Consider the following 110,902-nt stretch of genomic DNA (forward strand, 5'->3'; position numbering starts at 1 on the left):
CTCCACGCGACGACCCACGACGCGCCCTCGCCTTCGGCGAACGTATCGTCGCCCGAACGCGAATCGGCGAACCGCTCGCCTTCGAACAGCGGGATCAGCAGCTCGCTGCCGTTCATTTCGTCGAGCAGGTAGCCGCGCAGGCCGTCTTCATATTTCCACGTCTGGCGCTCGCCGGTCTTCTCGTTGACGAGCACGACCTCGACGCCCGGCAGCAGCACGGCCTTCGAGCGCAGCAGGCGCTGCAGCTCGCCGAGCGGCAGGTTCGGCGAATCGAAGTACTTCGGATTCGGCCACACCTGCACGCGCGTGCCGGATTTCTTCTCGCCGCGGCCCGCGCCTTGCGTCGCGAGCGGCTTGACGACGTCGCCTTCGGCAAAGCCGAGCTCGGCGATCTTGCCGTCGCGCCACACCGTCACGTCGAGGCGCGTCGCGAGCGCGTTCGTCACCGACACGCCGACGCCGTGCAGGCCGCCCGAGAACGTATAGGCGCCGCCGGCGGCCTTGTCGAACTTGCCGCCTGCGTGCAGGCGCGTGAACACGATCTCGACGACCGGCACGCCTTCTTCGGGGTGCATGCCGAACGGGATGCCGCGGCCGTCGTCCTCGACCGAGACCGACTGGTCGGCGTGCAGCGTGACCGTGATCTGCTTGCCGTAGCCGCCGAGCGCCTCGTCGGACGCGTTGTCGATGACTTCCTGGATGATGTGCAGCGGATTCTCGGTACGGGTGTACATGCCGGGCCGCTGCTTGACCGGCTCGAGACCCTTGAGCACCTTGATCGATGCTTCGCTATAGGCCGCGCTGGGTTTCTTCGTTGACATAGGCGCTGAATTTCGTCATTCATCGGGACGTTGTCCACACCTCGTGTGGATAACATCGTGGACAAAACGTTGAGTTCCGTAAAAAAGCGAATCGAAACAACGGTGTGCTTGGACTGCTCCGAAAGCGGGCGCGCGGCGTGCGCTGCGCGGCCCTGAACGCGCGGTATTTTACTGGTTCCGCGTGGCGCGCCAATCACGAGATCGGCGCGCGCCGCACGCGTCACGCCGGCTTGCGCTTCGCCTCGAGCGTTTCCCACCGTTCGAGCGCGGTGAGCAGCTCGTCGTCGATCGCCGCGAAGCGCTCCGTCAGGCGCGTGCCTTCCGCCGGATCCTTCGCGAAAATCGAGCCGTCCTCGAGCCGCGCATTGATCGTCTTCTGCTCCTCTTCGAGCGCGGCGATCTTCTCCGGGAGCGAATCGAGCTCGCGCTGCTCGTTGAACGACAGCTTCACCGTGCGCTGCGCGTTGCGGCCCGGAGCGCTCTTCGCCGCGTCGTCCTTCAGCGGTGCCGCTTCCTTGACCGTGCGCTTCGCGGCTTCCTGCTGCGCGAGCTGCTCCGAACGCTCGCTCTGGATCTGCCAGTCGCTGAAGCCGCCGACGTATTCGCGCCACTTGCCGTCGCCCTCGGCCGCGATCACCGACGTCACGACGTTGTCGAGGAACGCGCGATCGTGGCTGACGAGCAGCACCGTGCCGTCGTAGTCGGCCAGCAGCTCTTCGAGCAGCTCGAGCGTCGGGATGTCGAGATCGTTGGTCGGTTCGTCGAGCACCAGCACGTTGGCCGGACGCGCGAACAGGCGCGCGAGCAGCAGCCGGTTACGCTCGCCGCCCGACAGCGACTTCACCGGCGAGCGCGCGCGTTCCGGCGCGAACAGGAAATCGCCGAGATAGCTCATCACGTGCTTGCGCACGCCGCCGATCTCGACCCATTCGCTGCCGGGGCTGATCGTATCCGCGAGGCTCTTGTCCTGGTCGAGCTGCGCGCGCATCTGGTCGAAATACGCGACCTGCAGGTTCGTGCCGGTGCGCACCGTGCCTTCGTCGGGCTTCAGCTCGCCGAGGATCAGCTTGAGCAGCGTGGTCTTGCCCGCGCCGTTCGGGCCGACGAAGCCGATCTTGTCGCCGCGCATGACCGTCGTCGAGAAACGGTCGACGACCGTGCGGCCGCCGTAGCGCTTCGTCACGTCGGTCAGCTCCGCGACGATCTTGCCGGACTTCTCGCCCTGCGCGACGTCCAGCTTCACGTTGCCCTGCGAATTGCGGCGCTCCGCGCGCTCGTTGCGCATCTGCACGAGCCGCGCGATGCGGCCGACGCTGCGCGTGCGGCGCGCCTCGACGCCCTTGCGGATCCACACTTCTTCCTGCGCGAGCAGCTTGTCGAACTTGTCGTTTTCCACGCGCTCGACTTCGAGCTGCTGCGCCTTGCGCGTCTGGTAGGCGGAGAAATTGCCCGGATACGACAGCAGCCGGCCGCGATCGAGTTCGACGATGCGCGTCGCGACGCGGTCGAGGAACGCGCGATCGTGGGTAATGAACAGCAGCCCCGCGCGCTGCGAGACGAGCAGTTCTTCCAGCCAGCGGATGCCGTCGAAGTCGAGGTGGTTGGTCGGTTCGTCGAGCAGCAGCACGTCGGGCTGCAGCACCAGCGCGCGTGCCAGCGCGACACGCTTCTGCATCCCGCCCGACAGCGCGTCGACGCTCGCGTCGCCGTCTACCAGGCCGATCTGCGCGAGCGTCATCGACACGCGCGTACGCCAGTTCCACGCGTCGTGCGCGTCGAGCGACGATTGCAGCGCGTTCATCCGCGCGAGCAGCGCATCGTGCTCGGCGCCTTCCGGTATATCCGCGAGGCGGTGCGCGATCGAATCGAATTCTTCGAGCAGTTCGCGCGTATGCGCGAGCCCCGACGCGACCGCGTCGAAGATCGTCGCGCCCGGTTCGAACTCGGGCTCCTGCGGCACGTAGACGGTCACGAGTTCCTGCTGGCGCGTGATCAGGCCGTCGTCGGGCTTCGCGAGGCCGGCGACGATCTTCAGCAGCGACGACTTGCCCGCGCCGTTGCGGCCGATCAGGCCGACGCGCTCGCCGGCTTCCAGCGAGAAATCCGCGTGATCGAGCAACGCGACGTGACCGAACGCGAGCTGCGCGCCGGTAATGGAATAGAGCGACATGGGGAGACGGCGAAGAGAGGAATCGGAAGCGCCCATTGTACCGGTCGCGGCGGCCGGCACCGGCTTGGCCGGACGGACGAGCGCCACAATCGGCGCGCGACACGCGCAGGCGCGGTGCGATGAACGGCTGGCGGCCGGTTTCCGGCTGGGTACCGGCCGTGCAGGTTGCATGCCTGCACGAATGGACAAAGGCCGGCCCGATACGCCGCGGCCGGCCGATCGGCCATTCCGCGCGCGGCGCACCGGGCGCCCGCGCGGGGGTGCAATTACTTCACGTTGACGGTGATCGTCGAGCTCATTTCGGGACCGTAGGAACGGTGCGCGCCGTCGCCGAGCTGCAGCGTCAGCGTGTGCTGGCCGGGCGCCAGCTTCACGTCGGTTTCGGTCTGGCCCTTGCCGAAATGCAGCGAATGGTCGCTCGCCGGGATCACGTCGCCCTTCGGCACCGGCTTGCCGTCGATCAGCAGGTGATGGTGGCCGGTATCCGGCGTCATGTCGCCGGCCGGCTTGAGCGCCATGCCTTCCAGACCGAACTTCACGTGCACGGGGCTCGACACCGTCGCGCCGTCCTGCGGCTCGACGAAGAACACGCGCGCTTCGGCACGCGCGAGCGTCGACACGGCCAGCGCCGCGACACACACTGCACCCGCGATCCACTTTTTGTTGAACATCCTTTCCTCCTACAGATTGACAGGCCCACGAAGCATACACTGCATGCCCACCCCATGCGACGACGCCGGTTGTTCGCGATGCGTACGTTTAAAACGACGTTGCGGAGGTGTTCGGCGAAATTCCGGTACCATTGCGCCTTTCGTCCGCCGGCGAGGCTGCGGACGGCATCACCGAATTTTCATTTTGCCGAGCGCTACATGAGCGAAGTAACCGAATACCAGAGCTGGGTCTGCCTGATTTGCGGGTGGGTGTACAACGAAGCGGAAGGACTGCCCGACGAAGGCATCGCGGCCGGCACGCGTTTCGCCGACATCCCCGCCGACTGGCGCTGCCCGCTGTGCGACGTGGGCAAGGAAGATTTCGTCGTCGTCGATTTCTGATTTTCCGTTTCGATCGCGGCTGATTACGCGATACGCGCGTCGGTGCGCATTCCGCCCCGCCGACGCGCCGCGCCTTTGCTATACTCTGCGCGCTGTCCACACCGCCGTCCGTCCGGTTCGCGTTTTGCGCGCGATCGCCCGGACTTGGCTCTCCCCGTAGTTCAATGGATAGAACAAGCGCCTCCTAAGCGCTAGATACAGGTTCGATTCCTGTCGGGGGGACCAGTCAAGCCCCAAACCTCCCCCAAGATCACCAAGAAACTCCCCGCTCAAGCCCGTCTGGCGGCCTTCTCGCGCCCGTCGTTACCCAACGTTGCTCAGTGACAGCCGGAGACAGTGTTGGTATTTTTGTTGGTATCAGCAGATACCAACAAAAATACCAACAATGCCTCTCACTGACATACAGGTGCGCAACGCGAAGGCCAGCGCGGCACCATACAAACTGACGGACGGCAACGGGATGTTCTTGCTCGTCCAACCGAACGGCGCGAAGCACTGGCGCTTGTCCTACCGCTTCCTTGGCAAGCAGAAGACGCTCGCCCTCGGCGTCTATCCGGCCGTCACGCTTGCGACGGCACGGAAGAAGCGCGACGAGGCCCGCGAGCAGATCGCGGCCGGCATCGATCCGGGCGAGGCGAAGAAGGACGCAAGACGGGCCGCCGAGATAGCGGCGGCCAACTCATTCGAAGCGGTAGCCCGCGAGTGGTTCGACTCCCAGCGCCCGGGCTGGAGCGACGGCTACGCAGAGAAGGTGCTGAATTCGCTTGAGGTCGACGTGTTCCCGAAGATCGGCCCTCGCCCGATCGCGGCGATTGATTCTCCGCAGATGCTCAGCATCGTCCGCGAAGTCGAGGCGCGCGGCGTGCGCGAGACGGCGAAGCGGATTCTCCAGCGTTCTCGCGCAGTCTTCCAGTACGGGATCATGACCGGGCGATGCTCCAGGAATCCGGCGGCCGACATCGATGCGCAGACGGTCTTGAAGAAAGGACCCGGCGTGCAGCACATGGCCCGCGTCAAGGCGACGGGGATTCCGCAGCTCATGCGTGACATCGACGCTTACCAAGGCGACCTAGTCACCCGGCTCGCGCTCCGCCTGATGGCGCTGACCTTCGTGCGGACAACGGAAATGATTCGTGCAGAGTGGTCGGAGTTTGACGAGGCCGCTGCAGAGTGGCGCGTTCCGCCTGAACGCATGAAGATGCGACCCGCACATCGTGCCGCTCGCGACAAGCACTCGATGTGCTCGCCCAACTCCGCGCGATCAACGGCCAGCACCGCTTCGTGTTCTACAGCGTGCAAGGCCGAAGCCACATTTCGCACAACACGATGCTCTATGCGCTCTATCGCATGGGCTACAAGTCGCGAATGACGGGTCACGGGTTTCGCGGACTGGCTGCTACGGCTCTGCGCGAACTCGGCTTCGGGCGGGACGTGGTGGAACGCCAGATGGCGCACGCCGAGCGCAATCAAGTGACGGCCGCCTACGTCCACGCTGAATATCTGCCAGAGCGCAGGCGAATGATGCAAGCATGGGGCGATCATCTCGACCACCTAAAAGCCGGAGCAGAGGTAATCCGTATCGCGTCAGCCCGTTAGCCAGCCAATGTCACCCGCCCTCTCGCTGCCAACGATGGATGCGGGGGGCTCCGTTGCCCGCATATTCGCCGAGGTGCCGGTCGCTTACCTTCCCTCATCGGATCTTCATCCATCGCGTTTGAGGATCTATCGCAAACTGGGCAGGACAAGTTCACCGGTCTTGTCGTTAGAGTACGGGGTCATGAAATGAATATTCTGGCCCTTCTCGGTCTTTGTCATCTCCAGTCACGATGCCGAAATGACGGTGCTGACGTTCGTCCCAACTCGCGCATCGCATCTCGAATGAAAGCTTGACTCGTGTATACAGTGGCTTCGAGTTACACGGATCGTGCTGGCCAGGCAAATTCGTTGGGTACGTCCAATATGGCCCGCTAACCGTAAACAAAGGCCAATGTTGTGGCTGCGCAATCGACTGCATTGACACAACAATGCATGCGACAAACGCATATGCATTTTTCATGGAGGAGACTTTCTTAAAGTGTCGATCGGACATGATTTTGCATGAATTACTGACGTTCTGGGGTCTACCGCCCTACGTCTGCTTATAGCCCGACTTCATCACACTCCCTGCGCGCCCGCAGCAAACTTGCTACATCGCGAGGGTTCGGCGTCGCGGGACATTGTCCATAGCCCTACCGGCCCCGGCGCTCCGTCTAAACCTTCCCTGCATGGCATGGTGAACTGAACCGCACCGGGAATCGTGGAGGCCGGTTGGTTTAAGTTAATGCAGGCACTTCAGCAGCATTTCTGAGTTGCCTGTAGTAGTTTGCCTCAGCTTCGGCAGGCGGGATATAGCCGAGCGGTTCCATCATCCCATGATGGTTGTACCAGACGACCCATTCCAGCGTTGCCAGTTCGACGGATTCCCTCGTTTTCCAAGGGGCGCGCCGATGAATCAGTTCCGTCTTGTAGAGACCGTTGATCGTTTCAGCCAGCGCGTTATCGTAGCTGTCATCACGGCTGCCGACGGACGGCTCGATACCCGCCTCGACCAAACGTTCGCTGTACCGAATGCTGACGTATTGAGCCCCCTATCGGAGTGGTGTATCAAGGTCCCATCGTCGCCCGGTTGGCGCGCGTACAGCGCCTGTTCGAGCGCATCCAGAACGAAGTCCGTGCTCATCGACGAACTGACGCGCCAACCGACGATGCGACGGGCAAACACGTCGATCACGAACGCCACGTACAGCCAACCCTGCCACGTCGAGACATAGGTGAAGTCGGACACCCAAAGCTGATTCGGCCGCTCAGCCTTGAACTGACGAGGTCCAGCGGGCGCGGGGCACTCGTATCCGGATTCGTCGTGCGAACTCGCTTTCCGCGAACTGCGCCTCGCAAGCCCTGCAGCTTCATCAGCCGCCCGACCGTGCAGAGTGCGACCACAATGCCCTCCCGGTTCATCTGCTTCCAGACCTTCGGCACCCCGTAGACCTGCATGTTGGCCTGCCAGACACGCTTGATCTCGGGTTGCAGGACCTCATCTCGTTTGGCGCGAGTGCAGCGTTTGGACGGGTCACGAAGCTGCGCAGCATGGCGCCGGTAGCCCGACGGGGCAATCCGCAAGACCTTGCAGATCGGCTCGACCCCGAAGGTGTCGCGATGCTGATCAACGAAGGCCTTCAGGACTTGAATCTGCGGTCGAGCTCCGCCTGGGCGAAAAACGCGCTCGCCAGCTTGAGAATCTCGTTGGTACTGCGCAGTTGGTACTGCGCAGTTCCTTGACCTCACGCTCCAGGGCCTTGATGCGTTCACGCTCGGCCGTGCTCACGCCATCACGTTCCCCACGATCGATCTCCTCGCGCTTGACCCAATCCAGCAGCGTCTGCGGCGTACAGCCGATCATCGGCGCAATCGATTCGACCGCCGCCCACATCGACGGATGTTCGCTACGCTGCTCACGTACCAGACGCACTGCGCGCTCCCGGACTTCCGGGGAAAACTTGGTTGCCTTGTTCATGGCTCGATTCTCTCAAGAATCCGAGCCTCCACAAAATTCGGTGCGGTTCAGTCGGCCGTTTTGCTTGTGGTCGGCACGCTATACGACGACCGCGAAGGCGCGACCGATCCACTCACACCTGCGGTCGAATCACTTCTGATGCGCTTGCGAGATCCGGCGGTGGCCTAATTCTTAAGGCCGGCACACCCGCATACGTTTTATGGATGATCGGGGTGCAACCAGCTTGCCCCCGAAGGAGCGTCTCGCTTTCGGTTGTCAAATCGACTCTGATTACGACCCAACCCGAGCCGTTTCGTGTGAAGCGAAAATGGAATCGACCAACCTACTCCCGGCGCCAATCAGCTTCGCCAATACAAGAATCTGGTCACGACAACTAGCACTGTCGGTTTTCTCGGGATAATTAATCGTATGATCAACCTCGCCCCAGATCTCCTCGAAAAGCGTCCGAACCTGAATTTCACAGCAAATCGGCGATTCCTCATACTGCCGAACGACGTAGTGAACACTCGTATAAAAGCTATCTTTGCCATGCACCTCATACCCAAGCGACTCGAAAAAACCTCTCGCCTCAGGATCCCACGTATATGCCTTCGGAGGTTCCACCAAGAACCACTCTCGCTTCGACAATCTAAAGTCAATCGCCTGCTTAATTGCCGAAAATTTTTGCTGATGCAGTAGCAACACACGAACACCAACAAGATCCGTGATTTTCGAAAGCAAGTTATCCGGAGTTATTGGATTGCCCGGATCCCACTTTCTGGAAATTTTATCCCGAAGATGATCGGGGTCTTTAAGTCGAGATTTAACAGAATGAACATGTGTCGCCGCCTTCGGATGCAAACTAAAGAAGTCCACAATGTGACGACGCCACATATCCAAATCACCGAAATCACTCTTATATCGATCAAGAATTGGAGAAAAGACTTCATCATCTAAGATGACTTCACTCATTACATCCTCGCCAACAGGTCAGCCGCAAACCCCACGTACTTTTCTTTAGTAGCCTCGTATGTCGTCCGATTTCCAAAAATCGTCGAAATATCATCAGTTTCCAAAGTCTTGCACGACGGAACCTTCCACATCGGGACGTGATATTTCTGCGCCATATTCGGCAAAGTATTATGAGTGTGCATGACTGACGTTCCACCAATCGGCTCGTCCAGCTGCTCTTCGGTCAAGTGCCCAAGCACTTGCTCGCTAATGTACTCCCTAATTGTTGGCGGAATCTGAGTTGCATAATTATAATGCGCAGTGGCGAGATCCCATTTATTCCGACTCGAATATTTCTTAGAGTTATAAATCGTATACCCAAGGAGACGGACATACTCATCAGGAAACTGACGCCGCTTCTCTTTCGACAAAAGGCTGTAGAGAGAATCAAATTGATTCTTCCAGGCACGGAGTGAATTACCAATGTTCCGGATGCCATAAAGCGAGAACATATCCGGCATACAAGGAATAACAAGGCCATCGGTTGTCGAAATAATAACCTTGTTCAACATACCCAAGCTTGGCGAAGTATCGAAAATTACAATATCGTACTTATATCGTTGCGCATAAGATTCCGCAACACTTCTAAATTTCGTCAATGTCCGAATAGCGAGAGGATCACCTTGATATGCTTGTGGGAATCGATTGGCGAGTCGATCCTCATACATGTGCATCGTCAAACGACCAGGAATAAGATCCAACGATGGCGCAAGATTCCACGGAGGACTGACATCATCCAAATCTGATACACCGTCTTCCGTCGGCTTCAAAATAAAATGAATCGACCGCGGCGCCGAGCTGATTCCTTTAAAATCAGTTGCAGACATTGCATTCTTGGCCGCCTCGAAGTCCTCAATAAACGGATCTTCTTCCTGCCATATGCGATGCAACTCTTCCGCATCCATGCTCAAGATCGTCAAATTGCATTGAGGATCCAAGTCAATCAGGAGCGTGCGCAAACCAAGCTCAGAGAAAGCGTGAGCCAAATGAAAGGTCAAAGTGGTTTTCCCCACCCCACCCTTGTTGTTGAACACGGATATTGTTTTCATAGATCTCGCCAAGGAAAATCGCTGTGCTCCGGCCCAGCCGTCGGTGCACGAGGACTGAAGTGGTAAATTGTACAGTCCAAGCTGCAAAAATGGCGTTCTCGTTGCCGCCTGACAAAGTACGCTGGTCGTCGATGACAGCAACCCGAATGGCAGCCGCAACGAGCGTCGCTGCTCCCCATGATCAGAATCACGTGGGGGTTTTTCGGGGGGTGTTTTTCTTGTATCTGACCAGCGATCCCTTTTGCATCAAGCAGACGTGAATTCTGTCGGGGGACCAGTGACACTCCATCCCGGCCTTATGCCGCAAGCCTCATCGGTGAGTTTGGCGTAACGCCGAATCACTTCGCCACCACGTACATTTCGTCCGCCAAGTGAGTGCCGCATCGCGCGCGCCGTCTCGAGGTTCGACGTCATCGGCCATTTCTCCAGTCGTCTGGCTGCAGGATCACGACCGGCCGTTTCTCGTCACCCGGCCGGTGCATGTACATCTGCCGACGGCCATGTCGCCAATCGTTTGACGCACCGCAACAGTTTGAAGTACACTTCGCGCCGCGGGGTGGAGCAGTCTGGCAGCTCGTCGGGCTCATAACCCGAAGGTCATAGGTTCAAATCCTATCCCCGCAACCAACATCGAAGCCCGCTTTGCGACAGCAAGCGGGCTTTTTATTTGTCGTCGCTGCCGTGCAGGAAACCCGCTGCGTCACGACAACGCAGATCCCGTGCGGAACATTGCGCCGTAGCTACCGCGGTCAGAAAAAGCGAGGGATCTCGAGTGATCAGAATGTCTTTACCTGCGGCATCAAACTCGCATCCGCACCGGTCACGGCAAACGTCCCCTTCGCCGACGCCCCCGACGGCAGCGCCAGCAAGCTGCCGTCCCCCAGCCGGTTCGCATCGACGACCATCTGGCTCGCCGCACACCCGTTCGCCAGCAGCGACACCGGCACACCAGCGATCGCCGAGAACGTATTCCCCGTCACGCTGAAAGAACACACGTTCCGATACGCGCGGAAACCGGCATAACCGGAGCCGGACACACTGTTGCCCGTCACCGCGACGTTCGTCACCGTGCCCGTCGACGTGTCCAGTTCGAGCGCCGCCTGCTGCGTCGGCTGCAGCCCGTTGTTCACGGTCGAATTCTGAATGTTGGTCACGACGTTGCCGGTAATCACGACGTTCGACGCACCATACGAGTTCCAGCTGTCCTCCTGCGCCACCAGGATGCCCGCCGCCTTCTGCACGCCGTCGACCGTATTGTTCGAGATCGTCACGGCCTGCCCGCCGACCACCGCAATGCCGCGTCCCCAAGCGTTGCCCGACACCGCGTTATGGTCGATCAGCACGTTGCTGCTGAGGCGGCCGTCGCCGAGATAGCTGACGACGGCGATCAGGTCGTCGCCGGTGGCCGTCACCGTATTGTCCTGCACGAGCACGTTGATCGATCCGTTGGTCGCGTGGATGCCGTCGGCCAGCGTCGCGTGGACGGTATTGCCGACGATCGCGACACTATTGCCGCCGAACACGAAGATCCCCGCACTCGCGCCGCCGTCGATCGTCACGCGCAGCACCTGGACGCCCGTGCCCGTCACCTCGACCTTGGTCGAGGCCGGCGTCGTGAGCCGCGTCGTGCCGGTGCCGGCCAGCGTCACGCCCACGAGCGTCGAACCGGTGCCGCTCATCACGATCGTCTGGTCCGCGGGATTCGTGGCGGCCAGCGTCGCGCCGTATCCGGAAATCACCGCCTGCGGCACGCCCACCGTGAGCGAATGCCCGACGACGTAACGCCCCGGCGCGATGACCAGGCGCTGGCCGGCCTTCAGGCTGTCGAATGCCTTTTGCAGCGCATCGGCCTGGTCGCTGCCGTCGGCGGCCGGATAGACGGTCACGTCCGCAACGATCGTGGAATTTGCACCCTGCGTGGGCAAGCGCGCGTTGCCCGATGTCGTGCCGGCGGGACTGGACGCCGGCGCAGGACCGGCGGGAGTCGCCGACGGAGGCGAGGTGCCGGAGGCCGCGCTGGCAGGTTCGGCGGACGAGGCAGGTGCGCCCACAACGGTCTGCGGCGCCGGCGCCGCATTGTCGCCGCCACCGCCGCACGCGGCGACGCCAAGGCAAAGCGCGGCGAGCATCGCCCGATCGACTGTACGCATAGGATTTCCGACGAGCCCGAGATGGCCCCCATCCTAAGTACGCGCGGCACCTTTGTAAATGAGGCCTTCGTCCGCCCCGCAGCACTGTATGTCTCACGCACAAATCGTTGGCGGTCCTCTCCGATTCATCGACGTGACATGCGACATGCGATCGCACTTCGTCCAATCGGCACGGACTCGCACCACGCATTGCGTAGAATCCCGAACCTTTTCCCGTACCCGGACACGACCATGATTCGAACCCTCGCGGCGCTGGCCATACTTTCTGCCCTGACCTGCACGGCGAACGCCGCCGATACCGGCACGGTGCCCGCCAAGCCGCGCTATGTGAGCCCGGGCATCGCCAACGTCACGACCGCAGCCGCGCCGCATCAGGAAAGCGACTCGTCCGACGCCCGTTGCCGCGAACTGGCCGCGGGCATCGACGCGGTCACGCACGCGCCCGACCGCGGCCACAAGCTCGTGCGCGGGATGGGCCCGGACGGCAAGCCGCGCAACGAACTGCGCGCCTATGACAAGCGTGCCGACCTCGAAGTCGAGCATCGGCAGCTCGGCTGCCGCTAACGAACACCGCCCCGCCCGGCCGAATCACGCCGGGCGTCGTCCTTACGCGTTCGCACCGCCGTCGATCGTCAACCCGGTGCCGTTGATCGACCGTCCTTCCGGCCCGACGACGAACGCCACGAGCGCGGCGACGTCATCGGCCTTGCCGTACTGCGGAATCGCCATCCGCGAACGCTGCGCACTGGCGTGCTCGCCGTCGGCCGAATTCATGTCGGTATCGGTCGAACCCGGATGCACGATATTAACCGTGATGCCGCGCGAGCCGAGATCGCGCGCGAGCCCTTGCGTCCAGCCGATCAGCGCGGCCTTGCTCGCCGCATAGAGGCTCATCCCCGCATCGGGCACGCGTGTCGCGAGGCAACTGCCGGTCGACACGATGCGCCCGCCCTCCCCGAGATGCCGCGCCGCCGCCTGCGACGCGACGATCACCGCGCGCACGTTCACGTTCAGCGTCGCGTCGATATCGTCGAGCGTGAGGTCGTCCAGCGCGCCGGCCCGAAAAATCCCCGCGTTGTTGACGAGGATGTCGAGCCCGCCGAACGCCTCCGCGGCACGGTCGACCGCGTCGCGCACCGCAACCGGATCGGCGCTGTCGGCCTGGATCGCGACGGCGCGACGGCCCAGCGCCTCGATGCTCGCGACGACGGCACGCGCCCGCTCGGCCGATTTTTCGTACGTGATCGCAACATCCGCACCATCGGCTGCCAGCCGTTTCGCGATCGCCGCGCCAATGCCGCGGCTGCCGCCCGTGATGAGTGCACGCTTGCCCTGAAGTCGGTTCATGTCGGTTCCTTTCCTCATTTATGTAATGACCGACACAGAATGTGGCAAGTTGCGCGCCACAGTCAATTGATTTATTTTATCGATCGATACAGAAATCGACGAAGGGACGGACGCAATGGCTGAACGGGGCCGACCGAGAAGCTTCGACAAGGAAGCGGCGCTGGATCGCGCGATGGAGGTGTTCTGGCGTCTCGGCTACGAAGGTGCGTCGATGACGGACCTGACGACCGCGATGGGCATCGCGTCGCCGAGCCTGTATGCGGCGTTCGGCAGCAAGGAAGCGTTGTTCCGGCAGGCGCTCGAACACTACCGCGCCACGGAGGGACGGGAAATCTGGGATGGCGTCGAACACGCCGGCAGCGCGCACGACGCAATACGGAACTACCTGATGGATACCGCGCGCGTGTTCACGCGGCGTTCGAAGCCGGCCGGCTGCCTGATCGTGCTGTCGGCGCTGCATCCTGCCGAACGTTCCGATACGGTCCGTCAAACGCTGATCGCGATGCGCGAGCGCACGGTCGAGGCGTTGCGGGATCGCCTCCGGCAGGGCGTCTCGACCGGCGAGATCTCGGCGGACGCAGACCTCGACGCGATCGCGCGGTACTACGTGACGGTTCAGCAGGGCATGTCGATCCAGGCGCGCGACGGCGCGAGCCGCCGCGATCTGGAGGCCGTCGCGCAAGCCGCGCTGGCCGCATGGCCGGCGCTCGTCGGCGCGCACGGCATGGGCGGCGCGTAGCGGCAGGACATCGCCACGCGCGACCGCGTCGGCAGGTTACTGCTTCGCTGCGTGCTGCACGTCCTTCGACGCATGCCACACACGATAGCGCACCTCGAAGCCGTCCGGCACGTAGACGACGAGCGGCAGGCGGCTGTTGTAGCGCAGCAGCTGGCCGTCGCCGCGCACCTGCACGAAGCGTTGCTGCGGCGCCTGGCCCGGACACGCCATCAGCGTCGAAGCCGGCCCCTTCACGTCGGTGAGCTGGTAATACGTGTAACCCCAGCCCTTTACGTCCTCGGCGGTCAGCTCGCCGCCGAACCACTGCTGGTTGCAATCGGTCTGCAGCGTCTTGCCGATCATCAGCTCGACGCGCGCATCGCCTTCGTTCTCGAGTGCGGGCAGCCCGATCACGACGCGCTGCTGGCCGGCCGCCGCTTGCGGAAACATCTTGATCGACTCGGCCGGCACGGCGGGCGCCGATGCGGGGGCCGCCATGCACGCGGCGGCAGTCGTAACGCAGAAAGCGGCCAGCGCGGCCCGGATCGCGAATTTCATCGATGTGCTCCTGAAAAACAAATGAGCCCCGGATGCTAACACTTTCGCATCAAGACCTTACGGGGCTGTAATTTGCGGACACAATTGCAAACAGCTGCCGGTTCCCGTGCGCGGTACTTATACGGCAACCAACGGAGAACATCATGCTGAAGCTCATTGCTGCCGCCGGCGTCGCGACCTTGCTGGCCGGCTGCGTCGTCGCCCCGGACGCCGGATACGGCTACGGGCAGCCCTACTATTCCGATCCCGGCTACGCGTACGCACCGTCCCCCGTGTACGGCACGGTCAACATCTGGGGCGGTGGCGGCGGACGCGACTGGGATCGCGGCCGGCGCGACTACCATCGCTGGGACGGCGATCGCGGCAACCGCGGCAACGGCTGGGGACGCGGCGGACGCCACGGCGACTGGAACGATGGCGGCGGGCGTGGTGACGGCGGCGGCGGCCATCGTCACTGACACGCATTTGCAACCGTTTGTATCCGCGCACGGCCCGCCGACGGCCGGTCGCGGATCACGCAAGCGTACGGACAGCCGCACAAAAGCAAAGGCCCTCGCATGAAGCGAGGGCCTTTTGCCGTCCGGTCCTGCGACATGAACGTCGGCGGGTGCCGGCCGGCGCCCTGCCCGTTCACGCGTCGCGTGCGCCTGCTTACCAGCCGGCCGGCTGCGCGTAGCCACCCTGCACCGGCGCGCCGCACACGTACGCGCGCTGATAGCGGTCGTAGCAATAGTTCGGGCCGTCGTCCTGATACTGCGCCTGCTGATAGGTCGGATACGCAGGCTGCTGGTAGGCCGGCGCCTGGTAGTACGTCGGCGGCTGATAGGCCGGTGCCTGGTACACGGGCGCCTGATACGCGACGGGCGGATTCATCGCGGACGTCACGATCGCGCCCAGCACCGCGCCGCCGATCAAGGCGCCGATGACGGCGCCGCCGTCGCGGCCATGCGCGGACGCCGGGCCCGCGACGGCGAGCGAACCGGCGAGGACACACACTGCGGCAATCTTTTTCATGATGGACTCCCACGCGAAGTGGTACTGGATGCGATGCATTGTGGCGGCACGCGGCCGTAATAGATGCAGCAAGTGGTAACGCGCGATTACCGGTGTCACGCCCACCGGAACGCCGCGCCGCCGTGCTACGATTTTCGGCATACAGGAGACGCCTTCATGCAGCCCGAAACCGCCCGCCGTTTCGATACCGAATTCGCACCGCGCATCGCGCAGGCCATCGCCGCCTTCTTCGCCGAGCACGTGCTGACCGACGTCGTCCCGTACGGCGGCCACGGGCATCCGACGCGCGTGCAGATCCGCAGCGCGCCGCACGAGCATGTGAGCGGCTTCGAGCATCCGCTGAATCTCGAGCTGACCTGGGACACCGACGAAATCGAGCGGCTGATGTCGCAGGACGGCCCGCAGCGCTTCGAGCACTACCTCGCCGCGCTGCCGAAGAAGCTGGGTGCATGGCAGGGCGCACGCGACATCGATCTCGCGTCGCGCACGCAGGCCGAACCGCTCGTGCGGCTCGGCGGTCTCGACTTCGAAGGCTGAGTGCGCGGGTCGGCGTCACGTCACGCGGCCCGGTGATACACTCGACCGGCCCCGATCCGGTGCAGCCGCGCCGGCCGGGCCGTTCATCGCCGCCTCCACCCTTTTCGCATGGTTGCGCACGCAACCGGCAAGCGGGCGCGCGGACAACCACGCTCTCGCTCCCGTCATGAACGCCGATACCGGCCTGCCGCTTCCGCAACGCTACTGGGCGATCGTCTGCGTCGCACTGGGCATCACGCTCGCCGTGCTCGACGGCGCGATCGCGAACGTCGCACTGCCGACGATCGCGCACGACCTGCATGCATCCGACGCCGCGTCGATCTGGATCGTCAACGCGTACCAGCTCGCGGTCACGATCACGCTGCTGCCGCTCGCGTCGCTCGGCGAGCGCATCGGCTATCGCCGCATCTACATCGCCGGGCTCGCGCTGTTCACCGCGGCCTCGCTCGGCTGCGCCCTTGCCGGCTCGCTGCCGATGCTGGCCGTGATGCGCGTGATCCAGGGATTCGGCGCGGCCGGCATCATGAGCGTCAACGCGGCGCTCGTGCGGATGATCTATCCGTCGTCGATGCTCGGGCGCGGGCTGTCGATCAACGCGATGGTCGTCGCGCTGTCGTCGGCGATCGGGCCGACGGTCGCGTCTGCGATCCTGTCGTTCGCATCGTGGCCGTGGCTGTTCGCGGTCAACGTGCCGATCGGCATCGCCGCTGTCCTCGGCAGCGTGCGCGCACTGCCGGCCAACCCGCTGCACGACGCGCCGTACGATTTCCCGAGCGCGCTGATGAATGCGTGCGTGTTCGGCTTGCTGATCACGGCCGTCGACGGACTCGGCCACGGCGAGGGCCACGCATACGTCGCGGCCGAACTGGCGGTCGCGTTCGTCGTCGGCTATTTCTTCGTGAAGCGCCAGTTGTCGCAGCCGGCGCCGCTCCTGCCCGTCGACCTGATGCGCATCCCGATGTTTGCGCTGTCGATCTACACGTCGATGGCGTCGTTCACGTCGCAGATGCTCGCGTTCGTCGCGCTGCCGTTCTGGCTGCAGAATTCGCTCGGCTTCTCGCAGGTCGAAACCGGCCTCTACATGACGCCGTGGCCGCTCGTGATCGTGTTCGCCGCGCCGCTCGCGGGCGTGCTGTCGGACCGCTATTCGGCCGGCATTCTCGGCGGGATCGGGCTTGCGCTGTTCGCGGCCGGACTGCTGTCGCTCGCGACGATCGGTGCGCATCCGGGTACCGTCGACATCGTGTGGCGGATGGCGCTGTGCGGCGCGGGCTTCGGGCTGTTCCAGTCGCCGAATAACCGCGCGATGCTGTCGTCGGCGCCGCGCGAGCGCAGCGGCGGCGCGGGCGGCATGCTGAGCACCGCGCGCCTGACCGGCCAGACGCTCGGCGCGGCACTGGTCGCCCTGATTTTCGGACTGTCGCCCGATCGCGGGCCGACGATCGCGCTCTATGTCGCGACGGCATTCGCGGCGGTGGCGGCCGTCGTGAGCATGCTGCGCATCACGTCGCCACGGCCGGACGCGACGACCTGACGCGGCCACGCGCCGCACGCGCGACGGGCGTCACGCGGCGTCGAGCGCGTCCATCACGAAGCGCACGCGCGCCTTTACGCCGACGCGCGGCAACTCGATCAACCGGTATCCATAAGACGTGTAGCAATCGACCATCGCGTCGTAGGTCCGCTCGGCCTCCGCGAAATCCTGCCGGCGCTCGGTGTCCTGCGCGTAGATCTCGGGCCACGGCGGCGCGATGAACACGCGCCGGTGATAGCGGAAACGGCGGGCCGCCGCTTCCGCATGCGCGGGAACCGGCAGGCCCGTCAGCCGCAGGTAGCCGACCACGTCCGGCACGCCGCGATCGAAGAACACGGGCCCGCGCGCCTGCCGCGCGAGGTGATACGAACGCATCTCCCAGCTCAGCATCAGCTCGGCAAACGCCGCCGGGTCGCGCCACGGCAGCGCGCGGCCGTCGATGGCCATCTGGTCGCGGATCACGCCGCGCCCGGCTTCCTGCGAGCGCGCAAAGCCGGCACGTTCGAGCGCATCGAGCAGCGTGCTCTTGCCCGAACCCGGGCCGCCCGTCACGACGAAGAAGCGGCCGACGGCAGCTTCCGTCGCTTCGTCCTCGGCACCGGCGCCCGGTGCGAACTCACGCATGCGCAACCCGCCGGCCCGCACGCTGCGTGACCGACGCAGCCGCCGCGACACTGCGCAGGTCGGCGACGAACGTGTCGCGCCAGACCGACAGGTCGTTGTCACGGAGCCGCGCGAGATTCTCCTCATGACGCGCCTGCCGCTCCGCGAGCGGCATCGACAGCGCACGCTCCAGCGCCTCGGCCATCTGCGACAGGTCGTACGGATTGACGAGCAACGCGCCGGTCAACTCGGCCGCCGCACCGGCGAACTCCGACAGCACGAGCACGCCCGGATCGGCCGGATCCTGCGATGCGACGTACTCCTTGGCGACGAGATTCATCCCGTCGCGCAACGGCGTCACGTAGCCGACCTGCGACATCCGGAAGAACGCCATCAGCAGGTTGCGCTCGTACTTGCGGTTCAGGTACTGGATCGGCGTCCAGTCGAGTTGCGAGAAACGGCCGTTGATGCGGCCGGCTTCGCCTTCGAGCGTTTCGCGAATGTCCTGGTAGGTCTGCACATCGGAACGCGTCGGCGGCGCGATCTGCAACAGCGACACGCGCCCCTGCCAGCCCGGCGCGTTCGCGAGCATCCGCTCGAACGACTGGAAGCGCTCGACGAGCCCCTTCGAGTAGTCGAGACGGTCGACGCTCATCACGAGCTTGCGGCCGTCGAGCGCCTCGCGCAGCATCTTCACGGGCTTGCGCGTGCCGTACTGGACGGCCGCCTGCGCGATCGCGTCGGGATGCACGCCGATCGGATAGGCGGCGACCTTCACGACCCGGCCGTGCGCGTGCAGCATCCCGTCGTCGCTTGCCGCGCCGATCCCGCGCCGTTCGATGTAGTCGGTAAATGCCTGCTTGTCGGCCTCGGTCTGGAAGCCCGCGACGTCGTACGCGCACATGAACTTCACGAGTTCCTCGTGCGGCGGCACGAGGCGCAGCATGTCGGGCGACGGAAACGGGATGTGCAGGAAGAAGCCGATCGGGTTCTTCACGCCGAGCTCACGCAGGTAATGCGCGAACGGCAGCAAATGGTAGTCGTGTACCCAGATCAGGTCGTCGGGCCGCAGCAGCGCGGCAAGCTGCTTCGCGAGCATCGCGTTCACGCGCAGATAACCGGCGTACTCCTGACGATCGAAGCGCGCGAGATCGCCGCGGTAATGGAACACCGGCCACAGCGTCGCGTTCGAGAAACCGCGGTAGTACTGATCGTAGTCGCGCCGGGTCAGCCCGACCGTCGCGTACGTGACGTTACCGTCCCGCTGGATCGCGGGTTCGGCGTCGGGCGCACCGACGATCTCGCCGTTCCAGCCGAACCAGACGCCGCCGCTTTCCTTCAGCGCATCCATCACGCCGACGGCCAGGCCGCCCGCGCTCGGGCGCGTGTCCTCGCCGGCGGCGACACGGTTCGATACCACGATCAATCTGCTCATGCGGCTTCCCCTCCTCGATTCGATTGGCTGGCGCGCGACGCGCGCCCAAGCGGGCACGGCTGCCCGAAGGCGGCCGTGCGGCGATTCAGTTCCGAGAAATGCAATGAAATACGGCGATGGAATGCGGCGACGACGACATCAAGCGTCCTGCTCCTGGCCGAGATCGCGTTGATAGTCGAGCCCTTCCGGGCGAGCGCCGCCCTGGTTGTGATCGCCGTCGGACGGCGTCTCGTCGGGCGCGCCGGCAGGCGGTTCCGACGGCGCGTCGGTCTGCGGACGCGGGCGGTCTGCCCCCGTGTCAGGTGGCTGATGCGACAACCGTTTTGAACGACGCATGGCTGGGTGTCTCATGTGCGGCGCGGCTCGAGGCCGTCGTAGAAACATTCCATAACAAAACAGTCTAGGTCGGTTCCTTGCACGCCAAGGTAACAATTACCTTCAATTTGTAACGTTTCGACCCCTCGCCAATCATCTATCCGACAATAGCGCCGCGCGTGCGCACGCGGCATGCCGGCCGGCGATTTGTCAAAGCTTTGCAGTTTTCCTATGACAATTGCGAAACAATGATGCGGCATCAGGGCGTGCATGCGCCGCCGCTCACCCAGACAGGACTTGCACTCAGGGATGAACATTCGTTTCGAATCGTCGCGTCGGGCCATGCCGGCGCGCGTCGTGCTGGCCGTCATCGCCACGGCCGCACTGCTGTCGGGCTGCAACTCGCTGTACAGCGAAGGCGCGACAGCCGGCGCCGGTATCGCGGGCGCCGCGATCGCTTCCAAGGTCACGAACAACGCTGCCGTCGCGACGGGCATCGGCCTCGGCGCCGTGGCCGGCGCGCGGGCCGGCGTCCAGTACTCGCAGCGCGTCGCACACCGTTACACACAGGAACAGATCGCGAAGGCGGCCGGCCCGCTCGACGTCGGTGGCGTCGCGCCGTGGTCGACGCACCACTCGTTCCCGATCGAGGACGACGAACAGGGCCGCGTGACGGTGAGCCGGATGATCAGCGTCGGCCCGCTCGACTGCAAGGAAATCGTGTTCGCGGTCGACACGCCCGCGAAACCCGACAAGGCCGCGCAATCCGCGTTCTACGTCGCGACCCTCTGCCGCGACGGCGCCGTGTGGAAATGGGCCTCGGCCGAGCCGGCGACCGAACGCTGGGGCGCGCTGCAATGAGCGTCGCGATCCGTCTCGCGGCCATCGGCGCATTGTGCGCGGCGACGGCCGCGCTGTCGGGCTGCGGCTCGGTCGGCGCCGCGAGCGGCGCACTGGCCGGCGCGGCGACGGGCCTCGTCACCGCGAACCCGGCGGTCGGCGTCGGCGTCGGGATCGCCGTGCAGGCCGCGACCGACGAGGCCGTCAACCGCACGATGAAGCAGCTCCATCAGAACCAGCAGGATGCGATCGCGAAGGTGGCCGGCAGCCTGGCCGTCGGCGAGGTGAAGCCGTGGAAGGTGAAGAACACGCTGCCGCTGGAAAACGGCGAAGGCGAAGTGCGCGTCGCGCGCGCTTATTCGACGCCGCTCGCGCTGTGCAAGGAATTCACGTTCTCGGTGAAGGACGGCGACAAGGCCAGCTGGTATTTCGCGAATGCGTGCCAGCAAGGCACGCACTGGAAGTGGGCGTCGGCGGAACCGGCGGTCGACCGGTGGGGGAATCTGCAGTAACGGCGCGGTGCGCGGCGCCCTCGCCGTTCAGGAAACCGCGCGGCCCCGCCGATTTCAGGACTCGACGTCCTCGAGGCTGAAGATCTCGGTCTGGTCGTTGTACGAGAAGATCTCGCCGTAACGGCCCCAGTCGATCACCGCGTCGAGCGTTTCCTCGGCCGCGCCGTCGGACAGGAAATCCTCCAGCTCCTGCTCGAAGCGCACGCGCGGCGCACGATGGCCCGGGCGCTCGTTCAGCACCTTCTTGATCCGTGCAGCCAGCGGCACGTGCTTCAGCAGATGATCCGCGAACATCAGCTTGCGCTCCTGCGTGCCGAATTCCGCGAACACGCGCCCCGGCGGCGTCAGGAACACGTCGCCTTCGCGCACGTCCGCGAAGCCGAGATACTGCAGCACTTCGGCGATCGGGAACAGGTCGTCGACTTCCAGATGCAGCGTGCGCGCGATTTCCGGCATGTCCGCGCGGCCGTGGTACGGCGCCATCGCGAGCGTTTCGATCAGGCCGGCCATCAGGTTGGTCGACACCTGCGGCAGCCAGCTGCCGAGCTCGAGCCCCTTCTTCGTCGCTTCGCCGGTCTGGCGCGCGGTCATCTTCGCGTAGATGTCGTCGACGAGCTTGCGAAACGCCGGGTCGAGACGATTACGCGGGTGCTTGAACGGCACCTTGATCTCGGCGATCACGCGGCCGGGGTTCGACGACAGCACGAGGATCCGGTCGCACATGAACACGGCTTCCTCGATGTTGTGCGTGACGATCAGCACCGACTTGATCGGCATGCGGCCCTGCGTCCACAGGTCGAGCAGGTCGGTACGCAGCGTCTCGGCCGTCAGCACGTCGAGCGCCGAGAACGGCTCGTCCATCAGCAGGATCGTCGGGTCGACGACGAGCGCACGCGCAAAACCCACGCGCTGGCGCATGCCGCCCGACAGCTCGCGCGGGTACGCGTTCTCGAAACCGTCGAGGCCGATCAGGTCGATCGCCGCGAGCGCGCGTTCGCGCCGCTCGCGTGCGCCGACGCCGAGCGCTTCCAGCCCGGCTTCCACGTTCTGCAGCACGGTAAGCCACGGGAACAGCGCGAAGGTCTGGAACACCATCGCGACGCCTTCGGCCGGGCCGCTCAGCGGCTTGCCGAGGTAGGTCACTTCGCCGCCGGTCGGCTCGATCAGGCCGGCGATGATGCGCAGCAGCGTCGACTTGCCCGAGCCGGAACGGCCGAGCAGCCCGACGATCTCGCCTTCGCGCAGCGACAGGTTCGCATCGTCGAGCACGAGCAGTTCGCCCTGCGTCTTGTTGAAGCCGCGGCAGACGTGATCGACCCGCAGGATTTCCTCACCGAGGCGCGGCGGCTGGGACGTCTGGACGGGGGCGTTTACAGCATTCGGATTGTGCATCGCGTTTCGCTCTCAATCGGACTCAGTCGAGCCGCAGCTTCGCTTCGGCGAAGGCATACAGCGGGCGCCACAGCAGGCGGTTGAACAGGGTGACGAACAGGGACATCACGGCGATGCCCAGGATGATCTTCGGGAAATCGCCGGCAGCCGTGGTCTGCGCGATGTACGCGCCGAGGCCATGCGCCTCGATCCTGGTGTTGCCCCACTGCACGGCTTCCGACACGATGCTCGCGTTCCACGCGCCGCCCGACGCGGTGATCGCGCCCGTCACGTAGTACGGGAAGATGCCGGGCAGGATCGCCTGCCGCCACCACTGCCAGCCACGGATGCGGAAGTTCGTCGCCGCTTCGCGATAGTCGTTCGGGTAGGAGGTCGCACCGGCGATCACGTTGAACAGGATATACCACTGCGTGCCGAGCACGATCAGCGGCGACAGCCAGATGTCGGCGTTCAGGTGGAAGCGCGCGATCACGATCACGAACACCGGGAACAGCAGGTTCGCCGGGAACGCGGCGAGGAACTGCGCGAGCGGCTGCAGCTTCTCGGCCAGCTTCGGGCGCAGCCCGACCCATACGCCGATCGGCACCCAGATCAAGGACGCGATCGTGATCAGCACGACCACGCGCAGCAGCGTGATGAGCCCGAGCACGATCACGTGGCCGACCTCGGCCATCGTCACGCCGGTCGACACGAAGCTGACGACGCGCCACACGATATAGGCCGTGCCGAGCAGCACGAGGATCGCCCACGTGATGTCGACGGTGCGCGACGCCTTCTTCTCGACTTTCGGCAGCGAGAAGCGCATCGCGCCCGACAGCGGCAGGCGCAGCGGAATCCGCGCGGCCTTCGCGAAGAACCAGCCGGCCGGCACGAGCAACTGATGAATCAGGCGCGTGCGGCGCACGAGGTCGAGCAGCCAGGACTGCGGCGCATCGCCCGACGCGGTGTTCTCCATCCGGAACTTGTCGGCCCACGCGATGAGCGGACGGAACAGGAACTGGTCGTAGGCGAGGATCACGACCGTCATCGTGACGATCACCCAGCCGATCGCGCCGAGGTTCTTGTCCGAGATCGCCTGCGCGAGATACGCGCCGATGCCCGGCAGCGTGATGGTCTGGTTGCCGACGGTGATCGCCTCCGACGCGACGACGAAGAACCAGCCGCCCGACATCGACATCATCATGTTCCAGATCAGGCCCGGCATCGAGAACGGCACCTCGAGCTTCCAGAAGCGCTGCCACGACGTCAGGTGGAAACTCCGCGCCACTTCGTCGAGGTCGCGCGGCACCGTGCGCAGCGACTGGTAGAAGCTGAACGTCATGTTCCACGCCTGGCTCGTGAAGATCGCGAAGATCGCCGCGAGCTCGGCACCGAGCACGCGGCTCGGGAACAGCGCGAGGAAGAACGTGACGGTAAACGAGATGAAGCCGAGCACCGGCACCGACTGCAGGATGTCGAGGATCGGGATCAGGACCATGCCCGCGCGGCGGCTCTTGGCCGCGAGCGTGCCGTAGACGAGCGTGAACGCGAGCGACGCGACCATCGCGGCGAGCATCCGCAGCGTGGTGCGCAACGCGTATTCGGGCAGGTTCGACGGATCGAGCGAGATCTTCTGCGTCTGCAGCACGCCGATCGGCGCCATCGTTTCGTGGAAACCGACGACCGCCATCGCGATCAGGCAGATGATCAGCGGAAACGCGATGAAGTCCCACCGGTTCGGCAGAACGCGCCACGCGGACGCGTTGGCGGTCCGGTTCGGATTGAAGAATCCGACGTCCATCAGGCGCCCTCCCCGGTAAGGCCGAACGAAGCCGGCAGTCGATGTTGATTCATGGCAAAGCGCACGGGCGCGGTAATTCGATTGACTGACGATCTCGCGCACGCGCGATGCGCCGTGCGTGCAAGCTGCGCCCGCGATCCCGGGCGAGTCGGCCCGCGACGGCACGACACTACACCAACCTGTATTTCAGGTACAACCGTCCGGGGGCGGCGCACGGCTCGTGCCCGACGCGCGGGCGGACGGCTGGTGCGCGGCATGGCGCAGCCCGGCCCGAGACCTTCGGCCGGCAGCAGGCCCGAATTATGCCGTGATCCGGCCCGGTCGGGAACCCGCCAGCCGCACGCGGGCGCAAACCGTGTCGGACGTCACGAGCCGGATGCGGCGAAGCGGGTATGATCGGGGCTAGCCCCCTTGGGGATCGATCGACGAGCGGGAGGAAAGGGAATGGCAGGAAACTTGGTGATCGTCTGCCGCGATCAGGATGCCGACGCGTTCTACGAACTGATGCAGGAGTACGGGTCGTTCCAGACGCGGCTGTCGTCGACGGCGTGGTACCTGAACATGAACGTCGTACCGGAATCGCTGCAGGAGGAAATCCTGGAGCGCCTCGGCCGGTATACGACCGTCTACATTTTCGAGGCCACGACCGTGACCTACAACACGATCGACAGCAACGCGGCCGAGACGCTCGGCACGCTGTTCGGCGAATGATGCCGCGCGGCGCCCGCCCGGCCGGGCAGGCGCCGCAGCCGCTTACGCGGCCTGTGCGTGGGGTTCGTCCTTCGGCACGGCCTCGAACGGGAACGTCATCGCGACGCGCAGGCCGCCTTCGGGGCGGTTGCCGATGTCGCATGCGCCGCCCAGCCTGAGCACCAGCCGCTCGACGATCGCGAGCCCGAGCCCGCTGTGGCCGTTCCCGCCGCGCGCGGGATCGAGCCGGACGAACGGCCGCGTGGCGGCCGCGAGGTCACGCGGTGCGATCCCGCCGCCGCTGTCGCTGACCGACAGCACGTAGCCGGCCGGCGTGCGCGCCGTCTCGACAAGCACCGGCGGTGCGCCATACGCATGCGCGTTGTCCAGCAGGTTCGACAGGATCCGGTCGAGCGTCGCGGTCGGCAGCCGGAAGCCTGGATCGGCCTCCAGCCGCGTCTGGACCGTCGGTGCGTTCGGCGCGACGGCGCGATAGCTGCGTGCGATCCGCTCGCAGGCCTGATCGACCGGCACCGGTTCGCTGCGATCGGCCCCGCCGTGCGCAAACACCAGGAACTGGTCGACGATGTGCGACATCGAGTCGACGTCGCGCACGACGCCGTCGCGCAACCGTGCGTCGTCCATCATTTCCGCCCGCAGGCGCATCCGCGCCAGCGGCGTGCGCAGGTCGTGCGCGACGCCCGCCAGCATCACCGCGCGATCGCTCTCGGCCTGCGACACCTGCTCCACCATCTGGTTGAAGCCGTGCGTGAGCTGGCGCAGCTCGCGCGGGCCGCGCTCGCGCAGCGGCGGCACCGGCTGCCCGCGGCCGAACCGCGCGACCGCGCGGGCGAGCGAGCGCAACGGCTGCTGCAGCTGCCAGGCCGCGAACAGCGCGGCGATCACGCCGGCCGAGAAGATCGTGCCGAGCCACAGCAGCATCCGGTCGAGCGAACGCGGCGGCCGCAGCGGCTGTATGGGCACGACGATCCAGTTGCGGTCGGCCGGCTCCTTCACCCACAGCACGGGCGGATGGCCGGGTGTGCCGATCTCGACCTGCGTGCCGGGCGGCATGCGCTCGCTGACGTCGTCGCGAAACCGCTTGAGCGGCGGCGGCAGCCCCGCATTGCCGCCCTTCGGCACGTCGGCACTGTCCGGCGACACCAGCCGCACGCGCGACGGCAGCGGCTGGTCCGGCGTGCGCGCGACGTGCTGGCGCACGGCGTCGACGAGGAAGGCGGCTTCCTCGACCGCATAACGCGTCTGCATCTGGTTGCGCTCGAGCCGCATCGCGAAGAACCACGCGAAGTGCGACAGGAGCAGGACACCGATGACGAGCAGCGCCAGCCGCCCGAACAGTGAATCAATGGGTTTGCGCATGAGCCTCGCCGTCGGGCACGAACACGTAGCCGCGCCCGCGCACCGTCTGGATGAAGCGCGGCGTCGACGGATCCGTTTCGAGGATGCGGCGCAGGCGCCACACCTGGACGTCGATGCCGCGGTCGGTACCGTCGTACTCGGGCCCGTGCAGCAACTCGAGCAGGCGCTCGCGCGTGAGCGTGCGCAGCGCATGGTTCACGAAGATCTTCAGCAGCGCGAATTCGCTGCTCGACAGCGTGGCCGGCTTGCCGTCGACCGACAGCGTGCGCGCCTGGAAGTCGAGCAGGAAACGGCCGAACGCGAACGGCTCGCGCTGTTCGGGCGCGGCCGCCGACGGCGTCGCGCGGCGGCGGCGCAGCACGGCCTGCACGCGCGCGAGCAGCTCGCGCGGGTTGAACGGCTTGCCGAGGTAGTCGTCCGCGCCGAGCTCGAGCCCGACGATGCGGTCGACGTCGTCCGCGCGTGCCGTGAGCATGATCACGGGGATGTCGTCGCCGGCCGCGCGCAGCTGGCGCAGCGCGGTCAGGCCGTCCACGCCCGGCATCATCAGGTCCAGCACGATCAGGTCGGGCCGCTCGCGCTCGAGGCGCTTCTCGAGCGTCGCCGCGTCGTGCAGCACGGACACTTCCATCCCCTGGCGCACGAGATAGTCGCGCAGCAGGTCTCGGAGTTCTTGGTCGTCGTCGACGATGAGGATCTGGGTAGTCATGGCTCGAAGTTTACCGCGCGAGGGCGGAGTCGAAGAACGAAACAAAGGGACGAAAGGGTTACTGCGGGTTACCGCACAAGGGAACTGTAATGCGCGGTAACCGGGCCGCCGCCCCACGTAACACCGGCCGGAGCCTGCATCGCTAACCTGCGTCTTACCGGATGCGGTACCTGGCTTTCCCGGCACCGCATCGCCGGACCCTTTGGATTCAAGGAGTTTCTGAAATGTATAAGAAGACTTCCCGCGTGGCCATTGCGGCCGCCACCGTGCTCGCTCTCGCATTCGGCACCGCGCACGCCGCGCAGCCCGACGACATGCCGCCCCCGGGCGGCCCCGGCATGCACCAGATGCACGGCGGGCACGAAGGCGGCCCGTTCGGCGCGATCATGAAACTGCACGACCAGCTGAAGCTCAACGCGTCGCAGGAACAGCAATGGCAGGCGGCCGTCAGCACGATGAAGCAGAACCATGACGCGATGCGCAAGAGCCACGAGCAGATGCGCGAGCAGTTCAAGGCGCAGCAGAACCAGCCGATCCTCGACCTGAGCGCGATGCATTCGGCGCGCCAGCAGGCGGAGGCGCAGAACGCGCAGCTGCGCGAGCAGACGTCCGCCGCGTGGCTCACGTTCTACAACGGGCTGAACGACCAGCAGAAGACGATGGTCAGCACGGCGCTCAAGCAGCAGTTCGCGAAGATGGAGCAGCGCCACGAGAAGATGAAGGAGCGCTGGGAGCAGCATCGCGCCGCCAAGGGCGCATCGGCGCCGGCGCAGTAAGCCGGCAAGCCGCTTCCCGGAGCGGCACCGGAGGGGACGCGGGCACCGGCCCGCGTCCCCTGTTTCGTTTCAGGCGACGTCGAACAGCAGCACCTCGGCCGCCCGGCCGCGCGCGAACGCCACCGCGTCCACGCCGCCGATCCGCGCGCCGTCGCCGGCGGCCAGCGCACGGCCGTTGACCTCGACGTCGCCGCGCACCACGTGCACGTAGGTGCTGCGCCCGGCGCGCACGTCGAACGTCGCCGTCTCTTCGCCGTCGATCAGCCCCGCGAAGATGCGGGCGTCCGAGCGCATCGTCAGCGCACCGCCGCCGCCGTCCGGCGCCGCGACGAGCCGCAGCCGGCCGCGTTTCTCGTCGTCGGCGAAATGCCGTTCCTCGTAGCCCGGCCGCCCGCCCCGCTCGGCCGGCTGCAGCCAGATCTGCAGCAGATGCAGCGGACGGTCGCGCGACGCGTTGGTTTCGCTGTGCATGAGCCCCGTGCCGGCGCTCATCCGCTGGATGCCGCCGGCGCGGACGATCGCGCCGCAGCCGAGGCTGTCGCGGTGCGCGAGCGTGCCGTCCAGCACGCAGGTCACAATCTCCACGTCGCGCCGCGGCTGCATTCCGAAACCGCGCGTCGGCGCGATCAGGTCCTCGCTCAGCACATGCAGCGCGCCGACCGGCGGATGTGCGTTCGCGGCTCGGCCGGCGGCCGAAAAGCTGTGACGCGATTCGAGCCAGCCTTGGCGCGTGTGGCAGCGGTCTTCGGCGCGGCGGATCTGGAACATGGCGCGGACACTCCGGGGGCAGATTACTTGTTCGGGTTTACCTCCACTGTAGGGGGACACCGAACGCACCACAATCCGCCGTCGGCGCACCGCATCGTTGCGCTTGCGCAACCAATCGCCAGAATAATCGTTGCGAATATCGCGATTGTCGCAACAGCCGATTCGAGGAATCGATCGATCGCGCCGGATTGCGGTTTTCCGGGTATCGCGTTCGGGTAAAATACCGCCCTTTTGGCGTTCGCCGCTGCGGCGACCGCCCATGCCCAAGCGCCGTTCGGCGAATTTTGGCCATCTAGAATACGCCGCGGCGCCCGATACGACCGGCCGCGAGCGTCCCCGGAAAGTCAGCAACAGAAGGATGGAAATGAAGAAGGCCGCCCTGTGCGCCGCCCTCGCCCTCGTGGCGGGCAGCGCCTTCGCGAAGGAGTGGAAGACCGTGCGGATCGGCGTCGACGCCAGCTACCCGCCGTTCGAGTCGACCGCACCGAGCGGCGAGATCGTCGGTTTCGACGTCGATCTCACCAAGGAAATCTGCAAGCGGATCGACGTGAAATGCGTGTGGGTGGCGCAGGATCTCGACGGGATCATCCCGGCGCTGAAAGCGAAGAAGTACGACGTCATCGTGTCGTCGCTGACCGTCACGGACAAGCGCCGCGAGCAGATCGACTTCTCCGACAAGGTGTACGACGCGCCGGCGCGGATGATCGCGAAGACCGGCTCGCCGCTGCTGCCGACGGTCGCGTCGCTGAAGGGCAAGCGTGTCGGCGTCGAGCAGGGCTCGACGCAGGAAACCTACGCGAAGGCGTACTGGGAACCGCAGGGCGTGACGATCATTCCTTACCAGAACCAGGACCAGGTCTATACCGATCTCGGCTCGGGCCGCCTCGACGCGACGCTGCAGGACGAGTTGCAGGCCGACTACGGCTTCCTGCGCACGCCGCGCGGCAAGGGCTTCGCGTTCGCCGGGCCGGAAGTGAAGGATCCGAAGACGATCGGCGACGGCACCGCGATCGGCCTGCGCAAGGAAGATACGGACCTGAAGCTCAAGATCAACAAGGCACTGGCCGACATGCACAAGGACGGCACGTACGACCGGCTGTCGCACAAGTACTTCTCGTTCAGCGTCTATTCGGCTCCGGCCCGCTAAGCGCCGACCGGAAGAAGCAACGGATGCGGGGGCGGCCCCGTATCCGCGCAGTACAGGCAGTCAACCACGCGCCGCCCGCCCCCTTGCCCGCCGCTCGCGCGACGGGCTCGCCCGGCACCGTTGCCGGGGCGGACGGTCATGATACGCACGGGGCGTTCCGCGCAGCTTGGCGGGCGCGTGTTTCGCGGCGCACTGCGTGCGCCCTCAGGGACCACACCAGGGACCCCATATGTTTCTACAAGGCTACGGCCCGCTGATCCTCGCTGGCACCTGGCAAACCGTCAAACTGGCGGTACTTTCGCTCGCGCTGTCGTTCCTGCTGGGGCTGCTCGGCGCCGGCGCGAAGCTGTCGCGCAACCGCGTGACGAACGGCGTCGGCACCGTCTACACGACGCTGATTCGCGGCGTACCCGACCTCGTGCTGATGCTGCTGCTGTTCTACAGCCTGCAGATCTGGCTGAACATGGCGACCGACGCGCTCGGCTGGGACCAGATCGACATCGACCCGTTCCTCGCCGGCGTGCTCGTGCTCGGCTTCATCTACGGCGCGTATTTCACCGAGACGTTCCGCGGCGCGTTCCTGTCGGTCCCGCGCGGCCAGCTCGAAGCCGGCAGCGCATACGGGATGACGAACTGGCAGGTGTTCACGCGGATCATGTTCCCGCAGATGATGCGCTTCGCGCTGCCGGGCATCGGCAACAACTGGCAGGTGCTCGTGAAGTCGACCGCGCTCGTGTCGATCATCGGCCTGGCCGACGTCGTGAAGGCCTCGCAGGACGCCGGCAAGGGCACGCTGCGGTTCTTCTTCTTCACGCTGATCGCCGGTGCGGTCTATCTCGCCATCACGACGATCTCGAACTTCGTGCTGATGTGGCTCGAAAAGCGCTACTCGACCGGTGTCCGCAAGGCTGACCTATGATCGAACTCATCCAAGAATACTGGCGCAACTATCTCTACACCGACGGCTATCGCATCACCGGTGTCGCGATCACGCTGTGGCTGCTCGTCGTGTCGATCGGCCTCGGCTTCTGCCTGTCGATACCGCTCGCCGTGGCGCGCGTGTCGAAGAAGAAGTGGCTGTCGAGCGCCGTGTGGCTGTACACGTACGTGTTCCGCGGCACGCCGCTCTACGTGCAGCTGCTGCTCTGCTACACGGGCCTCTACAGCCTGCAGGCCGTACGCGGCACGCCGGTGCTCGACGCGTTCTTCCGCGACGGGATGCACTGCACGCTGCTCGCGTTCACGCTGAACACCTGCGCGTACACCACCGAGATTTTCGCCGGCGCGATCAAGGCGACGTCGTACGGCGAGATCGAAGCCGCGCGCGCGTACGGGATGTCCCCGTTCACGATGTATCGCCGCGTGATCCTGCCGTCGGCGCTGCGCCGCGCGCTGCCGCTGTACAGCAACGAAGTGATCCTGATGCTGCATGCGACCACCGTCGCGTTCACCGCGACCGTGCCGGACATCCTGAAAATCGCGCGCGACGTCAACTCGGCGACCTACATGTCGTTCCACGCGTTCGGCATCGCCGCCCTGCTCTACCTCGTGATCTCGTTCACGCTCGTGTGGCTGTTCCGCCAGGCCGAGCGCCGCTGGCTCGCGTATCTGCGCCCGCAAGGCAAGTAAGTTTTCGCAGGAATATTGATGAATTCCCAGACCCAGAAGCTTTTCGTCGACGAACTCCACAAGCGGTACGGCGACAACGAGGTGCTCAAAGGCGTGTCGCTGAGGGCGAACTCCGGCGACGTGATCAGCGTGATCGGCTCGTCCGGCTCCGGCAAGAGCACGATGCTGCGCTGTATCAACTTCCTCGAGCAGCCGAACGCGGGCCGCATCTTCGTCGACGGCGAGGAAGTGCGCACCGCGCTCGACAAGACGGGCGCGCTGCGCGCGGCCGATACGAAACAGCTGCAGCGCGTGCGCACCAAGCTGTCGATGGTGTTCCAGCACTTCAACCTGTGGTCGCACATGAACGTGCTCGAGAACGTGATGGAAGCGCCCGTGAACGTGCTCGGCATCCCGAAGAAGGAAGCCGAGGATCGCGCGCGCGAGTATCTCGAGAAGGTCGGTCTCGCACCGCGCGTCGAGAAGCAATATCCGTCGCATTTGTCCGGCGGCCAGCAGCAGCGCGTGGCGATCGCGCGCGCGCTCGCGATGCATCCCGACGTGATGCTGTTCGACGAACCGACGTCGGCGCTCGACCCGGAACTGGTGGGCGAAGTGCTGAAGGTGATGCAGAAGCTCGCCGAGGAAGGCCGCACGATGATCGTCGTCACGCACGAGATGGGCTTCGCGCGCAACGTGTCGAACCACGTGATGTTCCTGCACCAGGGCCGCGTCGAGGAAGAAGGCGTGCCGTCCGAGGTGTTTGCCAATCCGAAGAGCGAACGCCTGCGCGGGTTCCTGTCGGGCAGCCTCAAGTAACACGCACGCAACGCACGCCGTTCGAACGGGCGCCCCGCGGCGCCCGTTCCGCGTTTACGCGACGCTCACCGGCGCAGCGTCGGCGAACGCGCGCAGTGCGTCGCCCGCCAGCCGGTAACGCACCCATTCGCTCTGCGGCGCCGCGCCGACGCTTTCGTAGAAGCGGATCGCCGGCTCGTTCCAGTCGAGCACGCTCCATTCGAACCGGCCGCAGCCCGACTCGACCGCGATCCGCGCGAGCGTCTTCAGCAGCCGCAGCCCGGCGCCCGCCCCGCGAAAACGCGGCGACACGTACAGGTCCTCGAGATACAAGCCCTGCCGCGCGAGCCAGGTCGAATACGAGAAGAAATAGATGGCGAAGCCGGCCGGCTCGCCGTCGACCTCGCAGACCAGCGCGCGCGCCGGCGAGCCTTCGCCGAACAGGCTGCGTTCGAGCGACGCGGGCGTCGCGATCACTTCGTGCTCCGCCTTCTCGTAGACGGCCAGTTCGGTAATGAAACGCAGGATCAGCGGCACGTCGGCGACGGTGGCGGAACGGATATCGATTTGCACGGGTTGAGCCCTCCTCCGGCCCGGACTTGAAATGGGAAGCGGCGCCATGCACGTGCGCTGGCACCGATCAAACCGTCATGCTACGTTCATGCCTGGCCTGCAGGAAGTGCAGCTTCTTCATCCCGACCTGAACATGATGCATCCCGACCTGCGCCGCCTCGACCTGAACCTGCTGCTCGTGTTCGACGCGCTATACCGCCACCGGTCGGTCGCGGCGGCCGCGCACGAACTCGCATTGAGCCCGTCCGCGTTGAGCCACGCGCTCGCGCGGCTGCGCGACGCGATCGGCGACGCGCTGTTCGTGCGCCTCGGCAACGAAATGCAGCCGACCGTGCGCGCCGACGACATCGCCACGTGGGCCGGCGACGCGCTCGACGCGATGTCGAAGGGGCTCGCCCGCGCGCGCCGCTTCGATCCCGCGCACAGCGACCGCACGTTCGTGTTCGCCGCGACCGACTACACCGCGTTCGCGGTGCTGCCGGCATTCCTCGCGCGGATCCAGCACGTCGCGCCGCACCTGCGGATCCGCGTCGTGCATTCCGACCGGAAGATATCCGTCGACGAACTCGCGGCCGGCCGCATCGACTTCGCGCTCGGCTATCACGAGGAGTCGGCGGCCGACACACCGGGCATCGAGGATTTCGACTGGTTCTCCGACGACTACGTCGTGATCGCAAGCGCCGCGCATCCGGCGATCCGCCGGCGGCTGACGCTCGATCAGTACCTGGCCGCCCGCCACGTCGTCGTCACGCCGTGGAACGAATCGCGCGGCGTGGTCGACTACGTGCTCGACCGGCTCGGTCTCGCGCGGCACGTCGCCGTGCAGTTGCCGACGGTGCTGGCCGCGCCGTTCGTGATCGCGGAATCCGAACTGCTGATGACCGTGCCGAACCGCGCCGCGCAGGCGCTGCGGCACGCGGCGCCGATCCGCCTGTTTCCGGCGCCGTTCGAGATTCCGCGCTACACGGTGAAGGTCTACTCGCACGCGAAGCATGCACGCACCGATGCGCACCGCTGGATTCGCGCGCAGTTGCTCGCCGCGCGGCCGGGCCCGGACTGAGTGCCGCACGCCTTGTGCGACGGGCGTTTCAGGCGCCACCCGGCGATCGCCGAAACCACCCGAATCATTACGAAATACTTACCAATTTCGCGACTTTCGCGCTTACGCCCGCGCTTTCGCAACGTCAATAGTGGCAATCCTTGACCCCTATTCACGGAATTCGTGTCTCCCTTGCAGGACAAGGGTTTTCCGGTAATTGCCAACCCCAGGTGCACCTGTTGCGCACCGTGTTGCATGGCAATTTGGCGACAGCGGTTAGTCAAACAACGATTTCCATCGCCACAAAATTGTATTTTTGCTAAATTAGTAACCAAAGTAGCAAAACGAAGTTCGTGAAATGTAGTTTAGCTTCACGACACAACAAGGAGACCCCGCAGGCCGACCCGGCTGCGCGGGACCGCTCAACGGTTTTCCGTCTGCTTGCCCGCGTGCCGCGCTTACCGGCCCTGCACGAGGTCTCCCTGGTTATCCCGCTTTTGCCCGGCGCTCGCGCTCCGGGCATCTCGTGCAGTCTGGGTTGACTTTTTGACAGGGTATGGAGGAGATGATGAAGAAAGCTTTGGTCGCGGCCGCGCTGATGGCTGCTGGGGTGGTGACGGCGCACGCGCAGAGCAGCGTCACGCTGTATGGTCGCCTGGATGCCGGCCTTGAGTACCTGAACGGCCTGCAAAACGGCCACCAAGTGCGCGCGGAAAGCGGCGACTGGGGCACGAGCCTGTGGGGCTTGAAGGGTAGCGAGGACATCGGCGGCGGCAACAAGGTCCTGTTCCACCTCGAAGGCGCGTTCAACACGATGAATGGCGGCCTCGGCACGAGCGGCGCGATCTGGGATCGTTTCGCGACCGTCGGTATCTCGAACGACCGCTACGGTACGCTGCTGCTGGGTCGCGAACTCGCGATCGCCAACGGCGTGTGGGACTTCGACCCGTTCGGCCAGTCGGCCTGGTCGACGGCCTCGCTGGTGCGCGGCCGCAACTGGAACAAGACCAGCAACAACGTGTCGTACCAGTCGCCCTCGCTCTACGGCCTCGACTTCTACGGCCAGTTCTCGTTCTCGAACTCGACCAGCTTCAACGGCAACACGACGGCCGGCCAACCGGGCCGTGCAATGGGCGGTCAGGTCACCTATACGAACTCGCTGTTCCAGTTGCGCGGCATCTACGACGAAACGCGCGACAGCAACGGCCGCTTCTCGGACGTGTTCAACTACTCGCGTGAATACTTCGCGGGCGTGAACGTGTTCCTCGGCCAGTTCAAGGTTCAGGCGGCTTACCAGGCATCGCGCGCCGACGGCAGCGGCGGCCCGGCGGTGAACGCCGGCGTGACGGGCACCCAGCAGGTGTGGGGCGGCGTGACGTGGCAGGCCACGCCGGCAGCGGCGCTGATCGCAGCCGTGTATCACGTGAACGCGAACCACGGCGGCGGCAACGCGAACATCTACACGGTCGGCGGCTCGTACAACATCTCGAAGCGCACGCTGTTCGACCTGCAGGTCGCAACGGTGCGCAACAGCAAGAACGCCAACTTCGGCCTGAACGCGAACGGCGCCGGTACGGCCGTGTCGACGGGCAACCCGAATCCGGGCGGCAGCCAGACCGGCGTCTACGCCGGTATCCAGCACCTGTTCTGATCAGGCGCCGTCAAAGAACGATTCGACAACACTTTCCACGCTGCTGCGAGAGGCGCGTATCGGTGCGGTACCCAACCGGGTATCCGCACCGTTTTTTATTTGGGGGGGCCGACCTGGCGCGGCCCGGTGACGAATGCGGCGCTCAGACGGCCGCTTCGTTCTCTTCGCCGGTGCGGATGCGGATCACGCGCTCGACGTCCGACACGAAGATCTTGCCGTCGCCGATCTTGCCGGTACGCGCCGCGCCGATCACCGCGTCGATCACCTGGTCGACCTGCGCTTCCGCGACGACCACTTCGATCTTCATCTTCGGCAGGAAGTCGACGACGTATTCGGCGCCGCGATACAGCTCGGTATGGCCCTTCTGGCGGCCGAAGCCCTTCACTTCCGTCACGGTCAGGCCCGTGAGACCCACTTCGGCGAGCGCTTCGCGGACTTCGTCCAGCTTGAACGGCTTGATGATGGCGGTGATGCGTTTCATGATGGTTGTCCCTCAATGCTCGTTTGGATGAAAAATCGCGTTCCCGATTGTAAGCCGGCGAGCCGCATCCGGCCCAGCGCGGCTCAATCGAGACGTTCGGTAAACCGCGACGTGATCGGGTAGCGCCAGTCGCGCCCGAATGCGCGGTGCGTGACGCGGATGCCGATCGGCGCCTGGCGGCGCTTGTACTCGTTGATCTTGATGAGCCGCGTCACGCGCTCGACGTCGGCCTGCGCATAACCGGCCGCGACGATCTCGGCGAGCGGCCGGTCTTCTTCCATGTACATCCGCATGATCGCGTCGAGCACGTCGTACGGCGGCAGGCTGTCCTGGTCGGTCTGGTTCTCGCGCAGCTCGGCCGACGGCGCGCGCGTCAGGATCCGCTCGGGGATCACGTCGCGCAGCGGGTAGTCCGCCGTTTCGTTCCGATAGCGGCAGAGCCGGTACACGAGTGTCTTCGCGATGTCCTTGATCACCGCGAAACCGCCGGCCATGTCGCCGTACAGCGTGCAGTAGCCGACCGCCATCTCGCTCTTGTTGCCGGTCGTCAGCACGATCGAGCCGAACTTGTTCGACAGCGCCATCAGCAACGTGCCGCGGATGCGCGCCTGGATGTTCTCCTCCGTCGCGTCTTCCGCGCGGCCCGCGAACTCGTCGGCGAGCGATGCGCGGAATGCGTCGAACATCGGCGCGATCGCGATCTCGTCGTAGCGCACGCCGACGCGCCGCGCCATCTCCGCCGCGTCGGTGGTCGAGATGTCGGCCGTGAAGCGCGACGGCATCATCACCGCGCGCACGCGCCCGGGCCCGAGCGCGTCGCACGCGACGGCCAGCACCAGCGCCGAATCGACACCGCCCGACAGCCCGATCAGCACGCCGGGAAAACCGTTCTTGCCGATGTAGTCGCGCACGCCAGTCACGAGCGCGCGGTACACCTGCGCATCCGTCGACAGCTCGGGCGCGAGCGCGCCGGGCAGCGGCCGTGCGCCGTCGAATTCGACGATCGCATGGCCTTCGTCGAACTGCGGCATCTTCGCGACGAGCGCGCCCTCGCCGTCGAGCACGAACGAGCCGCCGTCGAACACGAGCTCGTCCTGGCCGCCGACGAGGTTCACGTACACCATCGGCAGCCCGGTCTCGCGGATCCGCGCGCGCAGGATGTCGATGCGCACCGCTTCCTTGTTCATGTGGTAAGGCGAGCCGTTCGGGATCAGCAGCACCTGCGCGCCGGCCGCCTTCGCGATCTGCGCGGCCGATGCATGCCACGCGTCCTCGCAGATGATCACGCCGTATTTCACGCCGTTCAGCTCGAACACGAGCGGCTCGGTGTCGGTCGCGAAATAGCGTTTCTCGTCGAACACCTCGGCATTCGGCAGATCCTGCTTGCGGTAGGTGCCGACGATCTCGCCGCCGACGATCAGCGACACGGCATTGAAGGTATGGATGGGCGGCACGCCGCGCTCGATCGGGCGGTTTGCATTACCATCGACGGCTGGCGCGCGCGCATCGCTGCCCGGACCGCTGCCCGCACCGCGCAACGGATGGCCGACCAGCACCGCGAGCCCGTCGAACGCCTTCAGCGCATCGGCCAGGGCATCGAGCGCGGCGGCCGCCGCCGCGTAGAACGCGGGCCGCAGCAGCAGGTCTTCCGGCGGATAGCCGGACAGCGCAAGTTCGGGCGCGACCATCAGCTGCGCACCATCGTTGTGCGCGGCGCGCGCGGCCGCGACGATCCGCGCGACGTTGCCGGCGAAGTCGCCGACGGTGACGTTGATCTGGGCGAGTGCGAGTCGGGTCTTCATGGCGGGATCGGCGCAGCCCGGCGGCGCGCCCTGAACGGCTGACGAAATCGGCCCGGACGCATGCCATGGCGGCACGCATCCGGCAATATCCAACGGTACGGATTCACGCTTGAAACACGAACGCATCGATTATCGCACGGGCATCCTGTCGTCCCCCGCCGAGGTGCCGGCCGACGAATGGAACGCGCTGCTCGCGCGCGACGCGCAGCCGACGCCGTTCCTGCGCCACGAATTCCTCGACGCGCTGCACGTCGCACGCTGCGCGGTCGACGATACCGGCTGGTCGCCGCACTTCGTCACGCTGACCGACGAGCGCACCGGCCGTCTCGCCGCCGCCGCGCCGGTTTACGCGAAACAGCATTCGTACGGCGAATACGTGTTCGACTGGGCGTGGGCCGACGCGTACCAGCGCAACGACCTGCCCTACTACCCGAAGCTGCTGTGCGCGGTGCCGTTCACGCCCGTGCAAGGCACGCGCCTGCTCGCGGCCGACGACGACGCACGCCGCCGGCTCGCGGCCACGCTGCTCGCGTTCGCCGAACAGAGCGACGTATCGTCGCTGCACGTGCTGTTCCCGACCGGCGACGAAGCGCGGCTGCTCGAATCGATGGGGATGATGCTGCGCGAAGGCGTGCAGTTCCACTGGCTCAACGACGGCTACCGCCACTTCGACGATTTCCTCGGCACGCTCGAGCAGAAGAAGCGCAAGAACATCCGCGCGGAGCGGCGCAAGGTGCACGATGCGGGCGTGACGTTCCGGCGGCTGACCGGCGATCGGATTACCGACGCCGACTGGCGCTTCTTCTCGCGCTGCTACCGGCAGACCTACCGCGAACACTTTTCGAGCCCGTACCTGAACCTCGATTTCTTCCGCACGATCGGCGCGACGATGCCCGAGAACCTGCTGCTCGTGATCGCGGAAGCCGACGGCCGGCCGATCGCGAGCGCGCTCGCCGTGTACCGGCGCGGCGAGCACGGCGGCGGCACGCTGTACGGCCGCTACTGGGGGGCGATCGAGCACGTGCCCTGCCTGCATTTCGAAACGGCCTACTACCAGTTGCTCGAATTCTGCATCGAGGCCGGGCTCGATACGTTCGAAGGCGGCGCGCAGGGCGAACACAAGCTCGCACGCGGTTTCCTGCCGACCGTCACGCACTCCGCGCACTGGCTCGCGCACCCGGCGTTTTCCGACGCGGTCGCGCGCTTTCTCGAGCGCGAGACCGAGCATATCCACGCGTACGTCGACGAGCTGCGCGAACACGATCCGTTCCGGCGCGGCAGCGCGTAGCGTCAGCCAGGATGTGGCGAGGCCGCGACTGGCCTCGCCACATCACGCACGGCCGCCCCCGGCTCAGTGCGCGGCGAGCGTCACCGCCTGCGACAGCGCCTGCGGATCGCGCGACGACGCGGCCGCCGACAGCGTGTAGCTGCCCGCGCCGATCCGCCACGCATGCGCATTCGCATCCCAGACCGCGAAGCGCTGCGCCGGCACGGCCACGCTGACCGTGCGGGCCTCGCCCGGCTGCAGCGCGACCTTGGTCCAGCCGACGAGCCGCTTCGGCGGCTCGCCGAGCGACGCCGGCAGCGCCGCGTAGATCTGCACCGTCTGCGCACCAGCGCGCGCGCCCGTGTTCGTCACCGTCACGCCGACCGTCACGTTGCCCGATGCGTCGGCCTTTGCCGACATCGCCGACAACCCGTACGTCGTGTACGACAGCCCGTAGCCGAACGGGAACAGCGGCTCGATCGCCTTCGCATCGAACCAGCGGTAGCCGTATGCGAGGCCTTCCGCATAGACCGTCTGCGTGCGCGACGGATCGATCGTCGGCTGCGGCAGGTCGGCCTCCTGCTTCGGAAACGTCAGCGGCAAGCGGCCCGACGGGTTCGCGTCGCCGAACAGCAGGTCGGCGATCGCCTGGCCGCCCTGCGCGCCCGGATACCACGCGTCGAGCACGCCATGCACGTTCGCGAGCCACGGCATCAGCACGGGGCTGCCGTTCTCGAGCACGACGATCACGCGCTTCGCCTTCGCGGCGACGGCCGCGATCAGCGCGTTCTGGTCGTATTGCTGGTTGTACGGATCGGCCTTCGCGTCGGGCAGCGACAGGCTCGCGAGGTCGAGCCCTTCCGTCTGCCACTGCGTCGCGAACACGATCGCGACATCGGCCTGCGCGGCCGCGCTCGCCGCGGCATTCGCGTCGGTGCCGTCGAGATAGCTGACCGATGCGTTCGGCGCCTTCGCGCGGATCGCCGCGAGCGGCGCGGACTTGTACCAGGTCGCGCAGCCGCCGAACAGCATGTCGGCCGGTTGCCGGCAGGTCGTCACCGCGTTGCCGTCGATCGCCGGCACCGCGCCCGAGCCGCCGCCCGACAGCACGCCAGCGTCCGCATGGCCGCCGATCACGACGACCGACTTGAGTGTGCCGGCCGCGAGCGGCAGCACGGGCTGCGCATCGCCCGGCGCGGCTGCGTTCTTCAGCAGCACGGCGGACTGCCGCGCGATCGCGAGCGCATCGGCGTTGCCGGCGGCCTCGTCGATCGTGCCGCCCGCCTGCGGCGGAGCATCCATCACGCCGATGCGGATCAGCGTGCGCAGCTTGCGCTGCACCATGTCGTTCAGCCGCGCGGCCGACACGCTGCCGGCCTGCAGCGCCGCACGCAGCTTCGCGTTGAAGTAAGAGCCGAGCGGCGCGTTGCCGTCGTCGGCCGCGCCCGGCTGTTCCTCGTCGAGCCCGGCCTGCACGGCCGCGACGGTCGAATGCGTCGCACCCCAGTCCGACTGCACGACGCCCTTGAAGCCCCATTCGTTCTTCAGCACGGTCGTCAGCAGAGTCGGGTTCTCGCACGCATACACGCCGTTGAGCTTGTTGTACGAGCACATCACGTTGCCCGGCTGGCCGTCCTTCACGCCGATCTCGAACGCGAGCAGTTCGGCCTCGCGCATGGTCCGCTCGTCGACGACCGAATCGATCGTCATCCGGTTGGTTTCCTGGTCGTTGAACGCGAAATGCTTGATCGTCGCGATCACCTTCTGCGCCTGCGTCGCCTGCGTGCGCGCGGCACTCAGCGTGCCAGCGAGCACCGGATCCTCGCCCATGTATTCGAACGTGCGGCCGTTGCGCGGCTCGCGCGCGAGGTTCACGCCGCCGCCGAGCCCTTCCGCGAAGCCAAGCGCGCGCAGTTCGAGCGCGATGCGCGTGCCGTAGGTGCCCGCGAGCGCCGGGTCCCACGTCGCCGCAAGCGCGACCGGCGCAGGCAGCGCGGTCACGCGCGCGTTCTTCACGTTCACGCCGCCCGCCGAATCGGCGCTGCTGACCGCCGGAATGCCGAGCCGCGGCACGCCCGGGATGTAGCTCGCGCCGTTCAGCGCGCCGGCCGGGAACGGGCCGCCCAGATCGAGCGCGGGCATGCCCGTGCCATGCACGAGCTGCAGCTTCTCGTCGGTCGTCAGTTGCGCGACGAGCGCGGCCGCGCGCTGGTCGGCCGCCGCATCGGGGTCGGTCGGGGCGTGGATGTCGTCGCCGCCGCACGACGCGAGCAGCACCGTGAGCGCGCACGCGGACGCAATCGTCGAACACCGGAACAGCGAAGTTTTCATTGATCCTCCAGAATCGATCTGTTGTACTTGTGGCTTAACTCCAGCGTCCGAGTCTAAAAATTGACCGGTCACCACGCTTGACCGGCAGGAGCATGCGTTGACCTCTCGCAGCGGGGACAAACCCGAACGGCATGACGACAGGGAGACAGACATGGAGTTGCAACAGAAATCGGTATCCGTCCGGATCTACCGCTGGCTGTGCGAAGACGCGCGCACGAACGGCATCGATCCCGCACCGCTCTTCGACACGCTCGGCATCGGGCCGGCCGAACTCGCCGACGACACGCGCCGCATCGCGGGCGACCGGCATGTGGCCGCCATGCAGCTGACGAGCGGCTGGCCGCTGTCGTGGCATCGGCCGCCGCTGCAGGTCGTGCCGTGGCTCGTGCAGTTTCCCGAACTCGCGGGCGTCACGTGCAACGCGGCGACGCTGCGCGACGCACTGCACGGTTACCTGCACTATCGCGAGCTGATCGGCAACGTCGACTGGGTGTTCGCGCACGAGAATGGCGACGCAATAGCGCTCGAATACGTGAACGAAGGCGAAGGCCGGCACGCGGGCAGCGCATTCGCGAACCTCGCGATCCTCGCGGCGCTCGCACGCCTGTACGATCCGCACGCCCGCGTCGACGACGCCGAATTCGCCGGTCGCGCGTTCGCGCCCGTTGCCGCGCTGCGCGACATGCTCGGCGCACCGGTCTCGTTCGACGCCGCGCACAACCGCCTCGTGCTGCGCTCCGCGCACTTCGACACGCCGTTCGAGCGCTACAACGCGCCGCTCGCCGGCATCCAGCGTCATGCGGCCGATGCCGCACGCCAGCGCGTGCGTGCGCGCTCGACGTTCGGATCGTCGGTCGCGCAATGCGTACGCGACTGGTTGCGCACGTCCGACGAGGTCGACGCGCCGACCGACACGCTGATGCAGCACGTGTGCACGCACTTCGCGATGTCGCGCTGGACGCTGCGTCGGCGGCTGCATCGCGAGGCCGTCGGGTTCCATGCGCTCGTCGCGCAGGCGCGGCTCGGCGAAGCGCGCGACCTGCTGCTGAACACGCAGTTGCCGATCGGCGAGATCGGCGTGCGCGTCGGCTTCCGGTCGACGAGCGCATTCACGCGCTTCTTCACGCGCGAACTCGGCGCGGCGCCGAGCCGCTTTCGCGACGGGCACGGCGACCGGTGGCGTTGACGGGCGCTTTTTCTGAGACACTGGCGGCTTCGCATCCCGCCGCCCTGCCATGTCCTGGTTTCTGTATCTGATCGAATGCGCCGACGACAGCGTCTATACGGGCATCACGACCGACGTTGCCGCACGCTTCGACGAACACGCGTCCGGCAAGGGCGCGCGCTACACGCGCTCGCGCAAGCCGCGCGCGGTGCTCGCGTCGTTTCCGTTGCCCGACCGGTCGAGTGCGTCGCGCGCCGAGTACTGGGTGAAGCAGCTCACGGCCGCGCAGAAACGCGAGCTGGCGGCCGGATTGCGGACGCTCGAATCGGTGTTGCCCGCCGTGGCGACGCTCGATGAAAGCGAAGACGCGGCCGAGTTGAAGGCAGGCACGCGCAGGCGGAAGAAGGTGCAGGCGAAAACCGCCGACGACACGGCGCAGGCGGTTACAACGGATCCGGTTGCCGGGAAAAACGCGAAGACCGGGAAAGTCGCCAAGTCTGCGAAGCCTGCAAAAGGCAAGCAAGCCTCGAAGACCACGAAGGCCGCGAAGGCCACGCCGGACACGAAACATGAGAAAACCGGCGCCGACACAGTCGCAAAAAAGACCTCGCCGGGTAGCGCGTCGGTAAAGAAGGCCAACACGTCCGGATCCGCGTCATCGAAACGAAAAGCCCCGGTCGTCGCCGGCAAACCCGTCGCGAACGGACGCGAAGACGCCGCGCCCGCACCGGCTCGTCGCCGTTCGTCGGCCACGAAAGCCGTGAAAGAGATCGCGCCCTCCGTTACCGCGCCCCGCGTAAAACGCACGAAGGGTTCACCGGCCGCCTCGCCCCCGCCGGCCCCCACACCCGCACGCAAGAAACCCGCGCGCACAAAACAAAACCGCGCGGCCTCCTGAGGAGACACGCGCGGTTTGCGTTCCGTACGAACCGGCCGCCGGCCGGTACGCAGCTTACTTCTTGTAGTTCGCGGCGCCGTCGGTGATTTCCTTGTGCGCGGCTTCGATGCCGGCCCAGCCTTCGACCTTCACCCACTTGCCCTTCTCGAGCGCCTTGTATTGCTCGAAGAAGTGCTTGATCTGGTCCTTCAGGTACTCGGGCACGTCGTCGATCGACTTCAGGTTCGCCGTCATCGGGCAGACCTTGTCGTGCGGCACGGCAACCAGCTTCGCGTCGACGCCCGACTCGTCGGTCATCTGCAGCATGCCGAGCACGCGCGAACGCACGATCGAGCCGGCCAGCAGCGGGAACGGCGTGATCACCAGCACGTCGACCGGATCGCCGTCGCCCGACAGCGTCTGCGGAATGTAGCCGTAGTTCACCGGATAGCGCATGCCCGTGCCGATGAAGCGGTCGACGACGAGAAGGCCCAGTTCCTTGTCCGCCTCGTACTTCACCGGATCGCTTTGCGCGGGAATCTCGATGATCACGTTGAAATCTTGCGGCAGGTCCTTGCCGGCCGGAACATGATTGAAGCTCATGAGCACTCTCTGTAGGTCGATGGGAATTCGGGACAGGGCGCCGCGGCCGTTGCACCGCCGCGGGCGTCCCCCAAGGGAATGCGCCATTATAGCCAATCGACCGGTGGCGTCCGGATGACGATCGGCGCGATAATCGTTCCGGATGGTCGGCCGTCGAATCGCCGGCCGCGTCGCACGGGGCCGGTCTCGGCGCCGAAGCGCCGTCGCCGGTCGGCCGTGAAGCAGGGAAACCGAGTCAGCGCTGGACAGGAGCAGGCATGGAAGAGGCGAAGCACTTCATTGCGGGCGAATGGACGTTGCCCGCACAACTGGAAACCATCGCGGTCGTCGATCCTTCCGACGGCCAGCCGTTCGCGACGATCGCCCGCGGTACCGCGCCCGACATCGAGCGCGCGGTCGCCGCGGCCCGCGACGCCTTCGCGGGCCCGTGGGGCGCGACGAGCGCCGCCGAGCGCGGCCGCGTGCTGATGCGGCTGTCGGCGCGCGTCGCCGATTCGATCGAGGAACTCGCCGCGATCGAGGCGCGCGACACCGGCAAGCCGCTGAAGCAGGCGCGCGCCGACGCGGCCGCGCTCGCGCGCTATTTCGAGTTCTACGCGGGCGCCGCCGACAAGCTGCACGGCGAAACCCTCCCCTACCAGGCCGGCTACACCGTGTTGACGGTGCGCGAGCCGCACGGCGTCACGGGCCACATCGTGCCGTGGAACTACCCGATGCAGATCTTCGGGCGCAGCGTCGGCGCGGCGCTCGCGGCCGGCAACGCCTGCGTCGTCAAGCCGGCCGAGGATGCGTGCCTGTCCGTGCTGCGCGTCGCCGAACTCGCCGCCGAAGCCGGGCTGCCGGCCGGCGCGCTCAACATCGTCACCGGCTACGGCCATGAAGCCGGCGCCGCACTCGCGCGCCATCCCGGCATCGACCACATCTCGTTTACGGGTTCGCCGGCCACCGGCAAGCTGGTCGCGCAGATGGCGGCCGAGAACCACGTGCCCGTCACGCTCGAGCTCGGCGGCAAGTCGCCGCAGATCGTGTTCGCCGATGCCGATCTCGAAGCGGCGCTGCCCGTGCTCGTGTCGGCGATCGTGCAGAACGGCGGGCAGACCTGCTCGGCCGGCAGCCGCGTGCTGATCGAGCGCGCGGTGTACGAGCCGCTCGTCGAGCGCCTCGCCACCGCGTTCAACGGGCTGCGTGTCGGCCCGAGCCGCGCCGATCTCGACTGCGGCCCGCTGATCAACGCGAAGCAGCAGCAGCGCGTGTGGGATTTCCTGTCCGACGCGCAGCACGACGGCATTCCGATGGCCGCGCACGGGCAGGTCGTCGCCGACGCCCCCGAAAGCGGCTTCTACCAGGCCCCTGCGCTGTTGCGCGACGTACCGCCGTCGCACCGCCTCGCGCAGGAAGAAGTGTTCGGCCCCGTGCTCGCCGCGATGCGTTTCGTCGACGAAGACGAAGCCGTCGCGCTCGCGAACGGCACGCCGTACGGCCTCGTCGCGGGCATCTGGACGCGCGACGGTGCACGCCAGATGCGTCTCGCGCGGCGCCTGCGCGCGGGCCAGGTGTTCATCAACAACTATGGCGCGGGCGGCGGCGTCGAACTGCCGTTCGGCGGCGTCGGCCACTCGGGCCACGGCCGCGAAAAAGGCTTCGAGGCACTGTACGGCTTCACCGCGCTGAAGACGATCGCGATCCGCCACGGCTGAACGCGCGGCGCGCGAAACGCGGCCGGCCGCATCGCGACACACGACGACTCTCATAACCAGCACAGGAGACACACCATGCGGTTGAGCGGCAAGACGGCCATCGTCACAGGCGGCGGCTCGGGTTTCGGCGAAGGCATCGCGAAGACGTATGCGCGCGAAGGCGCGAACGTCGTCGTCAACGACCTGAACGGCGCGGCGGCCGAGCGCGTCGCGAGCGAGATCGCGCTCGCGGGCGGCAAGGCGATCGCGGTGGCCGGCGACGTGTCGAAGCAGGAAGACTGGCATGCGCTGCTGCAGGCCGCGCTCGACGATTTCCACGCGGTGCAGATCGTCGTGAACAACGCGGGCACCACGCACCGCAACAAGCCCGTGCTCGACGTGACGGAAGCCGAGTTCGACCGCGTGTACGCGGTCAACATGAAGAGCCTGTTCTGGTGCGTGCAGACCCTCGTGCCGTACTTCCGTGCACAGGGCGGCGGCGTGTTCGTGAACGTCGCGTCGACGGCCGGCGTGCGGCCGCGCCCGGGCCTCGTCTGGTACAACAGCACGAAGGGCGCGATGATCACCGCGAGCAAGTCGCTCGCGGCCGAGCTCGGCGCCGACCGCATCCGCGTGAACTGCATCAACCCCGTGCTTGGCGAGACGGCGCTGATGACCGAGTTCATGGGCTGCGAGGACACACCGGAAAATCGCAGTCGCTTCCTCGCGACGATCCCGCTCGGCCGCTTCTCGACGCCGCAGGACATCGCGAACGCCGCGCTGTACCTTGCGTCCGACGAAGCCGAATTCATCACCGGCGTCTGCCTCGAAGTCGACGGCGGGCGCTGCATCTAGCTGTAACAGGCGGCACGATTACCCTTCTTGCTTCACACGAAACCGGATCGGACACGCCGCTGCGTCTGCTCCGGCCAACTACAAAGACAGCGGTACATGGGATCCGAGTAACCGCTAAAGCGCTAACTTGGATCGACCGCGAAGCATGGGATCCAAGTAACCGCTAAAGCGCTAACTTGGATCGACAGGAGACAACATGGCAACATCGACGCAATCGCTGCCGGGCTCGTCCGGCGCATTCGAGGAAGCAACCTACCGAAAGGTATCGTGGCGGCTCGTGCCGCTCCTGCTGCTGTGCTACGTGGTCGCGTATCTCGACCGCGTGAACGTCGGGTTCGCGAAGCTGCAGATGGCGAGCGACCTGAACCTGAGCGACACCGTGTACGGGCTCGGCGCCGGGATCTTCTTCTTCGGCTATTTCCTGTTCGAAGTGCCGAGCAACATCATCCTGCACAAGGTCGGCGCGCGCGTGTGGATCGCGCGCATCATGGCGACCTGGGGCGTGATCTCGATCCTGACGATGTTCGTCACGACGCCCGCGATGTTCTACGTGATGCGCTTCCTGCTCGGCGTCGCCGAAGCGGGCTTCTTCCCCGGCGTGATCCTCTACCTCACGTACTGGTATCCCGCGCACCGGCGCGGCCGGATGACGACGTTCTTCATGACAGCCGTCGCGCTGTCCGGCGTGATCGGCGGGCCGATCTCGGGCTTCATCCTGAAGGCGTTCGACGGCGTGAGCGGCTGGCACGGCTGGCAATGGCTGTTCCTGCTCGAAGGCATTCCGTCGGTGCTCGCCGGCGTGCTCGTGTTCTTCACGCTCGACGAGCGGATCGCGAAGGCGACGTGGCTCACCGACGAGGAAAAGGCGCTGCTCACCCGCAACGTCGACGCGGAAGAAGCCACCAAGGAAGACCTGCCGCTCGGCGCGGTGATGTCGAGCCCGCGCGTGTGGCTGATGGCGCTGATCTATTTCTCGTTCGTGATGGGACTCTACGGCGTCGGCTTCTGGCTGCCGACGATCATCAAGGCGACGGGCGTGACCGACACGATCATGATCGGCCTGCTGTCGGCGATTCCGTACGCGGCCGCGGTGGTCGCGATGATCCTGATCGCGCGCAGCGCGGACAAGCGCCGCGAACGCCGCTGGCACCTCGCGATTCCGGCCGCGATCGGCGCGCTCGGGCTCGTGCTGTCGGTGATCTGGGCGCACCAGACCGCACTCGCGATGCTCGGCCTCACGCTCGCGACGATCGGCATCCTGACGACGCTGCCGCTGTTCTGGAGCCTGCCGACCGCATTCCTCGGCGGCACGGCCGCCGCGGCCGGCATCGCGATGATCAATTCGATCGGCAACCTCGCCGGTTTCCTGAGCCCGTACCTGATGGGCTGGCTCAAGCAGGCGACGGGCGCCAACGATGCGGGCATGTACATGCTCGCCGCGTTCCTCGTGCTCGGCGGATTGCTCGCGCTGTCGGTGCCGAAACGGCTGGTCGACAAGTGATGCGCGGCGCATAGCGTCTCACCGGACACGCCGGCCGACCGCCGGCCCCCGGCACGCCCCGGCAACCGGAATCCCTCCGGTCGCCGGGGCGTTTTCCATTCCGGGCAGGCGCGCCCCGGATCGGGCAACTGCCATGCCGGCTGGATGATAACGCCTTATTCGCCAAATTACTCCCCTATATTCCTTTTTATATGGAACAATAAAGAACATCAAGGGAATCATTTGCCGACCATGTTCCACACCGTCGAAGACACCGCCGCGCGCCTGCGCGTTCATCCGAAGACCGTCCTGCGGTTCATTCGCGACGGCAAGCTGCGCGCGACGCGGGTCGGCCGCGCATACCGCATCCTCGACACCGACCTCGCCGCGTTCGCGCCCACGACGCCGGCCGCGCCCGTGCCGCGTGCAGTACGCGTCACCAGCATCGTCGACATTCCGGACGCGTCGCAGTCGCTGCACCAGTACCTGTCGCGGTCGCTGCACGCGATGGCGTCCGGCCGCACGTCGTATGTCGACCCGGTGCGGATCGACGTCACGTTCGATCCCGCATTGAGCCTCGTCAAAGTCATCGTCGCCGCGACGCCGGCCGACACGGCTGCGCTGATGTCGTCGCTCGACATGCTGCTGCAGAAAAGCGGCACATGAGCACGGTCTTCCGGTCGCCGCGCCACGCGCGCGCGATTCGCGCCGCTTACGCGGCTGCGCTGTCGCACTGGCCGGCCGGGTATCGGCGCATCATGGTGCAAACGCGCCACGGGCCGACGCACGTGATCGCCTGCGGGTCCGAACACGCGCCGCCGGTCGTGCTGATCCACGGTGCGCAGACGACGGCGGCAAGCTGGCAGCACCATGCGGCCGAATGGGCGACGCACTTCCGGCTCTACGCGATCGACGTGATCGGCGAAGCCGGACCGAGCGCGCCGTCACGGCCGCCGCTCGCGGGCGACGCGTACGCGCAGTGGCTCGACGACGTGCTGGACGGCCTGCAGCTGTCGCGCGCCGCGTTCGTCGGCATCTCGCTCGGCGCGCGAATGGCGCTCGATTTCGCGCTGCGGCGCCCCGCGCGCGTGACGCGGCTCGCGCTGCTCTGCCCGTCGGGGATCGGCCGGCAGAAGCCGTTTCTGTGGTGGGCGCTGCCGCTGCTGCTGCTCGGCGATGCCGGGCGCGCCTGCGTGCGGCGGCGCGTGCTTGGTCGTCTGCCACCCGCGTCGACGCCGGCCGAACGTGACGCGCTCGCACTGATGCGCGCGGTCGACCGCGGCTTCCGCCCGCGCCTCGAACCGATCCCGGTATTCGACGACGCGACGCTCCGCACGTTGTCCACGCCCGTACTGGCGATCATCGGCGGCCGCGACGTGATGCTCGATTCACGCGACACGCGCGATCGCCTGACGCGCCTCGTGCCGCACGCGCAGGTCCTGTTTCTTCCGGAGCAGTCCCATTTCATCCGCGGGCAGCGCGACAACGTGCGCGCGTTTCTCGCATCGACGGAACCTACCCACATGCACCATCGAATCGTTCAGGCAGCCGGCAGCCGTGTGCTGGTCCGCGATCCTTTCGCCGCCCTCGTGCAGCGGGAAAGCGATGCGCTCGAACTCGTCGCGCTCGCGCACGAGCACGAAGCCGACTGGATCGCGATCCCCGCCGACGCGCTGCACGACGATTTCTACCGGCTCGACAGCGGGCTGGCCGGCACCGTGCTGCAGAAGCTCGTCAACTACGGCGTCCGGCTCGGTGTGGTAGGCGACATCGACCGCTGGCTCGCGCGCAGCGAAGCGCTGCGTGCGCTCGTTCGCGAATCCAACCGCGGGCAGTCGGTCTGGTTCGTTGCGAACGAAGACGACCTGCTGCGCAGGCTCGGCGCATAGCGGACGAAAAAGGACAAAAAAAAGCCCCGAAGGCCGCTGGGCGTTCGGGGCTTTTATGCCGTGCAGTACAGCGCCGCTGTCAGACCACGGTGATCGCAAGCGCGCTTTCGCGGTAGTGCTTCGCGGCCTTGTCGGTTTCGCCGAGATGCTCGAACAGGCGCGCGAGCGCGCGATGCGTGCGCACCTTCAGCGCCTCGTTGTCGGCCAGCTTCAGCGCCGCTTCGAGGAACGACTGCGCCTTGCCCCACAGCTGCTGCTGCTGGCAGAGGCGGCCGAGCGCGAACAGCAGGTCGGCATCGTCCGGATGATCCTTCTTCCACCCTTCCGCCTTCTGGATCAGCGGCAGCGCATCGGCGCCGGCCGTGTCCGGGTAACGGCGCAGCAGACGGGCATCCCAGTTGTGCGCGAGCGCGTCCTCGACGATGCGGCGCGCTTCGTTGCGACGCTCGAGCGGCACGAGCAGGTCGGCCGCGAGATCGGCCAGACGCGGCGACTGGCGCTCGACCGGCGACAGCGACTGCCACACTTCGAGCAACGCGTCCGGGTCGTGCCGGCGTTCGCGCAGCAGGTTCTCTGCAGCCTGCTGGCGCAGCCGCACGGCTGCAGCCGGATGCAGCGCCTCGCGCTTCTCGAGCGCCTTCGCGAGCTTCAGCACCTCGGCCCAGTTCTTCAGTTGCTGCTGCGCGCGCAGCGCGACCTGCTGCGCGTGAATGCGCTTGCCGCCGGCCTGCATGTCGGCCAGCGCGGCGAGCGCGCCGTCGGCATCGCGCGCATCCGCGCGCATGTCGGCCGCCGCGAGCAGCCTCGCATCCTGCCATTCGGGCGCATCGACCTTCGACAGCCAGTCGTCGCGGCGCGTGTACTCGTGCATCCGGTGCGCGGCGGTGGCCGCGACGAGACTCGCGGCGCCCAGGTTCGCATCGACCGTCAGCGCTTCACGCGCGGCCTTCTCCGCGCGCGAGAAGCGGCCTGCGTACAGGTTCGAGATTGCATCGCGCAGCGACGCCTGTGCCTTCTCGTTGCGCGAGCGCGCACGATACGCGGCGACCCGCTGCGGCATGCGCCAGATGTTGCGCACGATGCGCAGCAGCGCGTACAGGACGATGAACAGCACGACGATGGCGATCACGAACAGGTTCAGCGACACGTCGATCCGGTACGGCGGATAGACGAGCAGCACCTGCCCCGCGTCGAAACGGCCGACGGTGGCGAGCGCCGCGGCGATCGCGAACAGGACCGCGAGCCAGACGATTCCTCGAAGCGTCATCGTTACCCCCGGCTCTTGAACTGCTGAACGGCGTTCAGGCTCGTGTTCAGGTTCGGCACCGCAACCGTCAGCGATGCGCCGTCAACCTGCTTGAGCAGATCCTCGACGGTCTGCGTGTCCTTCGACGCCTGATCGAAATACTTCCCGAGCGACGCCTGCGCGGCGTGCAGGTCGGCCTTCATCGCGCTGTCGTTGCGCGCGAGCAGCGACAGCCGCGCGGTGAGCAGGCGCAGCTTCACGTTCTCGCGCACGAAGTAGCCCTGGTCGGGCGACGCGAGCATCGCGTCCGCGTTGTCGATCCGGCGGACCTGCACGAGGCTCTTCAGCTGCTGGCCGAGGCCGGCCGAGAAGTCGTGCCACCACACCTTCCAGCGCGGCTCGCCGGCCACGGCCGACGATGCGGGCTCGGCCGGCGCAGCCTTCGGCTCCGCGTGCGGCACGATCGCCTCGCCGGACAGCGGCAGCGCGTCGATCTTCGCGATCGCGTCGTCGAGCTTGATCGCGAGGCCCGTGAGATCGGCGGCCGGCGCGGCCTTCAGCTTCTCGATGTCCAGCGCGAGCGCCTTGCGCACCGTGACGGCCTGCGCGCTCTGCGACGTCGCGAGACGCGCGTCGGCGTTCTGCAGCGCGATCAGCGCGAGCTGCGTGTTGCCGGTCAGTTGAAGCTGTTGGCTCGCGCTCGACAGCATCTGGTCGACTTCCTCGAGCATCCACGCGTCGCGGTTGCGCGACAGGTCCTGGTATTGCTGCTGCAGCGCCTGCTGCGCGCTCTGCGCGTCGGCGAGCTTGCCGTCGAGCTGCGCGAGCTGCGTGTCGACCTGGTGCGTGCTCGCGAGCGCCTGCTCGGTCTTCATGCGCGTTTCGGCCGCCTGCGCGTCGAGCGCCTTCTGGCGCGTGACGAACGTGCCGTCGAGCCGGTCGATCTTGCGGTTCAGCGCGTAGCCGCCGACACCGGCCGCGCAGCCGAGCACGACGACGACGAACCACAGCACCGCGCTGCCGCCGCGGCGCGCGGGCGGCTCGGGCGCGCGATAAGGGGGACTCGACGGCGGTGCGGATGCAGCGGCCGGCTGGGAAGCGACGCTTTTGGAATCGTTGGTATCTGTCATGCGTTTAGTCACCGGTGCGGCTGTCGCCGGTTGGACGGCCTCGTCGGCCATCGTTCGAAACGCGCGGACGATGCGCTCATCGCCCGCGCCGGTCAGCGTAATCCTATCAAAACCCAATGCGCGAGCGGTCTGCTCGATCCGCGGGTGCGGTGTGACGAGCGGCGCATGCTTCAGCGCGTCGATCTCGGCATCGTTCAGGTGCGCCCGCGCGAGTTCGTGCAGGTTGCGCACGCCTTCCGAGCTCGTGACGAGCCACGCATGCGGCTGGCCGTCGAGCAGCGCGTGCACGCGCTCCCACGCGCCGACGCGCGGTTCCGGCACGACACGCCGGTAGGCGGCGACGAGCGTGACGTCCGCGCCGGCCTCGCGCAGGCGGTCGGCGAGCCATTCGCGCCCGCCGTCGCCGCGCACGATCAGCACGCGCTTGGCCGCCAGCGCCTGCGCGCCGCCGAACGCGGCCTCGATGCACGCGAACAGACTCTCGGAATCGTAATGGGGGACGCTGCCGTCGGCCGGCGCCTGCGGCGCGATCACGCGATGCGCGGGTGCCGCGATGCCGTGACGCTCGAGCGCCGCGACGCTGCCGGGCCCGACCACGCCGACCGGCAGCGCGTTCGGCCAGATCGCGCCGTATTGCGCGAGCGCGCGGTCGATCGCGTTCGGCGACACGAAAATCACCAGCGCGTAGTCGGCAAGCGCCGCGAACGCGGCATCGAGCGGCGCCGGATCGTCGACCGGCGCAATGTCGATCAGCGGAAATTCGAGCACGTCGCAACCGGCATCGGCGAGTTGCGACGCGAGCGCATCGGACTGGCCGTCCGGACGCGTCAGGACAGCGGTGAACGCGCGCGCGCCGCCCGCCATCAGACGTCGCCCTTGCCCGCGGCCTGCGAGCCCGCGAGCAGTGCCTGGACGATGTCGAGCGCGCCTTGCGCCTCGAGCTCGTCGGATACCGCGCGGCCGAGCGCGAGCGCATCGGCGACGGTCATCACGGCGCCGCACTCCTCGGCCGTCAGCACGCGCTTGCCGTCGGTCGTCGACACGCGGCCCGTCAGGTACAGTTCGCCCGCGCGCCACACCGCGTGCGCGGCGAGCGGCACCTCGCAGCTGCCGCCGAGCGCGCGCGACACCATCCGCTCGGCCTCGACCGCGAGCGCGGTCTGCGGGTCGTGCAGCGGCGCGAGCCACGCGGCGACGTCGTCGCGGTGCGCGGCGATCTCGATGCCGAGCGCGCCCTGGCCGGCCGCGGGCGGGCTGGCCTCGACGTCGAGCAGCGTGCGAATGCGCGCTTCGAGGCCGAGGCGTTTCAGGCCGGCGGCCGCGAGGATGATCGCCGCATAGTCGCCGCGGTCGAGCTTCGCGAGACGCGTGTCGAGGTTGCCGCGCAGCGGCAGGACTTCCAGGTGCGGATAGCGCGAACGCAGCATCGCTTCACGGCGCAGGCTTGACGTGCCGACCACCGCACCGGCCGGCAGCGCGTCGAGCGACGCGTAGTCGTTCGACACGAATGCATCGCGCGGGTCTTCACGCTCCATGATCGCGGCGAGCGTGAAGCCGTCGGGCAGCGCCATCGGCACGTCCTTCAGCGAATGCACGGCGAGATCGGCGCGGCCGTCGGCCAGCGCGCCTTCCAGTTCCTTCACGAACAGGCCCTTGCCGCCGACCTTCGACAGCGTGCGATCGAGAATCTGATCGCCGCGGGTCGTCATCCCGAGGATTTTCACGTCACAAGCTGGATATAATTTGCGCAGCGCATCACGCACATGTTCGGCTTGCCACATCGCCAGGCGGCTCTCTCGCGAAGCAATCGTCAACGTCGCGGGCGGCTGTGCCTGTTGCGGCCCGGCCGCAGGGGTCTCGGAATTCATTGCTGGAACATCGAAGGACGGGATTGAAGATCGAACAATGGTAGCACGCACGCCCCGGCCCGCCCGGGCCCGGAGCCTGCGCCCGGCCTGCCCCTGCGCGGGTCGCGGCGCCGATGCGCGGATGTGCCGCACGTAGCTGGTTGCTTGACCGCAGTTCCCGCAGTTTCCGCAGTTCCTTTTGACTCGAGCTTTCCCAAGGAAACCCATCGTGAAGTCTTCCGGATCGGCGCGTACGGCGCGCCGCAATGCTGCCCTGTCCTCCTCCGACGCCTCGACGGACACCGTCGCCACCGCCGCGAACGGCCGTGCGAAAACGGCAACGAAACCGAAAGACCCGATACGTCAGACGAAACCCGCGGCCAAAGCCGCCGGCCCCGCTGTCCGCAAGGCCGCAGCGCCGAAGGCCGGCACGCGCACGCGCGACGACAAGGACGGTCCGCTGTTCGAGGACATCCGCTTCCTCGGCCGCCTGCTCGGCGACGTCGTGCGCGAACAGGAAGGCGATACGGTATTCGACGTCGTCGAGACGATCCGCCAGACCGCGGTCAAGTTCCGCCGCGAGGACGACAGCGAAGCCGCACAGACGCTCGAGAAGAAGCTGCGCAAGCTGACGCCGGAGCAGACGGTGAGCGTCGTGCGCGCGTTCAGCTATTTCTCGCACCTGGCGAACATCGCGGAAGACCGCCACCACAACCGCCGCCGCCGCATCCACGCGCTGGCCGGCTCCGCGTCGCAACCGGGCACGGTCGCGTACGCGCTCGAGCAGCTGAAAACGACCGGCAACGCGTCGAAGCGCCTGCTGCAGCGCTTCTTCGACGACGCGCTGATCGTGCCCGTGCTGACCGCGCACCCGACCGAAGTGCAGCGCAAGAGCATCCTCGACGCGCAGCACGACATCGCGCGCCTGCTTGCCGAGCGCGACCAGGAACTGACCGCGCGCGAGCGCCAGTACAACGAAGCGATGCTGCGCGCGCGCGTGACCGCGCTGTGGCAGACGCGCATGCTGCGCGACTCGCGCCTGACGGTCGGCGACGAGATCGAGAACGCGCTGTCGTACTACCGCGCGACGTTCCTCGACGAACTGCCCGCGCTGTACGGCGACATCGAGGCCGCGCTCGCCGAGCACGGCCTGTCCGCTCGCGTGCCCGCGTTCTTCCAGATGGGCAGCTGGATCGGCGGCGACCGCGACGGCAACCCGAACGTGACCGCGCCGACGCTCGACGAAGCGATCAACCGCCAGGCCGCGGTGATCCTCGAGCACTACCTGGAACAGGTGCACAAGCTCGGCGCCGAGCTGTCGGTATCGAACCTGCTCGTCGGCGCGAACGACGCCGTGAAGGCGCTCGCGGCCGCCTCGCCCGACCAGTCGCCGCACCGCGTCGACGAACCGTATCGCCGTGCGCTGATCGGCATCTACACGCGGCTCGCCGCGAGCGCGCGCGTGCGCGTCGGCGAAGGCACGGTGCCCGTGCGCAGCGCGGGCCGCGGCGCCCCGCCCGTGCGCGCGATCCCGTATCCGGATTCCGAAGCGTTCGTCGCCGACCTGAAGGTGCTGACCGCGTCGCTCGACGAGCACCACGGCACGTCGCTCGCCGCGCCGCGCCTCGCGCCGCTCGTGCGCGCGGCCGAAGTGTTCGGCTTCCATCTCGCGAGCATCGACCTGCGCCAGAGCTCCGACATCCACGAAGCGGTGGTCGCCGAGCTGTTCGCGCGCGCGGGCGTCGAAGCCGACTACGCGGCGCTCGCCGAGGAAGACAAGCTGCGCGTGCTGCTGGCCGCGCTGGCCGACCCGCGTCCGCTGCGCTCGCCGTACTTCGAATACTCGGCGCTCGCGCAGAGCGAGCTCGGCGTGTTCGAGAAGGCGCGCGAAGTCCGTGCGCAATTCGGCGCGCGCGCGGTGCGCAACTACATCATTTCGCATACGGAAACCGTCAGCGACCTCGTCGAAGTCCTGCTGCTGCAGAAAGAGACGGGCCTGCTCGAAGGCACGCTCGGCGTGCCGGGCGGCGACGCGCGCAACAGCCTGATGGTGATCCCGCTGTTCGAGACGATTCCCGACCTGCGCGACGCCGCGCGCATCATGCGCGAATATTTCGCACTGCCGGGCATCGACGCGCTGATCGCGCACCAGGGCGCCGAGCAGGAAGTGATGCTCGGCTACTCGGACAGCAACAAGGACGGCGGCTTCCTCACGTCGAACTGGGAGCTGTATCGCGCGGAACTCGCGCTCGTCGACCTGTTCCGCGACCGCAAGATCACGCTGCGGCTGTTCCACGGCCGTGGCGGCACGGTCGGCCGCGGCGGCGGCCCGACCTACCAGGCGATCCTGTCGCAGCCGCCGGGCACCGTGAACGGCCAGATCCGCCTGACCGAACAGGGCGAGGTGATCGCGAGCAAGTTCGCGAACCCCGAGATCGGCCGGCGCAACCTCGAGACGGTCGTCGCCGCGACGCTCGAGGCCTCGCTGCTGCCGCAGTCGAACGCGCCGGCGCAGCTGCCCGCGTTCGAAGCCGCGATGCAGACGCTGTCCGACTCGGCGATGGCCGCGTACCGCGCGCTCGTCTACGAAACCCCGGGCTTCACCGACTACTTCTTCTCGTCGACGCCGATCACCGAGATCGCCGAGCTGAACATCGGCAGCCGCCCTGCGTCGCGCAAGCTGCAGGATCCGAAGCAGCGCAAGATCGAGGACCTGCGCGCGATTCCGTGGGGCTTCTCGTGGGGCCAGTGCCGGCTGCTGCTGACGGGCTGGTACGGCTTCGGCAGCGCGGTGAGCGCGTATCTCGACAGCGCGCAGGACGACGCCGAGCGCACGAAGCGCGTCGCGCTGCTGAAGAAGATGAACAAGACCTGGCCGTTCTTCTCGAACCTGATGTCGAACATGGACATGGTGCTCGCGAAGACCGATCTCGCGGTCGCGTCGCGCTACGCACAGCTCGTGTCGGACCGCAAGCTGCGCAAGCACGTGTTCGAGCGGATCGTCGCAGAATGGGAGCGCACGTCGCAGGCGCTCGCGGAAATCACCGGGCACGAAGGCCGCCTCGCGACCAACCCGCTGCTCGCGCGCTCGATCAAGAACCGCTTCCCGTATCTCGATCCGCTGAACCATCTGCAGGTCGAGCTGATCAAGCGTCACCGCGCGGGCGACACGAACGCGCGCCTGCGTCGCGGGATTCACCTGACGATCAACGGGATCGCGGCCGGCCTGCGCAACACGGGCTGATCCGCGTGCGGCGCGCACGCGTTGCGCGCCGGCCTGCATCGTGAAAGCCGCGAGACGCGATCATGCGTATCGCGGCTTTTTTCATGCCCCGGCGCGCCGCCCGTCAATGCGCGTCGATCAGCAGCCCGTCGTGCTCGAACGAACCGTCAGGCTGCACCGCGTAGTAGGCGCGCACTTCGTCGGGGGCATGCGCCCACAGCGCGCGAATGCCCGTCACGCTGTCGGCCGGCGTGCGGATCCGCGCGACCCACGTGTCGAAATCGATCGGCAGCCGCCAGCGGCTGTGCACCTGCGCGTCGAAGCCGGCCTCGCGGAACATTGCGAGCCATTCGTCGGCACGGTAGTCGCGCACGTGCGACGCGTCGCGCAGCACCTCCGCGGCCTGCAGGTACGTGTCGAGGAGCGGATGGTCGTTGCCGGCGATGTCGATCATCAGCACGCGGCCGCCCGGCTTCAGCACGCGGCGCACCTCGGCGAGCGCCGCGCGCATGTCGTGCCAGTGATGCGCGCTCATGCGGCTCACGACCCAGTCGAACGTCGCCGTGTCGAACGGCAGCCGCTCGGCCGGCCCCTGCTGCGTGCGGATGTTCGCGAGCCCGCGCTCGCGCGCGGCTGCGTCGACGGTCGCGAGCATCGGCGCGGCGAGATCGTAGGCGACCACGGCGCGCACGTGCGGCGCGACCGCGAAGCTCGCGTGGCCGGCGCCGCAACCGAGATCGAGCACCGTCGCATCGGGCGTCGCGCTCACTGCGTCGGCGAGCGCCTGCAGGTCGGCGCCCGTCGCATGGACCGTGCTCGTCAGATAGGCGGCGGCCGTCGTGCCGAATGCGTCGGCGACCTGGTCGTGGTGTTTCATCGTTCGCTCCTTTCCTTGATGCAGCGGCCGGCGTGAGCGCTTCGGCGCGCGTTCCGGCCCCGTGCAACGGGTTGTGTGGGACGCCCGCTGCCCTGCCAGCGCGCGAGACGCTACAATAGGCCCGCGCCTGTACCAGTACAAGTTAAGCAGTTATTCTGGTATTCGATCCACCTGTCTGAACCTTGCCGCGTCCCCGCGGCCCTTTCGCCGTTTCCGCATGAACCAGCCGTCCTCCGTCTCCGTCCCGCCGCTCGACGCCACGCCCGCCCGCGCGCTCGGCGAATTCATCCGCGCCCACCGCGAGCGGCTGTCGCCGCAGGCCGTCGGCCTGCCGCCCGGCCCGCGCCGCCGCACGCCGGGGCTGCGGCGCGAGGAAGTCGCGCAGCTGTGCGGCGTCAGCCCGACCTGGTACACGTGGATCGAACAGGGCCGCCCGGTGTCGGCGTCGGCCGACGCGCTCGCGCGCATTGCCGTCGCGCTGCAGCTGTCGAAGGCCGAGCGCGCGTACCTGTTCGAGCTGGCCGCGCAGCGCGACCCGGCCGAACCCGACGTCGCCGGCGGCGACCTGCCGCCGACGCTCGCCGCGACCGTCGCGGCAATCGCGACCCCGGCGTACGTGCTCGACCGGCAATGGAACGCGCTCGCGTGGAACGCGCCGGCCGCCGCGCTCTTTTCCGGCTGGCTCGACGGCGAGCACGACCGCAACCTGCTGCGCTTCACGTTCATGTCGCCGGCCGCGCGCACGCTGATCGTCGACTGGGAAACCCGCGCCCGGCGGCTCGCGGCCGAATTCCGCGCCGATTCGATCCGCCACCTGGCCGACGCGCCAACGCGCGCGCTGATCGACGCGCTGACCGCCGGCAGCGACGCGTTCGCGCAGTACTGGGCGTCGCAGGACGTGTTCGAACGCGAAGGCGGGTTGCGCGAATTCGACCATCCGGCCGACGGCCGCCTCGTGTACCAGCAGATCACGCTGAAGCCCGCGCACCGCGAGGACCTGAAGCTCGTCGTGCTGGTGCGCGACTGAGCGGGCCGACCCGTGCGGGCCACGGCCGGCAGGCCCGCGAATGCTAGAATTGCAGGATTCCCTCGGCGGCGCACGCCGCCCAACTCCCCTTCGAAGAATCGCCATGACGTCCCAACTGCACAAAAAGGGCGAGGCCTGGTCGGCCCGCTTCTCGGAACCGATGTCGGAACTGGTCAAGCGCTACACGTCGTCGGTGTTTTTCGACAAGCGCCTCGCGCTCGTCGACATCGCCGGCTCGCTCGCGCACGCGAACATGCTCGCCGCGCAGAAGATCATCAGCGCCGACGACCTGGCCGCGATCGAACGCGGGATGGCGCAGATCAAGGGCGAAATCGAGCGCGGCGAATTCGAATGGCAGCTCGACCTGGAAGACGTCCACCTGAACATCGAGGCGCGCCTGACCGCGCTGATCGGCGATGCCGGCAAGCGCCTGCACACGGGCCGCTCGCGCAACGACCAGGTCGCGACCGACATCCGCCTGTGGCTGCGCGGCGAGATCGACCGCATCGGCGGCCTGCTGAACGACCTGCGCGGCGCGCTGCTCGACCTCGCGGAACAGAACGCCGACACGATCATGCCGGGCTTCACGCACCTGCAGGTCGCGCAACCCGTGACGTTCGGCCATCACCTGCTCGCGTACGTCGAGATGTTCACGCGCGACGCGGAACGCATGCGCGACTGCCGCACGCGCGTGAACCGCCTGCCGCTCGGCGCGGCCGCGCTCGCGGGCACGAGCTACCCGATCGACCGTCATGCAGTGGCGAAGACGCTCGGCTTCGACGGCATCTGCGCGAACTCGCTCGATGCCGTGTCCGATCGTGATTTCGCGATCGAATTCACGGCGGCATCCGCGCTGGTGATGACGCACGTGTCGCGCTTCTCCGAAGAACTCGTGCTGTGGATGAGCCCGCGCGTCGGTTTCATCGACATCGCCGACCGCTTCTGCACCGGCAGCTCGATCATGCCGCAGAAGAAGAACCCGGACGTGCCCGAGCTCGCGCGCGGCAAGACGGGCCGCGTGAACGGCCACCTGATGGCGCTGCTGACGCTGATGAAGGGCCAGCCGCTCGCGTACAACAAGGACAACCAGGAAGACAAGGAGCCGCTGTTCGACACGGTCGACACCGTTGCCGACACGCTGCGGATCTTCGCCGAGATGGTCGCGGGCATCACCGTGAAGCCGGACGCGATGCGCGCGGCCGCGCTGCAGGGCTTCTCGACCGCCACCGACCTCGCCGACTACCTGGTCAAGCGCGGCCTGCCGTTCCGCGATGCGCACGAAGCCGTCGCGCACGCGGTGAAGATCTGCGACGACCGCGGCATCGATCTCGCCGACCTGACGCTCGACGAAATGAAGCAGGAACTGCCGAACGTCGCGCAGCTGATCGGCGACGACGTGTTCGGCTACCTGACGCTCGAGGGTTCGGTCGCCAGCCGCAACCACCCGGGCGGCACCGCGCCCGACCAGGTGCGCGCGGCCGTCAAGGCAGCCCGCGCCGCACTGGGCGAGTAACAGCCTGCTGTCATGGACGGACGCCTTCGGCGTCCGTTTTTCATTCGGGCGGCCGTTGCGCCGCCGATCGCCTGCCCTGCTTCCCGGATGCCGCCGATGACCTTCTCCGCCGCGCTCTTCGACATGGACGGCCTGCTCGTCGATTCCGAGCGGACCATCATGAACACGTGGATCGACGTGTCGAACGCGCACGGAGTCGCGCTGACCGTCACCGACTACCTGCAGATCGTCGGCCGCTCGTTCGCCGAAGGTCAGGTCATCCTGGCGCGGCTGATCGGCCATCCCGATACGTTCGACGCGGTGCGCACCCGCGTGCGCGAACAGCTCGCGGCGCCTGAACCGCATCCGAAGTTTCCGCTGAAACCCGGCGCGTTCGCGCTGCTCGAAGCGCTCGCGCAGGCCGGCATTCCGTGCGCGGTCGCGTCGTCGTCCGCGGGCGACGTGATCCGCGCGCAGCTCGATGCGGTCGGCGTGCTGCCGTTCTTCCGCGCGATCGCGGGCGGCGACGAAGTCGCGCGCGGCAAGCCCGACCCGGCCGTCTACCGGCTCGCGGCCGAACGCCTCGGCGTGCCGGCGCAGCGGTGCGTGGCATTCGAGGACAGCGACTTCGGCGCGCAGTCGGCCGCCGGCGCCGGCGCATCGGTCGTCACCGTGCCCGACCTGAAGGCGCCGACACCCGAAATCATCGCGCTGAGCCTGCACGTGCTTGCGTCGCTCGACGAGGCGGTCGCGCTCGTGCCGTCGTGGTTCGGCCTGCAGCACACGTCGCAGCATAGGTAGGCGCCAGCACACGCCGCGCAATGCAAAACGGGCACCGCTGGGTGCCCGTTTCGTTGTATCGCCGCACGATCGCAGCCGTCGACGGCCGTTACTTGTTGCCGGCCGTCTCCGACAGCCGCTTCATCGTCGCGATGCGCGCGCCGATCAGGTCGACGCGCCCGTCCTCGCCGACGAGCGGCGCCGTCGCATCGCGGAACCCGACCCACGCGCGCTGCGCGCGCACGAGCGTCGCGGCCGAATGTGCCGGCATCTTGCGGCGCAGCTTCTGGTAATAGCGGTTCAGGTCGAACAGCGCGTGCTCGCACGCGGCGTCCTGTTCGCACGGCCGCACGCGGCGCACGGCCGGATCGCGCGGCGCGTTCGCCGCCGGCCTGGCATTCGGCGTGGCCGCCATCTGGGCCGTGCTCGTGCCGCTCTGCGCCCCGCTCACGGCCGCGACCGGGGCCGCCGCGGGCGGCGGCGCATAGCGATCCGCCGCGCCGCGCAGCGCCAGCGCGCGATCGCGCACGGGCTGCAGCTGAAGGTCAGCGCTCGACATCGCATACGACGTGCCGCGCGTCGTGTCGTACACGGCCTTCAGCAGCAGCACTTCGTCCTTGCGCCACGTGAGCCAATGGCGCTGGCTGTCCTGCCAGCCGCGCTTCGCATCGGCCGGCGCATCCTTCAACAGGCGCTGGTACGCGCCGTCCATCACTGCCTGCCACTGCTGCTGCGCTTCGCCCATGCACTGGATCTGGCCGGCCGGCGACGACCGGTCGCGCCGCGCGAGGCATTGCCGCATCGCGACGTCGATCGGGTCGGCCGCCGCGACTTCCGCGTGCGCGACGCCCGACCCTGCCAGCCCCGCCGCGCCTGCCGCCCAGACGACGAGCGCGGCCAGCGCCGCGCGCATCGCCCGGATTCGTCCGTGCGTCGCCATCAGTCGCGCACGCAGTCGACGAAGTACTCGACGCGGCCGTTCACCTCTTCCGCGACGAGGCCGTGGATGTCGGTGTGGAAGCCCGGGAAACGCTCGTTGAAGTCGCGCGCGAACCGCAGGTAGTTCACGATCGTCTTGTTGAAGCGCTCGCCCGGGATCAGCAGCGGGATGCCCGGCGGGTACGGCGTCAGCAGGATGCTCGTCACGCGGCCTTCGAGCTCGTCGAGCGGCACGCGGTCGATCTTGCGGTGCGCGAGCTTCGCGAACGCGTCCGACGGCTTCATCGCCGGCTCCATGTCCGACAGGTACATCTCCGTCGTCAGGCGCGCGATGTCGTTCGCGCGGTACACGTCGTGGATCTGCGTGCACAGGTCGCGCAGGCCGACGCGCTCGTAGCGCGGATGCTGCGCGACGAATTCCGGCAGCACGCGCCACAGCGGCTGGTTGTTGTCGTAGTCGTCCTTGAACTGCTGCAGCTCGGTCACCATCGAGTTCCAGCGGCCCTTCGTGATGCCGATCGTGAACATGATGAAGAACGAGTACAGGCCGGTCTTCTCGACGATGATCCCGTGCTCGGCCAGGTACTTCGTGACGATCGCGGCCGGAATGCCCGTCTCGCCGAACTCGCCGTCGACGTCGAGCCCCGGCGTGATGATCGTCGCCTTGATCGGGTCGAGCATGTTGAAGCCTTCCGCGAGCGGGCCGAAGCCGTGCCAGTGGTCGTTCGGCTTCAGCATCCAGTCTTCGCGCGAACCGATGCCTTCCTCGGACAGGCTGTCCGGGCCCCATACGCTGAAGAACCAGTCGTCGCCGTATTCGGCGTCGACCTTGCGCATCGCGCGGCGGAAATCGATCGCCTCGGCGATCGATTCCTCGACAAGCGCGGTGCCGCCCGGCGGCTCCATCATCGCGGCCGCGACGTCGCACGACGCGATGATCGCGTACTGCGGGCTCGTCGACGTGTGCATCAGGTACGCCTCGTTGAAGCGGTGCTTGTCGAACGTTCGGTTCTCCGAATCCTGCACGACGATCTGCGATGCCTGCGAGATGCCGGCGAGCAGCTTGTGCGTCGAGTGCGTCGCGAACACGAGCGCGCCCGTGCGCGGACGGCCGTCGCCGATCGCGTGCATGTCGCGGTAGAAATCGTGGAACGTCGCGTGCGGCAGCCACGCTTCGTCGAAGTGCAGCGTGTCGAGCAGGTCGCCGAGCAGGTCCTTGATCATCTCGACGTTGTAGACGACGCCGTCGTACGTGCTCTGCGTGATCGTCAGGATCCGCGGCTTCATGTCCGGGTTCGCGCGCATCGCTTCGCGCGCGAACGGGTTCGCCTCGATCTTCTTGCGGATGTTCTCCGGCTTGAATTCGTCGCGCGGGATCGGCCCGATGATGCCGAAGTGGTTGCGCGTCGGCGTCAGGAACACGGGGATCGCGCCCGTCATCGTGATCGCGTGCAGGATCGACTTGTGGCAGTTACGGTCGACCAGCACGATGTCGCCCGGCGCGACGGTCGCGTGCCAGACGATCTTGTTCGACGTCGACGTGCCGTTGGTCACGAAGAACAGGTGGTCGGCGCTGAAGATGCGCGCCGCATTGCGCTCGGATGCCGCGACCGGGCCCGTGTGGTCGAGCAGCTGGCCGAGTTCGTCCACCGCGTTGCAGACGTCCGCGCGCAGCATGTTCTCGCCGAAGAACTGGTGGAACATCTGGCCGAGCGGGTTCTTCAGGAACGCGACGCCGCCCGAGTGGCCCGGGCAGTGCCACGAATACGAGCCTTCGTCCGCGTACTTGACGAGTTCCTTGAAGAACGGCGGCGCGAGCGAGTCGAGATAGACCTTCGCTTCACGGATGATGTGGCGCGCGACGAACTCCGGCGTGTCCTCGAACATGTGGATGAAGCCGTGCAGTTCGCGCAGGATGTCGTTCGGCAGATGGCGCGACGTGCGCGTTTCGCCGTACAGGAAGATCGGGATGTCGGCGTTGCGGCGGCGCACTTCGGTGACGAACGCGCGCAGCTCGATGATCGCGGTCGCGAGCTCGGGCAGTTCGCCGTCCTGGCCGGTCTCGCCGAGCATGAGTTCGTCGTCGTCGATCGACAGGATGAAGCACGACGCGCGGCTCGACTGCTGCGCGAACGACGTCAGATCGCCGTAGCTCGTCAGGCCGAGGACTTCGACGCCCTCCTTCTCGATCGCTTCGGCCAACGCCCGGATGCCGGAGCCCGAGATGTTCTCGGAGCGGAAATCTTCGTCGATGATGACGACGGGGAAACGAAACTTCATGGGCGATTCTCCAAAAAGAACGACCGCGGCGCGTCACGCGCAGCGGTCACCCGGAAACTGGTGAGACGTTATGCAACCAGATCAGGTTTTCGGCAGCGTGACACCACGCTGCCCCTGATACTTGCCGCCGCGATCGGCGTACGACACGTCGCACACTTCGTCGCTCTCGAAGAAGAGCACCTGCGCGACGCCTTCGTTCGCGTAGATCTTCGCGGGCAGCGGCGTGGTGTTCGAGAATTCCAGCGTGACGTAGCCTTCCCACTCGGGTTCGAACGGCGTCACGTTGACGATGATCCCGCAGCGCGCATAGGTCGACTTGCCGAGGCAGACCGTCAGCACGGTGCGCGGGATGCGGAAATATTCGACGGTGCGGGCCAGCGCGAACGAATTCGGCGGGATGATGCACACGTCGCCCTTGAAATCGACAAACGAACCTTCGTCGAAGTTCTTCGGATCGACGATCGTCGAGTTGATGTTCGTGAAGATCTTGAATTCGTCCGCGCAGCGGATGTCGTAGCCGTAGCTCGACGTGCCGTAGCTGACGATCCGGCGGCCGTCCTCGGACGCGCGAACCTGATCGGGCACGAACGGCTCGATCATCTTGTGCTCTTCGGCCATGCGCCGAATCCATTTGTCGGACTTGATACTCATATCGGGGCGCCAGGAAACGCTGCGTGACAGAAAACGAAGGCCGCCGGTTCAGGGCGGCGGCCGGGAAAGGCGGACATTTTACGCGATCATCGGCCGACGCACGCGGCGGCCGTCAGCGGATCACGCCGCAGGCCAGCGCGGGCCCCGCGCCGTGCTGCGGAAACGCGGGATCGCTCGGGTCGCGGTGCACCAGCGCCGCACGGTTCATCGCCGAGCGCACGCCGTCGAGGGCCAGATCGGGCGCGACGATGAAACCGGCCGCGACGCCGTTCGCGTCCGCATGGATGTTGCCGAGATCGCCGGCGACGCGCGCACCGGCGCGCAGGCGGTCGGCGGCCGGTGCGAACACCTGGCCGGCGCTCGAGCCGTCGCCTGCGTTGCAGTCGCCCCGTTCGTGCACCTGCAGCGCATGATCGCTGTTCGGCGGCAGGCCGGCCAGGTTGTAGGTGACCTGGACGCCGTCCGGGCGCTCGACGAACGTCACCGCGCCGCGCGCCTGCGCGCCGACCGTCGGCTGCAGTTGTGCGTCGGCCCGTTTTTCGTGCGACGAGGAAAAGGAGGTACAGCCGGCCAGCAGGCCCAGCGCGGCGGCGGCCAGCAGCGCGCGCTGCGCGCGGCCGGCGCGCACGCCGTGATGTCGTTGTTTCATTCAATCCTCATGCCGGCTGGCGGCCGTTTGACACGACGGCCGCGCCGGGCGGGAAAAGGGACCCGGGAAAAGTCGCCATGATACCGCGCCTCGCGGCGCCGTAAACAGCCTGAGGCCCCGCCCCGCAAGGGTTTTACGTATTTTGAACAACGATCGACGGGAACTTCGACGTCATGTCGCGCGATCGCTCGGCAATCGCCAGCGCGACGCCGCGCGCGATATCGCGGTAGCGGCGCGCCAGCGCGCCTTCGGAATCGGCCGCCACCGTCGGCGTGCCGCTGTCGGCGCGCTCGCGGATCGCGATGTCGAGCGGCAGGCTGCCGAGCACGTTCACGTCGTAGTCCTTCGCCATCCGCTCCGCGCCGCCGGCGCCGAAGATGTGCTCTTCGTGGCCGCAGTTCGAGCAGATGTGGATGCTCATGTTCTCGACGATGCCGAGAATCGGGATCCCGACCTTCTCGAACATCTTCAGCCCCTTCTTCGCGTCGAGCAGCGCGATGTCCTGCGGCGTCGTGACGATCACCGCGCCCGTGACGGGCACGCGCTGCGCGAGCGTGAGCTGGATGTCGCCGGTGCCGGGCGGCATGTCGACGATCAGGTAGTCGAGATCGCGCCAGTTGGTCTGGCGCAGCAGCTGTTCGAGCGCGGAGGTCGCCATCGGGCCGCGCCACACCATCGGGTTGTCTTCCTCGATCAGGAAGCCGATCGAGTTCGCCTGCAGCCCGTGGCCGACGAGCGGGTTCATCGACTGGTTGTCCGGCGACTCGGGGCGCTGGCCGTGGATGCCGAGCATCGTCGGCAGCGACGGGCCGTAGATGTCGGCGTCGAGGATGCCGACCGACGCGCCCTCCGCGGCGAGCGCGAGCGCGAGGTTCACGGCCGTCGTGCTCTTGCCGACGCCGCCCTTGCCCGACGCGACCGCAACGATGTTCTTCACGTTCGGCAACAGCTTCACGCCGCGCTGCACCGTGTGCGCGACGATTTCCTGCGACACGGCGACGCGTGCGTCGCGGACGCCCGGCACGGCCTGGAGCGCTGCGACGACGCGCGCACGCACGTCGTCGTGCTGGCTGCGCGCGGGGTAACCGAGCACCACGTCGAGCGTCACGACATCGCCGTCGATCGCGACATTGCGCACGCCCTTGTTCGCCGCATACGGGCGGCCGGTATTGGGGTCGACGACTGCCGCCAGTGCGGCGTCGACTTGTGCCCGGTCAATGCTCATCGAAACTCCATGAAAACGTTTTTCTCGCGTGTAATCGTCAAAAAATATCAAATTACGCTGCGAAAAGCGGGAAAAGTGAAAGAATCTGTTGCACGCCATTGCGCGAACGCGCGACCCGGCGCACTCTTCGCGTGCGGCATGCTATGGGGCCAAATCGGCCACCTACCGCCTATATTGTAGAGGCTGACGCGTCGCCCTGCCCGAACAGCCACGCTGACGGACAGGGCATGCGGCCACCTCGGCGGCTGCCGCGAGCGCAGGCCTGCCCTCCTTTTTCGGGCGGCCCGCGCAGGGAGCCGTAACTGTTGTTGTCGTCGTTGTCGACTCGTTCAACCAAGAGAGGAATCCAAGATGAACATGAAAATCGCGACCCGCTTGTCCGTCTTCGCATTGGCCGGCGCACTGCTGGCAGGCTGCGCCACGCAGCAAGGCAACAACACGGCCGTCGGTACCGGCACGGGTGCTGCGCTGGGCGCGGGCATCGGCGCGCTGGCGGGCGGCGGCAAGGGTGCGGCGATCGGCGCAGGCGTCGGCGCACTGGTCGGCGGCGTGACGGGCTACAACTGGCAGGCGATCAAGAACAAGCTCGCACCGTCGGCAGCGAAGACGGGCACGCAGGTCACCGAACAGCCGGACGGCTCGCTGAAGCTGAACGTGCCGAGCTCGGTCACGTTCGCGACGAACCAGTACGCGATCACGCCGGCCTTCACGCCGCTGCTGAACGACCTGGCCACGACGCTGAACCAGAACCCGCAAGTGACGGCTTCGGTCGTCGGCTATACGGACAGCACGGGTTCGCAGCAGCTGAACCAGACGCTGTCGCAGAACCGTGCGCAGAGCGTCGTCAACGCGCTGGTGCAGCGCGGCGTCGCCGGCGGCCGCCTGGCGGCACAGGGCATGGGCCCGTCGAACCCGATCGCGGACAATGCGACCGAAGCAGGCCGCGCACAAAACCGTCGCGTCGAAATCTACCTGCGCGCCGCGCAGCAGTAAGCATCGCCACGAGAGGAGCGGGGCTGCTCGTGGCACGCAGCCCCGCCGGACAAGGCTTCCGGCGGGTCCGGTAACAAATCGAAAAAATTTTCGAACTTCTGTCGCAGGCCGCGGTCAGTATTTACGGTACGCGGCTGGCGCTGCCGGCGCGTCACCATTCTCCTCTTGTCGTTGTTGCTCCGGGGCCGTATCCGCCCCGGTTTTTTTTGCCCGCAGAATTCGTGCTGCGTTGCAGCACAAGACCATGGGGCATGCCGCTTGCGCGGCCCCGCCCGCTCCGCGGCGCCCGCCCGCCGCGCTGGCGCGCGCCCCTGCTAGAATCGCACTTTCCCGTCGTTTTTCCGCTGTTCCTCTACAGACCCTATGTCCGCATCCGACCTCACTTCCGTGCAGGCTGCGGCGCCGCAAGGCAGCCGCCAGATCCTCGTCACGTCCGCACTGCCCTATGCCAACGGGCAGATCCACATCGGCCACCTGGTCGAGTACATCCAGACCGACATCTGGGTGCGGACGCTGCGAATGCATGGCCATGAGGTCTACTACATCGGTGCCGACGACACACACGGCACGCCGATCATGCTGCGCGCGGAGAAGGAAGGCCTGACCCCGAAGCAGCTGATCGACCGCGTGTGGACCGAACACAAGCGCGACTTCGACAGCTTCGGCGTGTCGTTCGACAATTTCTACTCGACCGATTCGGACGAGAACCGCGTGCTGAGCGAGAAGATCTACCTCGCGCTGCAGGACGCCGGCCTGATCGCCGAGCGCGAGATCGAGCAGGCATACGACCCGGTCAAGGAAATGTTCCTGCCGGACCGCTTCATCAAGGGCGAGTGCCCGAAGTGCCACGCGAAGGATCAATACGGCGACAACTGCGAAGTGTGCGGTTCGACCTACCTGCCGACCGAATTGCTGAACCCGTATTCGGTCGTGTCGGGCGCGACGCCGGTGCGCAAGACGTCGAAGCACTACTTCTTCCGCCTGTCCGACCCGCGCTGCGAGTCGTTCCTGCGCGAATGGGTGAGCGGCCTCGCGCAGCCCGAAGCGACCAACAAGATGCGCGAATGGCTCGGCGACGCCGGCGAAGCCAAGCTCGCCGACTGGGACATCTCGCGCGACGCGCCGTACTTCGGCTTCGAGATCCCGGGCGCGCCCGGCAAGTACTTCTATGTATGGCTCGACGCGCCGGTCGGCTACTACGCGAGCTTCAAGAACCTGTGCGACCGCAACGGCATCGACTTCGATGCGTGGATCCGTCCGGGCACGAAGGCCGAGCAGTACCACTTCATCGGCAAGGACATCCTGTACTTCCACACGCTGTTCTGGCCCGCGATGCTCGAGTTCTCGGGCCACCGCACGCCGACCAACGTGTTCGCGCACGGCTTCCTGACGGTCGACGGCGCGAAGATGTCGAAATCGCGCGGCACGTTCATCACCGCGCAGAGCTACATCGACACGGGCCTGAACCCCGAATGGCTGCGCTACTACTTCGCCGCGAAGCTGAACGCGACGATGGAAGACATCGACCTGAACCTCGACGACTTCCAGGCGCGCGTGAACAGCGACCTCGTCGGCAAGTACGTGAACATCGCGAGCCGCGCAGCCGGCTTCCTGATCAAGCGTTTCGACGGCCGCGTGCAGGACAGCGCGATGAACCACCCGCTCGTCGCGAAGCTGCGCGATGCGATTCCGCAGATCGCCGCGCACTACGAAGCACGCGAATACGGCCGCGCACTGCGCCACACGATGGAGCTCGCGGACGAAGTGAACGCGTACGTCGACGGCGCGAAGCCGTGGGATCTCGCGAAGGATCCGGCCAACGCGGTCGCGCTGCATGAAACCTGCAGCGTGAGCCTCGAGTCGTTCCGCCTGCTGTCGCTCGCGCTGAAGCCGGTGATGCCGCGTGTCGCCGAAGCCGTCGAGGCGTTCTTCGGGATCGCGCCGCTCGCGTGGGCCGATGCCGCGAAGCCGCTGTCGTCGGCGCAGCCGATCAAGGCGTACCAGCACCTGATGACGCGCGTCGATCCGAAGCAGATCGAGGCGCTGCTCGCCGCGAACCGCGATTCGCTGCAGGCCGAGGCCACCGGCGCGGCCGCCGCGAGCGCCAATGCCGCGAAGGGCGCGAAGAACAGCGCAAAGGCGAACGCGAAGCAGGCGGTCGTGAACGGCGCCGACGACGCACCGATCTCGATCGACGATTTCGCGAAGATCGACCTGCGCATCGCGAAGATCGTCGCGTGCCAGGCCGTCGAAGGCTCGGACAAGCTGCTGCAGCTCACGCTCGACGTCGGCGAGGAAAAGACCCGCAACGTGTTCTCGGGCATCAAGTCCGCGTACCAGCCGGAGCAACTCGTCGGCAAGCTGACCGTGATGGTCGCGAACCTCGCGCCGCGCAAGATGAAGTTCGGCCTGTCCGAAGGGATGGTGCTCGCCGCGTCTGCTACCGACGAGAAGGCGGAACCGGGTCTCTACATCCTCGAGCCGCACAGCGGCGCGAAGCCCGGCATGCGCGTGAAGTAAGTCAGACGCGCGGCTGCTTGCGCAAAAAAAGCCCCGAAGGCCGCCTGGCGTTCGGGGCTTTTTTCATGGCTGCTCGGTACGCCGCGTGCGCGCGGCGTCACTGCCGAACCAGCGATCGAAACGCCGCGTGTAGTTCAGGTCGACGCCCTGGAACGTGCCGCCGTACGCGGACACCGACCAGAAGCGCGTCAGGTTGATCGTCGCCTTGAACGCGTTGGCTGCCGACTGCAGCCCCTGCTCGAAGCCGAGCACGAACCGCTCGTTGATCGCCTTCGACACGAGCACGACCTGCGGATCGGTCAGGCCGACTTCGCTGCGGCCGACCGACACCTCGTCGAGACCGAAGGTCTGCGCGACGCGCTTGCCGGTCACGCTGCCGAGCAGCCCGAGCGCCGCCGTCATCGCGCCCTGCTGGCCGACGTTGTTGCCCTGGTCGGTGCCGTGCCCGAACAGCAGCCACGACAGCTTTTCGTTGTCCGTGACGTTCGGCTCCGACACGAGCTTGACCGTCGGCGACTGGATCATGCCCGTCACCTGCACGCCGGCCTCGACCTCCTGGTTGCGCCGCATCGCGAGGATGTTGACGCCCGGGTTCGACACCGGGCCGTTGAACGTGAAGAAGCCGTTCTCGATCGCGAGCTTGCGGCCGAACGCCGTGTACGTCGACCCTTCCGTCACGCGCACGTTGCCGACCGCGCGCAGCGGCACGCCCGGCGCGCTCATCACGGTGATCGTGCCGCGCAGGCCGAGATCCGCGCCGTGCCCCTTGAAGCGGAAGTTGTTGCCGAGGCCGATGTCGATGTTCGCGCGCGGCGCGAGCGACGGCGCGGGCTTGTCCTCGACCGGCTTCGGCTTCGCGACCGCGGTGCCCGTCGGCGTCTCGCCGCGCACCGTGCCGTCCGGCTGCACGATCACGACGTCGTCCGACAGGTGCGGCGCCGATTCCTCGGGCAGGTCGAACAGCGCGCGGTCGACCACGAACTTGCCGTCGATCGACAGCGCGCCGCGCGGCCCGTCGTTCGCGACGGTGGCCTTGCCCGACAGCGACAGCTTGCGGTCCGGCGCCGCGAACAGTTCGAGCTTGTCCGCGACGATGCTCGCGGTCAGGTCGGGCGCCTCGCCGTCGAGCCGCACGCGGCCGAGCGCGCGCAGCGTGCCGTCGCCGCCGTGGAACTCGACCTGCTGGAATTCGACGAGGTTGTCCGACAGCTTCACGCGCACGATGCCGTCCTTCAGCTGCACGCCCTGGTCGATGAGCGTCGCGGACAGATCGTCGCCCGTCAGCATCCCCGACAGGTTCGGCTTCACCGGCGTGCCGGCGACGGTCAGCTTCAGCGCCGCGCGCCCGCCCAAGAGATAGCTCGGCCCGAACAGGTTGCCGGTCGTCTTCAATGCGGGGATGTCGGCGTCGATGCGGCCCGACAGCGGACCGTCGTTGACGACGCCGAACACGCCGTCGTGCAGCGCGAACGGCACCGTGACGTTCGCGTCGAGCGTGCCGATCCGGCTCGCCTTCGCGAGTGCCGTCACGTTGAGCCGGTTGCCGGGCGTGAAGCTCGCGCGCGCGGACAGGTCGGTCAGCCCGAGCGACGCGATGCCGCGCCCGCTCTCGATCGTCACGTCGCCGCCGCGGCGCTTCACCTGCACGTAACCCGTCGCATTCGCGCCGAGCGAGAAGTCCCAGTCGGCGTCGAGCACGACGTCGGTGCGCACCGGCGGCCGCTGGCCCGTCAGTTCCTGGCGCACCTCGAGGAAACGCGCGACCGACGCGCCGCTCACCGAACCGGCCGAGCGCATCTGGCCGTGATCGAACACGAACGACTTCAGGTCGATCGCCGCGCCTTCGAGCGTGAGCCGCGTCGCGCCGAGCGTCACGCGGCCGGCGCCGGCCGACACCGTCAGCGGCGCCTGCAGCGCGACAGCCGGCGTGCCGCGATTGGCCAGACGCGTGACGGTGCCGTCCCAGCGCATGCCGTCGCGGTTTTCGACCACGCCGCCGTTCGCCGCGAGCGTCACGTCGATCACGCGGCCGCCGGCCATCCCGAGCGCCGACGCGTCGAGCGTGTGCTTCGCGCGCGTGCCGTCGAGGTTCGCGCGCAGCGATTTCAGCTGCAGCGAGCCGAGCGCGATGTCGGACGCGTCGGCCGTGAACACGAGCGCGCCGTGGGCGCCGTCGCGGATGTCCGCGCGGCCCTGCGCGGTGCCGATCCGGTTCGAGCCGACGACGACGTGCTCGGCCTTGTAGGTGGCCGTCACGTTCGGATGCGCGAAGCTGCCCGTCAAATCGCCCTGCGCCTGCACGAGCCCTTGGACGCCGAAGCCGAGCCGGTCGAGCTGCGGTGCGTCGACGACGAAGCGCAGCCGGTCGCCGGGCGCGCCGAAGCTGCCGCGCAGGCCGACGTGGTTGCCCGCGATCGACAGCGTCGCGTTGCTCGGCAGGATGCGCGAACCGGCGAGCTGCACGACGCCTGCGCCCGTCAGCGGCACACCGTCGTACAGGCTGTCGCCGAGCTTGAAGGTCGCCTTCGTCGAGACCTGCGGCGCAAACGCGCCCGATGCCGTCAGCGTGCCCGACACGCGCGTCTCGCCGCGCTTGGCCGGCGCCTTGGCGGCCTTCGCGGGTGTCTTGCCGCCGGCCGCCTTCGGCGCGCTCATCGCGGCGAGCAGCAGCGGATCGAACGCCGTCAGCGTCGCCTTCGCGTCGTAGCTCGAATGCGCGTCGTGGCGGAACACGCCCGTCAAATCGATGCGGCCCTTGCCCGCCGTCACGCGCGTATCGGTCAGCACGGTCTGCTGCGGCGTCAGCGCGACCTTTGCACGCGCACCCAGCGCGAGCTTCGGATCGTTCAGGTTGAAATCGACGGTCGTCACGTCGCCCGCGAGCGTCACGCCGAGCGGCCCGCCGAGGCGCATCGGCCGCAGCTCGGCGACGAACGCGTTCAGGTCGAGGTTCGCGACCTTCAGGTCGAAGCGGCCCTTGCCGCCCGTGAGCGTGCCGCCGCCCGTCACGCTGCCGTCGCGGATCAGTTTCAGCGCGAGATCGTCGATCCGCTGCGCGTGCGCGTCGAGATGCACGGTCGCATGCGCGTCGATCACCGGCAGCAGATGGTCGCCGAGCGTGCCCGGTTTCGCGTTGACGATCGACACGGGGCCCGTCACCGCGAATCCCTTCGCGGGCGCCGCGCCGGCCGGCGCGCTCACCGGCGCGAGTTCCGCGCGCACCGCGAGATCGGCCGCCGGTGCACCGGGCGACAGCGCCTGCGGGTTCACGTGGTCGAACGCGAGCGACGCGCGCGTGAGCGGCACCGCGCCGAACGGCGCGGCCTCGACGTGCGCGCGCCCGTTCAACTTCATCCCGCTCGCGTCGACGTCGGCGACGAGCGCCTCGAGCGAACCCGACACACGAGCCCGCGCGTCGACCGGCTCGTCCGACAGCTTGCCCGCGTAGGTGGCTTCGCCGGTCAGCGCGAACGGCTTCACGCCGTCGAGCTTCGCGCGCGCGGTCAGCGCGCCGTACGGCGTGTCGACGCCGTCGAGCACGAGTTCATGGTGACGGCCGTCGCTGCGGCCGTTCAGCGCGAGGTGATCGAGCTGCGTCGTCGAGCCGCCTTCGTGGATCGCGAGGCGATCGACGCGCAGGTCGTCGATCCGCAACTGCAGCGGCAGGCTCAGGTCCTGCGGCGTCGTGCTCGGGGTCGACGGCCCCGGCGCAATCCGCACGTCGATCGTGCCGGCGCGCAGATAGGCGATCGACAGCCGCCACGGCGCACGCGTCAATGCCCAGCGGCCGTCGAGCCGGTCGATGCGAACCTCGGTGCCCGAACCGTCGGGGCTCGTCCACGCGAAGCCGCGCAGCCGCACGCCGGTCGCGAGCGAGCCGCCTTCGAGCGTGCCCGCGAGCCGCGTGCCGAGCAGCTTGCCGGCCACCTGCCACGCGAGCCGCGTGCCGCGCTCGGTCGTCACCGCGCCTACCACGAGCCCCGCCGCCAGCACGACGAGCAGCACGACCGTCGCGAGCGTCCATGCGACGACGCGCACCGCCCGGCCGCGGCGCGGCGCGCGCGGCGGCGTGTCGGGCGCGCCGTCGGGCGAGTCCGGATCGTGAGGCGGCGGCGTGTCGTTCGGGTCCTTCGTCATGCGGTTCGTCGTCGATGAAGCGGTACGGTCAGAAAGCGATGCCGAGCGTCAGGTACGGGCGCACGCTATGGTTGCGCAGCCCGTACGCGACGTCGACGTTGATCGGGCCGACGGGGCTGCGCCAGCGCGCGCCGACGCCGACACCCGGGTAGAACACCTTCTCGCCCCACGCATCGGTCGCGGTGCCGATGTCGAAGAACGTCGCGGCGCCCCAGTCGCGGTTGAACCAGTGCTGGTATTCGGCGGTGCCCGTCACCAGGTACTTGGTCGGCAGCACGGAACCGTCGACGCTGTTGCCGATGCTCTGGTAGCCGTAGCCGCGCACCGAGTTCGAGCCGCCCGCGCGGAACAGCAGCGACGCCGGCACGCCGGTCGAGCTGCCGCCCGTGAACACGCCGCCGAGCTCCGCACGGAACACGAACAGGTCGCGCTTGCCGACCGGCAGGTACTGCTGGCCGCGCGCGTAGCCGCGGATGAAGGTCTGGTCGGTCAGCACGCCCTTGACCGCGAAGCCGGCCTCCGCGTGGATCAGGTTGCCCGAACGCGGAAACAGCGGATCGTCGACGTTGCGGCGCGTCCATGCCCATTGCGGCACCAGCGCGCGGCTCGTGGTCGGCCCCGCGCCGTTCTGGTCGAGCCGGTCCTGGTAGAACATCAGCGAATACGAATAGTCGATGAACTGACCGGTGCGCGTGCGCTGCGCGCCCACCCGCGCGCTGTAGATGCGCGTGTCCGACACGTTGGTGTTCGTGTACGACGCGAGCACGCTGTTGGTCCAGCCCTTCTCGCCCGGCGGCATCGACAGCTGGACCTGCCCGTACTGCTGGATCTGGTCGAGCCGGCCCGACACCGTCAGCGGCCACGCGGCGCCGAACGTGTCGAGATACGTGTACGAGCCCTGCACGTGCGGGCCCGTATCGGTCGCGAAGCCGACGCCGCCGCGGATGTTGTTGTACGGGAACTCGCTGACCTTCACGTGCACGGGCGTGCGCTCGGGCTTCGCCGTATCGTCGCCGACGTCGATCGCGACGCTCGCGTAGTAAGGCGTGTTCTGCAGCTGCCGCTGCAGTTCGGTGATCCGCTGCACGTCGTAGATCTCGCCTTCCGACAGCGGATTGACGTTCGTGACGATCTTCTCCGGATAGCGGCGCACGCCGTCGACGTCGACCTTGCCGATCGTGAACGTCGGGCCGCTGTCGAACGTGACGGCGAGCGTCGCGCGCTGCGTGCGCGGATCGATGCGCGCCTCGGACGACGCGATCTTCGCGCCGAGATAGCGGCGCGCCTGCAGTTGCCGGAGCGCCGCGCCCTTCGCGCCGTCCCAGTCGGACTGCGTGAACGGGTCGCCGGGCTTCAGCGAGAACGCGAAACGCGTCGCGGCCTCCTGCTTCGGATCCTCGGTCTCGACGGGCCCCTTGAACGTCAGGTCGACCGTCGACACGACGGTCTGCTTGCCGGGATCGACCGCGATGCGTACGTCGCGCTTGCCGTCGCGCGTGCGCACGTCGGTACGCACGACCGGCGAGAAATAGCCGGCCGTCGCGGTCAGGTCGCGCACCTGCTGCGGGGTGGCCGTGACGAGGAAGTCGAACTGGTCGTCGCTGATGTCGTCGCGCTTCGCGAAGCGCGCGATGTCGAGATGCGTCTTGAGGAGCTTGCGGATCGAGCGCGGCGCGTCGATATCGACGTCGTACTTCGCGTGCGCCGGCAGCGCGAAGCACGCGGCGAGGCACCCGGCGAGGGTCGCCCGTGCGATGCCGGCCGCGGCGCCGGCGCGACTGCGTGCCGCGCTCGGGCCCGCGTCCTGCGCAGTAGGTGCTTGCTGGTTCGACTGCCCCGCCAAATATGACCTCGCCGTGCTGGATTGTTACGGTTTCGTGGAAAACCCTGTATTTGACCACAGGGTGCGGGCGCCAAAGCCAAACGATTGTGAAAGAGTGCGAAGCCCCGGCGCGACCGCCGCACGCGGCACTCGGGTGCCGACCCGCGGATTCGACGCGCGATTGGCGCCGGCTGTTCCCCGCGATGCGGTAAAATCCCGCCATCGCGAATCCGGCGCATCGTGCGCCGCCCGAAACGGAAGATCCAGCCATGCCGTACCAGTCCGACGTCACGCAGTTCCTGAACCAGCTCAAGCAGCAGAAGCCGACGCTCGAGGAAGAGCAGCGCAAGGGCCGTTCCCTGCTGTGGGACAAGCAGCCGATCGATCTCGAAGAGCGCGCCGAGCAGCAGGAATCGCGCGTGAAGCAAACGTCGTACGTCTACTACCAGAACTTCTGACGACGTGAGCGCCGCCGACGAGGCCAGCGCCGCCCGGCAGGACGACGCGGTCGCCGCGCCCGCGGGCGCCGATTCGACGCCCGACACGGTCGACGGTGTCGCGGCGTTCGCTCGCCTGTACGGCGAGCCGCTCTTCAAGCTGCCGCAGGATCTGTACATCCCGCCCGATGCGCTCGAGATCTTCCTCGAGACGTTCGAAGGCCCGCTCGACCTGCTGCTGTACCTGATCCGCAAGCAGAACTTCAACGTGCTCGACATCCCGATGGCGCAGGTCACCGCGCAATATCTGGGCTACGTCGACCAGATCCGCACGTCGAACCTCGAGCTGGCGGCCGAGTACCTGCTGATGGCCGCGATGCTGATCGAGATCAAGTCGCGGATGCTGCTGCCGGTCAAGAAGGCCGACACCGGCGAGGAAGCGGAAGATCCCCGTGCCGAACTCGTGCGCCGCCTGCTCGAATACGAGCAGATGAAGCTCGCCGCGCAGCGGCTCGACCAGCTGCCGCAGCTCGGCCGCGACTTCCTGCGCGCCGAGGTCTACATCGAGCAGAGCATCACGCCGCGCTTCCCCGACGTGAACTCGGACGACCTGCGCGCCGCGTGGGCCGACGTGCTCAAGCGCGCGAAGCTCGTCCAGCACCACAAGATCTCCCGCGAGGAGTTGTCGGTGCGCGAACACATGAGCCTGATCCTGCGCCGGCTGCAGAACGCGCGCTTCATGGAGTTCGCCGACCTGTTCGACACGTCGCGCGGCGTGCCGGTCGTCGTCGTGAACTTCATCGCGATGCTCGAACTCGCGCGCGAATCGCTCGTCGAGATCACGCAGCCGGAACCGTTCGCGCCGATCTACGTGCGCCTCGCTTACCTGCCCGCGTAACACCGGCCCCGCCCGCCGCATCCCGCTCCCCGGTTCGTCCCGACGCAGGCCGCTTCGCGGCGGCGGCTGGTCGTCCGGCGGGTTTCCGGCACGCTCCGGTAAAAAGTGAACGATCGTTCTTTTATCAATGCGTCAGGCGGCCAAATCCTCTACAATCCGCCGACGCCCGATGCGCCGCCTGCGCGCCGGCGTTGTCCGCTTCGACCCCGACGCCGCTGCTGCGGCGCCAACGCGCGCATGCGCGAGGAACCCGCTACCCGATCATGAAAGTCATCAGCTCGATCCATGAACTGCGCGACCAGCTGCGCGGACAGAACCGCACGGCGTTCGTGCCGACGATGGGCAACCTGCACGAAGGGCACCTGTCGCTGATGCGCCTCGCGCGCCAGCACGGCGATCCGGTCGTGGCGAGCATCTTCGTCAACCGGCTGCAGTTCGGCCCGAACGAGGATTTCGACAAGTACCCGCGCACGCTGCAGGACGATATCGAGAAGCTGCAGAAGGAAAACGTCTACGTGCTGTTCGCGCCGACCGAGCGCGACATGTACCCGGAACCGCAGGAATATCGCGTGCTGCCGCCGGACGACCTCGGCGGGATTCTCGAGGGCGAGTTCCGTCCCGGTTTCTTCGCCGGCGTATGCACGGTCGTCACGAAGCTGATGTCCTGCGTGCAGCCGCGCGTCGCCGTGTTCGGCAAGAAGGATTACCAGCAGCTGATGATCGTGCGCCGGATGTGCCAGCAGCTCGCGCTGCCGGTCGAGATCGTCGCGGCCGAGACCGTGCGCGACGAGGACGGCCTCGCGCTGTCGTCGCGCAACCGCTACCTGACGACCGACGAGCGCAAGGAGGCGCCCGAACTGGCGAAAACGCTGCAGCGCGTGCGCGACAGCGTGCTCGGCGGCGAGCGCGACCTCGGCAAGCTCGAGCAGCATGCGCATGCGCACCTGGCCGAACGCGGCTGGGTGCCCGACTACATCGCGATCCGCCGCCGCGCGAACCTGATCGCGCCGAGCGCCGCCGAACTCGAGGCCGGCGAACCGCTCGTCGTGCTCGCGGCCGCGAAGCTCGGCGCGACGCGCCTCATCGACAATCTGGAAATCTGACGGGCGGCCCGCCCGCGCCTCTCACGACGCATCACGGAGACACCATGCAGCGCCACATGCTCAAATCGAAGATCCACCGTGCGGCGGTCACGCACTGCGAACTGCATTACGAAGGTTCGTGCGCGATCGACGAAGACCTGCTCGAAGCGGCCGGCCTCATCGAAAACGAACGGATCGACATCTGGAACATCAACAACGGCGAGCGCTTCTCGACGTACGCGATCAAGGGCGAGCGCGGCAGCGGGATGATCTCGCTGAACGGCTCGGCCGCGCGCCGTGCGCAGCTCGGCGACCTCGTGATCATCGCGGCGTTCGCGATGGTCGACGAAGCCGAACTGCAGGCCGGCTGGAAGCCGAAGCTCGTATTCATCGACGACGGCAACAAAATCAAGGGCCACCGCGATCACGTGCCGACGCAGAACTGGACCTGATCCGGCTGCTGCCTACAGACAAAGGGCCGGATCTCGTGGTGCACGGGATCCGGCCCTTCTCATTTCGCCACGCGCACGCGCGCCGGCCGCGCGCTCAGGACGACCTGGCGACCTTCTCGGCCTTTTCAGCCTTCGGCGCACGGCGCTCGGCCCATTCGACGATCGGCCGCCACTGTTCGAGATCCTTCTCGACGCGGCTCTTCGCGACGTCCCACAGCGTCAGGCCGTGCGCGGCGATCTGCACGTAGTTCTGCGTGTCGCGCACGTAGCCGAGCACCGGCAGGCCGAGCCCCTCGACGAACCGGTGCAGCTGGTCGGACGAGCGCGTGCGCGCATCGACCCGCATCCCGACGATCCCGACCTCGACGCTGCCCTTGCGCACGGCCTTCTCGCCGGCCAGGCGCTCCAGAAACTGCTGGGTCGCGAGGATATCGAACATCGACGGCTGGAGCGGCACGATCACCTTGTCGGCCAGCTGCAGCGCGACGTTGAGCCGGGTGCCGTGCAGGCCGGCCGGCGTATCGATCACCGCATATTCGAGGCCGCGCGGCGGCTTCGACGGCGCGTCCGGGTCGAGATCCCACGCCTCGATCGGCGGCAGGCCTGCCGGCCGCAGGTCGAGCCACGCATGCGCGGACTGCTGCCGGTCCAGGTCGGCGAGCGCGACCCACGCGCCCTGCGCCGCGAAATAGCCGGCAAGATTGGTGGACAGCGTGCTCTTCCCCACGCCGCCCTTCGGATTCGCCACCACGATCACCGTCATGAATTCCCCCGAAAAAGCCGCGCAGCGCCGGCCGCATGGCCGACGCCGCTCGATTGCGGATACAGGGAGCGATGATATCGGCAAACGGGGTGTCACCGGAACGGGTTGCGCCGATCCGCCCGCCGCTTTCGCCTGCCTTACACGCGCTGGACCGCGGCCGCCCGCGCGCCGATCGCGAATGCACCGCCGCCCAGCAGCGCCTGCACGGCGAGCGTGACGGCCCAGAACGCCGGATATTCCCAGCCGCCGTTCGGCGACGCGAAGCTCCAGCCGTGCGGCAGATGCGCGGCGGTCGCGCCGAGCATGAACGGAAGCAGCACGAGCGCGGCGACCCGCACGCGGAAGCCCGCGAGCAGCGCGAGACCGCCCGCCAGTTCGACGAACGTCGTCAGGTACGCGAGCCAGCCCGGCAGGCCGATCGACACGAAAAATTGCGCGGTGCCGGGCAGCGTGAAGACAAACACCTTCTGCGCAACGTGCGCGAGGTACAGCACGCCGAGCGCGACACGCAGCAGCGTCGCGGCAAAATCGTTCAGGCGATTGGCGTTCATGGCGGATTCCTTCGTGAGTGGATGAGAATGGCTCACACTCTATTCAAATCGATTTCGCCGATAAACACGCCAATCCGCTTTAACTGATTCCCATAAGGAATGAATCGAGTCAAAAAAAGGGCATGACCGATCATGCCCTTGCGATACGTCAGTAGCCGCTCTTGCCTTGTGTGGCGTCGCCGGATCCGGACTGGCCGCCCGGCGCGGACGAATCGCACGCGTGCGCCACCGCGGACACGCCCAGCAGCGCCGCAAGCAGCGCGCCCAACCACCATCGAGCCTTCATCGTCGCCCTCCTCCGGGCGGACCTCCGCCCTCCTCTGTTGTACGCGATCGGGCGGAAAATGCGAGGGCCGCCCGCGCGCACGTCAACGAAATTCGGCGTACAGCGTGTCGAGGTCGAGATGGGCGGCGAACGTGTCGGCCAGCCGCTCGAGCGACGCCTCGCGCAGCGCCGGATAGTCGATGCGTTCCGCGCCGTCGAGCCCGGCCCACGCGAGCAGCGCCGCGCATGCGTCGGGCGCGTCGAACAGCCCGTGCACGTAGGTCGCGAGGATCTGGCCGTCGGCAGACACCGCACCGTCGGCACGCGTGCCGCCCTGCGCACCGTCCGCCGCCAGCATCAGCGCGGGTGCCGCGAGCGCGGGCCCGCGCGTGTCGCCCATGTGGATCTCGTAGCCGCGCACGGCGGCGGCGCCCGGCAGCGCAAGCTGCCCCGTCACGTTCTTCAGCGTCTTGTCGGGCTGCAGCGTCGTGTCGAAATCGAGCAGCGCGAGCCCCGGCACGCTGCCGGGCACGCCTTCGAGGCCGAGCGGATCGTCGAGCGTGCGGCCGAGCATCTGCATGCCGCCGCAGATGCCGATCACCTTGCCGCCGTAGCGCAGGTGGCGACGGATCACCGCATCCCAGCCCGCGTCGCGCAGCCACGCGAGGTCGCGCTGCACGCTCTTCGAACCGGGCAGGATCAGCAGGTCGGCGTCCGGCACGGGGCCGCTCTTCCAGTACGTGAATTCGACTTGCGGATGCGCGCGCAGCGGATCGAAATCCGTGTGATTGCTGATGCGCGGCAGCGCGGGCACGACGACGCGCAGCACGCCGGCGTCGCTGCGCGCGGCGTCGCTGCGCGCCTGCGCGGGCAGCATGTCCTCGGCATCGAGCAGCAGCCCGTGCAGGTACGGCAGCACGCCGAACACGGGCTTGCCCGTCTGCGCGCGCAGCCAGTCGAGCCCCGGTTCGAGCAGCTTGATGTCGCCGCGGAAGCGATTGATCACGAAACCGCGCACGCGTGCGCGTTCGCTGTCCGACAGGCACGCGAGCGTGCCGACCAGGTGCGCGAACACGCCGCCGCGGTCGATGTCGGCGACGAGCACGACCGGACAGTCGACGCGCTCGGCGAAGCCCATGTTGGCGATGTCGCCTTCGCGCAGGTTGATCTCGGCCGGGCTGCCGGCGCCTTCGACGATCACCGTGTCGTAACCGGCGCGCAGGCGTGCGTACGACTCGAGCACCGCATCGAACGCAACCGGCTTGTAGTCGTGATACGCGCGTGCATCGAGGTTCATGCGCGCCTTGCCGTGAATGATCACCTGCGCGCCGCGATCGCTCGTCGGCTTCAGCAGCACGGGGTTGAAATCCGTATGCGGCGCAACGCCCGCGGCCAGCGCCTGCAGCGCCTGTGCACGGCCGATCTCGCCGCCGTCGGCCGTCACCGCGCTGTTGAGCGCCATGTTCTGCGGCTTGAACGGCGCCACGCGTGCGCCGGCGCGACGCGCGAGGCGGCACAGGCCCGCGACGAGCGTGCTCTTGCCCGCGTCGGAGGTCGTGCCCTGGATCATCAGCGTGCCGCGCGGCCGCGGCTCGGGTGCATTCATCGTGTGAAGGTCATTGCGAAGCGAAGGCCGCATTATCGCCCGCGACAGGCCGCCCGCGCCGTTACAATCACGCGATGATTCCGCACGACCTCACCTTCGTCCTCGGCGGCGCGCGCTCGGGCAAGAGCGCCCATGCCGAGCAGCTCGCCGCCGCCAGCGGCCGCCCCGTCACCTACATCGCGACCGCGACCGCCGCCGATGCCGAATTCGCGCAGCGCATCGCGCATCATCGCGCGCGGCGGCCGGCCGACTGGGGCTTCGCCGACGCCCCCGTCGACCTCGCCGGCACGCTCGCGCGGCTCGACGATCCGCACGCGTGCCTGCTCGTCGACTGCCTGACGCTGTGGCTCACGAACCTGCTGTGCCCGGCCGACGGCGAACCGCTCGACGATGCGCAGTACGCGGTCCAGGTCGACCGGCTCGAGCACGCATTGCGCGGCGCACGCGCGAAAGTGATCGTCGTCAGCAACGAGATCGGGCTCGGCGTCGTGCCGCTCGGGTCGGTCACGCGCCGCTACGTCGACGAGCTCGGGCGCCTGAACCAGCGTGTCGCCGCGCTCGCGACACGCGTGACGCTGCTCGTCGCGGGGCTGCCGCTCGACCTCAAGGCGGGAGCGCCGTCATGCTGATGCTGTCGCTGCCCGTCGTCGCGATGCTCGCGGTCGCGGCCGCGATCGTCGACCGCGCAATCGGCGAGCCGGCCGGCTGGCATCCGCTCGTCGCGTTCGGCCGCCTCGCCGCACGCATCGAAGGCGCGCTGAACACGGGCCGGCGCGGCCGCATGGTCGGCGTCACCGCGTGGCTCGCGGCCGTCGTGCCGCCGGTGGCCGTCGCGGCGTGGCTCGTCACCGTGCTGCCGTGGCCGCTCGCGGCGGCACTGCACGTCGCGCTGCTGTGGTTCGCGCTCGGCGCGAAGAGCCTCGCCGACCATGTCGCGCCGATCGCCGCCGCGCTGCTGCGGCACGACCTCGCGGCTGCGCGCACGCTGACCGCGCGCATCGTGTCGCGCGATACGAGCGACGCCGATGAAGGCGCGCTGTCGCGCGCGGCCGTCGAATCCGCGCTCGAGAACGGCAACGATGCAATCTTCGGCGCGCTGTTCTGGTTCGTCGTCGCGGGCGGTCCCGGCGCGCTGCTGTTCCGGCTTGCGAACACGCTCGACGCGATGTGGGGTTACCGCACGCCGCGCTTCCTGACCTTCGGCTGGGCCGCCGCGCGTCTCGACGATGCGCTGAACTGGCTGCCCGCGCGCCTCACGGCCGCAAGCTACGCACTGCTCGGCGATACCGCCTCCGCATGGCGCTGCTGGCGCACGCAGGCGCGTCACTGGGACAGCCCGAACGCGGGGCCCGTGATGGCAGCAGGCGCCGGCAGCCTGAACGTGCAGCTCGGCGGCCCGGCCGTCTATCACGGCGAGATCGAGGATCGTCCGGCGCTCGGTACCGGCGCGTCTGCCACCGCCCTCCACATCGTCGCCGCGCTGTCGCTCGTCACGCGCACGCTTGCCCTGTGGCTCGCGCTGCTGGTCGCGAGCGGCGCACTCGCCATGGCTACCCATCATGTCTGATACACGCATCGCGCACGGCGGCAACCTGCATGAAGCCGCCCGCCGCCACGGCATTCCGTACGACGCGTGGCTCGACCTGTCGACCGGGATCAATCCGGTCGGCTATCCGGTGCCGCCCGTCCCGGCCGACGCGTGGCGCCGGCTGCCCGACGACGGCGACGGCCTCGCGGCCCGCGCCGCGCAGTACTACCACGCGCCCGATCCCGCCCACGTGTTGCCGGTTGCCGGCAGCCAGGCCGCGATCCGCGCATTGCCCGCGTTGCTGCCAGCCGGCGACGCCGGCGTCGCGGCGCTCGCGTACGGCGAATACGCGCCCGCCTTCGCGCGCCACGGCCATCGCGTCGTGCCGCTCGACATCGGTGCCGATACGCTGCCGGCGACGCTGCGTCACGTCATCGTCGGGAATCCGAACAACCCGACCGCCGAGTTCGTGCCGGCCGGGCGCCTGCTCGGCTGGCATGCGCAGCTCGCGGCGCGCGGCGGCACGCTGATCGTCGACGAGGCGTTCGCCGATACGGGCGCATCGCAGTCGCTCGCGCCGCAGGTCGATCGCCCGGGGCTTGTCGTGCTGCGCTCGGTCGGCAAGTTCTACGGGCTCGCCGGCATCCGCGCGGGATTCGTGCTCGCGTGCCCCGACCGGATCGTCGCGTTGCGCGACATACTTGGCGCGTGGACAGTCGGCGGTCCCGCACGTCACGCGGTGACCGCGGCGTTCGCCGATCGCGCGTGGCAGGCCGCCGCCCGCGAACGGCTCGCGGCCGACGGCGAACGTCTGGCGGCATTGCTGCGCGCGCACGGCTTCGCGGTTCGCGCGACGCCGCTCTTCAGCTGGACCGACGATCCGCGCGCCGCGGCGCTGCATGCGGCCCTCGCGACGCACGGAATCTGGACGCGGCACTTCCCGACGCCATCGAGCGTGCGCGTCGGCCTGCCGGGCAGCGAAGCCGAATGGCAGCGCCTCGGCGATGCGCTCGCGCACTGCGTGCCGCTGCTGCAACCGGCATCCGCATGATTCCTCGCACGTTTCACCGGCTCGCGCCGGCCGCGACGGCGGCCGCGCTCGCTTACGCGCCGCTCGCTCACGCCGAGGTGTCGGCGCGCGACGACGCCGGCAATGCCGTCACGCTGCCTGCGCCCGCGCGACGCGTGATCAGCCTCGCGCCACATGCGACCGAACTCGTCTACGCGGCCGGCGGCGGCGCGAAGCTCGTCGGCACCGTGACCTACAGCGACTATCCGCCCGCCGCGCAAGCGGTGCCGCGCGTGGGCGACAACAAGGCGCTCGACCTCGAACGGATCGCCGCACTGAAACCCGACCTGATCGTCGTCTGGCGGCACGGCAACGCCGAGCGGCAGACCGACGCGCTGCGCGCGCTACACATCCCGCTGTTCTTCAGCGAACCGAAGCATCTCGACGACGTGTCGTCGTCGCTGCGCCGGCTCGGCACGCTGCTCGGCACGCAGCCGGCGGCCGATGCGGCCGCGGCCGCCTATGCGCGCGATATCGCGGCGCTGCGCGCACGCTATGCGGCGCGCGCGCCCGTCACGATGTTCTTCCAGGTCTGGGACCGGCCGCTGACGACGCTCAACGGCACGCACCTGATCAACGAAGTGATCGAGCTGTGCGGCGGCCGCAACGTGTTTGCGTCGCTCAAGCCGCTCGCACCGACCGTCACCGACGAGGCCGTGCTCGCGGCGAATCCGGAAGCAATCGTGACGACCGGCGCCGGTGCGACGCGTTCGAACGAACCGCTGCCGAGCCTGGCGCGCTGGCGCGCGTGGCCCGCGCTGACGGCCGTGGCGCGCAACAACCTGTTCGCGATCGACGGCGACCTGCTGACGCGGCCGTCGCCGCGGATCGCACAGGGCGCGGCGGCGCTGTGCGAGGATCTCGATGCCGCGCGTGCACGGCGGCCGGCGCGCTGATTTTCGGCGACTCGCGCGTTCATCGCACACCGGCGAACGGTGTGAACGGTGCGACCGATGCCCGAGACTGACCTGACCGCACGTCGTGCCGCTCACCTGCAGGCGCCGGCGTGTCTATTCGTCCCAGCGAACGACTTCCCACGTTCGCGCGGCGGCGTCCGCGCGCAGCCAGACCACGCCGCCCGTCGGCACCGGCCGTGACAACAGCGTTTCGAGCGGGACACGCAATACGTGCGACGCGAACGCGCGGACCACACCCGCATGCGTGACGACCCATTGCGATTCGTCGAACTGCGCAATCGCATCAGCCTGCCGTGCGACCCGCGCGACGAACCGTGCAACGCTTTCGCCGCCGTGCGCGCATGCATGCATCAGGTCGGCGGCCCACGCATCGAGCGCCGCGCGATCGATGTCGTCCCAGCGCTGCATTTCCCACGCGCCGAAGTCCATTTCCTGCCAGTCGGCATCGCACCGCAACGGCACATCGAATGCCTGCGCGAGCCGTTCGGCAACCGACAGGCAGCGCGTCGACGGGCTCGTCAGGACCTGTGCGGGCAACGGCGCGCCGAGTGCCGACAGATGCGCACGCACGGCCTGCACGCCGGCATCGGCCGGCGCGGCGAGCGGCACGTCGCTGCGACCGTAGCAGATGCCCGGCTCGACACCGACGGCCGGATGACGGATCAGGACGACGTCCATCCGAGCACCACGAGATAGATCGCCAGTTCGCACAGTTGCTGCGCGAAGCCGAGACAGTCGCCCGTATAACCGCCGATCCGCTTCACGAAATAGCGGGCGGCCCACGCGCGCACGAGCACGAGCGCCACGCACACCGCGATGCCCATGCGCCAGTCGGGCCAGAACAGCCAGGGCAATCCGAATGCAGCCGCGACGCCCGCCGCGCGACCGCCCATCCGCTGCGCGACGGGCTTCGCCTTGCCTTCGGACCGCACGTAGTCGAGCGTCATCAGCAGGCTCACGGCGGCCGCGCGGCTTGCCGCATGCGCGGCGATCATCGTCCATGCGGCGCGCAGCGGCAGCATCGACGCAAGCGCCTGCCATTTCAGGCCGAGCGTGATCACGAGCGCGACCGCGCCGAACGTGCCGATCCGCGAGTCGTGCATGATGCGCAGCACGTCGTCGCGCGTATAGCCGCCGCCGAACGCATCGCAACTGTCGGCGAGGCCGTCCTCGTGGAATGCGCCGGTCGCGAGCAGCGTCGCGGCCATCGACAGCCCGACCGCGATCGACGGCGGCAGCACGCGCAGCGCGACGAGATAGACGAGCGCGCCCCACGCGCCGACGCACGCGCCGACGAACGGGAAATACCGCGCAGCCTGGTCGAGATCGCCGGCCGCGTAACCGATCGAACGCGGCACCGGCACGCGCGTGAAATAGCCGAGCGCGACGAAGAAGTAGCGCAGTTCGGCCCGCACGCCGCGCGCGCGGTCAGGCGTCACGATCGTCGACGCCGGCGGATTCGAAGCTCGCCATCTCGCTGAGGAAGGCGGCCGCGGCGCGCACCAGCGGCAGCGCGAGCGCCGCACCGGTGCCTTCGCCGAGCCGCAGGTCGAGCGCGAGCAGCGGCTTCGCGCCGAAATGTTCGAGCATGCGCCGGTGGCCGGCCTCGTGCGACGTATGCGAGAACACGCAGTAGTCGCGCACACCGGGCGCGATGCGCTCGGCGACGAGCAGCGCGGCCGTCGCGATGAAGCCGTCGACGAGGATCGTCATCCGCTCGCTCGCGGCCGCGAGATACGCGCCCGTCATCATCGCGATCTCGAAGCCGCCGAACGTCGCGAGCACGTCGAGCGGCGCGATCGCGTGCGAGTGCTTGACGAGCGCACGGCCGAGCACCGCGCGCTTGTGCGCGAGGCCCTGGTCGTCGAGGCCCGTGCCGCGCCCGACGCACGCGTCGATCGGCACGTCGAGCAGGCGGCTCATCAGGCACGCGGCCGACGACGTGTTCGCGATCCCCATCTCGCCGAATCCGATCACGTTCGTGCCGAGCGACGCATGCAGGCGCACGCGCGCCGCACCGGCGGCCAGCGCCGTCATCGCCTCGTCGCGCGACATCGCCGGCTCCGCCACGAAGTTGCGCGTGCCGCGCGCGACCGGCACCGACACCAGCCGGTCGGACAGCGGCAACGGCGACGCGACGCCCGCATCGACGATCTCGAGCGTGCTCTGCGCGACGCCCGAGAACGCGTTGATCGCCGCGCCGCCGGCCAGGAAGTTCGCGACCATCTGCGCGGTCACCGCCTGCGGATAGGGGCTCACGCCCTCGGCCGCGATCCCGTGGTCGCCGGCGAACACGATCGTCACCGGGCGCTGCACGACCGGCCGCTCGGTGTGCTGGATCAGGCCGATCTGCAGCGCGACCGCCTCGAGCTGGCCGAGGCTGCCGGGCGGCTTGGTCTTGTGGTCGATCACATGCTGCAGGCGTGTGCGCAGCGCGTCGTCGAGCGGCGCGATCGCGGGCGGGAAGTGGGTCGGAGTCGTCATCGGGGAGCCGTGTCGTGGGCGCGGCACGCGCCGCGCATCGAAGGAATCGGAACAGGATAGGTCATTGTCGCGCAGGCCACGCCGGCAGCAGCGCATCGCGGCCGTTCTCGCGGATCAGCACGAGCGGATAGCCGAATGCATCGCTCGCGCGCTCGGGCGTCAGCACGTCGTGCACGGCGCCGGCCCACGCGCGGCCGCGACCGTCGAGCAGCAGCGCATGCGTGGCGAAGCGACGCGCGAGATTCAGGTCGTGACACGAGAACAGCACCGTGCGCGGGCCCGTGTCGAGCCATGCAGTCAGCGCGGTCAGGCAGTCGATCTGGTGATGCAGGTCGAGATGCGCGAGCGGTTCGTCAAGCAGCATCAGCGGCGCATCCTGGCACAGCGTCGCAGCCAGCGCGACCCGCTGCCGCTCGCCGCCCGACAGCGACAGCACGTCGCGCGACGCGAGTGCAGTCAGGTCGAACGTCGCGAGTGCATCGTGCGCGGCCGCGCGATCGCCGTCGCGCTCCCAGCCCCAGCCGCCTAGATACGGAAAGCGGTTGAGCAGCACCGTGTCGAACACCGTCGCGCTGAACGCGTCGTGCAGTTGCTGCGGCATCAGCGCGCGGCGCTGCGCGAGTTGCTCGGGGCGCCACGCGGCAAGCGGCCGGCCGTCGATCTCGACCTGTCCGCCGGCCGGCGGCTGCAGCCCCGCGAGCGTCGCGAGCAGCGTCGTCTTGCCCGCGCCGTTCGGCCCCGCGACACACCAGATCTCGCCGGGGCGGAAGGCTTGCGTGAACCCGGCGAGCAACGTGCGCGCGCCGGCCTTCAGCGTCAGGTCGACGGCGTGCAGTCCAGCATCCGTCATCGCATCGGCCTCCTCAACAACATCCACAGGAACACCGGCACGCCGATCAACGCGGTCATCACGCCGACCGGCAACTGCGCGGGCGCGATCGCGGTGCGCGCGAGCAGGTCGGCCGCCATCACGCCGCCGCCGCCCGCGAGCATCGCGGCCGGCAGCAGCATCCGCTGGTCGTTGCCGAACGCAAGCCGCAGCGCATGCGGAACGACGAGGCCGACGAAGCCGATCGTGCCGGCCGTCGTCACCGCGGCCGCGGCGGCCAGCGACGCGACGAGATAGATCCGCACGCGCACGCGCGCGACGGGCACGCCGAGCGCCTGCGCGGTCGCGTCGCCGCGCAGCAGCACGTTCAGTTGCGGCGCAGCCGGCAGCGCGACGCAGGCGGCCAGCAACAGCGCACCCCACGCGAACCACGGCGCCGTCACGCCGTTCAGGTCGCCCGTGAGCCAGAAGATGATGCCGCGCAGCCGCGCATCGGGTGCGAGCGACAGCAACAGCGTGACGAGCGCGCCCCACCCTGCCGCGATCACGACGCCCGTGAGCAGCAGGCGCGGCGACGCGTCGCGCGCATCACCGCGCCACAGCTCGCGGCGCGCGAGGCCGAGTACGAGCGCGACAGAGACGAGCGCGCCGGCAAATGCCGACACGTCGACGAGCCACCACGCGCCGCCGGCGATCATCGCGACGAGCGCGAAGCCGGCCGCGCCGCCGGACACGCCGAGTACGTAGGGTTCCGCGAGCGGATTGCGCAGCAGCACCTGCAGCAGTGCGCCGGCCAGCGCGAGCAGCGCGCCGCACGCGAAACCCGCCAGCGCACGCGGCAGGCGCAGCGTGCGGACGATATCGGCGAACAGCGCATCGCCGCCATGCGGCACGAGCGATGCAAGCGCCTGCCACGGTGACATCGGCACGCTGCCGATCGACAGCGACGCGACGAACAGCAGCGCGACCACGGCGGCCAGCGCGGCCCAGATCGCGGTAGCGCGCGCGGCGCTCATGCCGTGCACGGCCGCGCGCATGACGCGCGGCGCATCCGCTCGAGGTTGCCGGCCGGGCGTGACTGGGACGCCGTGCGGACGATTGGGGTCAGCATCGAAGAACATTCCGTGAAGCATTGCGCGGCCCGCCTCCCCGCAGGCCGCGCGTCATGAAGCCCGTGCGGGCTTCCCGTCTCGGCCGGTATCCGGGCTGGCGGCGGTCCGGCTCGCCTTCCCGCGCGTGTCACGCGCAGTGGCCCGCGCCCGCATGCGACACCTGCATGCAAGACGCGCCCGAGCCGGCCTGCGTCAAGGGACGCGGCCGCTTACCGTTGCGGGGGCAGCGCAGGTTGGCGCGCTCCATGATCGCGCGCCCTGCTTCCCGTTTAACCGCGCGTGCCACGCGCGAGCACCGAGGCGGCGCCAGTTTAGGAGCGGGTAGCGCGAGCGTCAAGGAAGCGTCCGGACACGTGCGGGAAGCACCGATTCACGGCGAGAAGCAGGGGTGTTACGACTGGAAACGTTACAGATGTCGGATTGCGCGTTATTCCGCGCTAAAATGCTGGGTCTTTAGAGGACGCAGCAAATGCTCAACGAACTCGAAACCTTATCTCAAAATATTGGCCGTCTGATTTCGCTGAACAAGCGCTATCACGCGGAACGGCTCGCGCTCGAAGAGCAGGTCGCGCAATTGCGCACGGAAGCGGACACGGTCCGCGCGGAACTCGCGGAACTGCGTGACGAACGCAATGCGCTCGCGGCCGAGCGCGACACGCTGTCGGCAAAGATCGACGACGCCCAGGTGAAACTGAACGCGATTCTCGAAAAGCTGCCGCGCTCGAAAAGCGCGGAGCAAGCCGACAACCAGCTCGACCTGCTGGATGCGCAGGCGCGTCCGGATGGCGATGACGCGGCCAGCCACGGAGAACATGCATGAGCACCAAGCAGATCGAAGTCTCGATTCTCGGCCAGCCCTATCGGCTCGCCTGTTCGGCCGAGACCGAAGCGGCGCTGCTCGAGGCAGTCGCGCGCGTCGACGCAGAAATGTCGAAAATCCGCTCGAACAGTTCGGTACGCGGCACCGATCGCATTGCGGTGATGGCGGCACTGTCGCTCGCATCGGAATTGCTGCGGCTGCAAACGAGTGTGCGGCACGGTGAAGCATTTCCGGCGGAGGAAATCCGTCGTACAATGCACCAGATGAACGAACAGCTCGGCGCGGTGCTCGCACAGCACGAGACGCAGTAACGTTTCAAACGATGTGTCGATTCCCCTTGATCTCGGCGGTCAACGGTGGTCAAATTGGCGCATCGAATCACAGTTCAGTCAGCTTCCCTGCCTGGTTCGCCAAGGTCATATATTCCTTGAACCAATGCCATGTGCACGGTTGCGGAAATTTGTAGCACGGGCGCGCGCGTCACTCTGTCTGATGTACCCGAAGTGCTGCTAACTGCGACCAATTCTGAACCCCAGGTTCAGGATGCCGGCCTAGCGGCCAAGGCGGGGGCCTATCCAACGGCATCGGGCACGTCCCGGTGCCGTTTTCTTTTGTAGCAGCCTCTTTCTGCGTCGATCACGATCCATGCAATACTGGCTGATGAAGTCCGAACCGGACGAAGCAAGCATCGACGATCTCGCCAACGCCCCGCAGCGCTCGCTGCCATGGACCGGCGTGCGCAACTATCAGGCGCGCAATTTCATGCGCGACACGATGAAGATCGGCGACGGCGTGCTGTTCTATCACTCGAGCTGCCCCGAGCCGGGCATCGCGGGCCTCGCGGAAGTGTCGTCGACACCCTACCCCGATCCCACGCAGTTCGATCCTGCAAGCCCCTATTACGACCCGAAATCGACGCAGGAAGCACCGCGCTGGTTGCTCGTCGACGTGCGCTACGTGAAAAAGTCGCCGCTCGTGCCGCTCGCCGCACTGCGCGAACACGACGAACTCGCCGACATGCGCGTGCTGGCCCGCGGCAACCGCTTGTCGATCACACCGGTTACGCGTGCCGAATGGCGCTTCATCACCGAGAAGTTGATGAAGTAGGCGCACGCCAAAGGTCAAATCTGGTCAGCACACGCATGCCGACACGGAACTCGCGGGTCTTTTGCGCAGCCTAAGCAACCGCTGTCGACCGATCAGGCCGGCCGCCGTTTATTTCGTCGCGCGGTACGCCCGCGTCGTGCACGCGTGATCCGCGTGCGCGCCCTCGCACAAGGAGTCCAACAATGACCAAGAAATCCGCACTCGCGCTGTCGCTCGCCCTCGCCGCCGCCGTTCCCGTCGCGCTGACGCTCGCGTCGCCCGCCGCGCACGCGCAAACCGCGAACCCGCATTTCCCCGAGCCGGCCGGCGTGCTGTCGCTGTCGTCGCAGGCCAGCGCCGACGTGCCGCAGGACATCATCCACATCACGCTGTTCTACGAGCAGCAGGCCAAGGACCCGGGCAGCCTCACGGCGCAGCTGAACCAGCGCGCCGACGCAGCGCTGTCGCAGGCGAAGGGCGTGTCGGGCGTCACCGCGCATACGGGTGCGTTCTCCGTGTATCCGAGCACCGATCGCGACGGCAAGATTTCCGCGTGGCGCGGGCGTACCGAGGTGGCGCTCGAATCGCGCGATTTCGCCGCGGCGTCGAAGCTCGCGGGCCAGTTGTCGAACCTGATGCAGGTCGCGAATGTCGAGTTCTCGCTGTCGCCTGAAGCGCAGCGCACGGCCGAGCAGAAGCTCACGACCGAGGCGATCAAGTCGTTCCGCGCACGCGCGGACGAAGCCGCGAAGGCGTTCGGCTACAGCAGCTACACGATCCGCGACGTGAACGTCGGCAGCGGCCGCAACGTACAGCCGTACCCACGCATGATGGCGATGGCCGCGGCGCCGATGGACAGCGCGAAGATGAGCGCACCGATCGCGGTCGAAGGCGGCAAGGCGACCGTGTCGGTCACCGTCAACGGCTCGGTGCAGATGAAGTAACGCGCCACGCGCAGCTATAGGAAACGAAAAACGCCGGCCCGAGGGCCGGCGTTTTTCATGTGCCTGCGCGTTGTCGATGCACGCGTCGATTGCGCGCGCATCGATTTCGCATCACGCCGCGGCGTTTGCCGAGCGGCGGCGATACGCCCACACCATCAGCGCGACACCCGCGAGGATCATCGGCAGCGACAGCCACTGCCCCATCGACAGGCCGAGCGCCAGCAGGCCGAGGAAGTCGTCGGGCTCGCGCGCGAACTCGACCGTGAAGCGTGCGAGGCCATAGCCGATCAGGAACAGCGCGGACACGGCGCCCATCGGCCGCGACTTGCGCGAGAAGAAGAACAGCGCGAAGAACAGCACGATACCTTCGAGCGCGATTTCATAGAGCTGCGAAGGATGGCGCGGCAGCATCTGGTATTGCATGAACACGTCGGCGAGATGCCACTTCTCGACAAGCTCGGGATGCTTCGGCAGCCACGCCGCATCGTCGCGCATCGCGCCCGGGAACAGCATCGCCCACGGTGCCGCCGGATCGGTCACGCGGCCCCACAGTTCGCCGTTGATGAAGTTGCCGAGCCGCCCGGCCGCGAGCCCCGTCGGCACCATCGGCGCGACGAAATCGGTGACCTGCAGCCAGTGGCGCTTGCGCTGCCACGCGAACAGCATCATCGCGAGCGTGACACCGAGGAAGCCGCCATGAAACGACATGCCGCCTTCCCACACCTTGAACACGTCGAGCGGATGCGAGAAATAGAAATCGGCCTTGTAGAACAGCACGTAGCCGAGCCGGCCGCCCAGCACGGTGCCGAGCACGCCGTAGAACATCATGTCGTCGATGTCCTTCGCGGTCCAGCCCTGCGCCGCGACGTGCGGCAGCTTCAGACGGATCCGGCCGACGACGATCGCCGCGATGAAGCCGACGAGATACATGAGGCCGTACCAGCGCACGGCCAGCGGCCCGAGATGGATCGCAACGGGGTCGAAATTCGGGTGAATGATCATGGGTTAGCGAAGAAGTTTTCGAATGCGGTACGGCTGTCGCACTGCGCAGCACCGCGCATTGGACGGCACCGGTGCACCATCGTTCACGTCACGCGGCCAGGCCCTGCGCGCGCACGACGTCGATGAAGCCGGCCAGCACGGGGCTCACGTCGCCCGTGCGCCACACGAGGCCGGTCTCGACGACCGGCGCGGGACCGGCGAGCGGCCGGTAAACCACGCCGGTGCGCCGCAGGTTACGCAGCGATTGCGGCACCAGTGCGACGCCCATGCCGGCCGACACGAGGCTGACGATCGTCTGCATCTGGATCGCCTCCTGGCCGATGCGCGGGGTCTCCCCCGCCGCGCCGTAGCAGCCCGTAATGATGTCATAAAAGCCGGGCGCCAAACGGCGCGGAAAGATCACGAGCGGCAACGCGGCCACTTCGGCGAGATGCACGGGTGCGTCTTCGGGCGCATCGGACGCCGCAGCGGGCATCGCGACCACCAGCGGCTCGCGCACCACGGGCAGGTACGACAGCCCGGCCGCATGGCGCGGCGGCACCGGCGGAATGACGAGCCCCGCGTCGATGCGGCCGGCGACGAGCTCGTCGATCTGCACGTCGCTCGTCGCCTCCGCGAGCTGCAGGCGCACTTGCGGGTAGCGTGCGCCGAACGCGCGCAGCAGCGACGGCAGCAGCCCGTAGTCGGCGGTCGATACGAACGCGAGCGACAGCGAGCCGGCCTCGCCGCGCGCGAGCCGCCGCGCCAGCGGCGGCAGCGCATCGGCCGACGCCAGCAGCCGGCGCACGTCGGGCAACAGCGCCGCGCCGACCGCCGTCAGCGCCACCGAGCGCTTGGTGCGGACGAACAGTGCGACGCCGAGCGTGTCCTCGAGCGCGCGGATCGCCTGCGACAGCGGCGGCTGCGTCATCGACAGGCGTTCGGCCGCGCGGCCGAAATGGCGCTCGTCGGCGACAGTCATGAAATAGCGCCACTGGCGCAGATCGGGTGTCGGATCGGCCATGCTCGATTCATTCGTAAAACGACTTAATAAGCCACAAATAATATATTGGACATCCCAATCCGGAAACTCCATTCTTGATTGATCCGAACCGGCGCGCCCTCACGAGCGACGCCCACACAACGATGGAGTCCCCCATGTCGTACAACCGTCGCTCGAAGCACATCACGCAAGGCGTGGCCCGTTCGCCGAACCGCTCGATGTATTACGCACTCGGCTACCAGAAGGACGATTTCGACAAGCCGATGGTCGGCATCGCGAACGGCCATTCGACGATCACGCCCTGCAATTCCGGCCTGCAGCGCCTGTCGGACGCGGCCGTCGACGCCGTGAAGGCGTCCGGCGCGAACCCGCAGATCTTCGGCACGCCGACGATTTCGGACGGCATGTCGATGGGCACCGAGGGGATGAAGTACTCGCTCGTGTCGCGCGAGGTGATCGCCGACTGCATCGAGACCTGCGTGCAGGGCCAATGGATGGACGGCGTGGTGGTGGTCGGCGGCTGCGACAAGAACATGCCGGGCGGGATGATCGCGCTCGCGCGCCTGAACGTGCCGGGCATCTACGTGTACGGCGGCACGATCCGCCCCGGCCACTGGAAGGGCAAGGACCTGACGATCGTGTCGTCGTTCGAGGCCGTCGGCGAATTCACCGCGGGCCGGATGTCGCAGGAGGATTTCGATGGGGTCGAGAAGAACGCATGCCCGACGTCGGGCTCGTGCGGCGGCATGTACACCGCGAACACGATGAGCTCGTCGTTCGAGGCGCTCGGGATGTCGCTGCTCTATTCGTCGACGATGGCGAACCCCGACCAGGAGAAGGTCGATTCGGCCGCCGAATCGGCGCGCGTGCTCGTCGAGGCCGTGAAGCGCGACCTGAAGCCGCGCGACATCATCACGAAGGAAGCGATCGAGAACGCCGTGTCGGTGATCATGGCGACGGGCGGCTCGACCAATGCGGTGCTGCACTATCTCGCGATCGCGCACGCGGCCGAGGTCGACTGGACGATCGACGACTTCGAGCGCATCCGCAAGCGCGTGCCCGTGATCTGCGACCTGAAGCCGTCCGGGAAGTATGTCGCGACCGACCTGCACCAGGCCGGCGGGATTCCGCAGGTGCTGAAGATCCTGCTCGATGCGGGGCTGCTGCACGGCGACTGCATGACGATCACGGGCCGCACGATCGCCGACGAGCTGAAGGACGTGCCGAGCGTGCCGCGCGCCGACCAGGACGTGATCTACCCGATCGACCGCGCGCTGTACAAGGAAGGCCACCTGGCGATCCTGAAGGGCAATCTCGCGGAAGACGGCGCGGTCGCGAAGATCACCGGCCTGAAGAACCCGGTGATCACGGGCCCGGCCCGCGTGTTCGACGACGAACAGAGCGCGATGGACGCGATCCTCGGCGACCGGATCCGCGCGGGCGACATCCTCGTGCTGCGCTATCTCGGCCCGCAGGGCGGCCCCGGCATGCCGGAAATGCTCGCGCCGACGTCCGCGATCATCGGCAAGGGGCTCGGCGAATCGGTCGGCTTCATCACGGACGGCCGTTTCTCGGGCGGCACCTGGGGGATGGTGGTCGGCCACGTCGCGCCCGAGGCGTTCGTCGGCGGCACGATCGCGCTCGTGCAGGAAGGCGACTCGATCACGATCGACGCGCACCGGCTGCTGCTGCAACTGAATGTCGACGATGCGGAACTCGCGCGCCGCCGCGCCGCGTGGCAACAGCCGGCACCGCGCTACACGCGCGGCGTGCTCGCGAAATTCGCGGCGCTCGCACGGCCGGCGAACAAGGGGGCCGTCACGGGTTGACGGCAGCCCGCCGCTACATGCGTCCCCAATAAACATGGCCGCCGGGGAAACGCGCAAAACGCGCTTTCCCTTTGCTTTTATAATGCGCGGACCATGAAGCCGGCTGTCCCCGCCGGCGGAGAACCGCATGAAACAGACGATATTGCGCGCGCTGCTCGTGATGCTGCTGACCGGCAGCGCAGCGGCCGCGCGTGCCGACCAGGCCGACGGACTCGCGCTGGCGCAGCGCAGGAACTGCATGGCCTGCCATGCGGTGAGCAAGCCGCTGATGGGCCCGTCGTTCCACGACATCGCCGGCAAGTACTCGGCGCGCGGCGACGCCGTCGACTACCTGGCCCAATCGATCGTGAAAGGCAGCGTCGGCGTATGGGGCAGCGTGCCGATGCCCGCCAATACGCAGCTGTCGAACACCGAAGCCCACACGCTCGCGCAATGGGTGCTGTCGGTGCGCTGAAGCGGATGCCCGGACGGCGATCGCCGTTGTACCGGGCGCTGCCGGCAGGCGGGCCTGCACCGACCGACCGGCGCCCTGACGGCCGCCTCGCCTGTACCTACTGGAACCGCACCCTCTTTTCCACCACGGATCGCCCGTGCGGGCCGCACATTCAGCCGGAACGGCCGGCGCGGCGGCGCGCGATCTCTTCATCGACCGCGTCGCGGACCCAGTCCATCACCTCGGTTTCCAGCGCGAGCGCCACCTCGCGCGTGACCTGGCCCACGAGCCAGGCCGAATGCTCATGCAGCGCGTCACGGCAGCGTGCCTCGATCGCGTCGCGGCCCGCACCGGTCAGATAGTTCGTCAACCGATTGCGCAGGCGCTCGGCGATATGCTGCGCATCCTCCGGCGTCAGCCCCGCTGCGGCGCCCGCATCCGGCAGCGGCACGCCGGCCGGTACGACGGCCTCCGGCAGCGCCGTCTCAGGCACCTGCCCGGCCGCTCCTTGTGTCATCGCGGCAAACGCGTGCTGCGGCACGCCATCGTCGGCCAGCGACGACCGCAGCGGCGCATTCATTACGGCCGCATCTTCGGCGACCACGTGCTCCGCGGCGCCGGTTTCGGCCGGCGCATCGGTCTCGCCCATCGCCGCCGCCTCGGCTGCCGCCACGTCGCCAGGCAACTCGATCGCCGGCACGTGCAGCGTCGGCACCGGCTCGATGACGACGTCGGTTTCGGGGTAGGCCCCGGTTTTCAGGGAATCTCCCGGCGCGACCACGTCGGTGAGCACCGGAATCGCCGGATGGCCGTGCGGCTGCGGCGCGGCGGGCGCGGACGCGCGCGCCGGCACCGGCTTGCCGGGCACCAGCACGTCGGTCAGCGTCGGGATCGAGGATGAATCGGCTTCTGTCACGGCAACACTCCGTCGACGGTTGCGGCTAGCTGCCCTGCTTGTAGTTGTTCAGCGCGTATCCGCGGTCGCGGTAGAACCGGTAGCGGTCGCGGCCCGCGGCCAGCTCGTCCGGCGCGTTGCCGACCACTTCGAGCAGGCGCTCGAAGCGGGCGAACTGCGCGGGCACGGCGGCGCCGAGGTTCAGCAGCACGTGGTGATGCGGCGCACGATCGAGATCGGCGGCCAGCACGATCGGCGTGCCGGCTGCGTGCTCGCTGTCGACGCCGCAATGCGGGATGAAATCGAGCGGCGAGAACGTCCAGAGCCGCTCGTCGAGCGCGCGCAGGCGCGCGGGCTCGGCGAGCACGACGACCGGCTGCCCGGCCTGGTAGGCCTTGCGCAGCAGCCGGCACGCGTATGCGAGCGAATCGCCGACGTTCGAGTGGAAATCGATCCGCGTCATTGCCCGCGTACCCGCATCGTCGTCAGCACCGCCATCACTGGCCGGCGCGATCGATCAGGAACTGCGCGAGCAACGGCACCGGACGGCCCGTCGCACCCTTCGCCGCGCCACCCTTCCATGCGGTACCCGCGATGTCGAGGTGAGCCCACGGATAGCTCTCGGTGAAGCGCGACAGGAAGCACGCGGCCGTCACGGCGCCGGCCGGACGCCCGCCGATGTTCGCGAGATCCGCGAAGTTCGACTTCAGCTGGTCCTGGTACTCGTCGTCGAGCGGCATGCGCCATGCCGGGTCGTTCGCCTCGCGCGATGCGTCGAGCAGTTCGCCCGCGAGCGCATCGTTGGTCGAGAACAGGCCGCTGTTGTGGCCGCCCAGCGCGATCACGCACGCACCCGTCAGCGTCGCGACGTCGATCACCGCTGCCGGCTTGAAGCGCTCGGCATAGGTGAGCGCGTCGCACAGGATCAGGCGGCCTTCGGCGTCGGTGTTCAGCACTTCGATCGTCAGGCCCTTCATGCTGGTGACGATGTCGCCCGGCTTCGTCGCGTTGCCGCCCGGCATGTTCTCGCAGGTCGGCACGATCGCGACGACGTTGATCTTCAGGCCCATCTCGGCAACCGCGCGCATCGTGCCGAGCACGGAGCCCGCGCCGCACATGTCGTACTTCATCTCGTCCATGCCTTCGCCCGGCTTCAGCGAGATGCCGCCCGTGTCGAACGTGATGCCCTTGCCGACCAGCACGACCGGCGCGGCCTTCGCGGCGGCGCCCTGGTAGTGCAGCACGATGAACTGCGGCGGCTCGACCGACGCACGCGCGACCGACAGGAACGAACCCATCTTCAGCGCCTGGATCTGCTTGAGCCCGAGGACTTCGGCCTTCAGGCCCCAATCCTTCGCGATCTTCTTCGCGGTGTTGCCGAGGTAGGTCGGCGTGCAGACGTTGCCGGGCAGGTTGCCGAGATCGCGGGTCAGATCCATCCCGTTCGCGAGCGCGACAGCCTGCTTGACCGCGACCTTTGCAGCCTTCTCGTCGGCCGGGTCGACGCTGAACACGACACGCTTGAGCGTGTGCGACGCCGGTTCCGGCTTGCTCTTCATCTGCGTGAAGCGGTAGGTCTCGTTGCGCAGCGCGAGAATCGCGGCACGCACGCCCCAGTCCGAGCTGCGCTCGTCGACCGGCAGCTGCGCGAGCGAGAACGTGACCTGGACCACCTTGGTCGCCAGCAGCGCGCGCCACGCGGCCGTCACCGCGTCGTTATAGGCTTTCTGATTGAAAGCATCCTGCTTGCCGAGGCCGACGAGCAGCACGCGCGACGCGCCGATGCCCGACACTTCGTGCAGGAACAGGGTCTTGCCGCGCTTGCCGTCCATGTCGCCGGCCTTCACCACGCGCGAAATGAGCCCCTTGGTGGCCGTGTCGATGTCGAGCGCCGCGCCGGAAAGCGTCTGCGCCTCGAAGATGCCGAGCACGATGCAGTCGGACTTCCCGGTCAGGAACCCCTTGGCCTCGCCTTTGCTCCAATCACAGCCTTTTATGCTAAAGTCCATCGCGCTTGTCCTCGGATAAAATCTGGGCTAAGGATGAAAGCCGCAATTATCCGCTATTTTTCCCGTGGCGGCGCGAGCGCTCCACCACGCGTGCGCAGCCTCCCGCCCTCTTCTCATCAAGAATGATCTTCGAACGCTCCCTCCAGCGCGAGCTTGCGTATACGGCTGGCGCCGTGTTCATGGTGCTGCTCACGATCATGCTCACGACGATGATGATCCGCATCGTCGGCTATGCCGCGTCCGGTGAAATCGATCCGCGGGACGTGCTCGTGCTGATCGGCCTGACCGTGATCGGCTACCTCGCCGTGATGCTCGTCGTCACGCTGTTCGTGTCGATCCTGTTCGTGCTGACCCGGTGGTACCGGGACTCCGAAATGGTCGTCTGGCTCGCGTCGGGCGTGAGCCTCACGCGCCTCATCAAGCCGATCGGCGTGTTCGCCACGCCGATCGTCCTGCTGATCGCCTTCTTCGCGTTCGTCGGCTGGCCGTGGTCGAACCAGCAGAGCAAGATGATCAAGGCGCGTTTCCAGCAGCGCGACGAGATCTCGCTGCTCGCGCCGGGCCAGTTCCGCGAGTCGGCCACGAACCACCGCGTGTTCTTCATCGAGAAGATGACGCCCGACCAGAGCAAGGTGCAGAACGTGTTCGTCACGTCGACCGAGAACGGCAAGGTCAACGTGGTCGTGTCGCAGACGGGTCACACGGAAACGCACGACGGCAGCCGCTTCGTCGTCCTGGAGGACGGCCGCCGCTACGACGGCACGCCCGGCCAGCCGAACTTCAAGATCATGGAGTTCGAACGCTACGGCGTGAAGATCACGAGCACCCCGGTCACCAACGTACCGACCACCAACAGCACGCCGACGCTCGACCTGCTGCGCAACCCGACGCGCGACAACCTCGCGGAATTCGCGTGGCGCGCGGGGCTGCCGCTGATCGCGATCAACCTGATGGTGCTCGGCATTCCGCTGTCGTACCAGAACCCGCGCCGCAGCCGCACGATCAACCTCGTGATGGCCGTGCTGATCTACCTCACGTACTCGAACCTGCTGAACGTCGTGCAGGCGCAGATCGAGCAGGGCAAGATGTCGTTCGGCGTCGGCCTGGTCGGCCTGCATGCGCTCGTCGCGGCGATCGTCGCCGTGATCTTCTGGTTGCGCGTGCGCAATCGTCCGTTGTTGACACGCGCGCTGTTCGGCCGCTCGGGAGCATGATCGATGCGGCTCTATGAAAAGTACTTCGCGCGGCAGATCTACATCACGTTCGTCTTCATCCTGTTCGCGTTCTCGGGCCTGTTCTTCTTCTTCGACCTGATCAGCGAACTGAATTCGGTCGGGCACGGGAACTACAAGTTCGGCTACGCGGTGCTGCGCGTCGCGCTGCAGACGCCGTCGCGCTTCTACGAGATCATCCCGGTCGCCGCGCTGATCAGCGCGATCTACGTGTTCGCGCAGATGGCCGCGAACTCGGAATTCACGATCTTCCGCGTGTCGGGCCTCGCGACCAACCAGGCACTCCGCTCGCTGCTGAAGATCGGCGTGCCGCTCGTGATCGTCACCTACCTGATCGGCGAATTCGTCGGCCCGTACGCCGACCAGCTGTCCGAACGCGTGCGGCTGCAGGCGCTCGGCGCGTCGGTGTCGTCGAACTTCCAGTCGGGCGTGTGGGTGAAGGACACGCTCGCGGCGCGCGAGAACGGCGAGCAGGTCACGCGCTTCGTCAACGTCGGCAGCCTGTCGCCCGACTCGACGATCAGCAACGTGCGCATCTACGAATTCGACTCGAAGTTCCAGCTGCAGAACGTGCGGATCGCGCAGACGGGCCGCTACGAGCCGCCCGGCCACTGGCTGCTGAAGGGCGTCTCCGAGACGGAGCTCACGCCGATCAAGCCGATCAGCGGCCAGCCGGCCGACGCGCTGAACCCCGTGTACCGGTCGCAGCAGGTGTCGCTGCCCGAATACCGGCTGCGTTCGGACCTGACGCCGCAGATCCTGTCGGTGCTGCTCGTGTCGCCGGAGCGCATGTCGATCATCAACCTGTTCCGCTACATCCAGCACTTGCGCGAGAACCAGCAGGACACGCAGCGCTACGACATCGCGCTGTGGCGCAAGCTGCTGTATCCGTTCGCGGTGTTCGTGATGCTCGTGCTGTCGCTGCCGTTCGCGTACCTGCATACGCGTGCGGGCGTGGTCGGCGTGAAGGTGTTCGGCGGTATCATGCTCGGCATGAGCTTCCAGCTGCTCAATACGCTGTTCTCGCACATCGGCACGCTGAACACGTGGCCCGCGCCGCTCACCGCGGCAACCCCTGGCCTGATCTATCTCGCGCTCGGCCTGTTCGCGCTCAAGTGGGTCGACCGGCACTGAGTGCCGCGTGACGACGGAGGCTTCGACATGAGTTCGCACGGCATCGTCCTGTTCGGCCACGGCGCCCGCGATCCGCGCTGGGCCGAGCCGTTCGAGCGGCTCGCCGCGCGGCTGCGCGGCGCCGGCTCCCCTGCCCCGCACGTGTCGCTCGCGTTTCTCGAACTGATGACGCCGTCGCTCGCCGACGCCGTCGCCGCGCAAGTCGCCGCCGGCTGCACGCGCATCACCGTCGTGCCCGTGTTCTTCGGTCAGGGCGGCCATGTCCGCCGCGACCTGCCGCAGCTCGTCGATGCGTGCCGCGCCGCCCATCCCGCTGTCGAGATCCGCTGCGCGACGGCCGTCGGCGAAGACGACGGCGTGCTCGACGCGATCGCCCGCTACTGCATCGACCAGCTCGGCAGCGACGCGTAAGCCGCGTAGCGCCCGTACACAAAGAAAAAGCGCCGGCACATCCGCCAGCGCTTTTTTCGTTTCGGACTGCAGTCGAACCGCGCTCAGGCGGCATTCCGCATCGGATCACCCGCTTTCGCCTGCCGGGCGCGCTCGGCAAACGCATCGCCGATCATCAGCAGGCTCGGTTCCGCGGGATCGAGCCACGCCTGCGCGTCGCCTGCCGCCATCTGCTCGAGCGTCAGCGTCAGCGAGCGCTCGCGCGCGGTGCTGCACGCCTCGACGATCGCGACGGGTGTCGCCGGCGCACGGCCTGCGTCGATCAGTTCCTGCGCGATGCCGGGCGCGCTGTCGCGGCCCATGTAGTAGACGATCGAATCGGCACGCGCGGCTTCGCGGATTTCGTCGCTGCCCGGCGCGCGGCTGTGCGTCGCGAACGCGACGCTGCGCGACACGCCGCGCAACGTCAGCGAACGCTTCAGCGTCGCCGCACCGGCCAGCGCCGCGGTGATGCCCGGCACGACCTCGTAGTCGATGCCGGCCGCCTCGAGCGCACGCATTTCCTCTTCCGCGCGGCCGAACAGCATCGGATCGCCGCCCTTCAGCCGCACGACGCACGCGTGCTCGCGCGCCGCATCGACGATCTGCTTGTTGATGAAGTGCTGCGCGGTCGAGCGTTGCCCGCAGCGCTTGCCGACCGCGATCCGGCGCGCGTTCGGCGCGTAGTCGAGCATCGCGGGCTCGACGAGCGCGTCGTGCAGCACGACGTCGGCCTGCGCGAGCAGGCGCGCGCCGCGCACCGTGATGAGGTCCGCCGCGCCCGGTCCCGCTCCGATCAGATACACCTTGCCCATGTTTGTCGCTTCGCTTCGTCCGTGCGGACGTTTGCTCACGGCCCGCGCCGCCGTACGGCGACGCGGTGTGCCGCGCAGATTGACGATTACGCCGAGAACGCCCGGATCATGCCGGCGGCGACCGTGTGGTGCGTCGCCTCGTCGATCAGGACGAACGCGCCCGTGCCCGGATGCGCATCGTAGGTGTCGCAAACGATCGGCTTCTGCAGCGTCAGCGCGACGCGGCCGATGTCGTTCATCTTCAGGTCGTGGCGGTCGGTCGCGTGCGACAGCGTATGCACGTCGAGCACCTGCTTGACCGCGCCGACCTTCGCGAACACCGTGCTCGTGGTCTGCTTCAGCAGGTACTTGCGCTGCGGCGACAGCGGCGTTTCGTCGAACCAGCACAGGTCGGCCTCGAGCTTCTTGGCCGGCTCGACCGGCTCGGCGGTCGTGACGAACATGTCGCCGCGCGACACGTCGACATCCTCGCCGAGGCGGATCGTCACCGTCTGGCCCGCGAACGCGTGCGCGACCGACGCGGTGCCGCCCGGCACCGGCGCGACGATCTCGGCGACCGTCGCCGGGCGGTTCGACGGCAGCACGACGATTTCGTCGCCGACCTTCACTTCGCCCGATTCGATCCGGCCCATGTAGCCGCGGAAATCGTCGGCCGAACTGCCGTCCTGGCGCGCGACCCACTGCACCGGGAAGCGCAGCGCGTCATGCGCCTGCGTCTCGACCGGCAGCGACTCGAGCAGGTCGAGGAGCGGCTCGCCTGCGTACCACGGCATGCGCTCGCTCGCGCCGACGATGTTGTCGCCCTTCAGCGCCGACACCGGCACGAAGCGCACGCCGGTCAGGCCGAGCTGCTTCGCGAGCGTGACGTACGCGTCGCGGATCTCGTTGAAGCGTGCTTCGCTGTGATCGACGAGGTCCATCTTGTTGATCGCGACGATCACGTGCTGCAGCCCGAGCAGCTTGACGATCGCGCTGTGCCGCTTGGTCTGCGGCAGCAGTTCCGCGACGCCGTTCTCGATCGTGACGCGCGTCGCGTCGATCAGGATGATCGCCGCATGCGCGGTCGACGCGCCGGTCACCATGTTGCGCGTGTACTGCTCGTGGCCCGGCGTATCGGCGATGATGAACTTGCGCTTCGCGGTCGCGAAATAGCGGTACGCGACGTCGATCGTGATGCCTTGCTCGCGCTCGGCTTCCAGCCCGTCGGTCAGCAGCGCGAGGTCGAGCTCGTCGCCGACCGTGCGCTTGTTCTTCGCACGCGACAGCGCGGACAGCTGGTCGGACAGCACGGCCTTGCTGTCGTACAGCAGGCGGCCGATCAGCGTGCTCTTGCCGTCGTCGACGCTGCCTGCGGTGATGAAACGCAACACGCCGAGGTCTTCGGTGTTCTCGATGATGCTCATGATGTGAATGTCCTCGTGTGCTTCAGAAATAACCTTGCTTCTTGCGCTGTTCCATCGCGGCTTCGGAGGCCTGGTCGTCCATCCGGGTCGCGCCGCGCTCGGTGATCTCGGTCACCGCCGTCTCGGCGATGATCTTCTCGACGTCGTCCGCGTCGCTCTCGACCGGGCACGTGCAGCTGATGTCGCCGACCGTGCGGAAGCGCACCTGCGCGAGCTCGCTCGACTCGCCGTCACGCATCGGCGTGAGCGGCGTGACAGGCACGAGCAGCCCGTTGCGGCGCACGATCTCGCGCTGGTGCGCGTAGTAGATCGACGGCAGCTCGAGGTTTTCGCGTGCGATGTACTGCCACACGTCGAGTTCGGTCCAGTTCGAGATCGGGAACACGCGCAGGTGCTCGCCCTTGTGCAGGCGGGCGTTGTACAGGCTCCACAGTTCCGGGCGCTGCGCCTTCGGATCCCACTGGCCGAATTCGTCGCGGAACGAGAAGATGCGTTCCTTCGCCCGCGCCTTCTCTTCGTCGCGGCGCGCGCCGCCGATCAACGCGGTGTAGCCGTGCGCTTCGATCGTCTCGAGCAACGTAACGGCCTGTGCGGCGTTGCGCGAATCGGTTTCGCGACGCAGCACGACCGTGCCGCGCTTGATGGAATCCTCGACGTGACCGACGACCAGCTCGGCGCCCAGTTCCTGCGCGCGGCGGTCGCGGAAGTCGATCACTTCCTCGTAGTTGTGGCCCGTATCGATGTGCACGAGCGGGAACGGCAGCGTCGTCTTGCGGTTCGCGCCGAGGCCGAACGCTTTCAGGGCCAGATGCAGCACGACGACCGAATCCTTGCCGCCCGAGAACAGCAGCGCCGGCTTGCTGCACTCGGCAACCAGTTCGCGCAGGATGTGGATCGACTCGGCTTCGAGCCAGTCGAGGTGGCCCATGCGGCTGTCCGCACCGGTGGCCGGGGCAAAGGCGGATTGCTCGAGCGTCGTGCTCATGATTTCAGTCCTTCTCTTCTGGGTTCGTGCCGCCCGCTGTCGCAGGCGGCGCAATATTCAGTTTCTTGTCGGGCTTTCAGTGCGTGGCGCCGGTTTCGGCTTCCGCAGGAATCGGCGTGATCGTGATGTGCAGGCCGCATTCCTTCGTATCGCGCGATTCCCACCACCAGCGGCCCGCGCGGCTGTCCTCGCCGGGACGGATCGCCCGCGTGCACGGCTCGCAGCCGATGCTCGGGTAGCCGCGAGCATGCAGCGGGTTGACCGGCACGTCAAACGCATCAAGGTACGCCCACACGTCGGCTTCCGTCCAGTCGGCCAGCGGGTTGTACTTCGCGATCCCACGCGCTTCGTCCTGTTCTTCCTCGTGCAGCTCGGCCCGCGTGACCGACTGCTCGCGGCGCTGGCCGGTGACCCACGCGCCGACGTCGGCCAGCGCGCGGTTCAGCGGCTCGACCTTGCGGATGTGGCAACACGACTTGCGCAGCTCGACGCTTTCGTAGAACGCGTTCAGGCCGTGCTCGGCCACATACTGGTCGACCGCGTCCTGCTGCGGGTGGAACTGCTCGATCTCGTAGCCGTAGCGCTCGCGCACGCGGTCGATCATGCCCAGCGTTTCCGCGTGCAGGCGGCCCGTGTTCAGCGAGAAGATGCCGATCGACACGCCCTTCGACAGGATCGCGTGCGTGAGCAGCATGTCTTCCGCCGCGAGGCTGCTCGCGAACTTCACCTTGTCGTGACGGGCGCCGATCTGCGCGAGCAGCGTGTCGAGGCGCTCGACCTTCGCGGCGAGTTCCGGCGTCAGCGCGGTGGCGGCACTCATGCGCTCACCTTCGCGTCGGCCGCGCGGCGGCGGAACAGCGGCGCCGGCTCGTCGAACGCGCCCTGGTAACGCTGCGTGAATTCCGTGAACGCGTTCAGCGCGTCGTGGATGTCCTTGTCGGCGCGCACCGCGAATGCGTCGAAGCCGCAACGCGACATGTACAGCAACTGGTCGCGCAGCACGTCGCCGATCGCGCGCAGTTCGCCCGTCCAGCCGTGGCGCTCGCGCAGCAGGCGCGCGATGCTGTAGCCGCGGCCGTCCGCGAAGCGCGGGAAATCGACGGCGATCAGCCCGATCGCGCCGAAGTCGGCCACGAGATCGGCCGGCTCGCTGTCCGGCGCGAGCCATACGCCGAGTTCATCCTTCGTCTTCGCGGCGACGAGCGCCGTGCGCTCGGCCTGCCACAACGCGAACGGCACCAGCACCTTGCCGGCCGGCAATGCGCCGACCGCGGGCAGCGCACCGTCTTCCGCCGCGCGCACGACCTGCCATGCGTCGTCGATCACTGCGCGGTTCTTGATAATCGAAGCCATCTGCAAATTCCTTGTACCCGGTTGGTTACGCGTTCACTGCCTGGCGCGCCGCATACACGCGCTCCTTGAACGGCGCGATGCCGATGCGGTCGTACGTGTCGACGAAGCGCTCGCCGTCGATGCGCGCCTCGACGAACGTGTCGATCAGCTTCGCGATCACGTCCGGCACTTCGTCCGCCGAGAACGACGGCCCGATCACGCGGCCGAGGCGCGCGCCGTTGCGGCCCGTGCCCTGCTCGCCGCCGAGCGACACCTGGTACCACTCGGCGCCGTCCTTGTCGACGCCGAGGATGCCGATGTTGCCGACGTGGTGGTGACCGCACGAGTTCATGCAACCGGAAATGTTCAGCGACAGGTCGCCGAGGTCGTACACATAGTCCAGATCGTCGAAACGCTGCTGGATCGCCAGCGCGATCGGGATCGACTTCGCGTTCGCGAGCGAGCAGAAGTCGCCGCCCGGGCACGCGATGATGTCGGTCAGGAGGCCGATGTTCGGCGTCGCGAAACCGGCCGCCTTCGCCTTTTCCCACAGCTCGAACAGGTCGCGCTTCTTCACGTTCGCGAGAATCAGGTTCTGCTCGTGCGACACGCGCAGCTCGCCGAACGAGTACGCATCGGCCCAGTCGGCCACCAGGTCCATCTGTGCGTCGGTCGCATCGCCCGGCGCCACGCGGTGATCCTTCAGCGACAGCGTGACCGCTGCATAGCCGGCCACCTTGTGCGGCGCGACGTTACGCTCGACCCAGCGTGCGAACGCCTTGTTCTCGAGCAGATGCTGTTCGAACGAAGCGTCGGTATCGGCCAGCTTCTCGTAGACCGGCGGCGTGAAGTACTGCGACACGCGGTCGAGCTCGGCCTGCGTGAGCGTCGACGGGCCGTCCTTCAGGTGCTGCCACTCTTCCTCGACCTGTTGCGCGAACTTCGCCGGCGACAGCGCCTTCACGAGGATCTTGATCCGCGCCTTGTACAGGTTGTCGCGGCGGCCGTAGCGGTTGTACACGCGCAGCACGGCTTCGCAGTACGTGAGCAGGTGCTGCCACGGCAGGTCTTCCTTGATCACCGCGCCGACGATCGGCGTACGGCCGAGGCCGCCGCCCGCGAGGATGCTCGCGACCACTTCGCCCTGCGCGTTCTTCTTCAGGTACACGCCGAGGTCATGGATCTGCACGGCCGCGCGATCATGCTTCGAGCCCGACACCGCGATCTTGAACTTGCGCGGCAGCCACGCGAATTCGGGATGGAACGTCGACCACTGGCGCAGGATCTCCGACCACGGGCGCGGATCGATCTCTTCGTCCTGCGCGACGCCGGCGAACTGGTCGGCCGTGATGTTGCGGATGCAGTTGCCCGACGTCTGGATGCCGTGCATCTGCACCGACGCGAGCTTCGCGAGGATCTCGGGCGTGTCTTCCAGCTCGATCCAGTTGAACTGGATGTTCGAGCGGGTCGAGAAGTGGCCGTAGCCGCGGTCGTGTTCGCGGGCGATGCGCGCCAGCATCCGCAGCTGGTCGCTGCGCAGGTTGCCGTACGGAATCGCGATGCGGTGCATGTACGCGTGGCGCTGCATGTACAGGCCGTTCTGCAGGCGCAGCGGACGGAATTCTTCTTCGCTCAACTCGCCCGACAGCCGGCGGCGCACCTGATCGCGGTACTGCGCGACACGCTCGTCGACGATCGTCTGGTCGTATTGGTCGTACTGATACATTCGGGGACCCCAGGGTTTTCGTGGTGACCGCGCGACGTCCTAGCCACGTCGCGCCCGAATCTCCGTTCCGCCGTCACCGCCCCCATCCGCTGGCGGATGGATTGCTAATGACGAAAACAGATATCCATATTTGAAAAACTCCGGTGAATCGTAATAAACTCGCCTTATATTTCAAACGACTAAAAAATTCTGTTGATATGCGGAAGGGTTATAAATGAACCTGCACCAATTTCGCTTCGTGCGCGAGGCCGTCCGGCAGAATTTCAACCTCACCGAGGCCGCGAAGGCGCTCTACACGTCCCAACCGGGGGTATCGAAGGCGATCATCGAGCTCGAGGACGAGCTCGGCGTCGAGATCTTCACGCGGCACGGCAAGCGCGTGCGCTCGCTCACCGAGCCGGGCAGGATCATCCTCGCGTCCGTCGAGCGGATTCTGCAGGAGGTTGAAAGCCTTAAAAGGGTCGGGAAGGATTATGCCGCACAGGATCAGGGCAACCTGACCATCGCCGCAACCCACACGCAGGCCCGCTACTCGCTGCCGGCCGCGATCGCCGAATTCAAGAAGCGCTTCCCGAAGGTGCACCTGTCGATCCTGCAAGGCAGCCCGACGCAGGTGGCCGAGATGGTGATCCACGACCAGGCCGATCTCGCGATCGCGACCGAGGCGATCTCCGACTACAAGGAACTCGTGTCGCTGCCCTGCTTCCAGTGGCACCACGCGGCCGTCGTGCCGGCCGATCATCCGCTGCTCGAACGCAAGCCGCCGACGCTCGACGATCTCGCGCAGTACCCGCTGATCACCTACGACGACGCGTTCGCGGGCCGCAAGAAGATCAATCACGCGTTCGCGCTGCGCGGGCTGTCGCCGGACATCGTGCTGGAGGCGATCGACGCCGACGTGATCAAGACCTACGTCGAACTCGGCCTCGGCGTCGGCATCATGGCCGACATCGCGTTCAACCCGGAGCGCGACCGCAACCTGCGGCTGATCCCGGTCGGCCACCTGTTCGGCAGCAACGTGACGCGCGTCGCGCTCAAGCAGGGCGCCTACCTGCGCAGCTATGTGTATACGCTCGTCGA

The 110,902-nt window shown here is 67.4% G+C and carries 101 protein-coding genes, 2 tRNA genes, 1 other RNA gene, 2 pseudogenes, 1 riboswitch and 1 other annotated feature (2 of these 108 only partly in view); of the genes and pseudogenes, 52 read left to right on the forward strand and 54 right to left on the reverse strand.

Annotated elements, in window-relative coordinates:
- The 3 genes from AC5LXX_RS12285 to AC5LXX_RS12295 all read right to left on the reverse strand — a co-directional run.
- A protein-coding gene (locus AC5LXX_RS12285; RefSeq protein WP_124452890.1) for a DNA topoisomerase IV subunit B crosses the window boundary here: on the reverse strand, positions 1-821 show its 5' end (the start). The gene continues 1,162 nt to the left of window position 1, outside the view; only the first 821 of its 1,983 coding nucleotides appear in the window; its start codon is at positions 819-821; its stop codon lies beyond the left edge, outside the window.
- Positions 822-1,041: 220 nt separating this feature from the next.
- Positions 1,042-2,991: an ATP-binding cassette domain-containing protein gene (locus AC5LXX_RS12290; protein ID WP_493409627.1), complete on the reverse strand. Its 1,950-nt coding sequence runs from the start codon at positions 2,989-2,991 to the stop codon at positions 1,042-1,044.
- Positions 2,992-3,257: 266 nt separating this feature from the next.
- On the reverse strand, positions 3,258-3,662 hold the full coding sequence (locus tag AC5LXX_RS12295) for a DUF4399 domain-containing protein (RefSeq protein WP_124452886.1): 405 nt from the start codon (positions 3,660-3,662) through the stop codon (positions 3,258-3,260).
- Positions 3,663-3,860: 198 nt separating this feature from the next.
- Here AC5LXX_RS12295 and AC5LXX_RS12300 point away from each other — a divergent pair, with 198 nt between their 5' ends.
- The 3 genes and pseudogenes from AC5LXX_RS12300 to AC5LXX_RS12310 all read left to right on the forward strand — a co-directional run bounded on the left by AC5LXX_RS12300 (position 3,861) and on the right by AC5LXX_RS12310 (position 5,639).
- Positions 3,861-4,043 carry a rubredoxin gene (locus AC5LXX_RS12300; RefSeq protein WP_034190709.1) on the forward strand — a complete coding sequence of 61 codons (183 nt, stop codon included), beginning with the start codon at positions 3,861-3,863 and terminating at the stop codon, positions 4,041-4,043.
- Between the two features lie 150 nt (positions 4,044-4,193).
- A tRNA-Arg gene (locus AC5LXX_RS12305) sits at positions 4,194-4,268 on the forward strand.
- A 160-nt stretch (positions 4,269-4,428) separates the two neighbouring features.
- A pseudogene (locus AC5LXX_RS12310) lies at positions 4,429-5,639 on the forward strand (tyrosine-type recombinase/integrase).
- 716 nt (positions 5,640-6,355) lie between these two features.
- On the opposite strand, the pseudogene AC5LXX_RS12315 reads toward AC5LXX_RS12310, so the two are convergent.
- From AC5LXX_RS12315 to AC5LXX_RS12325, 3 genes and pseudogenes are all read right to left on the reverse strand, one after another.
- A pseudogene (locus tag AC5LXX_RS12315) lies at positions 6,356-7,596 on the reverse strand (IS3 family transposase).
- Positions 7,188-7,304 (reverse strand) — a sequence feature (AL1L pseudoknot). It overlaps the preceding pseudogene by 117 nt.
- Before the next feature lie 270 nt (positions 7,597-7,866).
- Complete coding sequence (locus tag AC5LXX_RS12320; protein ID WP_493409628.1) at positions 7,867-8,547, reverse strand: RelA/SpoT domain-containing protein; 681 nt, start codon at positions 8,545-8,547, stop codon at positions 7,867-7,869.
- Positions 8,547-9,620: a ParA family protein gene (locus tag AC5LXX_RS12325; protein WP_493409629.1), complete on the reverse strand. Its 1,074-nt coding sequence runs from the start codon at positions 9,618-9,620 to the stop codon at positions 8,547-8,549. The genes AC5LXX_RS12320 and AC5LXX_RS12325 overlap by 1 nt, the downstream gene beginning before the upstream one ends.
- A 565-nt stretch (positions 9,621-10,185) precedes the next feature.
- Between AC5LXX_RS12325 and AC5LXX_RS12330 the strand changes: the two genes are divergently transcribed.
- A tRNA-Met gene (locus AC5LXX_RS12330) sits at positions 10,186-10,262 on the forward strand.
- Positions 10,263-10,411: 149 nt separating this feature from the next.
- On the opposite strand, the gene AC5LXX_RS12335 is transcribed toward AC5LXX_RS12330, so the two are convergent.
- The gene (locus AC5LXX_RS12335) at positions 10,412-11,764 is read right to left on the reverse strand and encodes a right-handed parallel beta-helix repeat-containing protein (RefSeq protein ID WP_493411127.1); all 1,353 of its coding nucleotides are present in this window, start codon (positions 11,762-11,764) and stop codon (positions 10,412-10,414) included.
- A 252-nt stretch (positions 11,765-12,016) separates the two neighbouring features.
- On the opposite strand from AC5LXX_RS12335, the gene AC5LXX_RS12340 reads away from it, so the two are divergent.
- The gene (locus AC5LXX_RS12340) at positions 12,017-12,349 is read left to right on the forward strand and encodes a hypothetical protein (RefSeq protein WP_493409630.1); all 333 of its coding nucleotides are present in this window, start codon (positions 12,017-12,019) and stop codon (positions 12,347-12,349) included.
- Between the two features lie 42 nt (positions 12,350-12,391).
- Here AC5LXX_RS12340 and AC5LXX_RS12345 read toward each other — a convergent pair whose 3' ends face one another.
- Positions 12,392-13,132: an SDR family NAD(P)-dependent oxidoreductase gene (locus tag AC5LXX_RS12345; protein WP_493409631.1), complete on the reverse strand. Its 741-nt coding sequence runs from the start codon at positions 13,130-13,132 to the stop codon at positions 12,392-12,394.
- Positions 13,133-13,247: 115 nt separating this feature from the next.
- On the opposite strand from AC5LXX_RS12345, the gene AC5LXX_RS12350 reads away from it, so the two are divergent.
- Complete coding sequence (locus tag AC5LXX_RS12350) at positions 13,248-13,871, forward strand: TetR/AcrR family transcriptional regulator (RefSeq protein ID WP_493409632.1); 624 nt, start codon at positions 13,248-13,250, stop codon at positions 13,869-13,871.
- A 36-nt stretch (positions 13,872-13,907) separates the two neighbouring features.
- On the opposite strand, the gene eco is transcribed toward AC5LXX_RS12350, so the two are convergent.
- Positions 13,908-14,408 (reverse strand): serine protease inhibitor ecotin, encoded by a 501-nt coding sequence (gene eco, locus AC5LXX_RS12355; protein WP_493409633.1) that lies wholly within the window; start codon positions 14,406-14,408, stop codon positions 13,908-13,910.
- A gap of 143 nt (positions 14,409-14,551) precedes the next feature.
- Here eco and AC5LXX_RS12360 point away from each other — a divergent pair, with 143 nt between their 5' ends.
- Complete coding sequence (locus AC5LXX_RS12360; RefSeq protein WP_493409634.1) at positions 14,552-14,866, forward strand: hypothetical protein; 315 nt, start codon at positions 14,552-14,554, stop codon at positions 14,864-14,866.
- 193 nt (positions 14,867-15,059) lie between these two features.
- On the opposite strand, the gene AC5LXX_RS12365 is transcribed toward AC5LXX_RS12360, so the two are convergent.
- A complete protein-coding gene (locus AC5LXX_RS12365) occupies positions 15,060-15,461 on the reverse strand; it encodes a hypothetical protein (RefSeq protein WP_059233504.1) in 402 nt (133 codons plus the stop codon).
- 117 nt (positions 15,462-15,578) lie between these two features.
- Here AC5LXX_RS12365 and AC5LXX_RS12370 point away from each other — a divergent pair, with 117 nt between their 5' ends.
- Together AC5LXX_RS12370 and AC5LXX_RS12375 are read left to right on the forward strand one after the other, a co-directional pair.
- Positions 15,579-15,959, forward strand: coding sequence for a DUF5594 family protein (locus tag AC5LXX_RS12370; RefSeq protein ID WP_124452873.1), 381 nt, complete (start codon positions 15,579-15,581; stop codon positions 15,957-15,959).
- Positions 15,960-16,125: 166 nt separating this feature from the next.
- Positions 16,126-17,493 carry an MFS transporter gene (locus tag AC5LXX_RS12375; protein ID WP_493409635.1) on the forward strand — a complete coding sequence of 456 codons (1,368 nt, stop codon included), beginning with the start codon at positions 16,126-16,128 and terminating at the stop codon, positions 17,491-17,493.
- Between the two features lie 30 nt (positions 17,494-17,523).
- Here AC5LXX_RS12375 and AC5LXX_RS12380 read toward each other — a convergent pair whose 3' ends face one another.
- From AC5LXX_RS12380 to AC5LXX_RS12390, 3 genes are all read right to left on the reverse strand, one after another.
- Positions 17,524-18,117 (reverse strand): AAA family ATPase, encoded by a 594-nt coding sequence (locus AC5LXX_RS12380; protein WP_493409636.1) that lies wholly within the window; start codon positions 18,115-18,117, stop codon positions 17,524-17,526.
- Positions 18,110-19,531, reverse strand: coding sequence for an alpha,alpha-trehalose-phosphate synthase (UDP-forming) (gene otsA, locus AC5LXX_RS12385; protein ID WP_493409637.1), 1,422 nt, complete (start codon positions 19,529-19,531; stop codon positions 18,110-18,112). The genes AC5LXX_RS12380 and otsA overlap by 8 nt, the downstream gene beginning before the upstream one ends.
- A 138-nt stretch (positions 19,532-19,669) precedes the next feature.
- The gene (locus AC5LXX_RS12390) at positions 19,670-19,867 is read right to left on the reverse strand and encodes a hypothetical protein (protein WP_493409638.1); all 198 of its coding nucleotides are present in this window, start codon (positions 19,865-19,867) and stop codon (positions 19,670-19,672) included.
- A gap of 288 nt (positions 19,868-20,155) precedes the next feature.
- On the opposite strand from AC5LXX_RS12390, the gene AC5LXX_RS12395 reads away from it, so the two are divergent.
- Positions 20,156-20,707 (forward strand): hypothetical protein, encoded by a 552-nt coding sequence (locus AC5LXX_RS12395; protein ID WP_493409639.1) that lies wholly within the window; start codon positions 20,156-20,158, stop codon positions 20,705-20,707.
- Positions 20,704-21,198, forward strand: coding sequence for a hypothetical protein (locus tag AC5LXX_RS12400; protein ID WP_124452861.1), 495 nt, complete (start codon positions 20,704-20,706; stop codon positions 21,196-21,198). Before AC5LXX_RS12395 ends, AC5LXX_RS12400 begins: the two co-directional genes overlap by 4 nt.
- A gap of 54 nt (positions 21,199-21,252) precedes the next feature.
- On the opposite strand, the gene AC5LXX_RS12405 is transcribed toward AC5LXX_RS12400, so the two are convergent.
- Both AC5LXX_RS12405 and AC5LXX_RS12410 read right to left on the reverse strand, forming a co-directional pair.
- On the reverse strand, positions 21,253-22,590 hold the full coding sequence (locus AC5LXX_RS12405) for an ABC transporter ATP-binding protein (protein WP_124452859.1): 1,338 nt from the start codon (positions 22,588-22,590) through the stop codon (positions 21,253-21,255).
- Positions 22,591-22,612: 22 nt separating this feature from the next.
- Entirely contained in the window at positions 22,613-24,370 is a 1,758-nt protein-coding gene (locus tag AC5LXX_RS12410) for an ABC transporter permease (RefSeq protein WP_493409640.1), read from the reverse strand.
- Between the two features lie 444 nt (positions 24,371-24,814).
- Between AC5LXX_RS12410 and AC5LXX_RS12415 the strand changes: the two genes are divergently transcribed.
- Positions 24,815-25,081 carry a double-stranded DNA-specific endonuclease gene (locus AC5LXX_RS12415; protein ID WP_011545926.1) on the forward strand — a complete coding sequence of 89 codons (267 nt, stop codon included), beginning with the start codon at positions 24,815-24,817 and terminating at the stop codon, positions 25,079-25,081.
- A gap of 42 nt (positions 25,082-25,123) precedes the next feature.
- Here AC5LXX_RS12415 and AC5LXX_RS12420 read toward each other — a convergent pair whose 3' ends face one another.
- Both AC5LXX_RS12420 and AC5LXX_RS12425 read right to left on the reverse strand, forming a co-directional pair.
- On the reverse strand, positions 25,124-26,440 hold the full coding sequence (locus tag AC5LXX_RS12420; protein ID WP_493409641.1) for an ATP-binding protein: 1,317 nt from the start codon (positions 26,438-26,440) through the stop codon (positions 25,124-25,126).
- Positions 26,424-27,149, reverse strand: a complete 726-nt coding sequence (locus tag AC5LXX_RS12425; protein WP_006493394.1) for a response regulator — start codon at positions 27,147-27,149, stop codon at positions 26,424-26,426. Before AC5LXX_RS12425 ends, AC5LXX_RS12420 begins: the two co-directional genes overlap by 17 nt.
- A 224-nt stretch (positions 27,150-27,373) precedes the next feature.
- Between AC5LXX_RS12425 and AC5LXX_RS12430 the strand changes: the two genes are divergently transcribed.
- Positions 27,374-27,925: a Spy/CpxP family protein refolding chaperone gene (locus tag AC5LXX_RS12430; protein WP_124452856.1), complete on the forward strand. Its 552-nt coding sequence runs from the start codon at positions 27,374-27,376 to the stop codon at positions 27,923-27,925.
- Positions 27,926-27,994: 69 nt separating this feature from the next.
- On the opposite strand, the gene AC5LXX_RS12435 is transcribed toward AC5LXX_RS12430, so the two are convergent.
- Positions 27,995-28,693 (reverse strand): pirin family protein, encoded by a 699-nt coding sequence (locus AC5LXX_RS12435; protein ID WP_124453120.1) that lies wholly within the window; start codon positions 28,691-28,693, stop codon positions 27,995-27,997.
- Positions 28,694-29,057: 364 nt separating this feature from the next.
- On the opposite strand from AC5LXX_RS12435, the gene AC5LXX_RS12440 reads away from it, so the two are divergent.
- The 4 genes from AC5LXX_RS12440 to AC5LXX_RS12455 all read left to right on the forward strand — a co-directional run bounded on the left by AC5LXX_RS12440 (position 29,058) and on the right by AC5LXX_RS12455 (position 32,267).
- On the forward strand, positions 29,058-29,840 hold the full coding sequence (locus tag AC5LXX_RS12440; protein ID WP_148092902.1) for an ABC transporter substrate-binding protein: 783 nt from the start codon (positions 29,058-29,060) through the stop codon (positions 29,838-29,840).
- Between the two features lie 229 nt (positions 29,841-30,069).
- Positions 30,070-30,759 carry an ABC transporter permease gene (locus AC5LXX_RS12445; protein ID WP_006489645.1) on the forward strand — a complete coding sequence of 230 codons (690 nt, stop codon included), beginning with the start codon at positions 30,070-30,072 and terminating at the stop codon, positions 30,757-30,759.
- Positions 30,756-31,469 carry an ABC transporter permease gene (locus tag AC5LXX_RS12450; protein WP_493409642.1) on the forward strand — a complete coding sequence of 238 codons (714 nt, stop codon included), beginning with the start codon at positions 30,756-30,758 and terminating at the stop codon, positions 31,467-31,469. The genes AC5LXX_RS12445 and AC5LXX_RS12450 overlap by 4 nt, the downstream gene beginning before the upstream one ends.
- A gap of 18 nt (positions 31,470-31,487) precedes the next feature.
- Positions 31,488-32,267 (forward strand): ABC transporter ATP-binding protein, encoded by a 780-nt coding sequence (locus AC5LXX_RS12455; RefSeq protein ID WP_124452853.1) that lies wholly within the window; start codon positions 31,488-31,490, stop codon positions 32,265-32,267.
- A gap of 54 nt (positions 32,268-32,321) precedes the next feature.
- On the opposite strand, the gene AC5LXX_RS12460 is transcribed toward AC5LXX_RS12455, so the two are convergent.
- A complete protein-coding gene (locus tag AC5LXX_RS12460; RefSeq protein WP_493409643.1) occupies positions 32,322-32,819 on the reverse strand; it encodes a GNAT family N-acetyltransferase in 498 nt (165 codons plus the stop codon).
- An 88-nt stretch (positions 32,820-32,907) separates the two neighbouring features.
- On the opposite strand from AC5LXX_RS12460, the gene AC5LXX_RS12465 reads away from it, so the two are divergent.
- Positions 32,908-33,879, forward strand: a complete 972-nt coding sequence (locus AC5LXX_RS12465) for a LysR family transcriptional regulator (RefSeq protein WP_493409644.1) — start codon at positions 32,908-32,910, stop codon at positions 33,877-33,879.
- A gap of 544 nt (positions 33,880-34,423) precedes the next feature.
- A complete protein-coding gene (locus AC5LXX_RS12470; protein WP_493409645.1) occupies positions 34,424-35,509 on the forward strand; it encodes a porin in 1,086 nt (361 codons plus the stop codon).
- Positions 35,510-35,651: 142 nt separating this feature from the next.
- Here the strand turns inward: AC5LXX_RS12470 and AC5LXX_RS12475 are convergent, their stop codons facing one another.
- Positions 35,652-35,990: a P-II family nitrogen regulator gene (locus AC5LXX_RS12475; RefSeq protein WP_006398637.1), complete on the reverse strand. Its 339-nt coding sequence runs from the start codon at positions 35,988-35,990 to the stop codon at positions 35,652-35,654.
- Positions 35,991-36,073: 83 nt separating this feature from the next.
- Entirely contained in the window at positions 36,074-37,792 is a 1,719-nt protein-coding gene (locus tag AC5LXX_RS12480) for an NAD+ synthase (RefSeq protein WP_493409646.1), read from the reverse strand.
- Between the two features lie 109 nt (positions 37,793-37,901).
- On the opposite strand from AC5LXX_RS12480, the gene AC5LXX_RS12485 reads away from it, so the two are divergent.
- A complete protein-coding gene (locus AC5LXX_RS12485) occupies positions 37,902-39,080 on the forward strand; it encodes a GNAT family N-acetyltransferase (protein ID WP_493409647.1) in 1,179 nt (392 codons plus the stop codon).
- Between the two features lie 63 nt (positions 39,081-39,143).
- Here AC5LXX_RS12485 and AC5LXX_RS12490 read toward each other — a convergent pair whose 3' ends face one another.
- Positions 39,144-41,390 carry a glycoside hydrolase family 3 C-terminal domain-containing protein gene (locus AC5LXX_RS12490; protein WP_493409648.1) on the reverse strand — a complete coding sequence of 749 codons (2,247 nt, stop codon included), beginning with the start codon at positions 41,388-41,390 and terminating at the stop codon, positions 39,144-39,146.
- 151 nt (positions 41,391-41,541) lie between these two features.
- Here AC5LXX_RS12490 and AC5LXX_RS12495 point away from each other — a divergent pair, with 151 nt between their 5' ends.
- Positions 41,542-42,576, forward strand: coding sequence for a helix-turn-helix transcriptional regulator (locus AC5LXX_RS12495; RefSeq protein ID WP_493409649.1), 1,035 nt, complete (start codon positions 41,542-41,544; stop codon positions 42,574-42,576).
- Between the two features lie 49 nt (positions 42,577-42,625).
- On the forward strand, positions 42,626-43,453 hold the full coding sequence (locus AC5LXX_RS12500) for a GIY-YIG nuclease family protein (protein ID WP_493409650.1): 828 nt from the start codon (positions 42,626-42,628) through the stop codon (positions 43,451-43,453).
- 54 nt (positions 43,454-43,507) lie between these two features.
- Here AC5LXX_RS12500 and ppa read toward each other — a convergent pair whose 3' ends face one another.
- Positions 43,508-44,035, reverse strand: coding sequence for an inorganic diphosphatase (gene ppa, locus AC5LXX_RS12505; RefSeq protein WP_011352863.1), 528 nt, complete (start codon positions 44,033-44,035; stop codon positions 43,508-43,510).
- Between the two features lie 257 nt (positions 44,036-44,292).
- On the opposite strand from ppa, the gene AC5LXX_RS12510 reads away from it, so the two are divergent.
- The 5 genes from AC5LXX_RS12510 (at position 44,293) to AC5LXX_RS12530 (ending at position 49,935) form a co-directional block, all read left to right on the forward strand.
- Positions 44,293-45,732, forward strand: coding sequence for an aldehyde dehydrogenase family protein (locus AC5LXX_RS12510; RefSeq protein WP_124452840.1), 1,440 nt, complete (start codon positions 44,293-44,295; stop codon positions 45,730-45,732).
- 75 nt (positions 45,733-45,807) lie between these two features.
- Positions 45,808-46,566: an SDR family oxidoreductase gene (locus tag AC5LXX_RS12515; RefSeq protein WP_322082871.1), complete on the forward strand. Its 759-nt coding sequence runs from the start codon at positions 45,808-45,810 to the stop codon at positions 46,564-46,566.
- 196 nt (positions 46,567-46,762) lie between these two features.
- Complete coding sequence (locus AC5LXX_RS12520; protein WP_493409651.1) at positions 46,763-48,067, forward strand: MFS transporter; 1,305 nt, start codon at positions 46,763-46,765, stop codon at positions 48,065-48,067.
- Positions 48,068-48,298: 231 nt separating this feature from the next.
- The gene (locus AC5LXX_RS12525; protein ID WP_493409652.1) at positions 48,299-48,712 is read left to right on the forward strand and encodes a helix-turn-helix domain-containing protein; all 414 of its coding nucleotides are present in this window, start codon (positions 48,299-48,301) and stop codon (positions 48,710-48,712) included.
- Positions 48,709-49,935 carry an alpha/beta fold hydrolase gene (locus AC5LXX_RS12530; protein ID WP_493409653.1) on the forward strand — a complete coding sequence of 409 codons (1,227 nt, stop codon included), beginning with the start codon at positions 48,709-48,711 and terminating at the stop codon, positions 49,933-49,935. Before AC5LXX_RS12525 ends, AC5LXX_RS12530 begins: the two co-directional genes overlap by 4 nt.
- Positions 49,936-50,014: 79 nt before the next feature.
- Here the strand turns inward: AC5LXX_RS12530 and AC5LXX_RS12535 are convergent, their stop codons facing one another.
- The 3 genes from AC5LXX_RS12535 to hemC are packed head-to-tail and all read right to left on the reverse strand — an operon-like array spanning position 50,015 to position 54,179.
- Complete coding sequence (locus tag AC5LXX_RS12535) at positions 50,015-51,202, reverse strand: heme biosynthesis protein HemY (protein WP_493409654.1); 1,188 nt, start codon at positions 51,200-51,202, stop codon at positions 50,015-50,017.
- Between the two features lie 2 nt (positions 51,203-51,204).
- Positions 51,205-53,175, reverse strand: a complete 1,971-nt coding sequence (hemDX, locus tag AC5LXX_RS12540; RefSeq protein ID WP_493409655.1) for a fused uroporphyrinogen-III synthase HemD/membrane protein HemX — start codon at positions 53,173-53,175, stop codon at positions 51,205-51,207.
- Positions 53,175-54,179 carry a hydroxymethylbilane synthase gene (gene hemC / locus AC5LXX_RS12545; RefSeq protein WP_493409656.1) on the reverse strand — a complete coding sequence of 335 codons (1,005 nt, stop codon included), beginning with the start codon at positions 54,177-54,179 and terminating at the stop codon, positions 53,175-53,177. The genes hemDX and hemC overlap by 1 nt, the downstream gene beginning before the upstream one ends.
- A 208-nt stretch (positions 54,180-54,387) precedes the next feature.
- Here hemC and ppc point away from each other — a divergent pair, with 208 nt between their 5' ends.
- Complete coding sequence (gene ppc, locus AC5LXX_RS12550) at positions 54,388-57,402, forward strand: phosphoenolpyruvate carboxylase (RefSeq protein WP_493409657.1); 3,015 nt, start codon at positions 54,388-54,390, stop codon at positions 57,400-57,402.
- Between the two features lie 103 nt (positions 57,403-57,505).
- On the opposite strand, the gene AC5LXX_RS12555 is transcribed toward ppc, so the two are convergent.
- Positions 57,506-58,258: a class I SAM-dependent methyltransferase gene (locus tag AC5LXX_RS12555; protein ID WP_124452822.1), complete on the reverse strand. Its 753-nt coding sequence runs from the start codon at positions 58,256-58,258 to the stop codon at positions 57,506-57,508.
- A 217-nt stretch (positions 58,259-58,475) separates the two neighbouring features.
- Between AC5LXX_RS12555 and AC5LXX_RS12560 the strand changes: the two genes are divergently transcribed.
- From AC5LXX_RS12560 to AC5LXX_RS12570, 3 genes are all read left to right on the forward strand, one after another.
- Positions 58,476-59,285, forward strand: coding sequence for a helix-turn-helix transcriptional regulator (locus AC5LXX_RS12560; protein WP_493401342.1), 810 nt, complete (start codon positions 58,476-58,478; stop codon positions 59,283-59,285).
- 103 nt (positions 59,286-59,388) lie between these two features.
- Entirely contained in the window at positions 59,389-60,798 is a 1,410-nt protein-coding gene (gene argH, locus AC5LXX_RS12565; protein WP_493409658.1) for an argininosuccinate lyase, read from the forward strand.
- A 96-nt stretch (positions 60,799-60,894) separates the two neighbouring features.
- Positions 60,895-61,578, forward strand: coding sequence for an HAD family hydrolase (locus AC5LXX_RS12570; RefSeq protein ID WP_493409659.1), 684 nt, complete (start codon positions 60,895-60,897; stop codon positions 61,576-61,578).
- 88 nt (positions 61,579-61,666) lie between these two features.
- On the opposite strand, the gene AC5LXX_RS12575 is transcribed toward AC5LXX_RS12570, so the two are convergent.
- The 5 genes from AC5LXX_RS12575 to apbC form a co-directional block, all read right to left on the reverse strand.
- Positions 61,667-62,497: a lysozyme inhibitor LprI family protein gene (locus AC5LXX_RS12575; RefSeq protein ID WP_493409660.1), complete on the reverse strand. Its 831-nt coding sequence runs from the start codon at positions 62,495-62,497 to the stop codon at positions 61,667-61,669.
- The gene (locus AC5LXX_RS12580) at positions 62,497-64,776 is read right to left on the reverse strand and encodes an arginine/lysine/ornithine decarboxylase (protein ID WP_124452811.1); all 2,280 of its coding nucleotides are present in this window, start codon (positions 64,774-64,776) and stop codon (positions 62,497-62,499) included. Before AC5LXX_RS12580 ends, AC5LXX_RS12575 begins: the two co-directional genes overlap by 1 nt.
- Before the next feature lie 81 nt (positions 64,777-64,857).
- Positions 64,858-65,427, reverse strand: coding sequence for a dCTP deaminase (dcd, locus tag AC5LXX_RS12585; protein WP_006398615.1), 570 nt, complete (start codon positions 65,425-65,427; stop codon positions 64,858-64,860).
- 112 nt (positions 65,428-65,539) lie between these two features.
- Positions 65,540-66,076 (reverse strand): superoxide dismutase [Cu-Zn], encoded by a 537-nt coding sequence (sodC, locus tag AC5LXX_RS12590; protein WP_124452809.1) that lies wholly within the window; start codon positions 66,074-66,076, stop codon positions 65,540-65,542.
- 133 nt (positions 66,077-66,209) lie between these two features.
- Positions 66,210-67,301 (reverse strand): iron-sulfur cluster carrier protein ApbC, encoded by a 1,092-nt coding sequence (apbC, locus tag AC5LXX_RS12595; RefSeq protein WP_493409661.1) that lies wholly within the window; start codon positions 67,299-67,301, stop codon positions 66,210-66,212.
- Positions 67,302-67,652: 351 nt separating this feature from the next.
- On the opposite strand from apbC, the gene AC5LXX_RS12600 reads away from it, so the two are divergent.
- Together AC5LXX_RS12600 and metG are read left to right on the forward strand one after the other, a co-directional pair.
- Positions 67,653-68,294: a YiaD family glycine zipper/OmpA-like lipoprotein gene (locus AC5LXX_RS12600; protein WP_044847722.1), complete on the forward strand. Its 642-nt coding sequence runs from the start codon at positions 67,653-67,655 to the stop codon at positions 68,292-68,294.
- 363 nt (positions 68,295-68,657) lie between these two features.
- The gene (gene metG, locus AC5LXX_RS12605; protein ID WP_493409662.1) at positions 68,658-70,814 is read left to right on the forward strand and encodes a methionine--tRNA ligase; all 2,157 of its coding nucleotides are present in this window, start codon (positions 68,658-68,660) and stop codon (positions 70,812-70,814) included.
- Positions 70,815-70,877: 63 nt separating this feature from the next.
- On the opposite strand, the gene AC5LXX_RS12610 is transcribed toward metG, so the two are convergent.
- Both AC5LXX_RS12610 and AC5LXX_RS12615 read right to left on the reverse strand, forming a co-directional pair.
- Positions 70,878-74,951 (reverse strand): translocation/assembly module TamB domain-containing protein, encoded by a 4,074-nt coding sequence (locus AC5LXX_RS12610; RefSeq protein ID WP_493409663.1) that lies wholly within the window; start codon positions 74,949-74,951, stop codon positions 70,878-70,880.
- Between the two features lie 28 nt (positions 74,952-74,979).
- Positions 74,980-76,794, reverse strand: coding sequence for an autotransporter assembly complex protein TamA (locus tag AC5LXX_RS12615; protein WP_493409664.1), 1,815 nt, complete (start codon positions 76,792-76,794; stop codon positions 74,980-74,982).
- Positions 76,795-77,042: 248 nt separating this feature from the next.
- On the opposite strand from AC5LXX_RS12615, the gene AC5LXX_RS12620 reads away from it, so the two are divergent.
- From AC5LXX_RS12620 to panD, 4 genes are all read left to right on the forward strand, one after another.
- Complete coding sequence (locus AC5LXX_RS12620) at positions 77,043-77,231, forward strand: DUF3460 family protein (RefSeq protein ID WP_006478107.1); 189 nt, start codon at positions 77,043-77,045, stop codon at positions 77,229-77,231.
- 4 nt (positions 77,232-77,235) lie between these two features.
- On the forward strand, positions 77,236-78,108 hold the full coding sequence (locus AC5LXX_RS12625; protein WP_493409665.1) for a segregation and condensation protein A: 873 nt from the start codon (positions 77,236-77,238) through the stop codon (positions 78,106-78,108).
- Positions 78,109-78,371: 263 nt separating this feature from the next.
- Positions 78,372-79,211 (forward strand): pantoate--beta-alanine ligase, encoded by an 840-nt coding sequence (panC, locus tag AC5LXX_RS12630; RefSeq protein ID WP_493409666.1) that lies wholly within the window; start codon positions 78,372-78,374, stop codon positions 79,209-79,211.
- A 44-nt stretch (positions 79,212-79,255) separates the two neighbouring features.
- Positions 79,256-79,642 carry an aspartate 1-decarboxylase gene (gene panD, locus AC5LXX_RS12635; protein WP_011545962.1) on the forward strand — a complete coding sequence of 129 codons (387 nt, stop codon included), beginning with the start codon at positions 79,256-79,258 and terminating at the stop codon, positions 79,640-79,642.
- A 94-nt stretch (positions 79,643-79,736) separates the two neighbouring features.
- Here the strand turns inward: panD and AC5LXX_RS12640 are convergent, their stop codons facing one another.
- The 4 genes from AC5LXX_RS12640 to AC5LXX_RS12655 all read right to left on the reverse strand — a co-directional run bounded on the left by AC5LXX_RS12640 (position 79,737) and on the right by AC5LXX_RS12655 (position 82,827).
- Positions 79,737-80,405: a ParA family protein gene (locus AC5LXX_RS12640; protein ID WP_124456154.1), complete on the reverse strand. Its 669-nt coding sequence runs from the start codon at positions 80,403-80,405 to the stop codon at positions 79,737-79,739.
- A gap of 137 nt (positions 80,406-80,542) precedes the next feature.
- Positions 80,543-80,956, reverse strand: coding sequence for a DoxX family protein (locus AC5LXX_RS12645; protein ID WP_124456155.1), 414 nt, complete (start codon positions 80,954-80,956; stop codon positions 80,543-80,545).
- 148 nt (positions 80,957-81,104) lie between these two features.
- Positions 81,105-81,242, reverse strand: coding sequence for a hypothetical protein (locus tag AC5LXX_RS12650; protein WP_185658262.1), 138 nt, complete (start codon positions 81,240-81,242; stop codon positions 81,105-81,107).
- An 82-nt stretch (positions 81,243-81,324) separates the two neighbouring features.
- A complete protein-coding gene (locus AC5LXX_RS12655) occupies positions 81,325-82,827 on the reverse strand; it encodes a cobyric acid synthase (RefSeq protein WP_493409667.1) in 1,503 nt (500 codons plus the stop codon).
- Positions 82,828-82,901: 74 nt separating this feature from the next.
- Here AC5LXX_RS12655 and cobU point away from each other — a divergent pair, with 74 nt between their 5' ends.
- From cobU to AC5LXX_RS12675, 4 genes are read left to right on the forward strand one after another with little or no spacing between them, the layout of a single operon-like run.
- Positions 82,902-83,456 carry a bifunctional adenosylcobinamide kinase/adenosylcobinamide-phosphate guanylyltransferase gene (cobU, locus tag AC5LXX_RS12660; RefSeq protein ID WP_493409668.1) on the forward strand — a complete coding sequence of 185 codons (555 nt, stop codon included), beginning with the start codon at positions 82,902-82,904 and terminating at the stop codon, positions 83,454-83,456.
- Entirely contained in the window at positions 83,450-84,394 is a 945-nt protein-coding gene (gene cbiB / locus AC5LXX_RS12665) for an adenosylcobinamide-phosphate synthase CbiB (RefSeq protein WP_493409669.1), read from the forward strand. The genes cobU and cbiB overlap by 7 nt, the downstream gene beginning before the upstream one ends.
- Positions 84,387-85,406: a threonine-phosphate decarboxylase CobD gene (gene cobD / locus AC5LXX_RS12670; protein ID WP_493409670.1), complete on the forward strand. Its 1,020-nt coding sequence runs from the start codon at positions 84,387-84,389 to the stop codon at positions 85,404-85,406. The genes cbiB and cobD overlap by 8 nt, the downstream gene beginning before the upstream one ends.
- Complete coding sequence (locus AC5LXX_RS12675; protein ID WP_493409671.1) at positions 85,403-86,320, forward strand: cobalamin-binding protein; 918 nt, start codon at positions 85,403-85,405, stop codon at positions 86,318-86,320. Before cobD ends, AC5LXX_RS12675 begins: the two co-directional genes overlap by 4 nt.
- Positions 86,321-86,434: 114 nt before the next feature.
- Here AC5LXX_RS12675 and cobC read toward each other — a convergent pair whose 3' ends face one another.
- The 5 genes from cobC to AC5LXX_RS12700 all read right to left on the reverse strand — a co-directional run bounded on the left by cobC (position 86,435) and on the right by AC5LXX_RS12700 (position 90,670).
- Complete coding sequence (gene cobC, locus AC5LXX_RS12680; protein ID WP_493409672.1) at positions 86,435-87,019, reverse strand: alpha-ribazole phosphatase; 585 nt, start codon at positions 87,017-87,019, stop codon at positions 86,435-86,437.
- A complete protein-coding gene (locus AC5LXX_RS12685) occupies positions 87,004-87,780 on the reverse strand; it encodes an adenosylcobinamide-GDP ribazoletransferase (RefSeq protein WP_493409673.1) in 777 nt (258 codons plus the stop codon). Before AC5LXX_RS12685 ends, cobC begins: the two co-directional genes overlap by 16 nt.
- Positions 87,770-88,825 carry a nicotinate-nucleotide--dimethylbenzimidazole phosphoribosyltransferase gene (gene cobT / locus AC5LXX_RS12690; protein ID WP_493409674.1) on the reverse strand — a complete coding sequence of 352 codons (1,056 nt, stop codon included), beginning with the start codon at positions 88,823-88,825 and terminating at the stop codon, positions 87,770-87,772. Before cobT ends, AC5LXX_RS12685 begins: the two co-directional genes overlap by 11 nt.
- Before the next feature lie 61 nt (positions 88,826-88,886).
- On the reverse strand, positions 88,887-89,675 hold the full coding sequence (locus AC5LXX_RS12695) for an ABC transporter ATP-binding protein (protein ID WP_493409675.1): 789 nt from the start codon (positions 89,673-89,675) through the stop codon (positions 88,887-88,889).
- Positions 89,672-90,670 carry a FecCD family ABC transporter permease gene (locus AC5LXX_RS12700; protein ID WP_493409676.1) on the reverse strand — a complete coding sequence of 333 codons (999 nt, stop codon included), beginning with the start codon at positions 90,668-90,670 and terminating at the stop codon, positions 89,672-89,674. The genes AC5LXX_RS12695 and AC5LXX_RS12700 overlap by 4 nt, the downstream gene beginning before the upstream one ends.
- Before the next feature lie 159 nt (positions 90,671-90,829).
- Positions 90,830-91,081: riboswitch (cobalamin riboswitch) on the reverse strand.
- 154 nt (positions 91,082-91,235) lie between these two features.
- On the opposite strand from AC5LXX_RS12700, the gene AC5LXX_RS12705 reads away from it, so the two are divergent.
- From AC5LXX_RS12705 to AC5LXX_RS12725, 5 genes are all read left to right on the forward strand, one after another.
- Complete coding sequence (locus AC5LXX_RS12705) at positions 91,236-91,586, forward strand: ATPase (protein WP_493401365.1); 351 nt, start codon at positions 91,236-91,238, stop codon at positions 91,584-91,586.
- Positions 91,583-91,897 (forward strand): cell division protein ZapA, encoded by a 315-nt coding sequence (locus AC5LXX_RS12710; RefSeq protein ID WP_006478091.1) that lies wholly within the window; start codon positions 91,583-91,585, stop codon positions 91,895-91,897. Before AC5LXX_RS12705 ends, AC5LXX_RS12710 begins: the two co-directional genes overlap by 4 nt.
- Before the next feature lie 81 nt (positions 91,898-91,978).
- Positions 91,979-92,160, forward strand: a non-coding RNA gene (gene ssrS, locus AC5LXX_RS12715) — 6S RNA.
- Positions 92,161-92,231: 71 nt separating this feature from the next.
- Complete coding sequence (locus AC5LXX_RS12720) at positions 92,232-92,693, forward strand: EVE domain-containing protein (RefSeq protein ID WP_322084536.1); 462 nt, start codon at positions 92,232-92,234, stop codon at positions 92,691-92,693.
- A gap of 182 nt (positions 92,694-92,875) precedes the next feature.
- Positions 92,876-93,616: an SIMPL domain-containing protein gene (locus tag AC5LXX_RS12725; RefSeq protein WP_034186272.1), complete on the forward strand. Its 741-nt coding sequence runs from the start codon at positions 92,876-92,878 to the stop codon at positions 93,614-93,616.
- 111 nt (positions 93,617-93,727) lie between these two features.
- Here AC5LXX_RS12725 and lgt read toward each other — a convergent pair whose 3' ends face one another.
- Together lgt and AC5LXX_RS12735 are read right to left on the reverse strand one after the other, a co-directional pair.
- On the reverse strand, positions 93,728-94,618 hold the full coding sequence (lgt, locus tag AC5LXX_RS12730; RefSeq protein WP_493409677.1) for a prolipoprotein diacylglyceryl transferase: 891 nt from the start codon (positions 94,616-94,618) through the stop codon (positions 93,728-93,730).
- Between the two features lie 88 nt (positions 94,619-94,706).
- Positions 94,707-95,621 (reverse strand): LysR family transcriptional regulator, encoded by a 915-nt coding sequence (locus AC5LXX_RS12735; RefSeq protein ID WP_493409678.1) that lies wholly within the window; start codon positions 95,619-95,621, stop codon positions 94,707-94,709.
- Positions 95,622-95,755: 134 nt separating this feature from the next.
- On the opposite strand from AC5LXX_RS12735, the gene ilvD reads away from it, so the two are divergent.
- Both ilvD and AC5LXX_RS12745 read left to right on the forward strand, forming a co-directional pair.
- The gene (gene ilvD, locus AC5LXX_RS12740; RefSeq protein WP_493409679.1) at positions 95,756-97,429 is read left to right on the forward strand and encodes a dihydroxy-acid dehydratase; all 1,674 of its coding nucleotides are present in this window, start codon (positions 95,756-95,758) and stop codon (positions 97,427-97,429) included.
- A 127-nt stretch (positions 97,430-97,556) separates the two neighbouring features.
- Positions 97,557-97,883 (forward strand): c-type cytochrome, encoded by a 327-nt coding sequence (locus tag AC5LXX_RS12745; protein ID WP_493409680.1) that lies wholly within the window; start codon positions 97,557-97,559, stop codon positions 97,881-97,883.
- Between the two features lie 151 nt (positions 97,884-98,034).
- Here the strand turns inward: AC5LXX_RS12745 and AC5LXX_RS12750 are convergent, their stop codons facing one another.
- The 3 genes from AC5LXX_RS12750 to AC5LXX_RS12760 are packed head-to-tail and all read right to left on the reverse strand — an operon-like array spanning position 98,035 to position 100,766.
- Positions 98,035-98,778: a DUF2486 family protein gene (locus tag AC5LXX_RS12750; protein ID WP_493409681.1), complete on the reverse strand. Its 744-nt coding sequence runs from the start codon at positions 98,776-98,778 to the stop codon at positions 98,035-98,037.
- Between the two features lie 25 nt (positions 98,779-98,803).
- Positions 98,804-99,220, reverse strand: a complete 417-nt coding sequence (locus AC5LXX_RS12755) for a DNA polymerase III subunit chi (protein ID WP_021160787.1) — start codon at positions 99,218-99,220, stop codon at positions 98,804-98,806.
- Positions 99,221-99,254: 34 nt separating this feature from the next.
- On the reverse strand, positions 99,255-100,766 hold the full coding sequence (locus AC5LXX_RS12760; RefSeq protein ID WP_059233439.1) for a leucyl aminopeptidase: 1,512 nt from the start codon (positions 100,764-100,766) through the stop codon (positions 99,255-99,257).
- A 122-nt stretch (positions 100,767-100,888) separates the two neighbouring features.
- Between AC5LXX_RS12760 and lptF the strand changes: the two genes are divergently transcribed.
- Genes lptF through AC5LXX_RS12775 form a run of 3 tightly spaced genes read left to right on the forward strand, consistent with a single transcriptional unit; the run spans position 100,889 to position 103,543 of the window.
- Positions 100,889-101,980: an LPS export ABC transporter permease LptF gene (gene lptF / locus AC5LXX_RS12765; RefSeq protein ID WP_124456173.1), complete on the forward strand. Its 1,092-nt coding sequence runs from the start codon at positions 100,889-100,891 to the stop codon at positions 101,978-101,980.
- 3 nt (positions 101,981-101,983) lie between these two features.
- Positions 101,984-103,132, forward strand: coding sequence for an LPS export ABC transporter permease LptG (lptG, locus tag AC5LXX_RS12770; RefSeq protein WP_059531803.1), 1,149 nt, complete (start codon positions 101,984-101,986; stop codon positions 103,130-103,132).
- A gap of 27 nt (positions 103,133-103,159) precedes the next feature.
- Positions 103,160-103,543, forward strand: a complete 384-nt coding sequence (locus AC5LXX_RS12775) for a sirohydrochlorin chelatase (protein ID WP_493409682.1) — start codon at positions 103,160-103,162, stop codon at positions 103,541-103,543.
- Between the two features lie 83 nt (positions 103,544-103,626).
- On the opposite strand, the gene cobA is transcribed toward AC5LXX_RS12775, so the two are convergent.
- The 6 genes from cobA to AC5LXX_RS12805 all read right to left on the reverse strand — a co-directional run bounded on the left by cobA (position 103,627) and on the right by AC5LXX_RS12805 (position 109,822).
- On the reverse strand, positions 103,627-104,376 hold the full coding sequence (gene cobA / locus AC5LXX_RS12780) for a uroporphyrinogen-III C-methyltransferase (RefSeq protein WP_493409683.1): 750 nt from the start codon (positions 104,374-104,376) through the stop codon (positions 103,627-103,629).
- Positions 104,377-104,462: 86 nt separating this feature from the next.
- The gene (locus AC5LXX_RS12785; protein WP_124456177.1) at positions 104,463-105,779 is read right to left on the reverse strand and encodes a sulfate adenylyltransferase subunit 1; all 1,317 of its coding nucleotides are present in this window, start codon (positions 105,777-105,779) and stop codon (positions 104,463-104,465) included.
- Between the two features lie 22 nt (positions 105,780-105,801).
- Positions 105,802-106,764 (reverse strand): sulfate adenylyltransferase subunit CysD, encoded by a 963-nt coding sequence (gene cysD / locus AC5LXX_RS12790; protein ID WP_124456178.1) that lies wholly within the window; start codon positions 106,762-106,764, stop codon positions 105,802-105,804.
- A 76-nt stretch (positions 106,765-106,840) separates the two neighbouring features.
- Positions 106,841-107,584 (reverse strand): phosphoadenylyl-sulfate reductase, encoded by a 744-nt coding sequence (locus AC5LXX_RS12795; RefSeq protein WP_493409684.1) that lies wholly within the window; start codon positions 107,582-107,584, stop codon positions 106,841-106,843.
- Positions 107,581-108,117, reverse strand: coding sequence for a DUF934 domain-containing protein (locus AC5LXX_RS12800; protein ID WP_493409685.1), 537 nt, complete (start codon positions 108,115-108,117; stop codon positions 107,581-107,583). The genes AC5LXX_RS12795 and AC5LXX_RS12800 overlap by 4 nt, the downstream gene beginning before the upstream one ends.
- Before the next feature lie 25 nt (positions 108,118-108,142).
- On the reverse strand, positions 108,143-109,822 hold the full coding sequence (locus AC5LXX_RS12805) for a nitrite/sulfite reductase (protein ID WP_124456181.1): 1,680 nt from the start codon (positions 109,820-109,822) through the stop codon (positions 108,143-108,145).
- A gap of 214 nt (positions 109,823-110,036) precedes the next feature.
- Here AC5LXX_RS12805 and AC5LXX_RS12810 point away from each other — a divergent pair, with 214 nt between their 5' ends.
- Positions 110,037-110,902 carry the 5' portion of a CysB family HTH-type transcriptional regulator gene (locus tag AC5LXX_RS12810; RefSeq protein WP_034186287.1) on the forward strand. It continues 76 nt past the right edge of the window, so 866 of the gene's 942 nt are visible here — the first part of the coding sequence; the start codon lies at positions 110,037-110,039; its stop codon lies beyond the right edge, outside the window.

It is taken from the genome of Burkholderia torrens (assembly GCF_984668525.1).

Excerpts from the sequence above, each read along its gene's own strand:
- AC5LXX_RS12610 (WP_493409663.1), bottom strand. The coding sequence starts at position 74,951 with ATGACGAAGGACCCGAACGACACGCCGCCGCCTCACGATCCGGACTCG.
- AC5LXX_RS12555 (WP_124452822.1), bottom strand. The coding sequence starts at position 58,258 with ATGAAACACCACGACCAGGTCGCCGACGCATTCGGCACGACGGCCGCC.
- cbiB (WP_493409669.1), top strand. The coding sequence starts at position 83,450 with ATGCTGATGCTGTCGCTGCCCGTCGTCGCGATGCTCGCGGTCGCGGCC.
- AC5LXX_RS12675 (WP_493409671.1), top strand. The coding sequence starts at position 85,403 with ATGATTCCTCGCACGTTTCACCGGCTCGCGCCGGCCGCGACGGCGGCC.
- AC5LXX_RS12655 (WP_493409667.1), bottom strand. The coding sequence starts at position 82,827 with ATGAATGCACCCGAGCCGCGGCCGCGCGGCACGCTGATGATCCAGGGC.
- AC5LXX_RS12705 (WP_493401365.1), top strand. The coding sequence starts at position 91,236 with ATGCTCAACGAACTCGAAACCTTATCTCAAAATATTGGCCGTCTGATT.
- AC5LXX_RS12375 (WP_493409635.1), top strand. The coding sequence starts at position 16,126 with ATGAACGCCGATACCGGCCTGCCGCTTCCGCAACGCTACTGGGCGATC.
- AC5LXX_RS12800 (WP_493409685.1), bottom strand. The coding sequence starts at position 108,117 with ATGGCTTCGATTATCAAGAACCGCGCAGTGATCGACGACGCATGGCAG.
- AC5LXX_RS12345 (WP_493409631.1), bottom strand. The coding sequence starts at position 13,132 with ATGAACCGACTTCAGGGCAAGCGTGCACTCATCACGGGCGGCAGCCGC.
- AC5LXX_RS12495 (WP_493409649.1), top strand. The coding sequence starts at position 41,542 with ATGGAGTTGCAACAGAAATCGGTATCCGTCCGGATCTACCGCTGGCTG.
- AC5LXX_RS12650 (WP_185658262.1), bottom strand. The coding sequence starts at position 81,242 with ATGAAGGCTCGATGGTGGTTGGGCGCGCTGCTTGCGGCGCTGCTGGGC.
- lptG (WP_059531803.1), top strand. The coding sequence starts at position 101,984 with ATGCGGCTCTATGAAAAGTACTTCGCGCGGCAGATCTACATCACGTTC.
- apbC (WP_493409661.1), bottom strand. The coding sequence starts at position 67,301 with ATGAGCATTGACCGGGCACAAGTCGACGCCGCACTGGCGGCAGTCGTC.
- AC5LXX_RS12470 (WP_493409645.1), top strand. The coding sequence starts at position 34,424 with ATGATGAAGAAAGCTTTGGTCGCGGCCGCGCTGATGGCTGCTGGGGTG.
- AC5LXX_RS12725 (WP_034186272.1), top strand. The coding sequence starts at position 92,876 with ATGACCAAGAAATCCGCACTCGCGCTGTCGCTCGCCCTCGCCGCCGCC.
- AC5LXX_RS12720 (WP_322084536.1), top strand. The coding sequence starts at position 92,232 with ATGCAATACTGGCTGATGAAGTCCGAACCGGACGAAGCAAGCATCGAC.
- AC5LXX_RS12755 (WP_021160787.1), bottom strand. The coding sequence starts at position 99,220 with ATGACGCGGATCGATTTCCACTCGAACGTCGGCGATTCGCTCGCATAC.
- AC5LXX_RS12350 (WP_493409632.1), top strand. The coding sequence starts at position 13,248 with ATGGCTGAACGGGGCCGACCGAGAAGCTTCGACAAGGAAGCGGCGCTG.
- AC5LXX_RS12695 (WP_493409675.1), bottom strand. The coding sequence starts at position 89,675 with ATGACGGATGCTGGACTGCACGCCGTCGACCTGACGCTGAAGGCCGGC.
- AC5LXX_RS12360 (WP_493409634.1), top strand. The coding sequence starts at position 14,552 with ATGCTGAAGCTCATTGCTGCCGCCGGCGTCGCGACCTTGCTGGCCGGC.
- AC5LXX_RS12560 (WP_493401342.1), top strand. The coding sequence starts at position 58,476 with ATGAACCAGCCGTCCTCCGTCTCCGTCCCGCCGCTCGACGCCACGCCC.
- ppa (WP_011352863.1), bottom strand. The coding sequence starts at position 44,035 with ATGAGCTTCAATCATGTTCCGGCCGGCAAGGACCTGCCGCAAGATTTC.
- panD (WP_011545962.1), top strand. The coding sequence starts at position 79,256 with ATGCAGCGCCACATGCTCAAATCGAAGATCCACCGTGCGGCGGTCACG.
- AC5LXX_RS12320 (WP_493409628.1), bottom strand. The coding sequence starts at position 8,547 with ATGAGTGAAGTCATCTTAGATGATGAAGTCTTTTCTCCAATTCTTGAT.
- AC5LXX_RS12430 (WP_124452856.1), top strand. The coding sequence starts at position 27,374 with ATGTATAAGAAGACTTCCCGCGTGGCCATTGCGGCCGCCACCGTGCTC.
- AC5LXX_RS12640 (WP_124456154.1), bottom strand. The coding sequence starts at position 80,405 with ATGACGGTGATCGTGGTGGCGAATCCGAAGGGCGGCGTGGGGAAGAGC.
- AC5LXX_RS12805 (WP_124456181.1), bottom strand. The coding sequence starts at position 109,822 with ATGTATCAGTACGACCAATACGACCAGACGATCGTCGACGAGCGTGTC.
- AC5LXX_RS12445 (WP_006489645.1), top strand. The coding sequence starts at position 30,070 with ATGTTTCTACAAGGCTACGGCCCGCTGATCCTCGCTGGCACCTGGCAA.
- AC5LXX_RS12530 (WP_493409653.1), top strand. The coding sequence starts at position 48,709 with ATGAGCACGGTCTTCCGGTCGCCGCGCCACGCGCGCGCGATTCGCGCC.
- cobU (WP_493409668.1), top strand. The coding sequence starts at position 82,902 with ATGATTCCGCACGACCTCACCTTCGTCCTCGGCGGCGCGCGCTCGGGC.
- ilvD (WP_493409679.1), top strand. The coding sequence starts at position 95,756 with ATGTCGTACAACCGTCGCTCGAAGCACATCACGCAAGGCGTGGCCCGT.
- AC5LXX_RS12620 (WP_006478107.1), top strand. The coding sequence starts at position 77,043 with ATGCCGTACCAGTCCGACGTCACGCAGTTCCTGAACCAGCTCAAGCAG.
- AC5LXX_RS12700 (WP_493409676.1), bottom strand. The coding sequence starts at position 90,670 with ATGAGCGCCGCGCGCGCTACCGCGATCTGGGCCGCGCTGGCCGCCGTG.
- AC5LXX_RS12420 (WP_493409641.1), bottom strand. The coding sequence starts at position 26,440 with ATGCGCAAACCCATTGATTCACTGTTCGGGCGGCTGGCGCTGCTCGTC.
- AC5LXX_RS12510 (WP_124452840.1), top strand. The coding sequence starts at position 44,293 with ATGGAAGAGGCGAAGCACTTCATTGCGGGCGAATGGACGTTGCCCGCA.
- AC5LXX_RS12390 (WP_493409638.1), bottom strand. The coding sequence starts at position 19,867 with ATGCGTCGTTCAAAACGGTTGTCGCATCAGCCACCTGACACGGGGGCA.
- AC5LXX_RS12775 (WP_493409682.1), top strand. The coding sequence starts at position 103,160 with ATGAGTTCGCACGGCATCGTCCTGTTCGGCCACGGCGCCCGCGATCCG.
- AC5LXX_RS12465 (WP_493409644.1), top strand. The coding sequence starts at position 32,908 with ATGCCTGGCCTGCAGGAAGTGCAGCTTCTTCATCCCGACCTGAACATG.
- otsA (WP_493409637.1), bottom strand. The coding sequence starts at position 19,531 with ATGAGCAGATTGATCGTGGTATCGAACCGTGTCGCCGCCGGCGAGGAC.
- AC5LXX_RS12335 (WP_493411127.1), bottom strand. The coding sequence starts at position 11,764 with ATGCTCGCCGCGCTTTGCCTTGGCGTCGCCGCGTGCGGCGGTGGCGGC.
- AC5LXX_RS12745 (WP_493409680.1), top strand. The coding sequence starts at position 97,557 with ATGAAACAGACGATATTGCGCGCGCTGCTCGTGATGCTGCTGACCGGC.
- AC5LXX_RS12295 (WP_124452886.1), bottom strand. The coding sequence starts at position 3,662 with ATGTTCAACAAAAAGTGGATCGCGGGTGCAGTGTGTGTCGCGGCGCTG.
- lptF (WP_124456173.1), top strand. The coding sequence starts at position 100,889 with ATGATCTTCGAACGCTCCCTCCAGCGCGAGCTTGCGTATACGGCTGGC.
- hemC (WP_493409656.1), bottom strand. The coding sequence starts at position 54,179 with ATGAATTCCGAGACCCCTGCGGCCGGGCCGCAACAGGCACAGCCGCCC.
- AC5LXX_RS12340 (WP_493409630.1), top strand. The coding sequence starts at position 12,017 with ATGATTCGAACCCTCGCGGCGCTGGCCATACTTTCTGCCCTGACCTGC.
- AC5LXX_RS12500 (WP_493409650.1), top strand. The coding sequence starts at position 42,626 with ATGTCCTGGTTTCTGTATCTGATCGAATGCGCCGACGACAGCGTCTAT.
- AC5LXX_RS12380 (WP_493409636.1), bottom strand. The coding sequence starts at position 18,117 with ATGCGTGAGTTCGCACCGGGCGCCGGTGCCGAGGACGAAGCGACGGAA.
- dcd (WP_006398615.1), bottom strand. The coding sequence starts at position 65,427 with ATGAGTATCAAGTCCGACAAATGGATTCGGCGCATGGCCGAAGAGCAC.
- AC5LXX_RS12455 (WP_124452853.1), top strand. The coding sequence starts at position 31,488 with ATGAATTCCCAGACCCAGAAGCTTTTCGTCGACGAACTCCACAAGCGG.
- AC5LXX_RS12575 (WP_493409660.1), bottom strand. The coding sequence starts at position 62,497 with ATGGCGACGCACGGACGAATCCGGGCGATGCGCGCGGCGCTGGCCGCG.
- AC5LXX_RS12535 (WP_493409654.1), bottom strand. The coding sequence starts at position 51,202 with ATGACGCTTCGAGGAATCGTCTGGCTCGCGGTCCTGTTCGCGATCGCC.
- AC5LXX_RS12515 (WP_322082871.1), top strand. The coding sequence starts at position 45,808 with ATGCGGTTGAGCGGCAAGACGGCCATCGTCACAGGCGGCGGCTCGGGT.
- AC5LXX_RS12425 (WP_006493394.1), bottom strand. The coding sequence starts at position 27,149 with ATGACTACCCAGATCCTCATCGTCGACGACGACCAAGAACTCCGAGAC.
- AC5LXX_RS12600 (WP_044847722.1), top strand. The coding sequence starts at position 67,653 with ATGAACATGAAAATCGCGACCCGCTTGTCCGTCTTCGCATTGGCCGGC.
- AC5LXX_RS12795 (WP_493409684.1), bottom strand. The coding sequence starts at position 107,584 with ATGAGTGCCGCCACCGCGCTGACGCCGGAACTCGCCGCGAAGGTCGAG.
- AC5LXX_RS12435 (WP_124453120.1), bottom strand. The coding sequence starts at position 28,693 with ATGTTCCAGATCCGCCGCGCCGAAGACCGCTGCCACACGCGCCAAGGC.
- AC5LXX_RS12450 (WP_493409642.1), top strand. The coding sequence starts at position 30,756 with ATGATCGAACTCATCCAAGAATACTGGCGCAACTATCTCTACACCGAC.
- AC5LXX_RS12480 (WP_493409646.1), bottom strand. The coding sequence starts at position 37,792 with ATGAAGACCCGACTCGCACTCGCCCAGATCAACGTCACCGTCGGCGAC.
- AC5LXX_RS12760 (WP_059233439.1), bottom strand. The coding sequence starts at position 100,766 with ATGGACTTTAGCATAAAAGGCTGTGATTGGAGCAAAGGCGAGGCCAAG.
- AC5LXX_RS12440 (WP_148092902.1), top strand. The coding sequence starts at position 29,058 with ATGAAGAAGGCCGCCCTGTGCGCCGCCCTCGCCCTCGTGGCGGGCAGC.
- hemDX (WP_493409655.1), bottom strand. The coding sequence starts at position 53,175 with ATGGCGGGCGGCGCGCGCGCGTTCACCGCTGTCCTGACGCGTCCGGAC.
- AC5LXX_RS12400 (WP_124452861.1), top strand. The coding sequence starts at position 20,704 with ATGAGCGTCGCGATCCGTCTCGCGGCCATCGGCGCATTGTGCGCGGCG.
- AC5LXX_RS12415 (WP_011545926.1), top strand. The coding sequence starts at position 24,815 with ATGGCAGGAAACTTGGTGATCGTCTGCCGCGATCAGGATGCCGACGCG.
- cysD (WP_124456178.1), bottom strand. The coding sequence starts at position 106,764 with ATGAGCACGACGCTCGAGCAATCCGCCTTTGCCCCGGCCACCGGTGCG.
- argH (WP_493409658.1), top strand. The coding sequence starts at position 59,389 with ATGACGTCCCAACTGCACAAAAAGGGCGAGGCCTGGTCGGCCCGCTTC.
- AC5LXX_RS12785 (WP_124456177.1), bottom strand. The coding sequence starts at position 105,779 with ATGAGCATCATCGAGAACACCGAAGACCTCGGCGTGTTGCGTTTCATC.
- AC5LXX_RS12395 (WP_493409639.1), top strand. The coding sequence starts at position 20,156 with ATGAACATTCGTTTCGAATCGTCGCGTCGGGCCATGCCGGCGCGCGTC.
- sodC (WP_124452809.1), bottom strand. The coding sequence starts at position 66,076 with ATGAAACAACGACATCACGGCGTGCGCGCCGGCCGCGCGCAGCGCGCG.
- AC5LXX_RS12570 (WP_493409659.1), top strand. The coding sequence starts at position 60,895 with ATGACCTTCTCCGCCGCGCTCTTCGACATGGACGGCCTGCTCGTCGAT.
- AC5LXX_RS12580 (WP_124452811.1), bottom strand. The coding sequence starts at position 64,776 with ATGAAGTTTCGTTTCCCCGTCGTCATCATCGACGAAGATTTCCGCTCC.
- cobD (WP_493409670.1), top strand. The coding sequence starts at position 84,387 with ATGTCTGATACACGCATCGCGCACGGCGGCAACCTGCATGAAGCCGCC.
- AC5LXX_RS12520 (WP_493409651.1), top strand. The coding sequence starts at position 46,763 with ATGGCAACATCGACGCAATCGCTGCCGGGCTCGTCCGGCGCATTCGAG.
- AC5LXX_RS12525 (WP_493409652.1), top strand. The coding sequence starts at position 48,299 with ATGTTCCACACCGTCGAAGACACCGCCGCGCGCCTGCGCGTTCATCCG.
- AC5LXX_RS12290 (WP_493409627.1), bottom strand. The coding sequence starts at position 2,991 with ATGTCGCTCTATTCCATTACCGGCGCGCAGCTCGCGTTCGGTCACGTC.
- cobC (WP_493409672.1), bottom strand. The coding sequence starts at position 87,019 with ATGGACGTCGTCCTGATCCGTCATCCGGCCGTCGGTGTCGAGCCGGGC.
- AC5LXX_RS12365 (WP_059233504.1), bottom strand. The coding sequence starts at position 15,461 with ATGCATCGCATCCAGTACCACTTCGCGTGGGAGTCCATCATGAAAAAG.
- AC5LXX_RS12405 (WP_124452859.1), bottom strand. The coding sequence starts at position 22,590 with ATGCACAATCCGAATGCTGTAAACGCCCCCGTCCAGACGTCCCAGCCG.
- eco (WP_493409633.1), bottom strand. The coding sequence starts at position 14,408 with ATGAAATTCGCGATCCGGGCCGCGCTGGCCGCTTTCTGCGTTACGACT.
- AC5LXX_RS12735 (WP_493409678.1), bottom strand. The coding sequence starts at position 95,621 with ATGGCCGATCCGACACCCGATCTGCGCCAGTGGCGCTATTTCATGACT.
- cobT (WP_493409674.1), bottom strand. The coding sequence starts at position 88,825 with ATGACGACTCCGACCCACTTCCCGCCCGCGATCGCGCCGCTCGACGAC.
- lgt (WP_493409677.1), bottom strand. The coding sequence starts at position 94,618 with ATGATCATTCACCCGAATTTCGACCCCGTTGCGATCCATCTCGGGCCG.
- AC5LXX_RS12710 (WP_006478091.1), top strand. The coding sequence starts at position 91,583 with ATGAGCACCAAGCAGATCGAAGTCTCGATTCTCGGCCAGCCCTATCGG.
- AC5LXX_RS12475 (WP_006398637.1), bottom strand. The coding sequence starts at position 35,990 with ATGAAACGCATCACCGCCATCATCAAGCCGTTCAAGCTGGACGAAGTC.
- metG (WP_493409662.1), top strand. The coding sequence starts at position 68,658 with ATGTCCGCATCCGACCTCACTTCCGTGCAGGCTGCGGCGCCGCAAGGC.
- AC5LXX_RS12300 (WP_034190709.1), top strand. The coding sequence starts at position 3,861 with ATGAGCGAAGTAACCGAATACCAGAGCTGGGTCTGCCTGATTTGCGGG.
- AC5LXX_RS12645 (WP_124456155.1), bottom strand. The coding sequence starts at position 80,956 with ATGAACGCCAATCGCCTGAACGATTTTGCCGCGACGCTGCTGCGTGTC.
- AC5LXX_RS12370 (WP_124452873.1), top strand. The coding sequence starts at position 15,579 with ATGCAGCCCGAAACCGCCCGCCGTTTCGATACCGAATTCGCACCGCGC.
- AC5LXX_RS12410 (WP_493409640.1), bottom strand. The coding sequence starts at position 24,370 with ATGGACGTCGGATTCTTCAATCCGAACCGGACCGCCAACGCGTCCGCG.
- AC5LXX_RS12490 (WP_493409648.1), bottom strand. The coding sequence starts at position 41,390 with ATGAAAACTTCGCTGTTCCGGTGTTCGACGATTGCGTCCGCGTGCGCG.
- panC (WP_493409666.1), top strand. The coding sequence starts at position 78,372 with ATGAAAGTCATCAGCTCGATCCATGAACTGCGCGACCAGCTGCGCGGA.
- cobA (WP_493409683.1), bottom strand. The coding sequence starts at position 104,376 with ATGGGCAAGGTGTATCTGATCGGAGCGGGACCGGGCGCGGCGGACCTC.